This window comes from Microbacterium terregens (assembly GCF_039534975.1).
Classification (GTDB): domain Bacteria; phylum Actinomycetota; class Actinomycetes; order Actinomycetales; family Microbacteriaceae; genus Microbacterium; species Microbacterium terregens.
Genome location: NZ_BAAAWH010000001.1, coordinates 1,257,083 through 1,372,425, shown reverse-complemented (window position 1 = coordinate 1,372,425; position 115,343 = coordinate 1,257,083). Strand labels below are relative to the sequence as shown.

Below are 115,343 nucleotides of genomic sequence, written 5' to 3'. Positions count from 1 at the left end.
TCTCGGCGAGGGGTTCGATCTGCGAACGCCGCGCCGAGATGACGGCGAACTCGGCGCCGACGAAGAAGGCGTTGAACACCAGCAGCACGAAGAGCCACGCGATTCCTGCCCAGTCGTTCATGCGCGCTCACCCCGCCCCGCGGCATCCGATGCCTGTTCTGCAATCGGGGTGTGGGTGAACCGGACGCGATCGATGCGGCGACCGTCCATCCGCTGCACATCCAGCGTGCCGTCCTCGATCTCGATCTTGTCGCCCACCACGGGGATGCGCTCCAGGACGCTCATGATGTAGCCGCCCACGGTGTCGTAGACATCCCCTTCCGGAATGCGGATGCCGGTGCGATCGCGCACCTCATCGGGTCGCAGATCACCCGGGAAGCTGAGCGAGCCCTCGCCGCGCACGATGCCCGCGCGGCGCCGGTCGTGCTCGTCGAGCACTTCGCCCACGATCTCCTCGACCAGGTCCTCGAGGGTCACCACGCCCGCGGTGCCGCCGTACTCGTCCACGACGATGGCCATCTGGTAGCCGCGCGCCCGCAACTCGGAGACCAGGGTGTCGAGATGGACGGCCTCGGGGACGCGGAGCGGCTCTGTGGCCAGCGCGGCGGCGGGGACGTCCGCCCGGCGGGCGCGGGGTACGCCGACCGCGGCCTTCAGGTGCACGATGCCGACGATGTCGTCCATCGACTCCTCGTAGACCGGGAAGCGGCTGTGCCCGGTGCGCCGGGCGAGTTGGATGACGTCCTCCGCCGAGTCCTCGGCCGACAGCGCGTGGATGCTGGGGCGGGGCGTCATGACGTCGGCGGCGCTGAGCCGGGCGAACCTGAGGCTGCGGTCGAGAAGCGAGGCGGTGTCCTCCTCGAGGACGCCGGCGAGCGCCGAGCGGCGGACGAGGCTGGAGAGCTCCTCGGCCGTGCGGGCTCCGGACAGCTCCTCCTTCGGCTCGACGCCCATGAGGCGCAGCACGCCGTTGGCGCTGCCGTTGAGCACCACGATCGCCGGGCGGAACACCATCGTGAAGCCGACCTGGAACGGCATCACGAGCTTCGCGGTCTGGCGCGGGATGGCCAGCGCGAAGTTCTTCGGGATCAGCTCGCCGAGGATCATCGACAGGATCGTCGCGATCGTGATCCCGACGAACACCGCCACCGGGGACGCCACGCTTTCGGGCCAGCCCCACGCGGCGAACAGCGGCCGGAGCAGGCTCGAGATCGCCGGCTCCATCGCGTAGCCGGTGAGCAGCGTCGTGAGGGTGATCCCCAGCTGCGCGCTGGAGAGGTGCGTGGAGGTGATCCGCAGCGCGTTGATCGTGAGACTGAGCCGGGTCTCACCCGCGTCGCGGCGCGCCTCGAGATCTGCACGATCGAGATTGACGAGCGCGAACTCGCTCGCAACGAACAGGCCGGTTCCGACCGTGAGCAGGAGCCCCGCGCCGAGCATGACGTACTCCATCACGCATCACCCCCCGGAGAGGATGGCTGGCAGTGGGGCGAGCGTCTACTGGGGGGGTCGTCCATCGTGCCGGTAAGTCTACGGCAGGAGAGCGGGCCGATCGCGGGTGCCGTTCCTGCCCGCGGCTCCCGGGTCGCGGGTGCCGTTTCGGCCCGCTGTCCCGGGTCGCAGCATCCCTTCGCCTGTTGCCTCGCGCGGCTGTTTCCTGCTCGCGCGCCACAGGTTCTCGCCGCACACGGAATCCGAGAGGGGTGTGGCGAAGTCGATTCCGCTGAGCACCCGCGCTGCCGCGCGCATCGGGGCGCGCACCGCGACCGACCGCAGCGCGGCGACGTCGGTGAGCGCGCCGCCGGACCTCTTCGCCCACAGCGCCTGGTCCAGCGCGATCACGGCCTTCATGAACGTCAGGATCCCGGCAAGGTCGATGGCCGTCTGCGCAGGGCTGGTGATCCAGTGCCCCTGCCACGGCGCGCCACAGATCGGCACAGCGCCGACAGGAAATTGCAGCGAGAGCCGCGGCGCCCGCTACGACTCGGTCGTGCGGGGCGTGCTGCGACGCGAGTGGGAGGCGGCATCCGTCCCCTCGACGCCGGCCTGGCCGCTGGTCACCAGCCGACCGGCAGCGCCTTGCCCTCTTCGTAGCCGGCGGCGGACTGCAGCCCGACGCGCGCGCGATCGTGGAACTCTGCGATCGACGCCGCGCCGGCGTAGGTGAAGGACGAACGGATGCCGGAAGTGATCATGTCGATCAGGTCCTCCAGGCTGGGACGCAGCGGGTCCAGGTAGATCCTCGATGACGAGATGCCCTCGGCGAACAGTTCCTTGCGGGCCAGGTCGTACGGATCCAGCCGCCCGAACCGGTCGTGCACGGCCTTGGTGGAGGCCATGCCCCACGACTCCTTGTATGCGCGGCCGGCTTCGTCGACCTGCACTTCGCCGGGTGCCTCGATCGTTCCGGCGAACCACGAGCCGACCATGACGGATGCCGCGCCCGCCGCCAGCGCCAGCGCGACGTCGCGCGGATAGCGCACCCCGCCGTCCGCCCACACGGACGCGCCCAGCATCCGGGCCGCCTCCGCCGTCTCGAGCACGGCGGAGAACTGCGGCCGCCCGACCGCGGTCATCATGCGGGTCGTGCACATCGCGCCGGGCCCGACGCCGACCTTGAGGATGTCGGCGCCGGAGCGCACCAGGTCGGTCACACCCTCGGCCGTGACGACGTTGCCCGCTGCGATCGGGATGCCGAGGCCGAGGTCCGCGACGGTGCGCAGCGCCTCCAGCATCCCCTCCTGGTGTCCGTGGGCGGTGTCGAGGACCAGCACGTCCACCCCTGCCGCCGCCAGCGCCTTCGCCTTGGCCGCGACATCGCCGTTGATGCCGACCGCCGCGGCGACGTTGAGCCGACCGGAGGAGTCGACCGCGGCGCGATAGAGACTCGAACGGAGCGCGCTGCGGCGCGAGAGCGTGCCGACGACGAAGCCGTGGTGCAGGACGCACACCGTCTCGGCGTCGGCGGCCACGATGAGATCGAACGCCTGGCGGGCGCTCTCGACATCGTCCGCGTCGATGGATGCCGTCCTCCCCCGCGCCAGATCACCCAGGCGCGCATCGGGCAGTGCCGTGCCGAGGCGCATCGCGGGCACGACTCCGAGTACGGCATCGATGTTCAGACGCCCCGTCGAGCTGTCTGCGACGACGATCCCGTGGCCTTCGGTCGCGGGCAGGAGGCGCAGGGCGTCCGCCACGGTGGCCTCGGGTGGCAGGACGAGCGGGGTGTCCCAGCGCACCGGCTGATCCTTGACCCATCGGATGGCGGCATCCAGCTCCTGCAGGGGCATGTCCTGAGGCAGCACCCCCAAGCCGCCGCGTCGCGCCAGCGTCGCCGCCAGTCGTGCGCCCGTCACCGAGTTCATGTTCGCGGACACCAGCGGAATGGTCGCGTTCGTTCCGTCGCCCGGAGCGAGATCCACGTCCAGCCTGCTCGTGACGGACGAGTGGCGGGGGACCAGGAACACATCCGAATAGGTCAGATCCACCTCGGGCTGTTCACCGTAGAACTCCATACCGAAAGGGTAGTGACTCTTGCTGTGCGGATATCGATGCACAAACGTGTTGGCGCGCCACCTTTCGCTCAGGGGAAGGCGCCACCAGACTGAGTTAGGCTTAACAGTCGTGCGTGTGGGCAACACAAATCGCCCCGCACGCTCTCAAAGTCATGAAAGCGGGCGATCGAGCGTGTCGAGCCAGATCACGGGCGTCGGAGTGTCGAGCGAAGGCGAGTTCGGGGCCAACGAATGGCTCGTCGACGAACTCTACGAGCAGTTCAAGGTGGATAAGAACTCCGTCGACAAGGCGTGGTGGCCGATCCTCGAGGCCTATCACCCCGTTGACACCACCGCGACCACCGGCCCCGGGACGAGCACTGACGGTGACGGTGCGCCCGCACCACGACAGCAGTCCGCCGGTTCCGCTCCGGCAGACGACGCGCACCCCGTGACGGCTCCCATCCCCGTTCTCGGCGCACAGCCCGTCGCCCGCACCACCGCGCGGCCGGCCGCCCCGCAGCCGATCCCGGCGCAGGCGCCGGCGGTCGCCCCATCGGCCACGGCCGAGAACCTCGAGGCCGACAAGGTCACCGTGCTCAAGGGCATGACCAAGTCCCTTGCCGTGAACATGGAAGAGTCGCTGACGGTTCCGACCGCGACCAGCGTCCGGACCATCCCGGCGAAGCTGATGATCGACAACCGCATCGTCATCAACAACCACATGTCCCGCACGCGCGGCGGAAAGATCAGCTTCACTCACCTGATCGGCTGGGCCCTGATCCGGGCTCTCAAAGAGTTCCCGAGCCAGAACGTCTTCTACGCCGAAATCGACGGAAAGCCGTCCGTGGTCGCTCCGGCGCACATCAATCTCGGCATCGCCATCGACCTGCCCAAGCCGGATGGCACGCGCGCACTGCTGGTCCCCAGCATCAAGCACGCCGACACGCTCACCTTCAGTGAATACCTCGTCTCGTACGAGGATCTGATCAGCCGAGCACGCGGCAACAAGCTCACGGCGGCCGATTTCCAGGGCACCACGATCTCGCTGACCAACCCCGGCGGCATCGGCACCGTACACTCCGTGCCGCGCCTGATGAAGGGGCAAGGCGCCATCATCGGCGTCGGCGCCCTCGAGTACCCGGCCGAGTTCCAGGGTTCGAGCGAGAAGACGCTGAACGAACTCGCGATCGGAAAGACGATCACCCTCACCAGCACCTACGACCACCGCGTCATCCAGGGTGCAGGATCGGGCGAGTTCCTCAAGAAGGTCCACGAACTGCTCATCGGGCAGCGCGACTTCTATGAGGACATCTTCGCCGCGCTGCGTATCCCCTATGCCCCGATCCGGTGGGCCGCAGACATCAATGTCGACCTGGCCGAGCGCGTCGACAAGACCGCCCGCGTGCAGGAGCTGATCAATTCCTTCCGCGTCCGCGGCCACCTCATGGCCGACATCGACCCGCTCGAGTACGTGCAGCGCACGCACCCCGACCTCGAGATCGAACAGCACGGTCTGACGTTCTGGGATCTCGACCGCTACTTCGTCACCGGCGGCTTCGGCGGCAAGCGCCAGATGAAGCTGCGCGACATCCTCGGCGTGCTGCGCGATTCGTACTGCCGCACCATCGGCATCGAGTACATGCACATCCAGGACCCGGAGCAGCGCCGCTGGTTCCAGGAGAATGTCGAGCTGAAATACCAGAAGCCCGGACACGACGAGCAGCTGCGCATCCTGAGCAAGCTCAACCAGGCCGAGGCGTTCGAGACCTTCCTGCAGACCAAGTACGTCGGTCAGAAGCGCTTCAGCCTCGAGGGCGGCGAGTCCCTCATCCCGCTGCTGGATGAGATCCTCCAGGGCGCGGCGGATGCCGGACTGGACGGCACCGCCATCGGCATGGCGCACCGCGGTCGCCTCAACGTCCTCACCAACATCGCCGGCAAGACGTACGGCCAGGTCTTCCGCGAGTTCGAAGGCTCGGTCGCCGTCGGCAGCAAGAGCGGCTCCGGCGACGTGAAGTACCACCTCGGCACCGAGGGCACGTTCGTGGACGATCGCGGCGAGGAGCTGCCGGTCTACCTCGCGGCCAATCCGTCTCACCTGGAGACCGTGGACGGTGTGCTCGAGGGCATCGTGCGCGCAAAGCAGGACCGCAAGCCGATCGGCTCGTTCTCGTGGCTGCCGATCCTCGTCCACGGCGACGCGGCCTTCGCAGGCCAGGGCGTCGTCGTCGAGACGCTGCAGATGTCGCAGCTGCGCGGGTTCCGCACCGGCGGCACCATCCACGTCGTGGTCAACAACCAGGTCGGCTTCACGACCGTGCCTCAGGACGCCCGCACGTCCGTCTACGCGACGGATGTCGCCAAGACCATCCAGGCACCGATCTTCCACGTGAACGGCGACGATCCCGAGGCCGTCGTCCGCGTGTCACAGCTCGCCTTCGCCTACCGTCAGCGGTGGCACCGCGACGTCGTGATCGATCTCGTCTGCTACCGCCGCCGCGGTCACAACGAGGGAGACGATCCCTCGATGACGCAGCCGCTGATGACGAACCTCATCGAGGCGAAGCGCTCCGTGCGCCGCCTGTACGTCGAAGCCCTCGTCGGCCGCGGCGACATCACCGAGGAGGAGTACGAGCAGGCCAAGCGCGACTTCCAGGACGGTCTCGAAGTCGCCTTCGCCGAGACGCACGCCGCCGAGACCGGCACCTCGCCGATCGTCAGCGAGGCCATCCTCGAACCCGCCGTCGGTGCCCCCGAGACGACGGGCGTGTCGCGCGAGGTCGTGCAGATGGTCGGTGACGCCTTCGTCAACAAGCCGGACGGCTTCACCGTGCACACGAAGCTGCAGCAGCTTCTCGAGAAGCGCCTGGACATGAGCCGCAACGGCTCCATCGACTGGGGCTTCGCCGAGCTGCTGGCCTTCGGCTCGCTGCTGGTCGAGGGCACCTCGGTGCGCCTGGCCGGTCAGGACTCGCGCCGCGGCACGTTCGTGCAGCGCCACTCGGTGCTCCACGATCGCGCCAACGGGCAGGAGTGGATCCCGCTCGCCAATCTGGGCGACAACCAGGGTCGCTTCTGGGTCTACGACTCGCTGCTCAGCGAGTACGCCGCGCTGGCCTTCGAATACGGGTACTCGGTCGAGCGGGCGGACGCACTGGTGCTGTGGGAGGCGCAGTTCGGCGACTTCGCCAACGGCGCCCAGTCCGTGATCGACGAGTTCATCTCCTCGGCCGACCAGAAGTGGGGCCAGCAGTCGAGTGTGGTGCTGCTGCTCCCCCACGGCTACGAAGGACAGGGCCCGGACCACTCCTCGGCACGCATCGAGCGCTACCTGCAGATGTGCGCGCAGGACAACATGATCGTCGCCCGCCCCTCGACGCCGGCATCGTACTTCCACCTGCTGCGTCGGCAGGCGTACGCCCGTCCGCGGCGTCCGCTGATCGTGTTCACCCCAAAGGCGATGCTGCGCCTGCGCGGAGCGACCAGCGCCGTCGAGGACTTCCTCACGGGCAAGTTCGAGCCCGTGCTGGATGACACGCGGGGCCTTGACCGCACGGCCGTCAAGCGGGTGCTGCTGCACGCCGGCAAGATCCACTGGGATCTGAAGGCGGAGCTGGACAAGAACCCGAACCCCGAGATCGCGCTGGTACGGCTGGAGCAGTACTACCCGGCCCCCATCGATGAGCTCAATGCGGTTCTGGACAGTTACCCTGACGCCGAGCTGGTCTGGGTGCAGGATGAGCCCGAGAACCAGGGCGCGTGGCCGTTCATCGCCCTCGAGATGGTCAAGTACCTGCACGGGCGCACGATCGCGTGCATCTCACGGGCATCGGCGGCATCCACGGCGACCGGTTCACCCAAGGTGCACGCGCGCCAGCAGGCGGAGATCCTGAAGCAGGCACTGACGCTCTGACTCACGTTTCGAAGAGCGGATGCCGCGGGGACCCGTTCCCGCGGCATCCGCTCTTCGTCGTATCGGCCGGCGCGCCCGCGCCCGGAATCAGTACCAGAGGCTCAGGTAGGGCGTCTCGGTCGTGGCGAACGACGCGTCGAATGACGCGAGCCCCGCGGGCGGGGCCTGGACCAGTCCCGCCGCGGCGAGTGTCGAGGCTCGCACCCCGCCGAGCAGGACCGACGACAGCGCGTTCACCGAGAGCGTGATGTCCGGCGGGGCATCGGACAGCGTGGCGATCGCGTTCCCGGTGTCGTCGATCTCGAGCCGCCAGCTGCCGTCCGCGAAGCCGAGCGGGTCCGTGACCCGCAGCACGAAGGCGCCGGCGGCCGCGTATGTCCGCGCGGTCAGCACGGCCGGCACGTCGAGGATGCGCAGCCACCCGTGCTCGGACGTTTCGACGGTCGCGCCGCGCTGGTCCGCGATCATCCACCTGAGCGGTTCATCCGCCGAGCGCAGCGGGGCCTTCACGACCGAGACGAGGTCGTGCTCCAGGATGAACCGCCACAGCGCGGCATAAGCGTCCGGGGTCTCGCTCACCAGGTAGTGCAGCTCAAGCTCGTGCTTGGTGAAATCGCGCCCCTCGTCCGACAGGACATACACCGCGACGCCCCGCGTGGCGCCCGTGGCGTCGGCGTAGCGCACGCCGCGCACCTTGCGGGCGTTCTCCTGCCCCGGAGCGGTCCCGGACATGCGACGCCACAGCCCCGGCCATGCCTCGATCTCGCCGGGACGCGTGGCGCGCACCCGGCCGTGCACATCGGCGAGCAGATCGCGCAGCCCCTCCCGGTCGACGAAGTCGAGGCGGCCTTCGGGCCGCGGACCCGTCCAGATCGCCCGCTTGGTCTCGATCGACCAGTCCGTGCCGAAGGTCGCGGGCGAGAAGCCGAAGCGTCCGTAGATCGTCGCCTCGGACACCGTGAGCCCCGCCAGCGACAGCCCGAGCTCGGAGGCGGTGCGCAGCTCACCCTCGAGCATGGCGCGCGCGATCCCCTTGCGCCGGTGCGTCGGGGCGACGCTGACGCCGCTGATGGCCCACATCGGGACACCGCGACCGCCGGGCAGGCCCATCTCGGTGACCCACGAGTTGACGGTGCCGACCGGCTGGGACGCGTCGAGCGCAGCGGGATCGTAGATGCCCACGAAACGACGGAACCCGAAACCGTCGCGCGCTCCGGCCAGTTGCTCATCGCTCAGCTCGCCGGAGAGGAATCCGCGCGTCTCGGCCTGCAGGTACGGATCGAACACCACCGCGTCGGCGGTGTCGATCACGCGATATTCGAGCCCGTTCGCCGCGACAGCGGCAGCCGCTGCGGGGTCGGTGGGGGCGTTCTTCCAGTCGCGGGCAACCATTCACCCACACTACTCAGCGCGCCGGACACGCGACGTTCACCGGCCGAGTGCCGCAGCCGCGGCCCGCTCCGAGGCGACGCGATCGGCAGCGACGAGACCGAGTCGGGTCCGCCGGTCCAGCAGGTCGTCCACGGTCAACGCGCCCTCGGCCTGCACACCCCACCGCAGTTCCTGCGCGGTCACCCCGCGCGCGGCGGGCGGACCGCCCGCCAGTCGCGCCACGAACGGAGCCTCGGCCCCGTAGCGGCGCACCAGCCGCGGCGGCGCCGCGATCTCGCCGGTCCGCTCGCGCGGCCATGCGCCCACCAACGGCAGGGACCGCGTGCGCGACGGCGCCACCCGGTCCGCCGCAAAGCGGCGGGCGACCGCGGCATCCATCCCGTCCTGCGCCATGCGCCGGTATGTCGTGAGCTTGCCGCCGAGCACGCTGAGCACGCCGGAGTCCGACTCGACGATCGCATGGCGGCGGGACAGGTCGCTGGTGTCCGCATCGTCCGCGCCCTTTCGCGGCGGTCCGCCCATGCGCAGCAGCGGACGCAATCCGGCGAAGGTCCCGACGACGTCCGAGCGCACGAGGGGGCGGGCCAGCACCCGGTTGATCGTGTCCAGAAGCTCGTCGATCTCTGCATCGCTGGCCTGCGGGACCGCCGGGGGCGGCCCGGCGGTGGGCACGTCGGTCAGCCCGACATAGGTGCGACCGTGCGGCGCGGGCACGCTGAAGACGAAACGCCCGCTGGATCCGGGAACCGGCACCGTCAGCGAGACGTCCGAGCCGCCCAGCCGGGCCGATTCCAGGACCAGGTGCGTGCCGCGGCTCGGGCGCAGCGCCACCGCGGGGTCGAGCTCACCCGCCCACACACCCGTCGCGCTGATCACCGCGCGCGCCCGCACGTGGAGCTCGCCGCCGGTGATCGTGTCCCGCAGCAGCGCGCCGTCGCCGGTGGCGTGCACCGCCTCGACGCGGGTGAGGATGCGCGCGCCGTAGCCCGCGGCGGTGCGGGCGATGCCCACGACGAGGCGCACGTCGTCGATGAGCTGTCCGTCCCAGCCCCGCACGCCCCCGCGGAGCCCGTCGCGGCGCACCGCGGGTGCCAGACGGAGCGTCTCGGCACGCCCGATCGGCCCGGGCGCGCGCAGGACCGCCCCCGGCGTGCCCACGACACGGCGCAGCCCGTCACCCAGCCCGAAGCCCACACCGACGTATGCTCCGCGGACCATGTGTCCGGGGGCGTACAGCGGCAGCACCTGAGCAAGCGGCCGGGTGAGGTGTGGAGCGATCCGCGTCATCAGCAGATGGCGCTCGGCCGCGCTCTCGTGCGCGATGGCGAACTGTCCCGAGGCGAGGTAGCGCAGCCCGCCGTGCACGAGCTTCGAGCTCCAGCGACTGGTGCCGTGGGCGAGGTCCTCGCGCTCGACGAGGACCGTCCGCAGGCCCCTGCTGGCGGCATCCAGGGCCAGACCCGCGCCGGTGATGCCGCCGCCGATGACGAGCACGTCGACGTCCGGGTGATCGCCCAGTGCGGCCAGCTCCCGCCGGCGCCGGGCGGCGTTCAGCGCCGTGGAGTGCGGTCGACGGCCGACGACCTGAGCCATCATCCCTCGTCCCGGATGGCCAGGTACCCCGCCACCGCGCACCGCAGTTCGCGCCGCCAGTCCTCCGGCGCGAGCCACTCCGCCACCAGCGGCGCGGACTGGATCGCGGATTGGGCGATCAGCAGCAGCATGGCGGCGAGTCGGTCGGGGTGACCGGGCCGGATGAACCCGGCATCCTGTCCTTTCTCCACGCGCGCCGCGATTTCGCGATGGATGCCGCGCTGGCTCGTGCCGAGGCGCTCGAGGATGTACCGCGAGAAGAGCTCGGGGTCGGTCTCGCGCAGGCGGTCCACCAGCGGCAGTGCCCTGATCCGATCCGCCGTCTCCACCATGCCGGCGGCGAACTCGTCGAGCGAGCCGGCGGAGCCGCCGCGCGGGACGACCGCGAACAGCTCGCGCGTGACCAGGGCGGCCAGCAGTGCCTGCACGTCGGGCCAGTAGCGGTACAGGGTCTGGCGCGAGACTCCCGCCCGGCGGGCGATGTCGGACGCGGTGGTTCGGCGTATCCCGTGCGCCAGCACCTCGTCCAGGGCAGCGTCCAGCACCGATGCCTCGGTCTGTCCGCTTGTTCCCGCCATGTGACAACCATACAGAGCATGTCATACTGTCACCATGGTTGCGTCGATGCCCCAGGAGCCGGACGCGTCGATGGTGCCCGATGCGCGACCTCGATCCGCCTGGGACGCCTGGGGAACGCAGCCCGCCCGGCTTCCCGCCGGCGCGAAGGCCCTGGTCGCGACACTTCTGCCCGGCAAGGCGCATCCGGTCCCCCGCCGCGGCGCCCCGACGCTCACGCGGTCACGACTCGACGACGGCGATCTCAGTCAATTTGTCGCCGTGGTCGGCGATGCCCACGCCACCGCGGATGACGCCGTGCGTGCGCTGCACCTCGGCGGCAAGAGCACGCCCGACCTGCTCGCGCGGCGCCTCGAGGACCTGCAGCTGGCGCCCGACGCGGTCGTCTCACCCGGAACCCACGCCGAGGTCTTGGCTGTCCTCGCTCTCTGCGACCGGGCCGGCATCGCCGTCGTGCCGTTCGGCGGGGGAACCAGCGTGGTCGGAGGCGTTGCCCCCGTCGCCGCGAGCGCCGGGCCGGTGATCGCACTCGAACTCTCCCGCACGGCCGGTCTGAGCGACCTCGACGAGACCTCGCTGCTGGCCACCTTCGGTGCAGGCACCACCGGGCCGCAGGCCGAAGAAATGCTGAATGCGCGCGGCTTCACGATCGGCCACTTTCCGCAGAGCTTCGAGTACGCCACCCTCGGCGGCTACGCGGCGACGCGCTCGAGTGGACAGGCGTCCCGGGGATACGGGCGCTTCGATGAGCTCGTCCATGCCCTGCTGGTCGCGACCCCGGTCGGTGAACTGCGTCTGGGCAGGGCGCCGGCGAGTGCGGCCGGGCCGGACCTGCGCGAACTGTTCCTCGGCTCGGAGGGCGCGTTCGGCGTTCTCACCGCCGTCACCCTCCGCATCCGCCCGCTCGCGGCGGCGACCGCCTACGGCGCCTGGACGTTCCCCGACTTCGACTCCGGGGCGGCGGCGCTGCGCGAGCTCACGCAGCGCGGCATCCGCCCGACCGTTCTGCGCCTGAGCGACGCAACCGAGACCCGCGTGAACGCCGTTCTCGGCGGGCACCTGACCCGCGCCCGCGGCTGCCTCGCCGTGGCGACCTTCGAAGGAGCCGACCCCGGTGAGGCCGAGGGCGTCCGGGAGAAGACGGATGCCCTCTTCCGTCGCCACGGCGGGACGCCCCGCGGCGAAGGTCCGGCACGGTCGTGGGAGCGGGGCCGGTTCTCCTCCCCCGCACTGCGCGACACGCTCCTGGACATCGGCGTTCTCGCCGAGACCCTCGAGACCGCGACCACCTGGGCGAATCTGGGCGCCCTCAAGACCGCGGTCACCGACGCGCTGACGACGAGCCTGGGCGGCGAAGGCACCAAGCCGCTCGTGCTGTGTCACATCTCGCACGTGTATCCCGCGGGCGCTTCCGCCTACTTCACGGTGGTCGCCGCGCTCACCACAGACCCGGCCGGGCAGTGGCGCAGGGCGAAGGATGCCGCTTCGCTCGCGATCGTCGGCGCCGGGGGAACGATCACTCACCACCACGCCGTCGGCCGCGACCACCGGCCCTATCTGGAGGCAGAGATCGGCGGCCTCGGGATCGCCATCCTCCGCGCCGTGAAGGACACCGTCGATCCGCGGGGCATCATGAATCCGGGCGTTCTCGTGCCGCCGCCGACGGGGACGCCCGCAGCGGCGCCATCCTCCGAGAACGCCGAATGAATGTCACCCTGCTGGTGAACCCGGCCGCCCGCGGTGGCGCGCAGACCGGCCCGGCGACCCGCGCCGCCGAGCGTCTGCGCGCACACGGGGTGCGTACGACCATCATCAGCGGCGGCAGCGCAGCGGAGTCCAGCCGCCTGCTGCGCGCGGCGATCGACTTCGGCACGGACGCCGTCGCCGTCGCCGGCGGCGACGGAACCGTCCGCCTCGCGATCCAGGAACTCGCGGGCAGCTCGGTACCCCTCGGGATCATCCCCACCGGCACCGGCAACGACACCGCGACGGCAGTGGGTCTGCGGGAGCTCGACCCCGACTCCGCCGCCGACGCCATCGCCGCGGGCAGAACGCGGCGCATCGACCTTGCCCGCGTCAGGCGCAGCGACGGCTCGACGGCGTACTTCGGCAGCGTGCTGGCCAGCGGCTTCGATTCGCGCGTCAACGACCGCGCGAACGCCATGCGCTGGCCCCGAGGCAGATCGCGCTACAACATCGCACTTCTGCGGGAGTTCTTCACGCTGAAGGGCATCCCGTACCAGGTCGACCTGGAAATGGCGGACGGGACGCAGGAGCGGTTCGACGGCGACCTGGTGATGGGCACCGTCGGCAATGGCAGCAGCTATGGAGGCGGCATCCCGATCTGCCCCGACGCCGACCCGGCGGACGGGCTGCTCGATGTCGTCCTCGTGCGGCCCGCCGGGCGCCTGCGACTGCTTCGGCTGCTGCCCAGGGTGTACCGGGGGACGCACACCACGATTCCCGAGGTCGAGACATACCGCGTCCGGTCGGTGCGGCTCGCGGCCCCCGGAGTGACCGCCTACGCGGACGGCGATCCGATCGGGATGCTGCCGCTGCAGATCGAGGTCGCCCCGGGCGCACTGCTCGTCTTCACGCCGTGACGGATGCCGCCGCTCGCGTCAGTGGGTCGCCTGCGCCGCACGCAGGCGGCTGAGCACCTGATCGCGCAGCTCTTCGGGTGCCGTCTCCTTGCACGCGCGCGCCACCACCTCGGTGAGGGTCCGCGACACGAGCGCCTCATCCCGGCAGCTGGGGCAGTTCTCCAGATGCTGGGCGATATCGCTCTGTGACGTCTTGCACACCTCGTGGCGGAGGTACTCCTCCAGGTCGCGTCGCGCCTTCTCACAGCCGCAGTCGGTCATTTCCTGCTCCCTGTCGCGGCTGCGCTGATGCCGCGCTCGGCCGCATAATCCGCCAGCAGCTCACGAAGCATGCGCCTGCCACGATGCAGACGGCTCATGACCGTGCCGATGGGTGTCTTCATGATGTCGGCGATCTCCTGGTATGCGAAGCCCTCGACGTCCGCGAGGTACACCGCCAACCGGAAGTCCTCGGGGATCGCCTGCAGAGCGTCCTTCACCACGGATGCCGGCATCCGGTCTATCGCCTCGGCCTCGGCCGATCGGCTGCTCGTGGCGGTGGTGGATTCCGCGCCACCCATCTGCCAGTCCTCGAGCTCGTCGATCGTTCCCTGGTAGGGCTCGCGCTGCCGCTTGCGATAGATGTTGATGTACGTGTTGGTGAGGATGCGGTACAGCCACGCCTTCAGGTTGGTTCCCTGAGTGAACGTCGCCCAGGATCCGAACGCCTTCACGAACGTCTCCTGCACGAGATCGGCCGCGTCGGCCGGATTGCGCGTCATCCGCATCGCCGCCGCGTAAAGCTGATCCATGAAGGGAAGCGCCTGCACCTCGAACTGGGTGCGCGCGTCGGTGGCTTCCTCTGCCTCGTCAATCATCACGCGCCAGTCTACGGCGGCAAGGTCCCAGGCCAGGTCGAGCGCGGGAACGTCGTCGGCGGCTGGCCGATCGAGCACGGCGATCATGCGGCTCACTTTCTCCGGTTGCGTCGCTGCTTGTTGTCCGCAACGGTTCAGTAGGGTAGAACCCGATGACTGGTGACCGGTATTCCCACCTTCCGAAACCGTCGGCGCGCGGTCGATGGGCCGCGCCGACGGCCGAGGGTCCGTTGCGGGCGACAATCACAGTGCCGGGGTCGAAATCGCTCACCAATCGTGAGCTCATCCTCGCGGCGCTGGCCGACGGCCCGGGCCGCCTGGCTTCGCCTCTGCACTCGGACGATTCCGCCCGGATGATCACGGCCCTGCGCACGCTCGGCGTCGGCATCGACCGCAGCCCGGGCACCGGCAGATACGGCGACGACCTCGTCGTCACACCTGTGTGGCCGCTGCAGGGCGCGACCGAGGTCGACTGCGGCCAGGCGGGCACCGTGATGCGCTTCGTCGCGGGGCTGGCGGGCTTCGCGCGCGGCGACGTGACGCTGACGGCGCACGAGAGTGCGCTGCACCGGCCGATGGGCACGATGATCAAGGCTCTGCGCGACGTCGGCGTCGACATCGACGACGGCGGCCACTGGTCCCTGCCGTTCATCGTGCGCGGCCACGGACACGTCCGCGGCGGAGAAGTCGTCGTCGACGCGAGTGCGTCCAGCCAGTTCGTGTCCGGCCTGCTGCTGGCCGCGCCGCGGTTCGATGTCGGCCTGCACCTCATCCACCGCGGCGCGCGCCTGCCGAGCATGCCCCACATCGACATGACGATCGAGTCCCTCGCACACCGTGGGGTGCACGTCGAACGCCCCGCTCCCGGCGAGTGGGTCGTCCCCGCCGGCGCGGTGCGCGCGAAAGACGTCGCAATCGAGCCCGACCTGTCCAACGCCGCGCCCTTCCTGGCCGCGGCGATGATCGCGGGCGGCTCGATCTCGGTGACCGGCTGGCCCGCCCACTCCACACAGCCCGGCGCGATGCTCACCGAGATCCTGTCCCTCATGGGTGCGCGAGCGGTTCGCCGGGGCGGTTCGCTCACGGTCACCGCCGGCAACGGCATCGCCGGAGTCGATCTCGACCTGTCCGCGGCCGGCGAGCTCACCCCCACGCTGGTCGCGCTCGCCGCCTTCGCGGATGCGCCGAGCACGTTCTACGGGATCGGCCACATCCGCGGGCACGAGACCGACCGCATCGCGGCGCTGGTGAGCGAGTTGCGCGCTCGCGGAGGCGAGGCGCAGGAGCTGCCCGACGGCATCCGGATCGTCCCCCGCGCCCTGACCGGCGGCACCTGGCGGTCGCACCACGACCACCGGCTCGCCACGACGGGCGCCCTGATCGGCCTCGCCGTCCCCGGGATCGAGATCGACGACATCGGCACGACGGCCAAGACGCTCCCGGAGTTCCCGGAACTGTGGCAGGCGATGCTGGACGGCGCGCCCGACGACGGCGCCCACTCGCAGCCGCTCCACGACCTGGTCTCCTGAGGTCTGCATCCCGGTGAGCTGGCTGGACGACGACCAGGACGACGAACCCGAGTTCGACGAGACGACGCTGCGCGCGCGACCGAACCCCAAGGCGAACCGCCCCCGCACGAAACGCCGGCCCGCGCACGCCGACGCCGTGATCGCTCGTGTGCTCGGCGTCGACCGCGGTCGGTACACGGTCCTGGTCGACGAGGACACTCCCGATGAGCGGCGCGTTTCCGCCACTCGTGCGCGCGAACTGCGGAGGATGCAGATCGTCACCGGCGACCGCGCGCGGGTCGTCGGCGACAGATCCGGCGACGAGGGCACCCTCGGGCGCATCGTCGGCATCGAAGACCGCACGTCGCTGCTGCGCAGATCAGCCGACGACACCGACCAGGTCGAGCGGATCATCGTCGCCAATGCCGATCAGATGCTGATCGTCGTCGCCGCCGCCGACCCGGAACCGCGGGAGCGTCTCGTCGATCGCTATCTCGTCGCGGCGCTGGATGCCGGGGTGCGTCCGCTGCTCGTGGTGACCAAGACCGATCTGGCCGACCCGGCCGAGTTCCTCTCGCACTTCGAGGGGCTCGACCTGGAGGTGTTCACCAGTGCGCAGGAAGAGATGCCGCTAGAACGGATCGGCGCCGAGCTGATCGGGCATTCCACGGTGTTCGTCGGCCACTCGGGTGTCGGCAAGTCCACGCTGGTCAACGCCCTCGTGCCGAGTGCGATGCGCGCGACCGGGCACGTCAACGAGGTGACCGGCCGCGGCCGCCACACCTCGTCGTCGACGGTGTCGCTGCGCTACCGCGGGAACGGTGGCAACGGATGGGTGATCGACACGCCCGGGGTGCGCTCGTTCGGTCTCGGCCACGTCGATCCGGCCAACATCCTCGGCGCCTTCACCGAGCTCGCCGAAGTGGCGGAGAACTGCCCGCGCGGCTGCACCCACCTCCCGGATGCCCCGGACTGCGCGATCGTGGAGGCGGTCGCAGAGGGTCGCCTCGGACCGAACGGCGCGGCGCGACTGGACTCGCTCCAACGACTGCTGTCGACGTTCGGTCATCAGCCCTGACCGGCGGCGGCCCGCGCGCACGCGGGATCGCCCTACTCTGGTGGGATGAGCACCGTCGTTCTGAAGCCCGGATCCCCCGCCCCCGATTTCACCCTGCTCAACCAGGATGACAAGACCGTCTCACTGCACGATCTGCGCGGCCATGGCGTCGTGCTGTTCTTCTACCCCGAGGCCATGACCCCCGGGTGCACGACCGAGGCGTGCGACTTCCGCGACAGCCTCGCACCGCTGCAGGCCGCCGGTTACACGGTCCTGGGCATCTCCCCGGACCTGCCCGAGAAGCTGCGCCGCTTCCGCGAGCGCGACGGGCTCACCTACGACCTCCTGAGCGACCCCGACCATGTCGTCCTCGACGAGTACGGCACGTGGGGCGAGAAGAAGAACTACGGCAAGGTCTACCAGGGCGTCATCCGCTCCACCTTCGTCATCGACGCCGAGGGCCGGATCCAGGAGGCGCTTTACAACGTGAAGGCCACCGGGCACGTCGCCCGGGTGCGCAAGCTCGTCGGGATCGACGCCGCCTGAGCCGGCTGCGCGCCAGCCGCTATTCGGATGCCGGGCCGCGGGCCTGCCGGCCCGCCGCCCGGACCGCGAACAGCAGCAGCACGAGCGCGATCAGACCGGGGATGGCGAGGGCCAGACCCGTCGTCGGCGATGCGTAGGCCCCGGTCACGGCACCCAACGCCACGGCGAGGATCAGCAGCTGGGTGACCACGCCACCCGAGCGGCCCCAGGACAGGCCACGCCAGGTGGCCACCGCGAACGCGAGCACAGCTACCGCCCCCACCGCGGTGAGGACCATCAGCGCGACGGCGCTCTGCACCGAGCCGGTGTCCCCGACCGCGAGCGCCCAGATCTGCCACCCGACCAGTGCGGCCACCGCGAGTCCCTCGAGCCCGAGCACGAATGCCGCGAGTCGATCCACCGTGTGTGTGCGCATTGGTCAGAACCCTCTTGTCAGTCGTCGCTGTCTTGTGGAAAACCTCTACACCACGGGGCGAATCCTCAGCAAGACGGCACTTAACGTGCCGCTGAACGCTTGATTCGCCCACCGCCCTGTGGGACCATTATGAGAGCCGTGTGCTCCCACAGCGAGGTGGGGCGAGACATCTCTCGCACATCCCCACAGGGTAGCGGACCCGAATCCGGGCTCTGAAACACCCGTCATCGTCACAAGGAGCCCCCCCATGGACTGGCGCGATAAGGCTGCCTGCCTCACCGTCGACCCCGAGCTGTTCTTCCCTGTTGGGAACACCGGCCCGGCTGTCGATCAGATCGAGAAGGCCAAATCCGTCTGTGCACGATGCACCGTGACGGAGATCTGCCTGCAGTACGCCCTGGAATCGGGGCAGGACTCCGGCGTGTGGGGCGGACTCTCCGAGGATGAGCGCCGCGCTCTCAAGCGCCGCGCCGCCCGCGCTCGTCGCGCTTCTTGACGCGACCCGGGTCAATGCCGCGAAGCGGCGTTGACCCGGGTCGGGTCAAGATCGAGTAGGCGGCGAAGCCGCCGTATCGAGATCCTCGGCGCACGTCGACTCCGCGGCCCTTCGGCCGCGGAGCCTTGCCCGTGTCCCGACCGAGCAGCCGACACGCCACGCGTGGTCTGCACGATGGGGACGCGGTGACCGACCGCTTCGGCCACGGCATCCGGTTTGTTGCTTACGAGCTCTCCCGCTCGATGTAGCGCATCGGGATGTCGATCGTGACCTCCGTGCCGCTGCCGACCAGCGTGTGCCAGTCGATCGTGCCGCCGAGTTCGCCCTGGATGAGGGTGCGGACGATCTGCGTGCCCAGGCCCTGCCCGACCTGACCCTCGGGCAGCCCGGACCCGGTGTCGCGCACGCGCACCTCGAGGCGCTCTTCCGTGCGTTCGGTGATGATCTCGACGTCGCCCTCCTTGCCCGCGAGCCCGTGTTCCACGGCGTTCGTGACCAGTTCGGTGAGGGCGAGGGCGAGGGGCGTGGCGTACGCGCTGGGCAGCGTGCCGAACCGGCCCGTCGAGTGCGTGCGCGCGCGCGTGTTCGGCGCGGCGGCGACCTCGGCGACGAGCTTGAGGACCCGCGCGAACACCTCGTCGAAGTCGACGTTCTGAGCGAGACCCTCCGAGAGGGTGTCGTGCACGACGGCGATCGCCGCGACACGCCGCATGGCCTGGCTGAGCGCCTCACGCGCCTCCTCGCTGTGCGAGCGGCGGGCCTGGATGCGCAGCAGCGAGGCGACGGTCTGCAGATTGTTCTTGACCCGATGGTGGATCTCGCGGATCGTGGCGTCCTTGGTGATGAGCTCCTGCTCCTGGTGGCGGATCTCGGTCACATCGCGGCAGAGCATGATGGCCCCGATCCGCGTGCCGCGGTCCCGCAAGGGGATCGTGCGCAGTGAGACCGTGACACCGCGCGCCTCGATGTCGGTCCGCCACGGAGCGCGGCCCGTCACCACGACCGGCAGCGATTCGTCGAACTCGCGCCGACCGGGCATGATCCGCGTGACGACCTCGATCAGGGACTCCCCCTCGAGCTCGTCGTCGAACCCGAGCCGATTGAACGCCGACAGCGCATTCGGGCTCGCGAACGTGGTGATCCCGTCGACGTCGAGGCGGATCAGCCCGTCCGATGCACGCGGCGCCCCGCGGCGCGGCGCCGACGGGGCCGCGAGGTCGGGGAAGCCACCGGAACCGATCATGCCGAACAGATCGTCGGCGCAGTCGTTGAAGGTGATCTGCTGCCGCGACGGTGTGCGCGCCTCCCCGAGGTTGGTGTGCCGGGTGAGCACGCCGATCGTCAGCGCGGGCTCTGTCCCCCGGGAACGGACGATGGGCACCGCGCGGACGCGGGTGGGAGTCTCCTCGAACCAGTCCGGTGATGCCGAATCGACGATCCGGGTGCCCTGGAACGCGTCGCGCACCTGCGTGCGCCATTGCGGCCGCACCCGGTCGCCGACGATGTCGCGGTAGAAGAGCGTCGCCGCGCCGCTCGGTCGAGTGTGCGCGACGGCGACGAAGGAGTCGTCCTCGGTCGGGACCCAGAAGACGATGTCGGCGAACGCGAGGTCGGCCAGCAGCTGCCCGTCACCGGCGAGCCGGTGGAGCCATTCCACGTCCTCCGCGCTCGAGCGGCCCTGGGCGTAGACGAGATCGCTGAGCGTCGACATCCCTCAAGCTTAGAGTTGGCGCGGCCGCGGGCCGGCCGCACCCACTTCACTTGCCCTGGACGTACGTGAAAAGCGGTGCGTTCGGTACATCCAGGGCAAGTGAACACGAGGGCAGAGGATGCCGCGGCTCCGCCCCGCGATGCACCGGGCTATGCGGAGGCGGGGACCGCGCGACGGCGCGCGCTGCTTCGGATGCGACGCTCCGGCACCGGGACGGGAGCGACGGCCTCGCCGACCAGCCGTCGCACGGCGAGGGGAATCGGCGAGCGCGGCGAGATCTCGGCGATCGGGCGCGCGGCCAGCAGAGCGGCATCGGCCGCGCGAGGATCGGTCGGCACGAACCAGACGTCGGTCACGCCCCCGAAGCGATCCAGGGTGCGGCGCACCTGACCCCGGGCGTCGATGCCCAGGGCGCCGGGGCGCAGCCGATTGGCCACGACGACCACCGGTGTCGCACCGATCGTGGCTCGCAGCTCCGGATAGGCGCGCAGGAACCGGGAGATCCCGAGCGGGTCGGCGGCGGCCACCGCGACCACCAGGTCGGCGCTGCGCAGGGCGGCCAGGGTGGCGGCGTTGCGGCGCGGACCGTCGAGGTCGCTCATGATCTCCTCATCGCGCTCGAGGGACGCGGCCACGTCGACGACGGTGTGATCCGCCCACTCGCGGCACGCGCCGAGCGCGGCCGCGACACGGGACTCGCTGAGTTCCGGCCAGCGCGAGGGGCGGTTCAGCCCGGTGAGCACGTCGACCCCGGTGCGCGCGATCGGTGCGCTGATGCGCGTGAGCTCGCGCGCGTCCAGTCCCCCGAGTTCGGCCTGCCGGCACACCGCGGCGAAGCCGGGCGCCTCGTCGGCCAGCCCGAGGGCCAGCGCGATGGACGGCGCGTGCGAATCGGCATCCACGAGTCCGACGTGCCTGCCCCCGCGGGCCAGCTCGACCGCGAGCTCGATCGCGAGGGTGGTCCGCCCCGGCGCACCGGCCGGTCCCCACACCGCGATGGTGCGCGGCATCCCTCCGGTGGCGTCGTGATGCGCGCTCGAGCCGTGCGCCGTCCTGGGCGGAGGAGACGTGGTGAGCCGCTCCGCCAGCAGCCAGGGCTCCACCTCGAGCGGCAGCGTCTGCTCCAGGCCGAAGGCGGCCGCGATCCGGTCATCCGGCGGACCCGAACTGAGCGGGGCGATCCGGACGGCGTTCCGGTCGCACAGAGCCACGGTCGACGCGGTCAGGGACGCCCGCGACACTTCGAGCACGACGGCGTCGGCCTCGGCGAGCGCCCGCGCGAGGGTCTCGCCGTCCGACCCGAACGCGCCGTCCTCGGCCGCGAGCGTGACAGCGGATGCCGCGACCACGGCGATGACCTCGACACGCTCGCCCGCCAACCCGTCCGCCAGCGCGCTCCCGTGCGGCTCATCCACCGCGACGATGACCCTCACCGCGTCGCGCCCGAGGTGGGGATCACGGACAGCGCCGACTCGTCCGCCATGGCGGCCAGCGCGGCCGCGACGTCGGCACGCGGGATGACGACCTCCAGCGCGGCCGAGCCGCCGCCGATCATCGAGTCGTCCCGGGTCACCGAGACCACGGTCGCGTCGGCGACGAGGATACGGGGAGCGTCGTAGCGTCCGCGTTCCAGCAGCGGCGCCGCCCAGACCTCGACCACCGAGCCTGCCCCGACCGAGGCGGGTACGTCGACGGCGCTGCGCAGCACGAGGCTGGTGGTGCGCAGACCGGCCGCATCGCCCACCGCGGTGCGCGGAACCAGCTCCCCGGATTCGATGGTCCGGGTCGCGACCAGGCCGTCGGCCAGCGCGTCCGGCGACAGGTACGCCTCGCCGACCTGCCCCAGGGCCACCTCCACCACGCGTACGTCGTCGCTGGAGATGGCCTGGCCGGGCACGATGGTGCGGCTTGCGGCGAACGCCGGCGCCGTCTGCCGGGCAGCCGCGACGACGAACCAGACACCCGCGACCGAGGCGACGACCAGCAGGATGCCGAGGATGAACCTCGCGTCCCCCCAGAAGGCACGCGGTCGGGGCCGAGCAGTCTCGATTGCGGTCATGTCACCATGGTGACGCAGAGCGCCGAACCGCTGCTGCGGTTATCCACAGCACGCGCGTGCTCCCTCGGCGCGGACGGGTCCGCGCACATAATGGGGACATGTCCCGGGTTCCGACGTCTGACGTGCGCCTGCTGGCTCCGGCCCAGGTCGCGGAGGTGCTCGGGATATCGGTGGACGAGGTCATGGCCCTCGTGGACGAGCGCCGTCTCCGCGGGATGCGCGTCGGCTCGCCCGCACGCTGGCGGATCGAAGAGGCGAGCGTGGCGGAGTACCTCGACGCGCAGACCGAGGAGGCGCGGCGCATGGCCCTGTGGCGCCAGTCGAATGAGGCGAGCTTCCCCGAGCTCTGGGGCACCGGGATCGTCGGCAAGCCGGACTGAGCGCGGCGGGCGGGCCGTCCCTACCGGCTCCGTGCCGCGACTGCACGCTCGCCGATCAGATCAGGGCCGCACCTGCGTCCAGCCGGATCCACGCCAGGGCGCAGAACGGCACGAGGCGGTGTCCGGTGACATCCGCCGCCCGGCGCGGCGTTCCCGGCTCGTGCAGGGCGAGATCGAAGTGGTCCGCGCCGGCGCGATCGATCGTTCCGGACAGCACGCGCCCGTGCACCAGATGCACGCTGACGGCTACCCGCCGTCGCACCAGGTCGCGCAGCACGAAGCCGAGCGTCATCCGGTCGGCAAGCGTTCCCGGTCCCGCCGCGGGCCGGGCGGTGCGCAGCACGTCGGCGTGCGGCATCCCGATGGCCGCGATGGATCCGAACGGGACGATCAGCGCGCCGGAGCGTCCTCCCTCCAGCGCGGCCCAGTCCGCTCCGACCCCGGTCACCTCGGCGGCGAGCACGGTGCCGTCGGCGACCTCGAAGGACGGGGCCGGGGTCTCCCGGCCGCGATCCATGAGTGCGCTCAGGCGCTCACGCAGCAGGACGCGCGACAGCCGGAGCCGCTCGGCCTCGGTGTCCAGCGCCGCGCGCTCGGCCTCCCACTCCGAAGCGAGCTGACCCTCGAGGTCGTCGAAGAAGCGATCCCAGCGCACTCAGCGAGAGTAGGGCAATCATCACGACTGGATGAGAAGTTCTCCACAGGTGCGCTTCGGATCTTTTTCTGGGAACTTGCCGTGTGTTCTAATTTCCGCAAGACATCCCCCCGTCGAGATTGGCACTCATGGCAACGACGCCTTCGCGTGCGGCCCGCGCATATCCCGCGGCCGGCGCGCTCGAGCTCTCGGAGTTCTTCGCCCCGCAGCGCACACCGTCCACGGACCTGCCCGCACCGGAGCCGTTCCTGCGCAACCTCACGCGCGGCGTGCTCGAGGTCTTCGCCGGCGTGCGCGAGGTCGACCAGCTCGCCCGCTGGCTCACCGAGGACGCGTATCGAAAACTCGTGACCCGCGCGAACCTGGCCGCACGAGCCCGCAGCGCGCGGGGCGTCCCCGCGAGACGCCCTGTGCATGCGCTGCTCTCGGTGCACCACTCGTCGCCGGCCGATGGCGTGGTCGAAGCGGTCGTGATCGTGCAGGGGCCGGCCCGTACCCGGGCCGTCGCCCTGCGGCTGGAGGGCATGGACGGGCGCTGGCGAGCGACCTCGCTCGCCCTCCTCTGACCGGCGTCCGGGCCGCCCCAGCGTCGTGGCGGGCCGGATCGTCTCACCCGCCGCGTCACTCCGAGTCGATCAGCTCCAGCAGCTTCTTCAGGGCGTCGCGAATCTCGATGTGGTCGAACTGGCCGGCACGGCTCTCACCGGCGATCACGCCGGAGCGATGGACCTTGCGGAAGTCGCCGAAGGGAAACGAGTAGGCGCCCTTGGTTTCCGGGTTCTCGCTGTGGTCGACGCCGAGGTGCCAGTGCGAGTACTCGGTCCAGCCGTCGCGCTCGATGAACGCGTTCTCCTCGTCCGCGGTGGGCGCCGCCTCCGACCAGTCGTCGCGTTCGTCGCGAACGACGTTTCCGTCGCGAACCAGGGAGCGGGCGTGACGGAGCGCGGGTTTGTTCAATTCGATGGACATGACGTCACGATAGGACCCATCTCAGCCGGACAGGAAGGGCTTGACGGGCGCGCCCGCGGTGGGTGCGAACCGCGTCCGGACGACGGGGCCGAGGGGCGTGCCAGCGCTGTCCCGCCGAGCCGGTCACTGCCGGTACGACGACAGGAAGTTGCCGAGCCGCTCGATCGCCTCGGAGAGCACTCTCGCCTCGGGGAGGGTCACGATCCTCACATGGTCGGGTGTCGGCCAGTTGAATCCGGTGCCCTGCACGAGCAGGACGTGCTCGGCGACGAGGAAGTCGTAGACGAACTTGGCGTCGTCGCGGATCTCGTGCACCTCGGGATCGAAGCGGGGGAACGCATACAGCGCGCCCGCGGGCTTGACGCAGCTGACGCCGGGGATCGCCTCGAGACCCTGCCACGCGGCATCCCGTTGCTCGTGGAGTCGACCGGACGGCCCGATCAGCGCGTCGATCGACTGCACTCCGGAGAGCGCGGCCTGAACGGCGTGCTGTGCCGGCACGTTGGGGCACAGTCGCGTCGAGGCGAGCAGGTTGATGCCCTCCAGGAACCCCTCCGCGTGATCCTGCGGGCCGGTGATGACCAACCACCCGGAGCGATAGCCGGCCACGCGATAGGTCTTGGACAGACCGTTGAAGGTCAGGCACAGCAGGTCTGGCGCGATCGTCGCCATCGGGATGTGCTCGGCGCCGTCGAAGAGAATCCGGTCGTAGATCTCGTCGGACAGCAGCAGCAGGGAGTGCTCCCGCGCGATGGCGGCGATGCCCTCGAGCACCTCCCGCGTGTACACGGCCCCGGTCGGGTTGTTCGGATTGATGACCACAATCGCCTTGGTGCGCGGGGTGATCTGCGCCCGGATGTCCTCCAGGTCCGGCTGCCAGCCGTTGAGCTCGTCGCAGCGGTAGTGCAACGGCGTGCCGCCGCCGAGACTGGTCATCGCCGTCCAGAGCGGGTAGTCCGGAGCCGGGATGAGCACCTCGTCGCCCTCGTCCAGGAGCGCCTGCATGGTCATCGTGATCAGCTCGGACACCCCGTTGCCCAGGAACACGTCGTCCGGGCCGAACGCCGGGAAGTCCTCCAGCTGCTCGTAGCGGTACACCACGGCGCGGCGGGCGGAGACGATGCCCCTGCTGTCGCTGTACCCGTGCGCGTGCGGGATGGCTTCGATCATGTCCCGAACGATCTGGAACGGAGCCTCGAACCCGAACGCGGCGGGGTTGCCGGTGTTCAGCTTGAGGATCGTGTGGCCGTCGTTCTCGAGCCGGTGGGCCTCGACGAGGGCCTGGCCGCGGATCTCGTAGAGGACGTCCTTCAGCTTGCTCGACTGGTCCAGGGCGCGAAGGGGGTTCATCGGTTCAGGATAGTTGCCGCGACGCGGGTCAATGCGCGCCGGTGGTGACGCGCGCCGGGGCAGGGCGTGTCTCGATACGCTCGCCGGCGCTCGCTAAGGGACAACCGGCCCGCGAAGCGGGCGTATCGAGACCTCAGGCGGGCCACCGGGTCACGAGTGGCCCGCCGACCATCACTTCTTCTTGTCGACCGCTCGGCGCTGGGCGCGGTTCTGCGGGGCGGCCGCCGGTGCGGCATCCGTCCGCTGCCCGAACGTTCCGCGCGGCGCGTCCTTCACCGGCGCGGGCGCAGGGGCGGCGGATGCCGCGGCCTGGCGAAGCCGGCTGGTGGCAGCCTGCTGTACCTGACCGCGATCGTTGCGCACTTCCACCTCGCCGGCGTCGTTGGCCGCCGAGTACTCCAGCCGCTGACCTTCGACCGGCACGATGGCCAGTCCCTTGGCCTCGACCTCGGCGGCGGCGTCGCTCTCGCCCTCGGCCGGGCGGCGCACCTCGACCTCGAGGTTGTACAGGTAGCCGACCGTCTCTTCCTTGATCTGCCCCATCATGGACTGGAACATCTGGTAGCCCTCGCGCTGGTACTCGATCAGCGGGTCGCGCTGGGCCATGGCGCGCAGGCCGATGCCGTCCTTGAGGTAGTCCATCTCGTAGAGGTGGTCGCGCCAGCGGCGGTCGAGCACCTGCAGCACGACGCGTCGTTCGAGCTCGCGCGTGGCGGCCGTGCCGAGCGTCTCCTCACGGATGCCGTAGGCGATCATGGCGTCGGAGAGGATCTCGCGCTTGAGTCCCTCGGGCGTGATGCGGCCCTTCGTGCCCGCTTCCGCAACGACCTCATCGATCGTCACACCCACCGGGTAGAGCGTCTTCAGCTCGGTCCACAGCGCGTCGAAGTCCCAGCTCTCGGTGTGACCGGAGCCGGTGTGGTCGTCGATGACGGCGTTGATCGCGTCTTCGATGAAGTGCTGCACCCGACCGGCGATGTCATCGCCCTCGAGGATGTGCCGGCGGTCGGAGTAGATCGCCTCGCGCTGGCGGTTCAGGACGTCGTCGTACTTGAGCACGTTCTTGCGGATCTCGGCGTTGCGGCCCTCGACCTGGGACTGCGCGCTCTTGATGGCACGCGAGACCATGGTCGATTCGATGGCCACGTCATCCGGGAAGTTCGTCCGCGCGAGGATCGCCTCGGCGGCACCGGACTGGAACAGACGCATCAGGTCGTCGGTCAGTGAGAGGTAGAAGCGGCTCTCTCCGGGGTCGCCCTGGCGGCCGGAACGTCCGCGCAGCTGGTTGTCGATGCGCCGCGACTCGTGGCGCTCGGTGCCCAGGACGTAGAGCCCGCCCGCCTCGACGACCTTGGTCGCCTCGTCGGCGACGTGGTCGCGGGTGCCCTGGTACACGGCATCCCACTCCGCCTCGTACTCCTCCGGCGTGTCGACCGGATCCAGGCCCTTGGCCTTCATCTCCTGGACCGCGAGGAACTCGGCGTTGCCGCCGAGCATGATGTCGGTGCCACGCCCTGCCATGTTGGTCGCCACGGTCACCGCGCCCAAGCGGCCCGCGCGGGCGACGATCTCGGCCTCGCGTGCGTGGTTCTTGGCGTTGAGGACCTCGTGCTTGATGCCCTTCTTCGCCAGCAGCCGAGACAGGTATTCGCTCTTCTCGACGCTCACGGTGCCGACCAGGACGGGCTGTCCGCTCGCGTGGCGCACGACGATGTCCTCGACGACCTGGTCGAACTTCGCCTGCTCGTTCTTGTAGACGAGGTCGGACTGGTCCTTGCGGATCATCGGCTTGTTCGTCGGGATGGGAACGACGCCGAGCTGGTAGGTCGACATGAACTCCGCCGCCTCGGTCTCGGCGGTACCGGTCATCCCGGCGAGCTTGTCGTAAAGACGGAAGTAGTTCTGCAGAGTGACGGTCGCCAGCGTCTGGTTCTCGGCCTTGACCGGCACGGCCTCTTTGGCCTCGATGGCCTGATGGATGCCCTCGTTGTAGCGTCGTCCGACCAGGATGCGCCCGGTGTGCTCGTCGACGATCATCACCTCGTCGTTCATCACGACGTAGTCCGCGTCCCGCTTGAACAGTGCGAGCGCCTTGATCGAGTTGTTCAGGAACGAGATGAGCGGGGTGTTCGCCGACTCGTAGAGGTTGTCGATGCCGAGGTAGTCCTCGACCTTCTCGATGCCGGGCTCGAGCACACCGATCGTGCGCTTCTTCTCGTCGACCTCGTAGTCGACGCCCGCCTCGAGCGTCTTGGCGATCTTCGCGAACTCCACGAACCACCGGTTCGCCTCGCCCGAGGACGGACCCGAGATGATCAGCGGCGTCCGTGCCTCGTCGATCAGGATCGAGTCGACCTCGTCGACGATCGCGAAATAGTGCCCGCGCTGGACGAGGTCTTCTTTGCGCCACGCCATGTTGTCGCGCAGGTAGTCGAACCCGAACTCGTTGTTCGTGCCGTACGTGATGTCGGCCTCGTACTGCTGGCGACGGATCTCCGGGGTCTGACCGGCGACGATCGTCCCGGTCGTCATCCCGAGCGCCCGGTAGATGCGGCCCATCAGCTCGGACTGGTAGGACGCGAGGTAGTCGTTGACCGTGATGACGTGGACGCCCTTGCCGGCGATCGCGTTCAGGTACACCGGGAAGACCGCGGTGAGCGTCTTGCCCTCGCCGGTCTTCATCTCGGCGATGTTGCCGAGATGAAGGGCCGCGCCGCCCATGATCTGCACGTCGTACGGCCGCTGACCGAGTGTGCGCTGGGACGCCTCGCGCACGGCGGCGAAGGCCTCCGGCATGAGCTGGTCGAGGGTCTCGCCCGCCTCGAAGCGGGCGCGCAGTTCGGCGGTCTCGCCGCGCAGCTCTTCATCGGTCAGGTGCGCGTAGTCCTCTTCGAGGGCGTTCACGGCCTTCACGACCTGCTGGAGGCGCCGGAGGATCCGGCCCTCGCCGGCGCGAAGCAGTTTCTCGAGAGGGTTGGCCACGGAGAACTCCCAATTTGTCGGGCTGTCGGCTGCCGCCCGGAACGGGCTCGGGCATACCTGCCTATGTTATCCGCCCGTGACCTTGTAATGCGCTGGATGCCGCTTCCGCCGTCCCCGGCGCCTCGACGCCGCCCTTGCCATGTTTCCGGGTATGTATATACTCGGCAATTACATACTCGGTATGCACAAAGGAGCGGACATGTCCGTACGACAGAGCCTGTTGGCGATCCTCGACCAGGGGCCGTGCTACGGCTATCAGCTGCGCGCGGAGTTCGACCGCCGCACGGGCTCGACGTGGCCGCTCAACGTGGGGCAGATCTACAACACGCTGGACCGTCTGGAGCGCGACGGACTCGTCGCGAAGGGCGATGCCGACGAGCGCGGGCACATCTACTTCGAGATCACGGAAGCCGGACACAGGGAGGTGCAGGCCTGGCTGGGCTCCCCCGTCGAGCGCGGACAGGGCACCCGCGATGAGCTCGCGATCAAGCTCGCCGTCGCGGCGACCCTCCCGGGAGTCGCCGTCGCGGAGGTGATCCAGATCCAGCGCGGGGCCTCCCTCGCCCAGTTGCAGGAGCTGAACCGCGCGAAGTACGCGGGGGCGAGCCCGGATGGACCGGAGGAGCTGGCGTGGGCGCTCGTCGTCGACTCGATGATCTTCCAAGCGGAGGCCGAAGTGCGCTGGCTCGACCACACCGAGCAGCGGCTCGCGCTGCACCCGCAGCACGCCATGGCGCTGGAGCTGTCGACCGAGCGGCCGCGCCGCGGGCGTCCCTCGGGGACGGGAGCGGGAGCGGCTCCGGCCGTCGAGCGCGCGCAGCGGGACGACACACGGGTGACCCGGTGAGCGACGCGGTCCTGCGGCTCATCGGCGTCACTCAGCAGTACGGCGTCGGGGAGACCGCCGTCTCCGCCCTCTCCGGCGTTGACCTCCAGATCGCACGCGGCGAACTCGTCGCGATCATGGGCGCGTCCGGTTCGGGCAAGTCGACGCTGCTGTCCATCGCGGGAGGCCTGCAGAAGCCCACGACCGGCGAGGTCGTCATCGAGGGACGGCATCTGTCGACCGCCTCGCCACGCGATCTGGCGCAGCTGCGTCGGCGGTCGCTCGGATTCGTCTTCCAGGACTTCAACCTCATCCCGACGCTGACGGCGCTCGAGAATGTGACGCTGCCGCTCGAGCTGGACGGGTTCCGCGCCAGGGTCGCGCGGCGCGCAGGGCGCGACGCTCTGGCATCCGTCGGCCTGTCCGAGAAGGTCGCCGCCTATCCCGACGACCTCTCCGGCGGGCAGCAGCAGCGGGTCGCGATCGCGCGGGCGGTCGTCGGCGGACGCCGGCTGATCCTCGCCGACGAGCCGACCGGCGCCCTCGACTCGGTCACCGGCGAGATGGTGCTGAAGATGCTGCGGTCCAGAGTGGACGCCGGCGCCGCGGCGATCCTCGTCACGCACGAGGCGCGGCACGCCGCGTGGGCGGACCGCATCGTGTTCCTCCGGGACGGACGCATCGTCGATGAGACGCGCCGCGCCGGCGCCGAGTCACTCCTGGCCGGGGGTGTCCGGTGACTGCGGTGATGGAGGAGACGAGGGATGCCGCGGCGCGCCCACCGACTCCCCTGTCGCCGGCCCGCAGGGGCGGATCGGCACGGCTGCGCGCCGATCTGCGGCTGGCTCGGCGGCAGGTGTGGCGGGCACGAGGCTCCAGCGCTCTGGTGATGATGCTCGTGGCGCTGCCCGTGCTCGCGATGACGGGCGCCGCGGTGTTCTGGCAGAGCCACGTCCCGACGCCCGAGCAGGGCGCGACGCTCGAGCTCGGGCGGCACGAATCGTGGATCGCCGTGGCCGGGGGGCCGGACCCGAGCAGGTGGCAGTCGGCGGACGAGCCACGGTTCACCGGCGTCGACACCGACACGACGGGGCGGCCGACCAATCCCGAACTGCCGCCGCCGACCGACCCGTCCGATCTCGTGCCGCGCTCGGCGACGGCGCACGAGGTGCTCGAGGGCGGCGCGGTCCATGTCCAGACGCAGGCGGGAATCGGCAGCACGCCGGTCACCGTCGGCCCGGTCTGGGATCCGCTCTTCGAGGGGCGCTACGCGATCCTCTCCGGTGAGCCTCCGACGCGGGACGACGAGGCGATGGTCAGTCCGGGCCTGCTCGATCGTCTCGGGGCGCGCGTCGGCGACGACGTGGTCGTGGCGGACGCGGGCACGCGGTTCACCATCGCCGGCACGATGCGCCAGATCGACCGGAGCGCCTCGGACGACATGCTGTTCCTGCCCGATGCGGCGCGCGCGCTCGTGCCACAGGGCACCGTGCGGTGGTTCGTCGCCGACTGGCAGCCGGAGTTCACCGAGCTGACGACGCTGAACCACGCCGGCTTCATCACCTACGCGCGGGACCTGGTACTGAGCCCACCGCCCGGAGCGACCGTCGTGGGGTCCGCGTCCGAGGCGTTCGTGTGGCAGGCGCTCGTGAGCGGCTCGATCGTGGCCGTCTTCTCCGGGTACCTCATCGTCCTCCTCGCCGGGGCGGCGTTCGCGGTCGCCGCGCGGCGCCAGCAGCGATCGCTCGCCGTCGCAGCGAGCGTCGGCGCGACGCGCAGCGACGTGTTCCGCGTCGTCGTGCTGCAGGGAACGGTGCTGGGACTCGCCGGCGGGGTCGTCGGGGCCGCGGCGGGGATCGGGCTCGCGGCCGGGGCGCTGGCACTCACCGACGACGGCGTGCGCGGGTCGTTCTGGGGTCACTGGGGAGTGCAGATCCCCTGGGGGCTGGTCGTCGGCATCCTCGTCTTCTCGGTGCTCGTGGGCACCCTGTCCGCCGTCGCCCCGGCGCGTGCGGCCACGCGGGGCGATGTGCTGGGCGCGCTGCGCGGGTCGCGGCGGCCCGCGGAGCTGAAGCCGAAGCGTCCGCTGTGGGGCCTGGGTCTGACCATCCTCGGGCTCGCCGGCACGATCGCCGGGGCGCTGCTGATCGCCGCCCTGGACGCGATGGCGGATATCGACTATAGCAGTCCGCTGCGCGTCGTCGCGCTGTTCGGCATCCTCCTGGGTCCGCTGCTGTTCCAGATCGGCATCCTCATCGCCGGGCACTGGACCCTCGCGATGATCGCCCTCGGCCTGTCGAGGCTCGGACTGGCTCCGCGCATCGCGGGACGGGATGCCGCCGCGAACCCGTCACGGGTCGTTCCCGCGTTCGCCGCCATCGCGGCGTGCGTGTTCGTCGCATCATTCGCGCTGTCCATGACCGCGATGACGGCCTCGGCATCGCAGCGCAGCTACGGCTGGAGCGGGTCGCTCGGCGCCGTCGCCGTCCAGATGTGGACGCAGGACAGCGCCGACGCCGACGCGTACATCCGCGCGGCCGAGGACCTCCTCGCGCCGACGCAGCCGGTCGCGACCGGGCTGGTGCTGGCCCCGGGCGCGGTTCCGTGGGACACCGCCACCGATACCGCGTCCGACCCCGACTTCCCGGTGTGGTCGGTGGCCACGGCCGACACCGACTGCGAGCTGTGCGACCCCGAGGCGGCGCTCACGTCGGGCTCCCTCTCCATCGTGGACCCCGACGAGCTGGAGACCGTGCTCGGTACACGCATCGACGCCGCCATCCTCAGCGCTTTCCGCGACGGCGCCCTCCTGTCCGTCGATCGGTGGGGCAACTACGAGGACGAGGGCACGGCGCAGGTCGTGCAGTGGACGTCTGCCGGAATGAGCAGCTACAACGACGCGCTCAACGCGTACTACAGCGGCACCGCCTCCGCGGCGTCCCTGCCGGAGCCCGCCGCCGTGCACGAGCTTCCTGCCAGGACGCTTCGGCTGGAGCGGCCACCCGGCATGCTGCAGACGGTGATCGCCCCGCAGACGGCGCGGGGGCTCGGCATCGCGCTCGCGCCGCAGGTCATGTTCGCGGCCTACGCGGAGCCGGCGAGCGACGAGCTCGTCGACGCGATCCGCGCATCCGCTGAGGCCGTGCGGATCGGCGAGCAGGGCTCGCTCGCCGTGAGCGTCGAGCGCGGTCCGGACCCGATCCAGCCGTGGCTGTGGCTGATCTCCGGCGTCGCCGTCGTGCTCGTGATCGGCGCCGGCGCGATCTGCCTCAGTCTCGCGCGCTTCGAACGGCGGCCGGACGACGCGACGCTCACCGCCGTGGGGGCCGGCCGCGGCATCCGTCGTCGCATCAACGCGTGGCAGGCGGCGATCGTCGTCGGCGTCGGCACGAGCCTCGGCACGGCCGCCGGCCTCATCCCCTCGTGGGGGATGTCGCAGACGAGCCAGGACTACCTGCGATTCGCCGATGCCCCGTGGCCGTGGCTGGGCATCCTCGCCGTGGCCGTCCCGGTCGTCATGACGATCGCGGGGTGGCTGGTCGCGCCGCGGGATCCGGACCTCACCCGGCGCACCGCGATCGCGTGAGACCGCGGCTTTTGCCGCGGTCTCCCAGCTGGCGGCACTATCCTGAAGCGTGACTTCCGTCGACACCCCGATCGAGACCGAGGCTCCTGTTGAGCCCGCCGCGATGACGTTCTCCGACCTCGGATTGGGCGACGCGGTGCTGAAGGCACTCAGCGACGTCGGGTACGAGACCCCGTCCGCCATCCAGGCCGCGACGATCCCCACGCTGCTGGCCGGCCGCGACGTCGTCGGTCTCGCCCAGACCGGAACCGGCAAGACCGCCGCCTTCGCACTGCCGATCCTCGATCGCCTTGACGTGGCACAGAAGACGCCGCAGGCCCTCGTGCTCGCCCCTACGCGCGAGCTCGCGCTCCAGGTCTGCGAGGCGTTCGAGAAGTACGCCTCCCACACCCGCGGCGTCCGCGTGCTGCCGGTGTACGGCGGTCAGGGCTACGGTGTGCAGCTGTCCGCGCTCCGCCGCGGCGTGCACATCATCGTCGGCACTCCCGGCCGCATCATGGATCACCTCGACAAGGGCACGCTCGACCTGTCCGAGCTGAAGTACCTGGTGCTGGACGAAGCCGACGAGATGCTCAAGATGGGCTTCGCCGAGGATGTCGAGACGATCCTCGCCGACACGCCGTCGACCAAGCAGGTCGCGCTGTTCTCCGCGACGATGCCGGCCGCGATCCGCCGGATGTCGAAGCAGTACCTGCACGACCCCGAAGAGATCACCGTCAAGACCAAGACGACCACGTCGGCGTCCACGACGCAGCGGTACCTCATCGTGTCCTTCCAGCAGAAGATCGACGCGCTCACCCGCATCCTCGAGGTCGAGAACTTCGAGGGCATGATCGTCTTCGCGCGGACGAAGAGCGCGACCGAAGAGGTCGCCGAGAAGCTGCGCGCCCGGGGTTACAGCGCCGCCGCGATCAACGGAGACATCGCCCAAGTCCAGCGCGAGCGGACCGTGAACCAGCTGAAGTCCGGCAAGCTCGACATTCTGGTGGCGACGGACGTCGCCGCCCGCGGGCTCGACGTGGACCGTATCTCCCACGTGGTCAACTTCGACATCCCCACCGACACCGAGTCCTACGTGCACCGCATCGGGCGTACCGGCCGTGCCGGGCGCACCGGCGACGCGATCAGCTTCGTGACACCGCGCGAGCGCGGCCTCGTCGCGGCGATCGAGCGCGCGACTCGTCAGCCGCTGACGCAGATGCAGCTGCCCACCGCCGAGGACGTCAACGTGACCCGCCTCGCGCGCTTCGACGACCGCATCACGGCCGCGCTGGATCAGACCGAGCGGATCGACGGTTTCCGTGACGTCATCGCCCACTACGTGCGCAACCACGACGTCCCCGAGGTCGATGTGGCCGCGGCGCTGGCCGTCGTCGCCCAGGGCGAATCGCCGCTGCTGCTCGAGCCGGAACCGGCCCGACAGAAGTTCGACCGCGATGACCGCAGCGACCGGGGCGAACGCCCGGGGCGGTTCGACCGCGACGATCGAGGTGAGCGACCCGAGCGCCGGCAACGGCCGAGCAACAGCAGGATGGCCACCTACCGCCTCGCGGTCGGCAAGCGCCACCGCGTCGAGCCGCGCCAGATCGTCGGCGCGCTGGCCAACGAGGGCGGACTCAGCCGCGGCGATTTCGGCGTGATCCAGATCCGTCCCGACTTCTCGCTCGTCGAGCTGCCGGCGGATCTGTCCGCCGAGACGCTTGCACGGCTCGCCGACACGCGCATCTCGGGCAAGCTCATCGAACTGCGTCCTGACTCCGGCGGACCGCGCCGTCCGGACGGGGACGACCGGCCCGCGCGCAAGCCACGGCACAGGGACACCGGCGACAACGCGTGAGCCTCGCGGGATCCTGCGGTGCGGAGGGATCGACGCCCCGCAGGTGAGGTTCCCGCACGCTCCGTCTCGGTCGCGGCGGCCTCCCCGTCATCGGGCGCCGCGGCACCCCCGGCGGACGCCACGGTTCGCGCGCCCGGTCCGCCTGCCGCGAACCTCTGGCGTGCGCTCGGGAAAGCGAACCTAGGATCTACTCATGGCTGGATTCTGGGGTAAACGCAAGCGTGAAGAGCAGGAAGCGCTGGTGGCGAAGGACGCCGACCTCGCCCGGGAGGCCGGCAGGGCGCTGGTGGCCGCCGACGAGCGCATCCGCATCACCACCGACGAACTCGACTTCGCCGAGGCCGAACTCGGCGTCGGACCGACCCGCGAGCTGCGCGAGGCCCTCACCTCGGTGCGACAGCACCTGCAGGAGGCGTTCCATCTCAACCAGCTGAACTTCGACGAGATCCCCGACACCCCGGAGGAGCTGCGCACCCGCAACGCGCGCATCGTCCAACTCAGCGAGTGGGCTCAGGAGCTGCTCGATGACCGGACGGCGGCGCTCGCCGGGCCCATCGCCAAAGCCCGCCGCGCACCCGAGATCCTCGCCGCGCTCGAGGCGGATGCCGAGCGCCAGCGCGCCCGGCTCCCCCACACGCGCGCGACCATCGCCCGCCTCGCGGAGCGCTACTCCGAGGGTGCGCTGAGGCAGATCGCCGAGAACGCGGACGAAGCCGAGCAGCTGCTGAAGTTCGCCCAGCACAGCGCGGGCATCGCCACGCGTCGGCGCGAAGCCGGCCAGCGCGAGCAGGCGAACCTGGCGCTGGAGACCGCGATCGAGGCCGGTCGACGGGCGGTGGCGCTGATCGACGCGGTCGAGACCTTTGAGATCGAGGCGCTCCGGGCCGAATCGACCCTCGCCGCGGTCGTCGAGGACTCGCGCGGAGATCTGGTGGAGGCGCGGGATGCTCCGCCCGCACCGGCCGTTGATACCGCCGTGGCTGCGCTCGAGCAGGCGCTCGCGTCGTTGCCACGCGTCGGCGCGAAGACGAATCCGTTCACCGATCTGACCCGCCTTCGCTCGGCCAACACCGGACTCGATGCCGCCATCGCCACCGCGCGCGAGCGGGCGGCCCGCCAGATTCCTCCGCTGGACCAGGTGCGGCACTCGATCGATGACGCGGACCGGCAGCTCGCGGTCGCCCGCGACGTGATCGCCGGACACCGCGGCTGGATCGGCGCCGATGCCCGTACCCGCGTCGCCGAGGCCGAACGGATCCGCGTCGATCTGGACCGGTATCTGGGCGCTTCTGCAGCGGCCGCGACCGCCATCGATGAGGACCACCGCGAGCAGGCGCTGGCGATGTCCCGCCGGATCGCCTACCTCGCCAGCGAGGGGCTCCAGCTCGCCCAGCGCGACATCGACCAGTCACGGCCGCCCGGAGGACCCGGCGGGTGGGGCTATGGCGGCGACGGCGGCGGACAGCGGCGCGGGGACCCCATGGGCGGGATCCTCGGCGGCCTCGTGATCGGAAGCCTGCTCGGCGGGATGTTCGACTGACAGGGGAACGGGATGCCTCGTGCGAGGCATCCCGTTCTCGTCCGCTCCGCGCTCTGCGCGTGAGCGGGACGTTCGCTACGCGACCGCGGCGGGCGCGGTCTGAGTCGTCAGCGAGATGACGCCGTAGTCCCAGCCCTTGCGCCGGTAGACCACGCTGGGGTGGTCGGTGCGCGCGTCGATGAAGAGGAAGAAGTCGTGTCCGACAAGCTCCATGCGGTCGACGGCCTCTTCCACCGCCATCCACTCCGGATCGAACTCCTTGGTGCGGATGACCACGGGCGTGTAGTCCGCCTCATCCTCGCTGCCGGTCACCACGGGGATCTCCCCGGTTGCGACGGCCCGAAGAACCTCCATGGAAGCGGGCTGCACGTCGATGCCGGAGAGCTCGCCGCTCCCCTTCTCGAACTTCGCACCGCGGGGGTGGTTGCGGGCATCGACGCGCTTGTCCTTCGCGCGCCGCAGCTGCTCGCACAGCTTGTCGACCGCCATGTCCAGGGCGGCGAACTTGTCGGCATCCGTTGCCTCGGCGCGAACCAGAGGACCCCGCCCGGTGAGCGTCAGCTCGACCGTCTCGTCCTCCATGCGACCGTTGTGATACGCCCGGTGAGTCACTTTGATGTCCACGCGTTGAGCGCGTGGCGCAAGGGTCTCGATGCGGGCGGTCTTGTCCTCGACAACCGAGCGGAAGCGATCGGTGATACCCACTCCCACGCCGACGATGCTGGTTTCCATCCCTGACCTCCTTGTTCCGGTCCACCCGGCCAAGGGCGGACCCTGAGTCGCCTTGTCATGCCAACGCTATCCCGGCCCCGGTCGCCTGTCACCTGTGAGTTCCAAATGCGTCACTGCCGCGGGCCGTGGCGTGGAGTGGTCGCGATGGTCGCCGCTCCGAGCACCTCGGCACCACCTGCGCGCAGGGCACGGATCGCCTCGTCGAGAGTCGCTCCGGTGGTCACGACGTCGTCGATGACGACGACACGCAGGCCGGTCGCGCCCCGCGCGACGAGCGATCGCGCGACATTGCGGCGGCGCCCGGCACGGTCCAGACCGCGTTGGTCGGCCGTTGCCCGGGCGATGGCGAGCAGCCGCGCCGGTCGCAGGCCGGCGTGGCGCGCCACGAGTTCGACGACCCGGTAGCCGCGGCGCCGGTAGGCGGCGCGCGAAGTCGGAATCGGCACCACGACGACCGTGTGCGCCGGCGCCGTCCCGCCGTGTCCGGATGCCCCGGCCTCCGCCGCGTCCACCGCTGCCCGCAGCGCCGGCGCGAGATGGCGGGCAAGACCGGTGCGGCCCTCCTCCTTCAGCGCGCGCACGACCCGCGCGGCGACTCCCTCGAAGCGCAGGCCGCTCCACACTCCGGGTCGGCTGCGCGTCACGCTCGGGCGCAGCAGGGCGCAGCAGGCCTCACAGAGGGCGATATCGGGCTCGTCGCAGCCCGCGCACGCGACCGGCAGAACGAGCGCGAGCGCCTCGGCCAGCGCGTCTCGCAGCGTCGCGCCGATCCATCCCCACGTGTCCACCCGCCCACGATGGGGCGCAGGAGCATCGTGGCGTACCGGCCAGGGGACATCGGTGCAATGCACCCGCTCCCGGCCCGCTGGGGAGGACTGCGCCGCGCGCTACTGGGGAGAGCCCTGCTGAGTGGCCAGGACCAGAATCCCGCCGGCGGTGCGCTGCCAGTTCGCGCCCCGCTTGACGTACAGCGAGCCGTCCTCGGCGCGCAGGCGCACGCTCGAGATCGAGGTTGCGCCGGCGATCGACGCCGCGCCGAGCGGCGCCTCGATCGTCGCACTCGGGCCGCCGACCAGCTGCTCGGTGAACAGGGGCCCCTCCGGGCGGGCGGTCAGCACGCCGAGACTGACGTCGTCCAGCCAGGCCAGGCCGGACCCGGCTCCTGGCAGCGCGCCGAGGGGGACGGGATCCCCGATCCGCAGCGGTCGGTTGTCGTCGCCGCGCACGATGCCGGCGACCCGCACCTCGGTCCGGTCACCGGCCACGAGCAGCGCCGCGACCCGCGCACCGTCTCGAGAGACCGCCATCGCGACGATCTGCGTCGCTCCCGGCCACGCGTCGGCGATCGGGAACTGCTGGCCGTCGACCGAGAACACCGTGACCGCCGAGGGCTGGTCGCGCGGCACGCTCCAGATGTAGCCGAACGGATCGGCGCTCGGATTGACCAGACCGGCGCGAACGTCCACGACGGCGATGCCATTGGTCGCCGGCACGCGCGCGACCGTGCCGTCCGTGAGCCGGACGGCCGCGAAGTCACGGTCGGTCGCGACCTGGATCGCCGCGGGGGTCACGTTGGCCATCGCCGCCGACAGGCCAGGAATCTGCGTGAGCTCGTCGCCGGCGAGGAAGCCGAACCCCTCGTCCGTGAGCACCAGGGGCGGTCCCGTCACCCGCGTCGACCGGGTGGAGACGGGTTCGGCCTCGAGCGGTGCGGACGCGACCGACATCAGCGCGCGGGACACACCCGCGGTGGCCAGGCTGGCGGTCAGCTGGGTCTGCATGCGGTCGAGGGTGGCCGGTTCGATCAGCAGCGCGTCCGCGCTCAGCGCCACCTGCGCGACCCCGGACTCCAGGGGCACGGAGGGACGCGCCAGCGACACGCCCTCGGGGAAGGCGTTGCGGACCGAGTCCAGAAGCCAGGGACTCGGCGCACCGTTGACGAGGGCTTTGCTGATCCGCGTCGCCGCGTTCGTGGTCGGGAACCAGCGAACGTCAGGGACCAGGAACTGCCACGTGGGGTCGAAGTACATCAGTGAGTAGCGATGGAAGACGTTCGCGAACACGTCGCGGTCGACCACCACCCCGTCCGGGGCCTCGGTGATCCGCCACTCGCCGTTGTCCTGCTGGGCGAGGCGGAACGAGAGCTGGGTGGCACCCGCCTCGGCCGGCTGGTAGGCGCCGGCCTGGTCGACCGTCGCCACGGCGACCAGCGAGAGCGCCACGGCACCCTCGGTCGGCGAGACCGTCGTACGGGCGTCCGGCAGGTCGATCGTGACGCTGGCCTCCGGATTCCACGTCTCCCGGATCGAGGGGGCGAGGAACATGCGCGCGACATCCCAGTTCGCGGCGGGTCCCGGCCCGGACCCGGCGCGGACGAAGCCGTCGACGATCTGCTCGGGGGTCGCTCCGGGCTGCGGCTCGTCGGGGCGGAAGAGGAACTCGGGCGAGAAGGCATCATCCCCCGCCGCCAGCCCCGGATTGACCGGTCCGCTGGCCGGGAGGCCCGCACAGGCGGACAGCACGAGTGCGGCGGCCGCGAGAACGGCCGCCACCATGCCCCGGCGCGCCTTCATGATCCACTCCCCCGGGTCGCGGCATCCGCCGGCATGTCCCCGGACGGGATCTGGATGGGCTGGGTGAGACCGAAGTCGTCCAGGGCGGCGCCGGAGTCATCGCCGGGGTCGGCCCGGATGGGCGACGGGGCGGTCAGCACGCCGCCGTGACGTGGAAGCGTGAGGACGAAGTTCGAGCCGCGTCCCAGATCGGACCAGACGGCCAGCTCCCCGCCGTGCAGGCGTGCATCGCCCAGGGCGATCGAGAGCCCGAGACCGGTGCCGCCGATCGTGCGCGTGCGCGAGGGGTCGGCGCGCCAGAACCGGTCGAAGACGCGCTCCGCGTCCTGCTGCGTCATTCCGAGGCCGAAGTCGCGCACGCCCAAGGCGACCGACTGCTGGTCGCTGTCGACCGTGATGACGATCGGCCGGCCCTCGCCGTGCTCGATCGCATTGCCGAGGAGGTTTCGCACGATGCGCCGTACGCGTCGTGGGTCCATCTCGACGGGCGAGTACCCGCCCGGGGCGACGAGGCGGACGTCGGTGCCGTGCTGCTCGGCGAGCTGATGCATCGAGCCGATCACGTCCTCGGCGAGGTGCGCGAGGCTTGTCGGCTCGAGTTCGAGCTGCACCGAACCGGCGTCGTAGCGGCTGATCTCGAGCAGGTCGGTCAGGAGCGTCTCGAAGCGCTGCACCTGTGCGTTCAGCAGCTCGGCCGCCCGGGCGGTGGACGGGTCGAAGTCCTCGCGGTGGTCGTTGATCATGTCCGCCGCGAGTCGGATGGTCGTCAGCGGCGTACGCAGCTCGTGGGAGACGTCCGATACGAATCGCTGCTGCACGAGGGACAGATCGGCGAGCTCCTTGATCTGCGATTCGATGCTGTCGGCCATGGCGTTGAAGGATCGCCCCAGGGTGGCCAGTTCGTCCTCGCCGCGCACCGGCAGACGCACACCGAGCTCACCGGCGGCGAGCTTGGCGCTCGTGTCCGCCGCCTCGCCGATCGGGATCGTCACCGATCGCAGCACGAACCACGAGATCGCCCCGATCAGCACGACCAGCGAGATACCGACGATCCACAGCGTGGTCTGGACGAAGCCGAGCGTCTGCGACGCGCTGTCCAGGTCGTACGCCAGGTACAGCTCGTAGCCGCCGACGTCGGGCACGGTGAGCTGCTGACCGACGATGATCCCGGGCACCGGTCCGTCGGCCAGGGGCAGTTCGACGGACTGCCACCACTGCTGTGCGGCATCCGACTGCACCGCCTCGTGCATGCCGTCCGAGATCACTTCCTCGGTGAGCCCCGGGGTGGTGAAGTTCTGCGGTGCCAGCTGCGAGGGTTCCCGATCGATCCGGAACGCGGCGATCATGTCGGTCGAGGATCGCTCGGCCAGGGTCGTGCGCACGCTGTTCCAGAGATTCTGGATCTGAACGGTGTCGCCCTGGACGGCCGCGGCATCCAGAGTCGCCTGCGCCGCCTGGGTCGCCCGCAGCGAGTCGCGGAGCACCTGGTCCTTGCGCGCCTGGAACAGATCGTTCTGAATCGCCAGGGCCATCCAGATGCAGGCGACCAGGATGGCCAGCGCCGTCAGCGCCAGCGTGATCAGGATCGTCCGGAACCGGAGCGAGCGCCGCCAGAGGTTCGCGAGGCTGTCCGGCCACGAGCGCCAGTCACGCCATGCCGTCGCCGGGAGGCGGGATGCCGTGACCGCCGTCGCGGGAGGCATCGACGACCTCACACCACGGCGCCGGCGCGGTAGCCGACGCCGCGCACCGTCGTGACGATCTTCGGGTTGTCGGGATCGAGCTCGACCTTGGCGCGAAGGCGCTGGACGTGAACATTGACCAGGCGCGTGTCGGCCTTGTAGTGGTAGCCCCAGACCTGCTCGAGCAGCATCTCGCGGGAGAACACCTGCTGGGGTTTGGCGGCCAGGGCCACCAGCAGCTCGAATTCGAGCGGGGTCAGCGCGATCGGCGCCTCGTCGCGGCGCACCTCGTGGGCGGCCACGTCGACGGTGAGATCCCCGATCCGCAGCGTCTCGTTCGCCGGCTGCGCCGCGGGGCGCAGCCGCGTGCGGATGCGCGCGACGAGTTCCTTCGGATTGAACGGCTTCACGATGTAGTCGTCGGCGCCGGATTCGAGGCCCTTGACCACGTCGGCGGTGTCGGTGCGCGCGGTGAGCATGATGATCGGAACCCCGGACTCGGCACGCACGCGGGTGCAGATCTCGATGCCGTCCATCCCCGGCAGCATGAGGTCGAGCAGGATCAGATCCGGACGCTCGGCGCGCCAGATGTCGACCGCCTTCGAACCGTCCGCGCAGAACGCGGTCTCGAATCCCTCCGTGCGAAGCACGATGCCGATCATCTCGGCGAGGGCGGTGTCGTCATCGACCACCAGGATGCGTGATGTCATATCTCGCGTTTCGTCCTTTGCGTCGGGCCGGGGCGCGCCGTTCTCGCGCCTTCCCCGTGCGCTTCCCACAGAGTAGTGGACAGCGGCTGTGGACAGGCCGAACGCGGACCGGCCAACGCGCCGGACGACCGCGAGCGCAGCCGATCGGTGTGACACGATAGGGCCCGGGGCGGAGCCCCCGAAGCAATCAGACAGCACGAGGAGGGGCATCCGTGACCGCCTATCCGGCCTGGACGCCGGCATCCCGCGCCGGGATCATCCCGCTCCGCCCGCTGACGTTCGGCACCATCCTCGGACGATCCTTCGCCGCCCTGCGGCAGAACCCGCGCGTGCTGCTCGGATTCGCGCTGTGCGTGCAGACCGCCGCCTACCTCCTGGTGCTCCTCGGTGTCGGTGCGGTCGCGCTGGCCTCGTTCACGCGTCTGGACACCCTCCGCGAGGGAACGGACGAGTTCGAGGCCGTGATGGCCGGTTCGATCGCGCTGACCTCGATCACCGCGCTCGTTCTGGGCCTTGCCGCCGGCGCCCTCGGCGTGATCGTGCAGGGTGTCGTGGTCAGCGAGGTCGCGCACGCCGCCGTCGCCGAGAAGCTGACCCTCCGTGCACTCTGGCAGCGGGTTCGGCCCGTGGCCTGGCGATTGATCGGCTACTCGCTGCTGCTCGCCGTCGCGGTGCTGGTGCTGATCGCGATCGTCACCGCCGCGATCATCGCGGTCGGCGTGGCCGCACTGCCCCTCGCCGTCGCCCTCACGATCCTGGTGATCCTGGCCGCGATCCCGTTGGCGCTGTGGCTGACGACCAAGCTGCTGCTGGTCCCGGCGACCATCATCCTCGAGCACGCCACCATCCGCGGTGCGATCGCGCGCGCCTGGATCCTCATCCGCGGCCGGTTCTGGCCCGCGCTGGGCGCGATCGTCATCATCTCGCTCACGTTCGGCGCGATCTCGCAGGTCATCAGCATCCCCTTCTCGTTCCTCACCACGGGGCTCACGACGATCATCAGCCCGACCGGCGACCCCGAGCCGTCCGCGATCATCGGCATCCTGGTCGCGCTGGTGCTGACCCAGGTGGTCACCCTGCTCATCCAGTCCGTGGCCGTCGTGGTCCAGGGCACCGCGACCGCGATCATCTACATCGACTGCCGCATGCGACGCGAAGGTCTGGACATCGACCTGCTCACCTACATCGAGCGACGGGATGCCGGGGCGATCGGTCTGGCCGATCCCTACCGCGAGAACATCGGGCGGCGGATCGCGCCGCGCCCGCCCGCCTATCCGGTGCCCGGGTACCCGGCCGGGCAGGGATACCCGCCCGCGTACGCCGGACAGCTTCATGCGCCGGGCTCCGGACAGCCGGGCGCCCCCGGGTACCCGCAGCCGTATCCCGGTTACGCCCCCGCGCCGCCTCCGCCGACCGCGCCCGCACCGTGGTCCGGCCAGGCCTCGCCCGCTCCCCCGCCGCAGCAGGGATACCCGCCGGTGGGGTCGCCGCAGCAGGGATACCCGCCGGTGGGGTCGCCGCCGTACGCGGCGACCGCCACGGCGCCATCGGCCGAACCCGCGCAGCCCGCGGCGGACGAAGAGCCGCCGCCCGCGACACGGTGGACCGCGCCGGGGGCGCCGGCCACAGAGATCGACCCCGAGTCGCCGTGGTCGTAGCCGGCGCACTCTCCCGGCTCGCCGAGTCCGTGCCGCCCCTCATCCCTGATCGCGACGAGGCGCGCCGGTGGGCCGAGCGCGAACTGGCGGATCCGCGGTACGCGATCGCTGAGCCCACGCCCCTCGATCGGATCGCCCGGGCCATCGCCGAGTTCTTCGAATCCCTCTTCTCCGCGGAGCTGCCGGCGGTGTGGGGCCCCTGGGTCGCCATCGTGGCCGCGGTCGTCGTCGGTCTGGTGATTCTCGCGGCGTTCCTGGTGTGGGGCGTTCCCCGGGTCACGGCTCGTCCGCGGACGACCGTCGACCTGTTCGGTGTGGACGAGCAGCGCAGCGCCGACCAGCTGCGCCGGGAGGCGTCATCCTCCGCCGCCCGAGGCGACTGGGACGACGCGATCGTTCTGCGCTTCCGGGCGCTGGCACGCGGGCTGGTCGAGCGCGGCGCGGTGGACACGCCCCCCGGGGCGACCGTGCACGCGTTCGCGCGGGCCGCGGCGCGCGCGTTCCCCGGGCACGCGGATGAGCTCGAATCCGCCGCCGCGGCGTTCGACGACGTCCGGTACCTGCGTCGCCCGGGCACCGAGGATCTGTATCGCCGCGTGGTCTCCGTGGATGAGACCGTCCGTGCCATGCCGCCGGTGCTGCCCGTCCTGGCCGGGGCGAGCTCGTGACGGCGCTCGACACGCGCACCGCGCCTCCGCAGCGCCGCCGGCGCATCACCGGATGGGTGGTCATCGCGGCGGTGCTCGTCGCCGTCGGCATCGCCGGCTCGGCGCTAGCGGGCATCGGCCAGTGGGCCGAGCGCGAGGCGTTGGACCCTGAATCGGCCGGCCCGACCGGCGCGCGTGCCCTCGCCGAGGTTCTGCGCGATCACGGAGTCGAGGTCGTCGTCGCCCGCGACCGCACCTCCGCCGAGGCCGCGCTCGCGCGCGGTCCGGCGGTCCTCACGATGGCCGACGCGCCATACCTCTCCGACGAGGCCCTCACGGCCGTCGCGGATGCCGCGACGGACGTCGTCCTGATCGACCCGCGTTCACGCACTCTGCGGCTGCTTCTGCCGGGCGCGACGACCCACGGCGTCGGTCCCGGCGCTGCCGTTCCTCCCGCGTGCGAGCTTGCTGAGGCGGAGCGCGCCGGTTCCCTCTCCCCGGGCGCGATCTACGCGCCGGGCCCTCTGGCGACCTCGTGCTATCCCACCGGAGGTGGATACGGCCTCCTCGTCCAAGAGGATGACGGCCGCCGCGTGGCGGCCGTCGACGGTCGCGCGCTGTTCACGAACGAGCACCTCGCCGCCGAGGGCAACGCGGCCCTCGCGGTGAACCTGCTCGGCCGGCACGCCACGCTGGTCTGGTATCTGCCCGACATCGGCGACAGCGACATCACCGACGCGGATTCCTCGCTGGGCGAGCTCACACCACCGTGGGTCAGCCCGGTCATCGTCGTGCTCCTGGTCGCCGGCATCGCCGCCGGGATCTGGCGCGGCCGGCGTTTCGGCCCGCTCGTCGCCGAGCGCATGCCGGTGACCGTGCGCGCGGCGGAGACGACCGAGGGGCGGGCGCGGCTGTACGCGCACGCCCGCGACGCGCTTCACGCGGCCGATCAGCTGCGCATCGGTGCGCTGGCCCGCTTGTCCCGGATGCTCGGCCTCGGTCCTTCGGCGTCCGCTCAGGAGATCGCGGATGCCGCGGCCGCGCGGGCGGCACGGGACCGGGGCGCGGTCCGCCGCATCCTCATCGACGAACTGCCCCGTACCGACGCGGACCTCGTCGCGCTCGGTGAAGATCTTCGTGCCCTCGAGCAGTCCGTGCACGCGGCCGTACGCCCTGAAAGGAACACCCGATGACAGACCCCAGCCCCCGCGAGGCAACCGCCGAGCAGGCCGCTGCCGCCCCGGCATCCGACAGCCCCACCCTGGACGATGCCGCACTCCGGGAATCCATGAACCGGGTGCGCATCGAGGTGGGCAAGGCGGTCGTGGGCCAGGACGGCACCGTCACCGGGCTTCTCATCGCCCTGCTGGCCCGCGGTCACGTGCTGATCGAAGGCGTGCCCGGCGTCGCCAAGACGCTGCTGGTGCGGGCCTTCAGCGGTGCGCTGGGCCTGGACACCAAGCGCATCCAGTTCACGCCGGATCTCATGCCGGGCGATGTGTCCGGGTCGCTCATCTACGACGCGCGGGCGGGAGAGTTCGAGTTCCGCGAGGGCCCGGTCTTCACCAACGTCGTGCTGGCGGACGAGATCAACCGCACACCCCCGAAGACCCAGTCCGCCCTTCTGGAGGCGATGGAGGAGCGACAGGTCTCCACGGACGGCGTCACCCGCGCGCTCCCCGATCCCTTCCTCGTGGCCGCCACGCAGAACCCGATCGAACAGGAGGGCACGTACACGCTGCCCGAGGCGCAGCTGGACCGGTTCCTTCTGAAACTGATCGTCGACATCCCGCCGCGCGAGACCGAGCTCGCCGTTCTGCGACGCCACGCCGAGGGCTTCGACCCGCAGAACCTGGCCGCGGCCGGGCTGCGGCAGACCGTCGATGCCTCGGAGATCCGCGCGGCGCAACGGGCCGCCGCAGCCGTCACCGTGGCGGACGACGTGCTGGCCTACATCGTCGATCTCGCCCAGGCGACCCGTCGTTCCCCCTCGGTGCAGTTCGGCGTCAGCCCGAGAGCGGCGACGGCGCTGCTGGGGGCATCCAAGGCGTGGGCGTGGCTGGGCGGCTACCCGGCGATCACCCCCGACCATGTGCAGACGATGCTCGTGCCCACCTGGCGGCACCGCATCCGCCTGCGCCCCGACGCCGAGCTCGAGGGCGTCTCGGTCGACGCCGTGCTCGGCTCCGTGCTGCAGCAGACCCGCGTGCCGATTTGACGCGATCCGGATCGATGCGAGCGAAGCCCGCGTTGATGCGGGTCGGGTCAAGATCGAGTAGCGAGCGCCAGCGAGCGTATCGAGATCCATAAGCCAGCAAGGAGCGCAATGTTCGTCACCGGCCGCTTCCCACTCCTCGTCGCCCTCGGCGTGGTGCCCGTCGTGCTGCTCTCCGTCGCCGGTGTCGACGCCTGGGTGGCCGCGGCCGGCTGGATCGTGCTGTGCGCCGGCCTCGCGTTCGCCGACGCGGCCGCCGCGGCCGATCCCCGCGACATCCGCATTCACCGCCGCGTGCCGGGACGCGCCATGCTCGGGCGGCCGGTCGAGACGGAGTTGTGGCTGGAGAACACCGGCCGGCGCGGGGTGCGAGGCCGGCTCCGCGATGCGTGGCAGCCCACCGCGGGCGCGTCCGCCGACCGCCTGGACATCGATGTCCCCGGCGGTGAGCGTCGCCGTGTCGTCGTTCCGCTGCTCCCCCGCCGCCGCGGCGAACTGAGCTCCGCGTTCGTGGTGATCCGCGCCGACGGGCCGCTGCGACTGGCCGGGCGCCAGGTGAGCATGCCGACGCGGGGCGCGCTGCGTGTGCTGCCGCCGTTCACCGCGCGCCGGCACCTGCCCTCGCGGCTCGCCCGCCTGCGTGAACTGGACGGCAACACCAGCGTGCAGGTGCGCGGCCAGGGCACGGAGTTCGACAGTCTGCGCGAATACGTCCGCGGTGATGACGTCCGGTCGATCGACTGGCGCGCGACGGCGCGAGCGGGCACGACGATGCTGCGGACGTGGCGGCCCGAACGTGATCGCCACGTCGTGATCCTCCTGGACACGGGCCGCACGGCCGCCGCGCGTGTCGGCAACGGCGTCCGATTGGATGCCGCGATGGAAGCGGCGCTGCTGCTCGCGGCCCTCGCCTCCCGCGCCGGCGACCACACGCACCTGCTGATGTTCGACCGCGTTCCCCGTGCCCGCGTGACACGCGTGGAGGGGCCCGCACTGCTTCCCGCGCTCGTGGACGCGATGGCACCCGTCGAGCCGCAGCTGATCGACACGGACTGGGATGCCGCGTTCGCACAGGTGCGCACGCTCACCTCCCGGCCGTCGCTGGTGGTCGTCCTCACCGCCCAGGACGCACCGGAGTCGGCCCGCGGCTTCCTCGGGTCGCTGCCGGCTCTCACGCGGCGCTCCCATGTCCTGGTCGGCACGGTGACCTCCACGGACGAATCCCGTGCGGACGACGACCGAGGGACCGCCGCGGACGTGTATCGAGCGGCGGCGAACGAGCAGACCGCGCGCGATGCGGCGCGGGTCGCGGCGGCCATCGGGCGTGCGGGAGCCGAGGCGGTCGCCGATTCCGCAGAGGGTCTCCCGCCGAAGATCGCCGACTGCTACCTCGCGCTCAAGGCCGCCGGCCGGCTCTGAGCGGTCGCGTGCCCGCGCCGTTGTCCGAAAGGACACGCGGCGTCACAGTGCCGGCCGCGCGCGCCGTGGCGATACGCTCACGACGAAGGAAAGGAGTCCGCCATGTCGGATACCACCACTGAGCCCAGCACAGCGACGAAGCTGGTCGCTGAGGCTCTCGGCACGTTCGTGCTCGTCTTCGGATCCATCGGCACCGCCCTCTTCGCGGCCGATTTCGGCGTCAGCGAGAACGGGACCTCGCTCGGTGTCGGTTTCGTCGGCGTGGCGCTCGCGTTCGGTCTCACCCTGCTTGCCGCCATTTACACGTGGGGCCCGGTCTCGGGCGGCCACTTCAACCCGGCTGTGACCTTCGGCCTGGCCGCCGCCGGCCGATTCGCGTGGAAGGACGCCCCAGGATACATCGTCGCCCAGATCGTCGGCGGAGCGCTGGGCACCACTCTGATCGTGCTGATCGGGCTGTTCGGACCGGCGAACTGGCTCAGCACGGCGCAGGACGGCGGGTTCGCGAGCAACGGCTTCGGCGAGCACTCGCCGGGCGGTTTCGGACTGGGGGCCGCGATCGTCGCCGAGATCCTCTTCACCGCGATCTTCGTGCTCGTGATCCTCGGTGTGACCCACGCCAAGCGCGGCGCGGGCAACTTCGCGGGGCTCGCGATCGGCCTGACCCTCACCTTCATCCACCTCGCGTCCATTCCGATCGACAACACCTCGGTCAACCCGGCCCGCTCGATCGCCACCGCGATCTACGGCGGCGGCGACGCGCTCCTCCAGCTCTGGGTGTTCCTGGTGTTCCCGCTGGTCGGCGCCGTGCTCGCCGGTTTCCTGCACCGTGCGCTCTTCGAACCCAAGGTCGCCCCGCCCGCCCAGCGCGAAGCGCGCGTGCGGTAGAGACGTCGCAGCGCTCCGCGCTGACAGAAGCGGCCCGCCCCTGATCGGGGCGGGCCGCTTCTGCATGGTGCGGGTCAGACCAGGTCGAAGCGGTCCAGCTCGGTGACCTTGCCCCACGCGGCGACGAAGTCGCGCACGAACTTCTGCTGGGCGTCGTCGCTCGCGTACACCTCGGCGACGGCGCGCAGCTCGGAGTTCGAGCCGAACAGCAGGTCCACGCGGGTGCCACGGCCGACCACGGCTCCCGACCCGTCCTGCGTGCCCTCGAAGGCCTGCGAGCCGGGGTCCAGCGGCGTCCACGTCGTGCCCAGGTCGAGCAGGCGGACGAAGAAGTCGTTCGTGAGCACCCCGGGGCGATCGGTGAAGACCCCGTACTCGGAACCGTCCCAGTTGGCGCCGAGCACGCGCAGGCCGCCGACGAGCACGGTCATCTCGGGCGCGCTCAGTGTGAGCAGGTTCGCCTTGTCGATGAGGTGGTGCTCCTGCGGCAGGACCGCGCTCCGTCCGTAGTAGTTGCGGAACCCATCGGCGGCCGGCTCCAGGTACGTGAACGACTCGGCGTCGGTCTGCTCCTGGGTGGCGTCGGTGCGGCCGGGGTGGAAGTCGACCTCCGCCTCCACGCCTGCTGCCCGTGCGGCCTGCTCGACCGCCGCGTTGCCGGCCAGCACGATGAGGTCGGCCAGCGACACCTTCTTGCCGTCCGCACGGTCCTGATTGAACTCGGCCTGCACGCCCTCGAGCGCCGCCAGCACCGTGGCGAGCTCGGTCGGGCGGTTGACCTGCCAGTCCTTCTGCGGCTCGAGCCGGATACGGGCGCCGTTCACGCCGCCGCGCTTGTCGCTGCCGCGGAATGTGGATGCCGCGGCCCACGTGGTGGTGACCAGCTGCGCGACCGACAGCCCGGTGGCGAGGATGCGCTCCTTGAGCACCGCAGCGTCGGCCGCGTCGATCAGTTCGTGGTCGACGACCGGCACGGGGTCCTGCCAGATGAGCTCCTCAGTGGGTACCTCGGGCCCGAGGTAACGATCGATCGGGCCCATGTCGCGGTGCGTGAGCTTGAACCACGCGCGCGAGAAGGCGTCGCCGAAGGCCACCGGATCGTCCTTGAACCTCCGTGAGATCTTGTCGTACTCCGGGTCGACGCGCAGTGCGATGTCGCTCGTGAGCATGCGGGGCTCGCGTCGCTGGGAGGAGTCGTGTGCGAGCGGCACCATGTCCGCACCCATCCCGTTCTTCGGACGCCACTGGTGGCCGCCGCCGGGGCTGCGCATGAGCTCCCAGTCGTAGGCGTAGAGGATGTGGAAGAACTCGTTGTCCCAACGGGTGGGGTGATAGGTCCAGGTGACCTCCAGGCCCGACGTGATGGTGTCATCGCCCTTGCCCGAGCCGTAGTTGTTCTTCCAGCCCAGACCCTGCATCTCGAGCCCTGCCGCCTCGGGGTTGCCCTCGAGGTTCGAATCAGGGGCCGCACCGTGAGTCTTGCCGAAGGTGTGACCACCGGCGATCAGCGCCACGGTCTCCTCGTCGTTCATCGCCATCCGGCTGAAGGTCTCGCGGATGTCGTGCGCGGACTTCAGCGGGTCGGGCTCTCCGTTGGGGCCCTCCGGGTTGACGTAGATGAGGCCCATCTGCACGGCGGCGAGAGGCTTCTCCAGCTCGCGGTCGCCCGAGTAGCGCTCATCGCCGAGCCAGGTGGTCTCCGGACCCCAGTACACGTCCGCGTCCGGCTCCCATACGTCGGGGCGACCGCCGGCGTAGCCGAAGGTGTTGAAGCCCATCGATTCGAGCCCGACGTTGCCGGCGAGGATGATGAGGTCCGCCCACGACAGGTTCTGGCCGTACTTCTTCTTGACCGGCCAGAGGAGGCGCCGCGCCTTGTCGAGACTGACGTTGTCGGGCCAGCTGTTCAGGGGCGCGAAACGCTGCTGCCCCGCGCCGCCGCCGCCGCGACCGTCGGTGACCCGGTAGGTTCCTGCGCTGTGCCATGCCATGCGGATCATCAGCGGGCCGTAGTTGCCGAAGTCCGCCGGCCACCAGTCCTGCGAGGTGGTGAGCAGCTCTTCGATGTCCTTCTTGACCGCCGCGAGGTCCAGCGCCAGGAAGGCCGCCTTGTAGTCGAAGTCCGCGCCGAGCGGGTTGGCGACGGCGGGGTTCTTCGCGAGGATCTTCAGGTTCAGCTGGTTGGGCCACCACACGCTGTTGGCCGAACCCGTGGTCGGGTGCGGCTGGTCGCCGTGCATGACGGGGCACGCCTCAGCCTCATTCGGCCGCGGACGCGTCTCGCCGTCGTCGCGTTCGTCGACCGGGGTGTCGATGGGGGTGACGGCCTGGTCGATGCCGCTCGCATCGTCGCCGATCTCGGGAATCGTGTCATCGGTCATGGGGGTGTCCTTCCATTCGGGGGTCAGAGCCATTCGGAGGTCAGAGGCCGTTCGGGGTGCTGGCCGTTGCGGGCCGGGATGTCAGAGGCGAGGCGTGGCGCACTCGGCGCATGTGCCCCAGAAGGTCACGTCGGCGGTCGTGACCGTGAATCCACGGGCGTCTGACGGCTGCAGACACGGCGCGTCGCCGGCAACGCAGTCCACGTCTTCGATGCGGCCGCAGCCCGTGCAGATCAGGTGGTGGTGGTTGTCGCCGACGCGCAGTTCGAAGAGCATCGGGTGCCCGGCCGGCTCGATACGACGCACCAGGCCCGCATCGGTGAAGTCGGACAGCGCGTTGTAGACGGACTGCGGACTGGTGCTCGGGATGCCGGGCAGCACGGTGGCGTGGATCACATCGACGCTCGCATGCGAGTGCCGCCGGAGCGCATCCAGCACGGCGCGCCGAGAGTCGGTGACCCGCAGCCCCGCGGCTCGGATCGCGTCCGCCGTCGTACTGTGCTGCTCTCCGTCGGCCATGGCTTCAGCCTACACTTTTTAGCTATTCAAAACACGGATGCCGCGGCATCACCATCGAAGCGTGTTCAGCCGGCGACGAGCCGGGACGTCCCCGCCTCGTACTCGGTGAGGTCGCCGGTCTCACCGCGGCGGTGCGCCCGACCGCCGATTCCGATCATGTAGAAGAGGAAGGCGGCCAATGCGGCGGCGCCGATCCCGATCTTGACCGGCCACGGCCACGGCTGCGCGGTTACGAATCCCTCGATCGCGCCGGCAACGGCCAGAGCGATGATCAGGCCCACGGCGACGGTGGCCAGCGAACGCCCGGCGGCGGCGAGCGCCTCGCCGCGTGTCCGCGGGCCGGGCGCGACCCAGGCCCAGAAGATGTGCAGCCCGGCAGCGGCGGCCACGAAGATGCACGTGAGTTCCAGCATCCCGTGCGGGAGGATGAAGAGAAGGAACACATCGCCGCGGTCGAAGGCGAGCATCACGGCCGCCGCGGTACCGACGCCCACCGCGTTCTGGACGAGCACCATGAGCGGCCACACGCCGGTGATGCCGAACAGCACGCACTGGGCGGCGATCCACGCGTTGTTGGTCCACACCGTGCCGGCGAACACGGCGGCGGGGTTCTCGCTGTAATAGCCGGTGAAGCTGTTCTCGGCGTAGTACTCGAGTTCGGCGCGGCTGCCCAGGGACGCGACCAGCGCGGGGTCGCCGGAGACCCAGAAGGCGACCAGCGCACCCACGGCGACGAAGCCCACCGCGATGACGAGCGTCGTCCACCGCACGCGATAGAGGGCGGCGGGCAGCTGCAGGGCGAAGAAGCGCGGGATCTGGCGTGCGACGTTCTCGGGTGCGCCGGTGAGGCGCAGCCGGGCGCGGGCGAGCATCGTCGAGACGTGGTCGCCCTGCGCCGTACGACCCGCCGAGGTCTTGATGTCGGCGAGGTCCGCCGACGCGGCCCGATAGCGCGTGACGAGTTCGTCGACTTGCGTCCCGGTGAGCCGTCGCGTTCGGCTCAGTTCGTCCAGCCGCGCCCACTCGTCGCGTCGCGCGGCGGCGAGAGCGTCGAGATCCATTTGGTTTACTGTACCCATGCCCGCTTCGGATCCCGCCGCCGGTCCTGCCCGGGTGATCGAGATCCAGCAGGACGAGGTCCTCACCGGCGAGGCCGTTGCCCTGGACGTCCAGCCGGTCGGGTTCTTCCTGCGCGGGCTCGGCACGCTGATCGACGTCCTCCTCGGCGTCGGGGTGCTCCTCCTGTTCCTGTTGGTGACCTCGTGGCTCGTCGGCCAGAGCCTCATGGACGTGGTCGCGCTGCCGATCCTGACCGTGACGACCCTGGTCACTGTCACCGTCGTCATCCCGACCGTGGTCGAGACGATGACCCGCGGCCGCAGTCTCGGCAAACTCGCGGTGGGTGGACGCATCGTGCGCACCGACGGCGGTGCCTCGGGATTCCGGCAGGCCTTCATCCGCGCACTCGCCGGAGTCCTGGAGATCTGGCTCACCCTCGGCGCGGTCGCCGCGCTCGTCGGCGCATTCACGCCCCGCGCACAGCGGCTCGGCGATCTTCTGGCCGGAACCTACTCCGAGCGCACCCGCACACCTCGCCTGCCGCCGCCCGCACCGCCGGTTCCGCCGGCCCTGGCCGGGTGGGCAGCGGTCGCCGACGTCGCCCGCCTGCCGGATCGGCTGTCACGACGCATCGCGCAGTTCACTCAGAACGCGGATGCCATGCAGCCGCCCGCGCGGGCTCGGCTGGCGGCATCCCTCGCCGGCGAGACCGCCGTGCACGTCTCGCCCGTCCCCGCGGTCGACGGCGAGACGTTCCTGCGCGCGGTCGTGGCCGTCCGGCGCGACCGCGAGCTGCGCGCGCTGCAGCTCGAGGGGCAGCGAGTGGCGGCGCTGACGGGCTCCACCGGAGTCCCCCGCGGGTTCCCGGAGCGCTGAGTTCCGGAGTCCCCCGCGGGTTCCCGGAGCGCTGAGTTCCGGAGTCCCCCGCGGGTTCCCGGAGCGCTGAGTTCCGGACGCGCCTCGCTCCGCAGTCCGCTTCTGCGCCCCCTCCGCACCCGCAACCCGCCGCTTCTGACTGCGGGGCCCCCCGCGCCGGGGAGCTCGGCGCTCCGCAGTCACTTTCGGCGAGCGAGCACACGCGTGACCCGCAACTCATGACTGCGGAACCACCCGCGACGCGTGGCGCTCGGCGCTCCGCAGTCACTTTCGACGACCGCTCCGCACGCGCGACCCGCAACTTATGACCGCGGAGCCACCCCCGCCCGGGGGCGCCCGGCGCTCGGCAGTCACTTTCGGCGACCCCTCCGCACGCGCGACCCGCAACTTATGACCGCGGAGCCACCCCCGCCGGGGGCGCCCGGCGCTCGGCAGTCACTTTCGGCGAGCGCGGAGCCGCCCGAACCCGCAACTTATGACCGCGGAGGCACCCGCGACGGGGCGCCGGATGACTCAGTAGCGGTAGTGATCCAGCTTGTAGGGGCCGTCCACGGGCACTCCGATGTAGGCCGCCTGCTCGGGCGAGAGTTCGGTCAGCTCCACACCGAGCGCGGCCAGATGCAGACGCGCGACCTTCTCGTCCAGTGCCTTCGGCAGCACGTGCACGCCGACCGGGTACTGGTCGACGTTGGTGAACAGCTCGAGCTGGGCGAGCACCTGGTTGGTGAAGGACGCGCTCATCACGAAGGAGGGATGCCCCGTGGCGTTGCCGAGGTTCATCAGGCGTCCCTCGCTCAGCACGAGCACGCTGCGTCCGTTCGGCAGCCGCCACTCGTGCACCTGCGGCTTGATCTCGATCGCCTCGGCACCGGCGAGCTGCTCCAGCCCGGCCATGTCGATCTCGTTGTCGAAGTGGCCGACGTTCGCCACGATCGCCAGATGCTTGAGTCCCTGCAGGTGCTCGACGGTGATGACGTTCTTGTTGCCCGTTCCGGTCACGACGAGATCGACGTCTCCCAGCACCGACTCCAGTCGGGCGACCTGGAACCCGTCCATCGCGGCCTGCAGGGCGCAGATGGGATCCACCTCGCCGACCACCACACGCGCGCCCTGACCGCGAAGCGCTTCGGCCGCGCCCTTGCCGACGTCGCCGTATCCCGCGACGAAGACCGTCTTGCCGCCGATCAGCACGTCCGTCGCGCGGTTCAAGCCGTCCGGGAGCGAATGGCGGATGCCGTACTTGTTGTCGAACTTCGACTTGGTGACCGAGTCATTCACGTTGATCCCGGGGAACAGCAGTGTCCCGGATGCCGCGAGCTCGTACAGCCGGTGCACGCCCGTGGTGGTCTCCTCGGTGACGCCGATCAGCTCACGACTGATCCGGGTCCAGCGGTCGGGGTCGGCGGCCAGGCTCGCGCGCAGCGTCTGCAGGACCACGCGGTACTCGTGCGGGTCGTCGCCCGCGGCATCCGGGACCGCGCCGGCGGCCTCGAACTGGACCCCCAGGTGGACGAGCATCGTCGCGTCGCCCCCGTCGTCGAGGATCAGGTTGGGGCCGGGGTAGCCCTCGGCCGACCAGTCGAAGATGCGGTCGGTGCACGCCCAGTACTCCTCGAGCGTCTCGCCCTTCCACGCGAACACCGGAACCCCGGCGGGAGCATCGACGGTCCCGTGCGGCCCGACGGCGATGGCCGCTGCGGCCTCGTCCTGGGTGGAGAAGATGTTGCAGCTGGCCCACCGCACCTGCGCGCCCAGCGCCACCAGGGTCTCGATGAGCACGGCGGTCTGCACCGTCATGTGCAGCGACCCGGCGATGCGCGCGCCCGCGAGGGGCTGCGACGGACCGAACTCCTCGCGCAGTGCCATCAGGCCCGGCATCTCGTTCTCGGCCAGCCGGATCTGATGCCGACCAGCCTCGGCGAGGGCCAGGTCGGCGACGCGATAGTCCAGCAGTGCGGGGGTGGTGAGGTCGGTGCTCATCCGGCCATTGTCCCAGACCACGCTTCGGGGTGGCCTCAGACTCCGGCGGGGCTGCTGCTAACGCTGTGCGATGGTCTCGTGCCGGACCACGACCCACCCACGCGGCATCGAGAGCCGGTCGGTGTGGATCGCGCACAGGTCATGCGCGTGCGGATCACCACCGGCCCCCAGCGGACCGAGAGCGGCCATCTGGTCGGGGTAGTCGTACGTCAAGGTGGAGACCGCCTCTCGGGCGCATCCCACCTTCGAGCAGAGTCTCTGGCGCATCGCAACCACGCTATCCAGCGGCAGAGCGATCGACGGGATGCCGCGCCGCAGCGTCGCCCGCGCGCGCCCGGATCCCGCGCCTGCTGCGGGCTGAGCAGTCGGATCCGTGCACCCCGAGCCCGCCCGCGCGGGGCCCATAGGATGGACGCATGGCATGGCGTCGGAGCAAAGAGGCGGCTTCGCCGGCGCGTCGGCCGGCGCGTCACGGCCGCCACGGCCGCGAGGGTCGCAGTCCCATCGTCCGCCCGCCGCTTCCGCCTCTGGAGACGCGCGTGGAGCGGTTCGATCTCGCCGTGGGCACCGCCGCCGAGTTCCTCCGTTCGGCGTGGCCGGAGCTTCGCGATGTGAGCTTCGAAGTCGGCGATATGCCCCCGGCGGCGGACGACGACGGCATCCCCCGCTGGCGGGTGCTCACCGCCGAGAAGCGGATCATCCTCTACCGGCTGCCGATCGAGCGGCTGAGCCACCTACACCGGGACGACGATCTGCACCGCCGCATCATGATCGAGGGCAGCGTCTTCCGCGCCGCCGCCGAGTATCTCGACCGCGACCCGTGGGATCTGGGTCCGGAGCGCTTCCGGTATTTCTGAGCCGAGCCGGGTCGATCCGCGCCGCTAGGGATACACGGTGATCTGCTGCGCCGCGGCATCCGAGGGCCACACCGGGAAACCGGCGAGTGCGCCGTCGCCGGTGAGTGACACCCCGGCACGGATGCCGTCGCCGCCCGCGTCGAGCAGGTACACGCTGCGCGACGTGAGTCGCACCGAGGAACTCTCGCCCGGCGGGACGGTCACCTCGGTGGAGAAGCTCCCATCGACCGCGTCCACCGTCGTGGTCACCGGCTCCGCGGTCGGGTTGCCAAGAGTGAGCACCGGAGTCGGACCGGGAGGCGTCGCGAACAGTCCGGGCCCCGCGACCGCCGGCGCCGCGCTGTACCAGGCGAAGTCGGCACCCTCGCCGAACCCGGTCGTCTGCCATACCGCTGCGACGACCGTGGCCTCTGCGGAGACCTCGACGGTGTATTGACCGGTAGCGAGCCCGCCGAGGTCCACCTCCGTCGGGATACCCGCCGTGAGCGGCACTGTCATCGGCGCCGCACTCGAGGACGTCGTCCCGACGGCGGAGGCGGTGACCACGGCGGTGGTGTCCTCGACCGGCGAGAGGATGCGCACGACGGTCGCGGCATCCGATGTGCCCTCCGCGTCGGGATTCTGGGTGACCGTGACGCCCGGCATGACCTGAATGCGATCCGGAGCCGCGATCGCGCCGACCTGATCCACCCCGCCGGGAACCAGCGTGCGCGTGATGCTGGCCTGCAGCGCCGCCTGCACGGGTGCTCCCATCGCGGTCACCCGGATGACCGGACTCTCCTCACCCAGCTGCAGACCGGCCAGCGGAAGGACGATCTGCGCGCCCGGGCCGACGACGAGCTCGCCCGCACCCGCGGGCACCTGCGGTCCGCTCGCACCGAAGACGGTCAGCTGCACGGTCGCCGCCACTGTCCCCGGGTTCGCGAGCAGGAGTGTGTCGGATGCGCCGGTCGCCGCGGAGCCGCCGACGAGCCAGGACTCCATGAGCGCCGGCCGGCATGCGGATGCGGCGAAGCCGCTCAGGTCGTCCGCGACGATCGTGGAGGACCCGGATGCCGCGACATCGGTGCGTGTGCCATCCATCGGCTCAGCCACCACCGCGGTGGCCGGCGCCGTGCCGTCCGATGCCGGTGTGGTGAGCGAACGCGACGTCGGCGCCGGACGCCCCTCGGCCACGCCGCTGGTCACCGTCTGGGGCGCGGCGGTCACGATGCGGCCGACGTCCTCCAGTTCGCGACCGAGCGCCAGCAGCCCTCCCTGGCAGACGACCACGCTCGCCGAGGGCGCCGGCATCGCCGTGATCGCCACCGGTGCGCGGGCGACGGTCGGCCACGGCAGCGAGACCGCCGTGACGACGGCGATGACGAAGCCGATCGCGACGAGGGTGCCTACCAGCAGTCGTGCACTCGTGGTCGCCCAGCGGAATACCCGGCGGTCGCTCATCGGCCCTCCTGCCAGTGCGGGCCGACGATGCGTGAGGTGCGTCGTGCCTCGCGTCGGGACGCGGTCGTCGGGATCGCCAGCAGCAGTGCGACCGCGACAGCGGCGAACTGGGCCAACGCGATACCGCGTGCGATCTCATGAACGGATGCCGAGGCCTGCGCCCGCGGCGCGGTCGGCTGTGTCACGCGCCAGAGCACGCCCTTGGCCGTCTCGCCGACCGAGTCCAGGTCATCGCGCTGGTCCAGCGCCGTGGCGGCCGCCAGTCGGAAGGCACGCGCGGCGTCGGACTCCGGCGCTGCGGTCGGCGCCAACAGTACGAAGCTGACGCCGTATCCGGCCAGGTCGGCGACGGCGCTGTCGGCGGTGGAGGTCACAAGATCGGCAGTCAAGGTTGCGATCCTCTCGTCGGCCGGGGTCGCCTTCGAGCGGGTGGAGATCATGGTCGCCTGACCGTCGAGCGTCTCGCTGCCGCCCCACACGACGCGCGACGAGACGCCCCCGGCGTTCTGCGGGGTCAGGATCATCGTCCCGACGTCGGGGTCCTCGCGTCCGGCGGCGCTGACGTAGGCCGGCAGGGTGCTCTGCGGTCCGTTCGTGAGGGTCGACGTCCCGCGCGCCATGGCGGACAGGCTCGGCAGCGCCAGCACCGTCAGCGCCAGCATCACGATCACGGCGGCCGCGGTCCGCGCCGAGGCCAGCCGCGGTGCGAGTCCGACGTCGAGTGCGGCCAGGGCTCCGCCGAGCACTCCGAGCCACGCCAGGCTGAGACCCGCCCCCGGCCAGAGCGGCGCGGGCAGCGACTGCGCGAAGGCGACCGAGACGCCCACCGCCGTGAACGCGGTGGCCAGGCCCAGCGCGGCGATCACCAGCAGGACCACACCGGCGGCCCATCGTTGGGTCAGCGGCGCCATGAGCGCCAGCAGTGCCACCGGCGCGGCCAGCAGCGGCACCCACCACGTCGGCCATCCGGGCACGAAGCCGACCCACCCGACGATGTCGGAGGTCGGGATGCCCGCCGCCAGCAGCGCGCGGCCGGCGGCATCGGCGCCGACCTGGTTTCCCAGCCAGGTCAGTCCGGGGTCGGCGAGGAGCCCGAGAGGATTCCCGGCGCGCAGCTGATGCCACACGATCGGAGCCGCCAGCAGCGCCGCCGGCACGACGAGCCAGATGACCCTCGCCACGCCGCGCCCGCGCCGCAGGATCACCGTCAGCACGATCGCGCCGATCCAGATCACGATCAGTGCGGGCGCAAGCGAGGGTGCCGAGGCGACAACGGCCGCGAAGACGACGGATGCCGCGCCCGACGCGACCCAGGAGCGATGTGCGACCGAGCCGGCGTAGAAGAGCCAGGGCAGCAGCAGATGGGCGATCACCGCGCCGGGACGCCCCTGCGAGAGGGCGGCCATCAGCGTAGGCGCCAGAGCCCAGATCGCGCCTCCGGCGAATCGCAGCAGGGACCGGTCGGTCACGCGAGTGGCGGCGAACCAGCCGCCCAGCGCGGACAGGGGCAGCGCGAGCAGCCACAGCACCACCAGAGCGCGGGACGGCTCGAGGGGCCAGAGGCTGCCGATGATCGCGAGGACCGCGGCGAACGGATCGGCCGGCCCGACCGTACCCAGGCCCGAGGCGCGCAGACCGTAGGCCGCCTCCGCCCACAGTTGCGCCGCGGTCGCGGCCAGCGGGGCCAGTCCGCCGCCGCCCAGCACGGGCCACGCCGCAAGGGCCGGGAACGCAGCGATCGACACCACCAGGGTGCCGAGCACCAGCCATGCGCCCCCACCGGTGAAGAAGCGCAGCTCTCCGCGGCGGGACGGCGCCGTGGAGTCGGCGTCGTCGTCCAGCTGCTCGCGCAGGTCTCGCCGGGTCACTCGCAGCGGCGCCAGCTGGGTCCACGACACCTTCCGCGTGGTGCGGATGCCGGAGCGCGCCCGCGCGACGGCGGGCAGGCTCACCGCAGCCACGGCGGCTGCTCCCCACTCCGGCCAGACCAGTGACGGCTGCTTGCGCACGATCTGCAGGATCGAGCGCCACAGCGCGGTCGGCAGGATCGCAAGCCACAGGAAGGGAACGGCCAGCGGCGGCGCGTAGGCGAGGCGTCGATGCAGCTCGGCGGTGCGCGAGGCGAACGCCCGTCGTCGACGGCGCGCGCCGGTCAGCGGGACCGGCAGCCCCGCGACACCGTCTCCGGCGACCGCGACGAGGGCGGTCGGCACGAGCAGGACGCGCGCGCCGGCGAGCCGCGCCCGCACGCCGAGGTCGAGGCCTTCGTCGGCGCCGACCAGACCACGATCGATGCCGCCGAGTTCGCGCCATGCCTCCGTGCGGACGAGGACGCCGCGGATGTCCGCGCCGAGCACGTCCTCTCGCGCGTCGTGCTGGCCCTGATCGAGTTCGTCATCGGCCAGGCCGACGCTGCGACCGAACGCCGTCACGCTCGCGCCGAGCGAGACGATCTCGGCACGGTCGTCCCAGCGAACCAGTTTCGGGGCTGCGAACGTGACCGACGGACCCAGCTCGAGCGCACCGACCAGACGGCTCAGCGCCTCGGGCTCGGGCGCGGTGTCCTGCGCGAGGATCCACACCGCGTCGCCGGTCAGCCGCAGGGTCGCCATCGCGGTGGCGGCGGCGAACCCGGTCGAAGCGGGCGCACTGATCACGGATTCGGCCCCGGATGCCGCGGCCACCGCCGTCACACCGGTGTCGTCTCCGCAGACCACGATCGTGAGCGCATCGACCCGTCGGCTCTGGTCCGCGAGCGCGGCGAGGGTGCGGCGCAGGTGATGTGCGGCGGGGGTGCGCCCATCGGGGCGCACGACGAGAATGGCGTGGACTCTGGCGGGCATGACGTGGACAGCCTAGGCGCGTCGCCCGGCCGTGCCGGGTGCACGCGCCGCTGTCGGTCGGAACCGACCGTCAGCGCCGTACCGGCGCCGGTGCGGCCGCTCGCTTAGCTGGCGCGGCGCTTGAGCTTGCGGCGCTCGCGCTCGCTGAGCCCGCCCCAGATACCGAAGCGCTCGTCGTTCTGCAGGGCGTACTCGAGGCATTCGCCCCGAACATCGCACGTGGTGCAGACCTTCTTCGCGTCTCGGGTGGAGCCGCCCTTCTCCGGGAAGAACGCCTCTGGATCTGTCTGCGCGCACAGGGCGTCGGTCTGCCAGCCCAGGGGGTTCCCATCTTCGCCCTCAAGAGGACGACGAACCCCCGGGACACCCAGCTGAACAGGATCGACGAACCAATTATCGGGAACGCCGGAACGGTAACCCGTCATCTCGCTCTCCCACCTTCTCACCCCCACGCTGGTTCGCGTGTAGACATAATTACACCGGTGTAGTTCGCCTGGGTCAAGTCGCAGATCGTAAAGCCTCACCTCGCGCATGAACGTTTACGACGCGCCGTCGGCGTGTCGCGGTCGTCCGCACGAAGGTGTGGAACAGCCGTAATTGCCGTCAGGACGCGCCGCGGACGGCCGATGTCGCGCCCGGCTGAGCCAGAAAGAGTTCACCCGAACCCGAAAGCGTCACGTGACGCTCATCCGGGGTCACCAGTAGTGCTTGACCGGGGCGGAGCTCGATCGCCTCGCCCGACCGGTTGCCGCGGACCTCGATGACGCCCTTCGCGGCGAGCGCGATGGCTGGCCCCGCGACCGGAACGCGCGAGGATCCGTCGGGCGCGACGCTGATCCGCAGCAGGGAGAAGTCCGGGACATCGGTCACATACCGCGCGGCCCCGCCGCCGAGTCGCTGAGGACGCAGCACGGGAACCGGGCCGGGCGTGGAATCGAGGACGCGGAGGAGCTCGCCGACATCGATGTGCTTGGGCGTGAGCCCCCCGCGCAGGACGTTGTCGCTGGCAGCCATCAGCTCGACGCCGAGGCCGTCCAGGTACGCGTGCAGCACGCCCGCGGGTACGAAGATCCCCTCTCCCCGCTGCAGCGTGACCAGGTTCATCAGCATCGCCACCACGACACCGGGATCCCCGGGGTGTCGGGAGGCGAGGTCGGTCGTCAGCGCCAGCTCGGCGGCGAACTCCGTGTCGTCCGTCGTCGCTGCGGCAGCGATGATCGCGTCGACGTCGGGCTGCGCCTGACCGGAGAGCAGCCACGCGAGCGTGTCGCGGAGTGCGGCCGCGGCATCCGGCCCTTCGAGCCTGGCCATGAGTGCGTGACCGGCGGGGCGGAGCGCAGCGAGCAGTCGACGGGTCGCGTCGATGTCGCGCAGACCAGCCAGCGCGGTGAACGAGTCGCTGATCGCGACGATGAGCTCCGGCTTGTGGTTCTCGTCCCGGTACGTGCGCTCGGGGGCGTCGCGGGGCACGCCGGCAGCCTCCTCCCGCGCGTAGCCCTCGGTCGCCTGTGCGCGTGAGGGGTGCGCCTGGATGGAGAGGGGGGATGCCGCGGCCAGCAGCTTCAGCAGGTACGGCAGGCGCGCGGGCGCCCCCGTGCTCGCGCCATGCTCGGCCAGCCACTCGCCGAGCGGCCGCCCGTCGTCGACCAACGCAGGACTGCCCGGGTGGTCGCCGAACCAGATCTCGGCCTCGGGTTCGCCGGTGGCTGCGCGCCCTTGGAGGTCGGCGAGCAGCGTGGCACTGCCCCAGTCGTAGTTCCGGGGAGTGTTCGTGATCCGCACCAGCATGCCTCCAGCGTAGGGTCGCGCCGCGTCGTCGCCGCGCAGTCAGCGCTGTACGGTCATCACCGCACGGGGGCGTCGGACCAGGCGCTAGCCTGATCAGACGATGGCCGTCCACACGAAGCACCCGGCGTCGACCCCGCCGGCGGCACCGGTCCGCGAGAAGACGGGTCACCTGATGCTCCGCGGCTGGTGCATCTTCGTGCTGTTCACGGCGCTGTCCGGGACGGCGTGGATCAACGCGATCGGCGAACTGCCCACCGCGGTGATGACCATCGCGAGCGGCGTGCTCTCGCTCGGGCTGTGGTTCGCCGTGCGGCCTCCGGTGCAATGGCGGCGTCTGCCCTGGTTCACCATGGCCTACGTGCTCTGGGCGGGACTGTCGCTCATCTGGTCGCAGTGGCGCGAGGCGACCGCGCTGACACTGCTCCTGCTGGGGATCACCACGCTCCAGGCGCTCTTCGTCGGAAGCGTCCTGACCTGGCGTGAAGTGATCCGCGCCATCTCCTCCGCGTTGAAGTGGGTCCTGGCGCTGTCGCTCGTCTTCGAGCTGTGGGTCTCGCTTTTCGTACGGGTTCCGCTGCTGCCGGGCTTCGTGCCGCGCACCGAACCCGTCGACCCGATCCTTTACTGGTCTCGGAACAACCTGTTCGACGACGGCCGGATCCAGGGCATCATGGGCAACGCGAACCTGCTGGGCCCGGTGGCGCTTCTGGCGATCGTCGTCTTCGCGGTCCGCTTCGCCGCCGGCGCACCGCGCCGCGTGCTGCTGGGCGGGTGGATCGTCGTCGCCGCCTATCTGTTCTATCGTGCGGCGTCGGCCACGGCGTACGTCGCGGCGGCCGCTGTCGTGATCGTCCTGCTGACGGTGCTGCTGATGCGTCGCGCACGCCGCCCCGGCGAGCGCACCCGCTACTACCTCGGTTTCGCCATCGTCGGGCTGGGGGGCGCCGCCGCCTTCTGGCTGCTGCGGGACGCGATCTTCGCGGCGCTCGGCCGCAGCTCCGACCTCACAGGCCGGGAGATGATCTGGCAGGCGGTGCTCGAGCGCGCCGTGGAGCGACCGGTGATCGGCTGGGGGTTCTCGACTCCGTGGATCACGAGCGACCCAGCGTTCGACCGGTGGATCCTCGATCACGGCGAGACGGTCATGCAGGCGCACAACGTGTGGATCGACGTGTTCTTCCAGCTCGGCGCGATCGGGGTGATCCTGCTCGGGATGGCGTATCTCGCCTACATCTGGCGCTCGTGGTTCTTCGCCGTCGATCGGCCACGATGGGATCTGGATGCCGACCGGCCCTACTCGCCGCTGACCCTGCTGCCGACGCTGATCGGAGCCATCCTCCTGGTGCAGGGCCTCGCCGAATCCAGCCCGCTGCTGCTGTGGGGCTGGCTGTTCCTGGTCATGTTCCCGTTCAAGATCAAGCAGTCGCCGCACATGGGCGAGGGCGCCGCCGAGCTGCGCATCGCGATCGAGCGTGGCGAGCTGACCACGCGGATCTCGTGACCGACGCGGCTCGAGGCGCCTCCTCCGCGCGCTGGATCGCGGTGCTGGCGTCGGCAGCGCTCGCCCGCGCGTACACGATCGCCGTCCTCGGTGCGGTGTTCTCCTCGTTCGCGATCGAGCGGATCGCCGGCCGGGTGACGTACGTCTCGATCATCGCCGGGCTCTGCGTGCTCGGCATCGGCATCCTGGTCTCCCGACGCCGGGAGATCTCGTTGGTGCGGCTCGTGCCCACCACCCTGGTGCTGTTCGTGGCCTGGGCGCTGATCAGCGCGTTCTGGAGCCAGAGCACACCCGCCTCGCTGTGGGGCTGGGTTTCGATGGCCGCCCTCGCCTTCCTCGCCGTCACCATCGGGCATGTCCGCGACACCCTCCAGACCGCGCGGGCGCTCGGGGATGTCATGCGCGTGCTGCTGTCCATCTCGCTGGGCGTCGAGATCGTGGCCGGCGTCCTTCTGGACATGCCCTTCCGGCTGCTCGGCATCCAGGGCAACATCGCCCAGCTCGGCCCGATCCAGGGGATCTTCGGAACGCGCAACCTGCTGGGCTTCGCCGCGGTGATCGCCCTCATCACGTTCCTGATCGAGTACCGCACCCAGTCCGTCCGCGTGGGCGTGTCGGTCTTCTCGGTCGTGCTCGCAGGCGGACTCGCTGCGCTCAGCGACTCCCCCACCGTCCTGGTCCTGGCACTGGCCGTCGGCCTCGCCGTGGCCGCGCTCGCCCTCGTGCGGCACACCAGCCCGGAGCGGCGCTCCGCGCTGCAGTTCGCCTTCGGCGGCCTCGTCGTGGTGGGTGTGATCATCGGCTATGCGGCGCGGCATCCGATCATCGCCCTTCTGGGCGCCGGCACCGACTTCTCGAGGCGGGTCGACCTGTGGAACACGATGGTCGACTACCTGCGTTCGAAACCGGTGCAGGGCTGGGGTTGGTTCGGTCCCTGGGATCCAGCCGAGTTCCCGTTCAGCGCCATCAACTACGGACTGCGCACCAGCCATGCGACCGGGCTGAACGCCTACTTCGACGTGCTGCTGCAGCTCGGGTGGATTGGCCTGCTGTTGTTCACGGCCTTCGCCGGCACGGCCCTGGTGCGGTCGTGGCTGGATGCGAGCGAGCGGCGCTCGGTCGTCTACGCCTGGACGCCGCTGCTGCTGATCACCCTGCTGGTCAACTCGATGTTCGAGAGCTTCGCGCTGTTCGGATTCGGTTGGCTGCTGCTCGTGCTCTGTGCGGTGCGCGCGGGCCAGTCCCGCTCGTGGCGCGAACGGATCGACGCGATCGGCGACGGACCGGACCTGCCTCGCACGCCGGCCGCACCCACGCTCCCTCCCGCGGAAGGCACTCAGGGAGGTCCGAACTACGCAGGGTAGGCTGGCTTCTCGGCCCGACGCCCGGCGCCCCCGCAGCTGACTCGGAGACTCCTCCCCGTGGTTCATGTCCTTCAGAACGTCGTCTTTCCCACCGACCGCGATCCGGACCTTCTTCCGCTGTACGCAGATCCCGAGACGTGGTCTGTCATCGACGAGGAACCCGTCCGAGTATCCAACCTGGCGCACATGGGAAACATTCTCGGTCGCAACAGGGCACGGGTCGTCGCCGGACGACGGGTGTCATTCGGGACGTACTTCAACGCATTCCCGGCGTCCTATTGGCAGCACTGGACGGCGGTGCGCGAGCTCACCTTGTCGGTTCGAACCGAGGGTCCCTGCACCATCCTGATCTACCGGTCCACGGGCTCCGGCGTGAGTCAGCGCCTTGAGACACGTGAAGCGGACGGCACTGCCGAGAACACGTTCCCCCTCGTGCTCGACCAATTCAGCGACGGTGGCTGGATCTGGTTCGATCTCGTCGCCGACGACAAGGATGTCCTGTTCCAGGGTGCGGAGTGGACAACCGAGCAGGAGCCGGTACGGACGGGCAAAGCTTCCATCGGCATCACCACCTTCAACAAACCGGACTACTGCATCTGGACCTTGATGAGCCTCGCGGACGAGCCCGACGTCCTGGAGCTCGTCGACCGGATCTTCGTCATCGACCAAGGCGATCGTCGGGTCGACGCCCAGCCGGAGTTCGGCGAGGTTTCGGCCGCCCTGGGCGAGACGCTCCAGATCATCACCCAGCCCAACCTCGGAGGTTCCGGGGGATTCGCGCGGGCAATGGCCGAAACGCTGGAACGGCCGGAAAGTGACTTCGTACAGCTGCTCGACGATGACGTCCGCATTGAGCCCGAGTCCGTTCGGCGGTCGATCGTGTTCGGGCGTTACGCGTCGACACCGACAATCGTCGGCGCCCACATGTTCGATCTCCTCGACCGTCCCAAGCTGCACGCCTGGGCCGAGGTGGTCGACGATGAGCCGTTCATGTGGCGCGCGCTCTATCAGGAGAAGCTCCCCCACGACTTTTCGGCGTCCAACTTGCGACAGACGCCGATGCTGCACATGCGGTTGGACGCTGACTACAACGGGTGGTGGATGTGTCTCATCCCCACCGAGGTCATCCGCACCGTCGGCCTGGCGATACCGGCGTTCATCAAGTGGGACGACGCGGAGTATTCGCTTCGCGCCCGCCGCGCCGGATTCCCGACAGTGTCCGTGCCCGGTGTTGCCCTTTGGCACGTCTCGTGGGTCGGCAAGGATGACACGATCGACTGGCAGGCGTACTTCCACGCCCGCAATCGCATAGTCGCAGCGCTGCTCCACTCGCCGGTTCCAGGAGGCGGAAACCTGCTGCGCCACAGCCGACGCGTGGATCTGAAGCATCTGATGATGATGCAGTATTACCCGGTTGCGCTACGGCATCGCGCGCTGCGAGATATCTTGTCTGGTCCGGCGCACATGCGTGCCGGACTGGCAACCGCGATGCCCACGGCACGCGCACTGGCAAAGAAGTTCCCGGAGACGCGAGTCCACAAGGACTCTGGTGTGCCGATGCGATCCCGGCACGGCCGTCAGGTCTTCCGACGGATGTCGCTGCACGACCTGGACAACCCGACCGGGCTGCGCCTCCGCTGGTTCACGTTCTCCACGCTCCTCGCCCACTGGCTCCACGCTCCGCGGCCCGAGAACGTCGCTCAGCCCGAGGTTGAATTCGGCAAGAACGACGCTTATTGGTGGCGCGTGCCGCTGTACGATTCCGCGCTCGTGTCGGCCGCAGACGGCTCCGGCAAGAACATCTATGTCCGCGACCGAGCCAAGTATCGCCGGATGCTGATCGACAGCGTCCGACTCCATCGGCGCCTTCGTCGGGAGTGGCCGACGCTCTCGAGGCGCTATCGCCAGGCACAGCAGGAGATGACCTCCCTTGAGGCGTGGCGACGCACGTTCGGAGAGACCTCATGAGTTCGACCTCCACGCCCGCGGGCATCCCGGGCTCAGTCGTCGCCTTTGACCCTGCGGCGGCCACGATCGCGATCGTCACGTACAACCGTTCGCGGCTGCTGACCGGGTTGCTCGAGAGCATCACGCGCATGGACCCCAAGCCCGGACACGTCGTCATCGTCGACAACGCCTCGGTGGATGACACCACCGAGGTCGTCGAGTCCTTTCGCGAACGTCTCGGCTCGGAACTGGTCTATCGGCGGCTGGAGACGAACACCGGCGGCTCGGGCGGATTCAGCGAGGGGATGCGGGTCGCCTACGAGCTCGGCTCCACCTGGATGTGGCTCATGGACGATGACGTCGAGGTGCTGCCCGACGGGCTCGCCCGGATGGGCGCCTGGGCGCCGCGCTTCAAGAGCATTCAGGGCCGCCGTTACGACTACGACGGCAGCGAGTTCTACTGGCAGTACCGCGTCGCCGAGCCCCTCGGTATCCCGATCCCGTTCGCGCCCGCCGGTTTCGACGAGTCCGGCTACAAGGAGATGAACTCCGGATGCTTCGAGGGGATGTTCATCCACCGCGACATCGTGCAGCAGATCGGTCTGCCCGACCCTCGGTTCTTCATCTACTGGGATGACCAGTTGTACGGCTGGCTCGCTTCGCGCAAGACGACCTCGGTCATCGTGAACGAGTTCGTGCTGCGGCGCACGCGTGAGATCAAGCAGTGGGACATGGGCATCCGCCACATGAACGCCTCGAGCAACGCGTACCGGTACTACATCATGCGCAACCGCGGTCACATGAAGAACTACTACCGCTCGGTCGGTGTCTACAACCCGATCCTTTTCGGCGCTGGGACGGCACTCACGTTCGGCAAGGAGCTCATCCGCCTCCTTGCCGTGGAGCGGACCGTGCGAGGCACCAGCAACCTCTTCCGCGGCATCCGCGACGGCCACAAGATCGCCCGAGACTCCTCTTGGCGACCGATGCCGCCGCTCGGGGCGACACCGGCCGGGAGTCAGCCCGCGTTGTAGTCCGCGTTGTAGCGGTCGAGTACCTCGCCGATCGGGGCATCCAGGGCCAGCTCGCCCTTGTCCAGGTAGAGGCCGCGCGTGCAGAAGCGCCGCAGATCCCGCTCGTTGTGACTGACGAAGAAGAGCGTCCGCCCCTCGGCGAGAAGCTCGTCGATGCGCCGGTAGCACTTCTCGCGGAACGCCTTGTCGCCTACCGCGAGCACCTCGTCGACCAGCAGAATCGGCTCTTCGAGCTGAGAGACGACGGAGAAGGCCAGACGCACCTTCATGCCGTTCGACAGGTGTTTGTAGGGCGTGTCGATCGAGTCCCGCAGTTCGGCGAAGTCGATCATCCCATCGAATCGCCGCGCGACCTCGGCCCGTGACATCCCGTGCAGGCCCGCCGTGAGGCGGACGTTCTCGCGCACTGTCAGGTCACCGACGAATCCGCCGGTGATCTCGATCAGCGGGGCGACCCCGCCGTGCACGGTCACCCTGCCTTCGTCGGGCAAAAGGACTCCGGCAACGAGCTTGAGCAGTGTCGACTTGCCCTGGCCGTTCCGGCCGACCACCCCGATCGACTCGCCAGGACGCACGTCGAAGGACACGTTCCGCAGCGCCCAGAACTCACCCGGCTTCGACCGGCGCGACGAGTCCGCGAAAAGGTCCTTGAAGCTCCGCCGTCCTCGGCGATTGCGCCGGAAGCGCACGCCCAGGTCGCGGACCTCGATCGCCACCCCTGCCATCACAGCTCCTTCAGCACGGGACGCTCGAGACGGCGGAAGACCAGGATGCCGAGCCCGAGGAGTGCGATACTCACGACGGCGCCGATCACGACGCTCAGGGTGTCCCACTGGTCGGGGAAGAACCCGGCCCGGTACAGCGTGAAGATCCCCGCCAGCGGGTTGAACGCGGCGATCTGGTGGAAGGGCGCGGGCAGGTCCGAAACGCCGTAGATGATGGGTGAGGCGTAGAACAGCGCACGAAGGATCAGCTTCGTCGTGCGCTCCAGGTCGGTGTACAGCACGCACAGCGGCGCCACGAGCAGCCCCAACCCGACCAGCAGTGCCGTCTGAAGCAGCACCGCCAACGGGAACCAGAGGATGCCCCAGCCGACGGTCGCTCCGGAGAAGACGGCGAACAGGACGAGCACGGGAATCGAGAAGAGGAACTCGACGCCCTTGCTGAGAACGATGCGGTTCACCCAGATCGAGCGCGGGATGGCGGTGGAGCGCACCAGACGGGCGTCCTTGTTGAACGCACGCGTGAAGTCCGACACAGCGGCGTTGAACCAGACCCACGGCAGGAGCGCAGTGATGAGGAAGATGATGTACGGCTCTTCGCCGACGCCGCGGCCGAAGACCTGCGTGAAGACGAACCAGTAGATGAGGCTCATCACCAGCGGGTCGAGCACCGACCACAGGTAGCCGAGCGCGCTCGTGGCATACCGGACGCGCAGGTCGCGCGCGGAAAGGAGCCACAGCGCGTGGAGGTAGCGCCTGGGCGAGCCCGGAGCGCCGACAGCGGCTGTGGTCACGGAGTCGAGTCTATGGGCGCCGCGTCAGGCGAGCTGATTGTTCCACATCGACAGCGCCGAGCCGATCGCCATGTGCATGTCCAGATACTGATACGTTCCGAGCCGGCCACCGAAGTAGACGTCCTTCTCCCCCTTCGCAAGTTCGCGGTAGGCCAGCAGGCCGGCGCGGTCTTCCGCGGTGTTGACCGGGTAGTACGGCTCATCGTCGCGCGAAGCGAAGCGCGAGAACTCGCGCATGACGACAGTCTTGTCGGCCGGGTAGCGATCGGCGCGCTCGGGGTGGAAGTGCTTGAACTCGTGGATACGCGTATACGGGATGTCGGAGTCGGCGTAGTTCATGACGGACGTGCCCTGGAAGTCCCCGACGCTCAGGACCTCTTTCTCGAAGTCGAGGGTGCGCCAGGAGAGCGCCCCCTCGGCGTCGTCGAAGTAGCGGTCGATCGGTCCGGTGTAGACGATGGGCAGCTGCCCGACAGTGGCTTCCTTGTTCAGCGGCTGCGCTGGGTCGAAGAAGTCGACACCGAGCTGAACGTCGATGTTCGGGTGATCGGCCATCCGCTCGATCCACGCGGTGTACCCGTCGGTCGGCAGACCCTCCCACGTATCGTTGAAGTAGCGGTTGTCGTAGTTGTACCGGACCGGAAGGCGGCTGATCACCTCCGCGGGCAGGTTCCTCGGGTCGGTCTGCCACTGCTTCGCGGTGTAGTCGCGGATGAAAGCCTCGTATAGCGGGCGACCGATCAGCGCGATGCCCTTCTCCTCGAGGTTCGCGGCATCCTTGACGTCGAACTCACGAGCGAGGTCGGCGATGACCGCCTTCGCCTCGTTCGGCGAGTACGCGGCCTGGAAGAACTGGTTGATCGTGCCGAGGTTGATCGGCAGCGGAAAGACGATCCCCTTGTGATTCGTGTAGACGCGGTGGACGTAGTTCGTGAACGTCGTGAAGCGATTCACGTACTCCCACACGGTCGGGTTGGAGGTGTGAAACAGGTGCGCACCGTATTGGTGCACCTCGATGCCGGTCTCGGGATCGTTTGCGCTGTACGCATTGCCGCCGATGTGGTGCCGGCGGTCGATGACCGTCACCTTGCGGCCAACGGATGCTGCACGCTCCGCGATGGTGAGTCCGAAGAACCCGGAGCCGACGACGAGAAGATCCATGGAGAGTGCCCTTTGATTCGCGGTCACCGCGGACACGGCGACGCGGCGGGCAGAGCGCACCGCCGCGTCTTCCAGTGTAACGAAGCACCCTGGCAGTCACAGGTGGGCACCGGGGACCTCCCCTACCCTGGTGGAGATATGACCCTCGAGATTTTCGTGCCCTTCTGGGGCGAACCCGCACTTCTGTATGCGACGGTCGACTCGGTGCGCGCGCAGCGCAATCCCGATTGGCGCTTGATCGTCATCGATGACTGCTACCCGGACGACACCGTGCCGGCGTACTTCGCCGCGATCGACGATGACCGCGTCTCTTACACGCGCAATCAGGTGAACCTCGGCATCACGGAGAACTATCGGGAGGCGATCAGGCGGGCGACGACCGAGTACATCGCGATACTCGGTTGCGATGATCTGCTGCATCCGAACTACGTCGATGTGGTCACCCACACGATGACGAAGGTGCCGGACGCGGACGTCATCCAGCCGGGGGTGCGGGTTATCGACGAGCGCGGCACGATCGTCAACCCTCTCGCGGATCGTGTGAAGCAAGGTGTCCTCGCGCCGCGCGGCGGGGAGGGGACGGCCGTACTCACTGGGGAGCGGATGGCGACCAGCCTGATCCGCGGCGACTGGCTCTACTGGCCTTCTCTAACCTTCCGCACTGAGACCCTCCAGCGCATCGACTTTCGCGAAGGGTTGCCGATCATCCAGGACCTCGCACTGCTGATGGACATCGCCTTCGACGGCGGCACGCTCGCTTACAACCCGACATTGGCCTTCTCTTATCGCAGACACGGTGGCAGCGTCTCGCAGAAGACCCTCCTGGACGGGCGCCGGTTCCGTGACGAGCGCACGTACTACACCGAGGCGCGGCGGCTCGCCGAGGCTCACGGCTGGCATCGCACGGCGCGGGCGGCCCGGGCGCGCGTGATGTCGCGTCTGCACGCGATCACCGAACTGCCGAAGGTCATCAAGGACGGAAACCGGGCCGGGATAGAATCGACGCTGACGCACATCGTCGCCCTCTGACCCCGCCCGCGGGTCCCCACGCCAGGAGTCACCCGCATGCCCGATCATGTGCTCATCACCGGCGGAGCCGGGTTCATCGGCACGCGCCTCGCCCGGCGCTTCGTCGCGGACGGCCATACGGTCGTCGTCCTCGACGCGCTGATCCCGCAGGTGCATGGCGACGACCCCGCCGTGACGTCGCCGTTGCTGCGTTCCCTCGATGGCGTGGCTGAGGTCATCCACGGCACGGTGACCTCGACCGACGATCTGCGCCGCGCGCTGGCGGGCGCCACGGTCGTCGTCCACTTGGCGGCAGAGACCGGCACCGGCCAGTCCATGTACGAGATCAACCGGTACACCGAAACGAATGTCGGCGGCACCGCCAAGATGCTGGATCTCCTCGCCAACGAGCCGCATGGCGTGAGGCGGATCCTGCTCGCCTCGTCCCGCTCGATCTACGGCGAGGGAGCGTACCGCACCGAAGAGGGGGGGATCGTCTACCCGCCGCATCGCGCGGACGCCGACATGGCGGCCGGTGACTTCGAGGTTCACTTGTCCGGCGCGGGCGCCCTCACTGTTCTCCCGACCGACGAGAACGCGAAGCTTCACCCCTCGTCGGTGTACGGCATCACCAAACAGGTGCAGGAGTCACTCATCCTGACTGTGGCTCCGACGATCGGCATCGAGCCGGTGTCACTGCGCTACCAGAACGTCTACGGTCCCGGTCAGTCTCTGAAGAACCCGTACACCGGGATCCTCTCGATCTTCTCGACCCTGATCCGGCAGGGCAAGGAGATCAACATCTTCGAGGACGGGCTGGAAAGCCGTGATTTCGTCTACATCGACGACGTGGTCGAGGCCACCTTCCGCGCCGCAGCGCACCCCGGTGCGGCGGGTGGGGTGTTCAACGTCGGCTCCGGGGTCGCCACCACTGTGCTTGAGGTCATCGACTCGCTCTTCGCCGCGTTCGGCACCGAGGTGCCTACACGGGTATCGGGCAACTACCGGCTCGGCGACATCCGTCACAACATCGCAGACACCACGAGACTGCGCAGTATCCTCGGCTACTCTCCCTCGATCGGGTTCCGCGAGGGAGTCGCCCGCTTCGTCGAGTGGGCTCTCACCGAACCGATCGAGGGCGACGACTACGAACGCTCTCTGGCGGAGATGTCGTCGCGGAACCTGCTGAAGTGACCCTGTCGGCGGCGCTGCGCGGCACGCCATACCCCTTCCGCAGGAACAGCCTCAACCTCTTCCGCCTCATCCTGGCAGCGCTGGTGCTGTTCGCACACAGCTGGTATGTCGCCGGCCACGGATCGGGGCCATCGATCCAAGGCGAGAACCTGGGCGGCTGGGCAGTCGCCGGGTTCTTCGTTCTCAGCGGCTTCCTGATCACGCGCAGCCGCCTGCGCACATCCCCGGGCGAGTATCTCCTTCATCGCGTCGCCCGTATCTACCCGGCCTTCGTCGTCGTTCTCGTGGTCACCGCCTTCGTGTTCGCACCGGCAGCGCTCCTGATCGAACAGGGCTCGCTGGCGGGGTTCTTCACGACGCCGATCACCCCCTTCCAATACGTGTGGGGGAACCTCGCGCTCTACATCGACCACTACAGCATCGGAGCAACGCTTCAGAGCGTCCCGTACCCCGGCGCGTGGAACGGCTCGCTGTGGACGCTGTTCTACGAGTTCCTCTGCTACATCGTCATCTGGGTGCTGGGCTTCGTCGCGGTGTTCCGACGATCGCCCATCCTCGTCGGCGTCCTGTGGGCGCTGAGCGTGGCGATGTACGCGCTGATCGGGGGCGCTCAGCGCGTTGGTCTCGACGTGAGCTTCGAGCTGTTCGCCCGACTGCTGCCGTTCTTCCTGGGCGGCTCACTGATGTTCTTCCTGATCGAGAAGTGGGGCGTGAACAGACTGCTGGGCATTGCAGCGCTCGTCGCGGCAGTCGCATTCATCTGGCTGATCCCCCGATGGGGCGGCCAGGCCTCAGCGCCGCTCCTCGCCTACGGACTCCTGTCGCTGTCGACCTGGATCCCACAACCTTCGTGGGTCGCGCGGAATGACGTGTCGTACGGGTTCTACATCTACGCATGGCCGGTGCAGCAGCTGGTGGTGCTGGTCGGCGGCGTCGCTCTCGGGATGCCGATCTACATCCTCATCACGATCATCGCAACCTTCGCACTGGCGTGGCTGAGCTGGGTACTCATCGAGCGACCCGCGATGCTGCGGGTGCGGCCGAAGGGCGGTCACCTCAGGCCCGAACCGGTCGGCCCTCCAGGCGACATCCAGGGCGTCTGACTCACGCCGGCCGTCGAGGCCGTCGACGCGCCTCTCGCCACGCGCGCACCAGCATCCAGCGCGATCCGAGTGCGCGGCGCAATCCGCGCGGTCGCGGCGACGACGCGTTCGCGTCGTGCACGCGTCGCCGCACCGTGGCCGTCTCGACGTGGGTCATGTGGCCCGTCGCGTTTGCGACCGTCGCGATCCACAGATCGTGGGATTCGGTCAGGAACGCGGGAAACGGCGTGATGACACCCAGCATGTCGCGCCGCACCGCCATCGCGCACCCGAAGTACGGCGCCGCTCCAGCGAGAATTCGGAGCTCGTTGCGCAGCCGCTGACCAGAAGTAGCTGCGCGCAGACGCCAGGGACGCCCCGATAAGGGCGAACGCAGCGGTTCTCCCGTACCGAGCAGCTCCAGATTGGATGCCGCGACGCCGGCCGCCCCGGCTGCGCCGACGAGTATCGAACGACGACCGGGCACCCACTCGTCGTCCTGGTCGGCCAGGAGGATCACGTCACCGCGCGCGGCGAGCAGCGCGGCCTCGAAGGAGCGCACATACCCCCTATTGACCGGCTGGCGAATGACTCGCACGCGATCATCACCGATGCCCTCGACGATCTCGACGGAATCGTCAGTGCTTGCGTCGTCGACGACGACCACCTCGTCACCCGGCCGGAGCTCCGCAAGGATCGAACGAAGCTGGTGCTCGACGTAGGCCGAGCCGTTGTACATCGCCATGCAGACGCTGACGAACACGGGCTTACTCACGGGGCCAGGCCGTCCTTCGACGCGTCGGGCGGGCACCGGCACTAAACTGGCTTCCAATGCGGTCGCTCATGCTCAGGCTCGCGGGTTTCACGGGGGCTCCGATCCTCTCGGCGCTCGCTCCCTTCATCATACTTCCCGTCATTTCGCGCATCGTCGGCGCCGATGGCTGGGCGAACTTCTCGGCGGGTCAGTCGATCGGCATCCTCGGCATGGTCGGCGTGCTGTTCGGGTGGGGAATCGTCGGTCCGGTCCGGGTGGCCCGGGCGGGCAGCCCACAGGAGCAAGCCGTCATCCTCCACGAGAGCGTCTACTCGCGACTCGTGACCTCCGCGATCGCGATCCCCGCGGCGGCGCTTGCGACCTTCCTGATCTCGGGGCCTTCTTTCCGTCTCGAATCCGTGGCGGTCGCGGTGGCGATGACCGTTGGGGGCTTCACGCCCGCATGGTTCTGCATCGGTCAGGGTAACCCGCGTGGGCTGATGGTTTTCGACGCCCTACCCAAGCTCGCAGCATCCCTCATCTCCCTTCCCGTCGTCGGGTTGACCGGCCAGGTGCTGTGGTATCCCGCACTGCTGGTCGCTTTCACGGTTCCCGCGTTCGCGATCCATGCCCGGGTGACTGCGCACGGAGGCATGCGCGGTGATGCGGCTTCACGCGGCCTGCGCACCGTGCTGCGGACGCTGGTGCCCACCGCCGCCATTGACGCGGCAGGCAATGCGTACGGCTCAACGGCTATCCCGATTGCAACGGCCGGTCTCGGCGCGTCCGAGGCGAGCTCTTTCGCATCCGCCGACCGCGTCTACCGCATCGCCATCATGGCCGTGATCGCGTTCGGCAATGCTTTCCAGGCATGGGTGCTCGAGCCGGCAGCGCCTGACCGACACCGTCGGCACCGTCTGGCGATCGTCTCGCACGTCTCGCTCGGAGTGCTGGGTGGGCTCGCGATCGCCGCGCTCGGGCCCTGGGCGACTGCTCTGTTGTTCGGCGCGAGCGTGGCGGCCGCCCCCGTCCCCAGCGCCCTATTCGGAGTCGCATTCTTCTTCCTGTCCACAACCACGCCGCTCATCCGAAACATCCTGATCCCATCGCACAAGTATCGACTGGTGTTCACCGCGACGATCGCGGCGGCGGTTGTCGGCCTTGCCACGATGATCGCCGGATCGGCAGCGGGATCCGCCGGTCTGGTCGCTCTCGGAGTCGCTGCCTCGGAGGCGACCGCATTTGCGGTACTCGTCATCCCCGCAGTCCGCGCGCTCCGGCAGATGCCCGAGCCCGATGTCACTCCGCCGGGGAAGCTGACCAGCTGATGGCCGACGCCACCTCTAGGAGCTCTGCCGTCATGCCGCCCATCCGTCCGCGGCGGGCATCGTGCGCCGCCATCCGGTAGAGGTGCCAGAGCGCCCGCCTTGGCCGCGCGAGCAGCCAGGCGTTTGCGTAGTGGATGACCTCCAGCACCGTGTCGCGCGCAACCCAACCGAATTGCACCCGCCAGAACGCGCGATTGATGACAAGGCGGTTGCGTACCCGGTAGTAGTAGCGGAACGGTGCGCTCAGCGTGACCACCGGCGGGATGCCGGGCAGGCGCACCAATCGGCCGAACATGCGCCGCTCGTACTGACGGCCGAGGCTATGGGCTAACGTCAGGCCGGGCGCGGCGATCGTCGGGCGAGAGGCCGCGGTACAACGCAGCTCGAATTCGGTGTCGACGAGGTCGATGAACAAGTCCTCGCGCATCAGCCCGACCTCGTGCAGCAGGTCCGCGTCCAGGAGCATGCCCGACTGGATCGCGTGCCGACTGATCAGCGTGCCGTCGCGCTCCACGCGATGCACCTGACGCACGTCAGCGAAGTATTCCGGAACGATCGGGCCGTACGCGCGGCCGGCTGTGCGGGCACGGGCGCGCGCCGCGAGCAGCGCTGCAACGAAGCCGCTCTCGACCACAGAGTCCTGGTCGAACGTCACTATCGCCTCGGCGCCCCCATCCAGCGCAGCGCGGAGTCCGGCGTTCAGGGCAAACGCGATGCCGCTGTTGGTGGGCAGCTGGATGACCCGAACTCCCTGGCTCTCCACTTCTCGCAGGATCGGTTCTGCAGTTGGTCCGCTGCCGTCGTCGACGACGACAAGCTCGTCGACCTGGTCTCGCAGGGCACTTAACGCGGCGATCAACTCTGCTTCAGGGCGATATGAGGTCACAACGGCCCAGATCTGATTCGGGGTCACGCGAGCGTGCCGCCCGGCTCGACGTCCCCGATCCGGCGGTCCAGCTCCGAGAGCCGGTCACTCAGCGCGGCGATCTCGGCGCGAGCGATCGCCGCCTCCTCCGCGCAACGCCGTATCTCGTCCTCGGCCTGCGAGAGTTCCCACGACAGGTGCAGTGTGACGCCCAACAGCAGGATGATCGCCAGCGAGAACAGCAGATTTGCGGGCACCTGCACACCGAGAGTCTCCGTCAGCCACAACAGTAGCTGTGGGAAGATCCCGAGGATGAGCACGGCGAGCCCGATGATCAACCACAGGACGGCGTACTTCTCGCGGAGCCTGCGGGCCAGAAGCATCCAGATGACGCCGACCAGGATGAGTACGGCGAGCGCAATGCTGAAGAACACAATCATGCAACCGTCTCCTGGGGAGCATGCGGCTGAACCGGGCGCGCCCGGCGCATGACAGCCAGGCTCAGCGCGAAGACGGCACGAAGCAGGTAAACCGTCGCGCCGACGGTGCCCTGAGTGGAGGCGCCATGCCTGCGGGGGCGCATGGCGACAGGCACCTGGGTGACGCTGAGCCCCGCATGGCACGCTGCCACGAGGGAGTCGAGCGTATCGCCGAAGTACTCCGCCGGATAGTAGCGGACATACTGATCGATCGCGCGCGCACCGGCTGCACGGAAGCCGCTCGTCGCATCTGTCAGTCGGGTGTTCGCAACGCGTGAGAGCACCCTGGCGAGAAAGATCATCGCCCAACGGCGAGGTCCGCGAACCTCGTAGTCGCCGACGTCCGCGAACCGTGCTCCGATTGAGATGTCCGCCGTCTCAAGGCCGGCGAGCACCTTCTCGATATCGGCCGGATTGTGCTGCCCGTCCGCGTCGACCTGGATGGCACGGTGGTACCCGTGCCGTTGCGCATACGTGAATCCCGTCCGCATGGCGCCTCCGACCCCGAGGTTGAAGGGCATGGTGATGACGACCGCGCCCGCCTGAGTGGCCGCCGCGGCGGTCGCATCATGGGATCCGTCGTCGATCACCACCACGTCGTAGTAGGGGTTGGCCGCTCGAATCTCGCGCACCGTGTGCCCCACGTTCCGCTCTTCGTTCCACGCCGGCACGATGACCAGCACGCGGCCGGGCGTCTCTGTCATAGTCCGCCCATTCTAGCCGCGGCATTCGAGCCGTCTGCAGGAGTCACCGTTGGCATGCGACGATCTTGTAGAGCGAGGCGTCGCCCTCCCGGTCGACCTCTGTCACGGCATCCGATTCGGCGAGGTCGACGAAACCGGGAGGCGTGTGATCGGCCCCGTGCACCTCGCCACGACCGAAGTCGAGCACGAAGCCCACGTTCAGCGCATTCACTGCGTCGCACGCCGCACTTGCGGACCCTGCTGAGGCGAGACCATCGTTCAACGCCTGGATGTCGTCGGTGACCTCCATCAGGATGTGCGGCATGAGGACGGGACGGTCAGCAAGGGCATATGCAAGGGACGCACCGGTGTACGGATTGCCCGCGACGAACACTCCAGGGGGAACGTGTTCGTCAAGCCGAGCCAGTATCTCCCACTCGTCGCTGTTGATCAGCGCGGAGTCCTCGTCGAGCCGGAAGCTGCTCTGAGCGGACGCGACCGCGTTGTTCATGGCTCCGACTTGGGTGCCGACCACGCCCGCAACGATCGCAACCGCGATGATCACGTTAGCCAGCGCATTGCCGGCGGAACTCGCCCTCGTGCGGGGGGTACGCCATCGACCCGCAAGCCAATCGCACGACGCTGATACACCGTATGCGCCGAGGGGAACGGAAGCCAAAGGGAGCATCGCGGCGAGTCGAGGAAGATTGTTGTACCAGCTGCCTGTCAGCAGGTCACGCAGCTGCGGCAGGGGAAGTGCCGCAACCACGACAAACAGAATCGCTGCCACTGCGAACATGCCCACGGCGATCAACGACTGCTGAGATGGACGGATGACTGCCCAGAGGAGACCGAGGACTACAGCGAGGGCGGCCAGCACCGCTGAGCCTGAGTACCAGATGCTGACGCTGAGGACCCGCCACACTGCATCAAGCATGCTCGTCTGGAGCGGCCACCCGCGCGCGTCGAGGGGCGGGCGCAATACGATCAGCACGAGCAAGCCGGCGCCGAGGTACACGACGCTTCCGACCGCCACCGCCCACCGGGCGCGGGACGATCGGGATGCCCGCCACTGCAACCACGCGTAGGCAACCGCCATCGGAAATGACAACGCGACCCACGAAACGAACGCACCGGGATGCGCGATCGCAATGCCAGGTATCGCGCCCGCGAGAATTACCCACCACCACCAGGTCGGGAAGCGGCCGCCTCGGTCGCCGGCAAGACCGAGCGCTCTCAGAGTGGCGGTCAGCGCGACCGGCACGAGCGCGAGTCCGAGCTGGTACGGGTACAGGACTCCATAGTCCATTACCAGAAGCGGAAAACTTGGGAAGGCGGCCGCGAGCACGCCGGCCGCGATCGACACCGCGGCGCCAGAGCCGAGAAGCGCGCGGGCCAACAGGATGGCCCCGAGCGGCCAGATCACCGCAGCCGTGACAACCGTGACGGCGTTCACCGCCACAGGTATCGAGACCCCGCTCACCTGCACGACCAGCGAGGTCAATCCGTGCCAGCCCGCCGGGTAAAATCCCAGACCACCAGCGGGATTCGTCATGCGTCCGATCATCAACGAAGACGCGTTCCCCGTGTCAAGTACGTATCTGAGTGCGTTGAGATGAAAGACGTTGTCGAAGCTCTGCGAAATGTTTTCTGCTCCGCCGATGACAGTGAGCACTCGCCAGCAGATCAGGCAGACGGCAAGCGAGAGCCCCGCCAAAAGCCCTGTATCAACGCGGAGCGAATGTCGCGCTCCTCGTGGAGCCGGCGCGAAGACTCTCCTGCGCAGGATCCACAGCACCACGCCGATCACGGCTGAAGCGACGATAACGACGAAGACCGACCACGGGATTCCTACCGCCCCGGAGGCAACGGCGGTGACCCCGATCACGGTCACGGCAGCGGCCGGCGCGATGGCAATCGCCGAAAAGCCGCGAAGCCCCACACCCCAGCACAGCGCACCGCCCACGACGGCCACGATCAGTACGGTGACAAGCACCGCCCACGCAAGATCGAGCCAGGTCACAGGGAGTAGGGCCTTTCACGACGGGCGCCGGCGGGCAAACGCCCACTACAGGATACCGGCGAGATGCGCCGGACTGTGCACAGCCGCCCTCGGCGCACGCGAGGTCGGCTGCGCGCCGGTCTCGTCGCGTGTGAAGGCCGCAACGCAGCGAGCGCCACCAGTCCGTCGGCGGGCGGTGGCGTGACCTGGCAAGATGGTCCCTTGTGAAAGGCATCATTCTCGCAGGCGGCTCCGGAACCAGGCTTCACCCCATCACGCTGGGGATTTCCAAGCAACTCATCCCGGTATACGACAAGCCGATGGTGTACTACCCGTTGTCGACGCTGATGCTGGCAGGGATCCGCGACATCCTGATCATCACGACGCCTCACGACGCGGACCAGTTCGAGCGCCTGCTGGGCGACGGTTCGCAGTTCGGTGTGAACCTCACGTTCGCCCGCCAGCCCTCGCCCGACGGCCTCGCCCAGGCCTTCACGATCGGTGCCGACTTCATCGGCGACGACAAAGTTGCGCTGGTGCTGGGCGACAACTTGCTCTATGGCCCGGGACTGGGGACGCAGCTCAAGCGCTACGCGGACGTCGACGGCGGAGCGGTATTCGCATACTGGGTCGCCGAACCCAGCGCGTACGGTGTCGTCGAGTTCGACCGTGACGGCAAGGCCGTCTCTCTTGAGGAGAAACCGGTCGAGCCGAAGAGCAACTACGCGGTGCCTGGTCTCTATTTCTACGACAACGACGTGATAGAGATCGCCCGCTCACTGGCCCCGAGCGCCCGCGGCGAGTACGAGATCACGGACGTAAACCGCGCGTATCTCGAGCGCTCCGCACTACAGGTCGAGGTCCTCCCCCGCGGCACCGCGTGGCTCGACACCGGAACCTTCGACCAAATGACAGATGCCGGCGACTACGTCCGCACGATGGAGCGCCGTACAGGTCTGCGTATCGGCGTACCTGAGGAGGTCGCGTGGCGTCAGGGTTTCCTGACAGACGACCAATTGCGTGAGCGCGCCACGAAGCTCGTCAAGTCAGGCTATGGCTCCTACCTGCTGACCATCCTTGAGAGAGGCCTCTGATGGCGAACCTGCTCGTGACCGGCGGCGCCGGTTTCATCGGCTCGAACTTCGTGCACCACGTCGTAGACCACACCGACGACCACGTGACCGTGCTGGACGCGCTCACGTACGCCGGCAACCTCGATTCCCTCAGGGGCCTCTCCGAGGACCGCATGACGTTCGTAAAGGGCGACATTACGGATGCCGGACTCGTTGACGAGTTGTTCTCGCAAGCGGATGCGGTGGTGCACTACGCCGCCGAGTCGCACAACGACAACTCGCTGCACGACCCGCGTCCGTTCCTAGACACGAATATCGTCGGCACCTACACGTTGCTGGAGGCCGCGCGCCGACACGACCTCCGCTTTCACCACATCTCCACCGACGAGGTGTACGGCGATCTCGAGCTCGACGACCCCGAACGCTTCACCGAACAGACGCCCTATAATCCTTCGTCGCCGTATTCGTCGACGAAGGCTGGTAGCGATCTGCTCGTGCGTGCCTGGGTGCGCTCGTTCGGTGTGCGTGCGACGATCTCGAACTGCTCGAACAACTACGGGCCGTACCAGCACGTCGAGAAGTTCATTCCCCGCCAGATCACGAACGTCCTGCGGGGTGTTCGGCCGAAGCTGTACGGCGGCGGCCAGAACGTGCGCGATTGGATTCACGCCGACGACCACTCCTCTGCTGTGCTCACAATCCTTGACAAGGGAGAGATTGGCGAGACATATCTGATCGGCGCCGACGGCGAGAAGAACAACAAGGACGTCGTCGAACTCATCCTCGAGCTGATGGGTGAGCCGCGCGACTCATACGACCACGTCACCGACCGCGCGGGCCACGACCTGCGCTACGCGATCGACTCCACGAAGTTGCGCACCGAGCTCGACTGGCATCCCTCGTACGAGGACTTTGAGGCGGGTCTGAAGGCCACGATCCAGTGGTACCGCGACAACGAGAGCTGGTGGGCTCCAGCCAAGGACGGCGTCGAGGCCTTCTACGCGTCGAAGGGGCAGTAGCGCTCGCTCATCCGAGCCTCAGTCCCCCGCACGGCCGACTCCCCCCGGCGGTGCACGACACCTAAACTCTCCCCCGGGAGGACACCCCCTTTGACTGCTTTCCGCGCTCACCGCGATGCGGCGCTGACGCGCCACGCGTGGGTGCCGCCGACAGCGCTGGTCATCGGCACGATGCTGGTCTTCGCGGCGCACTTCCGACCGTGGGAGGTTGCGTTCCTGGAGGAGTGGCCGCTCGCAGCCGACTGGAACGGCAACGGCGGCTGGGCCTTCGCCCCCAACTACCTCGAGTGGACGCTGAGCCGCCCGCTGCATCTGATCCCGTCGCTCATCGGCCTCGCCGTCGCGAACGGTGCGCCGGGGGGCATCTTCCTCATTCTCGGCCTGGTCGCCGCCGCGCAGGTGCCCGTCATCGTCTGGGCCCTCCGACCCGTGTCGCGCTCCATTTGGCTGAGCGGCTCCGTCGCGCTGTTCCTCGCCCTGCACCCGCTCTGGCCGGGTGGGTACCTACAGCGGTTCCTGCCGGCGCAGACCGCGGTGCTCGCGCTGGCGCTCGCCGTCGGCCTGCTGATCCGCTGGCTGCAGTCCGGACGCGTTCGCTGGATCATCTGGGCGTGCGTCGTGCTGCTGCTCGGGTTCCTGGTGTACCCGGGACCGGCGGTCGCGGCTCCCCTGATGGCGCTCGCCGTGGCACTTGTCGTTAAGACCACGTGGAAGCGCCGCATCTGGGCGGTCGCCGCCGTCACGACGACGTCGGCGGTTATGACGGTGTATTCCCTCGTCATCACCCGCCTGATCTCCCCCAGCGGCACGAGCTACGAGATGGGCAACATCGAGGTCGCCGGCGTCCGAAGCCTTCGCGAACTCGTCACCTACGTACAGGCAACGCTGTTCTCGCAGGGCGAGCTGGTGTTGCTCGGCGTCCTCGCCGTCGGAGTCCTCGGTGCGGTCCTCGCGCTCGCGGGCGCGATCCCCCACCCTGCGGGCTGGCTGATCACCGGCATCGCGTTCCTCAGTCCCGTGACGACGATCGTCTACTTCGGTCACACCGGCTGGCTGAGCGACATCGGCCGCCTCGGTTACGTCATCTCCCTCGGACTGTTCGTCGCGCTCCTCGTGTGGCCCATCGCGAGTACCGGTCGCCGCATCCGTCTCGAGGTAGTGCTGGCGGCGGCCCTTGTGGCGCTCTCGGCCATCGGCGGCGCGCGCGGCATCCAGTACTGGCAGCCGTACATCGAGACCCAGCATCGCCTGCTCGATGCGCTCGGCCCCGTCGTCCGCGAGGCCGGCGAGGGCGAGGTTGTCGTGGTCGTCGATCACTCGGGCACGTTTGGGCTCGAGCGCAGCTTCCCCCTGCAGTACCTGGCGTCCGCCTCGCGGGTGTGGAACGACGACGACACACCCGTGTGGTTGTGTTTCGAAGAACCGTCGCCCGTACCCGGAGGTGCGGTGTTGTGCGACCCGGAAGACACGGGCGAAGACCTGCGCCTCATGACGACGCTGGCACAGCCGACCGGGACTGTGAACATCTACATCGGCCAAAAGGAGCCCAAATGACTGAGCAACGCCGCGTCCCGTTCAATGACCTCGCGAGGGGGATGACGCGCGACCGCGACGCCCTGCTGGACGCGACGGCCGCAGTGGTCGACTCCGGCTATGCGGTCCTCGGCGCACAGCACGCCGCATTCGAGAGGGAACTCGCCGCCTACCTCCGAGCCGGCGACGCCGTGGGCGTCGCGAACGGCACGGACGCCCTCGAGCTCGCGATCAAGGCTGTCATGCCTCAGGGCCGGAGCGTCGTGCTCACAGCCGGTAATGCCGGTGCCTACACGTCAACTGCGACGGTGCGCGCGGGATACACCCCGCGCTACGCCGACGTCGATCCGCAGACGCTGTGCCTGACCGTGGCGACAGTCTCCGACGCGCTCACGGACGCCGTCGGCGTCGTCGTCGTCACCCACCTGTACGGCTACCTCGGTGACGCCGCCGCGTTGCGCACCCTCTGCGATGAGAGAGGCGTTGCGCTCGTCGAGGACTGCGCGCAGGCCATCGGCGCGGTCCGCCCCGATGGCCACGCGTCGACCTTCGGTCACGCTGGCACGTTCAGCTTCTACCCCACCAAGAACCTGGGCGCCATCGGCGACGGCGGGGCCGTCGTGCCCGCCTCCCCCGAGATAGCGGCGCGCGTGCGCCAGCTGCGGCAGTACGGCTGGGACGGCAAGTACAACGCCGCCCTCACCGGCGGAACGAATTCGCGCCTCGATGAGCTGCAGGCGGCGTTCCTGCGTATCCGGCTCCCGCTCGTCGACGGGTTCAACCAGCGTCGCCGCGACATCATCGCCCGCTACCGGGATGCCACGACCGGCCTCGATCCCGAGCTGCTGACCGTGCTCCCCGCCGACGGTGTGGAGCACGCCGCCCACCTCGCGATCGCCCGCAGCTCGCGTCGCGACAACGTACGCGCACAGCTCGCCGGCGCCGGCATCCCCACCGACATCCACTTCCCGCTGCCTGACTGGGAGCAGCCTGCCTTCGCGCGATTCGCGCCCCAACAGGACCTGCCGAGCACCACGACCGCGTGCGTCGAGATCCTCAGCCTGCCTCTGTTCCCCGAGCTCACCGACGGCGAGGTCGAGACGGTGTCGGCCGCCATCCGGAGCCTGACGTGACGGACTTCTCGATCGTCATCCCCGTGTACGGGAACGAGGAGAACATCCCCTCCCTCCTGGCTCGGCTGACCGAGCTGATGAGCGATCTGCCCGCGCAGAGCGAGGTCGTCTTCGTCGTCGACGGCTCCCCCGACGGGTCGTATGCCGCCCTCGCAACGGCGCTGCCCGACGCCGCGTTCCGATCGCAGCTACTCCAACATTCGCGCAACTTCGGCTCGTTCGCCGCCATCCGCACCGGCCTGGCCGCCGCGAAGGGCGAATCGATCGGCGTGATGGCGGCCGACCTGCAGGAGCCCGCCGAGCTCATGGTCGAATTCCAGCGCGTGCTCGCCAGCGGCGCCGTCGACGTGGCGGTGGGGCGACGCGTGGCACGCAGCGATCCTGCGCTCTCGAGCCTCGGGTCACGCACCTTCTGGAGCCTGTACCGGCGCACGATCGCTCGCGACATGCCTCCGGGCGGGGTCGACGTGTTCGGCTGCACCCGTGCCGTCGCGCAGGAGCTCGTGCAGCTCGACGAGGCCAACTCGAGCCTCGTCGCGCAGCTGTACTGGGTGGGCTTCCGCCGCGCCGAGATCCCCTACAGCCGCCAGCTACGCGAGCATGGCAAGAGCAGCTGGACGTTCCGCAAGCGTGTGAAGTACCTGCTTGACAGCGTCTTCGCGTTCACGAACCTTCCGCTCGACCTTCTGCTCATCACCGGCGTGTTCGGTACGGCGGTCGTGGTCGTCGTGGCGGCGGTGATCCTCGGCTTCTACATCGCCGGTGGCATCACTGAACCGGGGTATGTGCCTCTCATGCTCACGATCCTGTTCTCCACATTCCTGACCATCACCTCGATCGGCATCGTCGGCGCCTATGTGTGGCGCATCTTCGACAACACCAAGCGCCGACCGTCCTCGATCGTGATGAGCCGCGAGGAGTGGTGAGCGAGGACCCGCGCCAGGGACGATCGACCCGAGCCGCCGCCTGGCGCTTCCTGATTGTCGGCGGAGCGAACACGGTGGCGACGACGGCCCTGCTCATCGGTCTGAGTTATCTCATGCCCAGCTGGCTCGCTTACACGATCGCGTTCGCGGCCGGCCTCATCTTCTCCACGGTCTTCGCCGCCCGCTGGGTCTTCACAAGAGACGGTTCGCACCGCGCGGCCCTCGTCTACGCGCTCTGCTACCTTGTGATCTACTTCGTCGGCCTGCTGGTGATCGCGGGGATCCGCGCGCTCGACTGGCCCGAGTACTTGAACGGGCTGAGCGTCATCGTGACGGCGCCTCTGGGTTTCGTCGCGGGACGGATAGTGTTTCGAGAGCGCCAACGTGAGGAGCCCGCTGATGGCTGATGATGCCGGTTATTTCGTCCACCCCCAGGGGATCTGCGAGAGCGTACACGTGGGTGACCGCACGCGCGTCTGGGCGTTCTCCCATGTGCTGCCGGGCGCCATCATCGGCGAGGACGTCAACATCAACGACCACGTGTTCGTCGAGAACGACGTCGTTATCGGCGACAGGGTGACGCTCAAGTCGGGCGTCCAGGTGTGGGACGGGATCCGCCTCGGCGACGACGTTTTCGTCGGCCCGAACGCGACGTTCACAAACGACCCGTTTCCACGAAGCAAGCAGTACCCCGAGTCGTTCGCCGAAACCGTGATCGAGGACGGCGCCTCGATCGGTGGCGCCGCCGTCATTCTTCCCGGCATCCGCGTCGGCCGTCGCGCGATGATCGGCGCCGGCGCCGTCGTGACCAAGGATGTGCCTCCGTACGCGATCGTGGTGGGTAACCCCGCACGCATCGTCGGATACGCCGAGACCGCCAACCCGACCGCGTCGAAGCCACCCACGGCGACCGCCCCAGAGGGCATCACGCCACTGCGGACCGTGAGCGATATCCGCGGCGATCTGCTGCCCATCGACCTGCCCGGCGACCTTCCCTTCGCGCCCCAGCGCGTGTTCTTCGTGCACGGCGTGCCTTCCAAAGAGGTGCGCGGCGAGCACGCCCACCGGCAGTGCGAGCAGTTCCTGGTCTGTCTCACAGGCAGCGTCTCGTGCATCGTCGACGACGGCACCAGCCGCAACGAGTACGTGCTCGACGATCCCTCTCTGGGCCTGCACATGCCTGCGATGACGTGGGGCACTCAGTATGACTACAGCCCCGATGCCGTGCTCGTGGTGTTCGCCTCGCGCCCGTACGAGGACGCGGACTACATCCGCGACTACGAACAGTTCCTCGCCCTCGCCAAGGGCTGACCGGGGGGAACGTCGCGCGGCTAGCGCGTCGCGCAGTCCGCGGCGTCGATCACGGGTCCGGGTGGGAGGGCGTGGGTCAGCGCCTCCACGCCGGCTAGGAAAAGAGCGACGGTCAGCACGAGCCCGCACGCAACGGCCACGACCGTGCCACGTGAGGGAGCGCTGAACCGCGCGGTCGCGGGAACGGTGGCCACGACCCCGATCAGCCCGACCAGCACGAGCGGCAGCGCGAATCGCGTCTCCGGCGTCGAGAAGATCAGTGTCCCCAGCGCGCCGGACCAGAAGCCGATCATCGCGAGGGTCGTCACGAGCCTGCGGCGATCGGAGCGCGCCCGGATCGCCGCACGGACGAGCGCGACCACCCCGAAGGCGGAGACGGCGATGACGAGGAGCGCCATGACGAGGGATCCTTCACCGGGCGAGTTCTCATAGGGCGTCGCGAACGACCAGTGCAGATTCGCCGCCGCCTTGCGGGTCATGAACCAGAGAGAGTCGGGCAGGTGCTGGAACGCCGAGGCCACGACGCCGAACTGGTTGTGCGATACCGGATCGGAGACGAGTTGAGCCGCATAGGCGGGATCGCAGTACCACTGCTGGGGTCGTTGGTCGGCGAAGGCCACAGTGTCGTAGCGCAGCGTGTACGGCGCAGGTCCCGCCTGCACTGAGCTCAGCGGGATGGTCTCGGGAGGCACGGGGCTCCACTGTGCCCATACCCGAACGTTGAGCATGACCTGAGGCAAGAACCCCACGAGAACCCCGGGAACAGCCAGGGCAACGGCCCTGGGATGGGCGATGAGCAGCACCCCGATGGCGAGCAGGATCGGCGCGATCATACCGGGTCGAAGATTCACCGCAGCCGTCAGGGCGAGCCCAGCGAGGCAGAATGCCCACCACCTGCGACCCGCGACGAGGCCGTAGAATCCGGCGAGCGCAAGCGCTACCGAGGAGATGTCGACGAGCGGGAACGGCGCGAATCCAGAGATGAGGAACCCACCGAGCAGAGCCGACACCCACACTCGGAGGGCCGGCGGAGGAGCCGACGGGTCCGACGAGAACACGCCGGCGAGCCGGGGCAGCAGCACGGCCGCGACCACGGCGCCGACGGCGGCGTTCCAGACCAGAACCGTCCAGACGGTTGAGCTCGGCCCGATGGCGGCCGTGACGAGCGCCGGCACCAGGTAGACGAGGGTCGTGAGCACTCCGCGCGTGGGCAAGCTCCCAGGCAGCACGGGACTCTCGCCCGCCACGAGCGCCACGGCGCCGCCCCAGTACTGGGCGGCGTCGTACACGAACTCAGGGGCGGTTCCGTGGATCCCGGCGATCAGGAAGGCAGCCATCCCCGCGAACAGCGTGTGCGGGATGGCGCGAGGTCTCACTCTCGAGAGCGCTACCCCGGAATCAGTCATCCGACCCCGGGACGCCGATGTAGATGTCGACGTCTCCCGCAGGGACGCTGAACGAGTTCACGAGACGCATCTCATCGCCGGTGTCTTTAGGATCGCACGGCGCCGCGCCTGCGAGAGCCGGGTCTTCGGGCAGGTAGCACAGCCACACTCGGGTCGCGTCGTCGTTCATGATGTGCGATGCCGAACTGACGTAATACTGCGGGAGCGTGTACTCCGACCCGTATGTGCCCGAATGGTCGACGACGATGACGATCTCATCCCCCTCGGCCTCGTGGACCACAGGGGCGAGCTCGGCGAAGAGCTGGTGCTGCAGGGCGATGTATGGCTGCCAGTGCTGGACACCGCGCACGGCTCCGAGAAGGGTGAACAGCACCAGCACGGCCGCGATCACAGCCTCGAACCTCGGTCGGCGCCCGATCGACATCATCGGCCACACGAGCAGGGCTATTCCGAGGCCGAGGGAGGTCGCATAAGCCACACGCTCGATATCCTGCAGCCACGCCAGGTTGCCGAAGAAGACGACTGTGCAGACAGGGCTGACGACTGCGGTGCCTGTCATGAGCCATCCTGCCCAGTGCGGGATCGATCCCGTCAGCGCCAGGACCCCGCCGAGGGCGGCGATGGCGAGCACCCCCGCCACGACGAGAAGCCCCTGCCCCAGCAACACCGTCCCGACGTGCGCCACGATGTCGCGCGCGCCGCCGACGGATCCGGCGGCGAAGTTCCCCGCCTCGTAGGTTGCCCCACCGGGCACGAGGAGCCTCGCAATCACCAGCGAGTACACGGTCACGACAGCAGATGCACCCGTCACCACCACGACCGCGATGACACGGCGGGGCCAGGACGCCTGCACGGCCAGTGCGACGACCACCGCCATGAGAGGTGCAGCGACCGCCGGTCCGGGATAGCACGACATTCCGAGAGCGAGCGTGACGGCCGTCCACACGATCCATCGCACGCGACCCTGCTGCAACCAGCGGATCAGCAGTCCGGCGGCGAGGATGAGAGCGAGCGCCGCCGTCTGGGCCGGGAGGAAGCGCTGCAGGAAGCCACCGGGCCACAGCGGGTGCAGCGCGATGAACAGCGCGACGGCGCCGCTGATCCAGAAGGACCTGCTCAGAGTGCGCAGGGCCCAGACCACTGCCAGGAATTGACCGGCGGCGACGACGCCGAGCACGAGGAAGATCCCCCAGGGGGCCCCGCCGGTGATCGCCAAGCCGAGCGCCGTCGGCACGAGGTGGAGAGGGCGACTCAGTGACCACTCAAAGTAGTTGGCGGCGAAAGCAAAGCCTCCCCTGTCCATCCACAATTCGGCCAGAGGCCATTCCTCCAGGAATGCGCCCTCCCACGGGCGGAAGTGCATGGCGAACGCGACGAGCGCGCCGACGACGATCAGCGCCGGATGCAGCCACGGAAAGCGGCTAACCGCGGACGTGACGGTTGGGGACGAGGACAGGGACGACACTTCATCAGCCTTCGGGATGGGACGTGCATCGTCGACGACGACAGTACCGGCGTGCCACGCCTCGGAGCGCCTGGCGCGGCCCGCGCGTTCGGGATCGTGAATCACAACGTGCCAGTCTGCCAGACGCGACGCGCACCCCCAAACGGCGACTGCTCCACGCGCGAACCACGGCTCGCACAGTGACCGCTGAGCGGCCGGATAGTCTTTCGTGAGCGCGGACGAGAGGAGATGTGGATGCCCGACGACGCTGGAGCCGCTCGGCGATTCCCGCACACCCTGGTCGCCGGACTCGTCGTCTTCGCCCTGCAGTGGGTGCACGGGCCCGCCCAGGCGTTCCTATACGACGCCGTTCAGTACTGGGGCGCGCCGATCGCGTTGCTGACAGGTGGCAACGTCTCCGACGCTGGGGTCCTCCAAATCCGCGGCGTCCTCTCCTCGATCGTCTACCTCCCGCCCGCCCTCGCTACGACGATCTTGGGGCCGAGCACGGCAGTCTGGACCGTGCTCGTCTGGAACTCGCTTCTGGCCAGCGTCATCTGCGTCATCCTGCTTCCCCGCATCGCCGGGCTCATCACGCCGGGCGGGTTGGTCATTCGCATCTGGTTCTCCGCGCTCGCCGGGGGCGTGGTCCTCTCGGGCTTCGCCCGGTATCCTCACCTCGACGTCTGGTCGGCCGGGCTCGCTCTGGCGGGCTTCCTAGGGCTGGCCTCTAGTCGTCGCTGGTGGACGATAGCCCTCAGCGGTCTCTCCTTAGCCGTCGCGCTCAATCTTCGGCCTTCATACCTGGCTCCGGTCGCCATAGCGGCTGTCGTCCTTCTGATCGCCCGTCCGCGCCTCGTACTGTGGGCGGTGCCCGGCGCCGCCGTCGGCCTCCTTCCGCAGTTCGTCTTCAACATCACCACACTCAGCTCGCTCAGCCTCAGTCCCGTTGCGACGTCGTACCTCCTCCAGGTGCAGTCCGCGCAAGCCGCCTTCGCCGTCAGATACGACACCGTGGCGTTCGCGGACCGTCACCCTCAACAGTGGTATTGCGACCCGGCCTACGCTCGACTACTCGCGGGGGACGTCGAGCCGACGAGCCCCGTCGGCGTCCTGTCCTCTGCGATAAGCCACCTGCCGCACTCGCTCTGGTTCTTCAGCCAGAAGGCCGGGGCGAGCCTCCAGTGGTCCTTCGCCACACCCATGGAGCATCCGCCCGGCGGCGGGACGAGCCTGATGACGTTCGTGGTCGTTGGGTTGTCGGCATTCGGTGTTGTCGCGCTCATCTGGCAAGCCGTCACCTTGAGAGCACAGCGCGGCCCGCTCCTGAACGCGCTCGCGCTCGTCGGCTTCTGGATCGGGGCGCTCGGCACGCTCGTGCTGTCGACACCCGAGACCAGGTTCGCGCTTCCGCTGGTCCTCGTCGGAATCGTCGGCCTGCTCACGGTTCTGCCTCCCACGCTGCGCCCCACAGCCCCACGCGCCGCAATCGTGGCCGCCTTGGTGGTCGCGGTGGCCCTCGCGGTCGGTGTCTTCGCGATCGGCAAGGCGGGCCTCGCTCACCCGCTGCCGCCGGGTCCGCTCACGAGCGAGACCCAGTGCGCGGCCATGGATGCCGAGCGCGGGGAGTAGCCGTCAGGATCGCCGCGCGGCGGCGACGTCTGCCAAACTCGGGTGCGTCTGGTCCTTCTCGGAAAGTTCTGCCTCTGCGAGCGCGATGGGCCACGGGATTGCGATCTCTTCGTCCGCGAGATTGAGGAACGTGTAGTCGCTCTGCGCTGCCTCGCTCCAATGGTCGTTCACCAAATAGGTGTATGCCGTATTCGGTTCGAGGGTCTGGTAGGAGTTCCCGACACCCCGCGGAACGTAGATCGCCGTCGCGGGATCCAGCTCGGCGGTGAACACCTGTCCGAAACTGTCGCCGGAACGCAGGTCCACCCACGCGCCGAAAACGCTGCCGCAGGCGATCGAGATGAATTTGTCCCAGGGCTCAGCGTGGATGCCGCGCGTGGTGCCTGCCGCATCGTTGAACGAGATGTTGTTCTGCACCGGCCCGAAGTCGGGCAAGCCGATGGCCAGCATCTTCGCGCGCTGCCAATTCTCCTTGAACCACCCTCGGTTGTCACCGAAGACCGGCAGATCGACCAGGAGCAAGCCCGGGATGGGGGTCGCGTGTGCGCGCAGCTGCTTTCCATAGAGCATAGACATCGCCGCCCAGCATACCGGGCGCGGCATCCGCGCCGGAATCGACGCCGTTCAGGCTCCGCCGGGCCGGCTCGCCATCAGCTCGGCGACACGGGTGGCGTCGCCCCACACCGCAGGTGAGTCGTAGGCGCGGTCAGGGAAGGCCCCGTACTCCAAGCGAATCGGAAGCTGGTTCTCGGCGATGAAGCCCTCGACCTGCTCGGCGAGACTGACTGGTATACCGGAACTGCAGTTGATCACGCCGGTGACACCCGGCGTGGTGGAAACAACTGCGATCTGATCCGCGAGCTCGGCGACATCGATGAAGTCGTATCGGTTCTTGCCGGTGGTGAAGGGCATTGTGGGCCTGCCTGCGTCCACCGCTTCGAGTAGCCGAGTGAAGATCGAGCTGTTGTTCCGATCGTCGCCGAAAATGTAGTAGCAGCGCAGCCACGCGAGCTCGGTGGTTTCAGGCACGGCGAGCGTGAGGGAGCGCCGAAGAGCGTCCTTCGCCACCCCATACAGTGACCGAGGGTTGGTGGGCGTGTCCGCATCGATCGCACCCTCCCAATAGCCCACCTCGTGCATCGTGCCGAGCACAGCGAGACGAGGAACACCGGCTGCCGCGAAGCCGGTGAGCAGCCGGAAGTGATCGGAGAGGCGCAACATGTGCGAGGCGGCGTTGTGCGTGAACCCGTCCTGCCAAGCGAGGTGGACGACGGCGCCGATGTTTTCGGAGAGTAATCCGGCGGGGTCGACGTCGGGGGCAAGAACGTCGATCTCCACGATTCGCGCGCGCGAATCGACACGACCCGCGGCACCCGGGCGCACGACCGCGACGACTTCGTATCCCCGCTCGAGGAGCGCGGTGACCACGTGACGGCCGACGTATCCTGCCGCCCCGGTGACCAGCACGGACAATCGTTCAGAGGGGTTTGCCATGGTAGGCCAAGTATATTCGTTCCTGTGATTTCACCCTGCCCAACCCGAGGCGCGCGATGACGGTGGAGGAGCGCTTCGCTCGCCTCGACGCGCTGCCGATGGTCTCCATAGGCACCACTGATACCAGGCTGTCCGCGTTGCCCCGCAAGGTGCGCGAGATCTACGCGAACCGCCAGCTTCTGCTGCTCCTGACGCGACGCGACCTCGAGGTCCGCTACCGCGGCAGCTTCCTGGGGTTTCTCTGGTCGCTGATCAAGCCGCTCATCATGCTCGCGGTGTACTACGTGGTCCTGGGTCAGGTGCTGGGGGCGGCCAAGGGGATCGACGGGTTCGGCATCTACGTGTTCTCGGGGCTGACGATCTACATGCTGTTCGCCGACTCGATCGGAGCCGCCGCCGGGTCGATCGTCGGCAATGCGGGCCTGGTCAAGAAGATCTATCTCCCGCGCGAGATCTTCCCGCTCGCTGCCATCGGCGGTGCGATCTTCATGTTCGCAATGCAGCTTGTGGTGCTCGTGGGCGCGATCGTGCTGCTGCAGCAGTGGCCCGACCCCACCGGACTGGTGTACTTCCTGCCATCCGTCTTCCTGGTCCTCGTCTACGTGCTTGCCATCGGCCTGCTCCTGTCGGCGATGAACGTCTATCTGCGCGACATCCAGTACCTCACTGAGATCCTGCTCGTCCTGATGATGTGGGGCTCACCCATCGTCTACTCGTGGCAGATGGTCGCCGGTGTCATCGAGGAGTTCAACCTGCCCGCCTGGCTGCTCGAGGTCTATACCAACAACCCGCTCACGCTCGCAGTGCTCGGGTTCCACAAGACCATGTGGGGCGCCGGCACGCCCGCGGACTATCCGCCGGACCTCGCCCTGAGAATGGCGATCGCCGGTGCGATCGGGCTCGTGGTGCTGCTGTTGTCTCATCTGGCCTTCCAGCGCATGCAGGGCAACCTCGCTCAGGAGCTTTGACATGACGACCGCACCTGTGACCGCTCCCGAAGTCGTACGCTTCGACAGGGTTTCCAAGACCTTCACGATTCGCAAAGACAACTCCCTCAAGGATCGTCTGGTCGGCTTCGCCCGGCACCGCGATCAGCGCCGTCAGTATCGCGCCATCGACAACGTGTCTCTGTCGATCAAGGCGGGCACGACGGTCGGGCTGCTCGGCGCCAATGGCTCGGGCAAGAGCACCCTGCTGAAGCTGATCGGTGGGATCCTCTCGCCCGACACCGGAAGCGTAAGCCACCGCGGTCGCATCGCGGCCCTGCTCGAGCTGGGCGCCGGCTTCCACCCCGATCTCAGCGGCCGCGAGAATGTGTACCTCAACGCGGCGATCCTCGGCCTGACAAAGACCGAGACGGATGAGCGCTACGACGAGATCGTGCGCTTTTCGGGCATCGGCGAGTTCATCGACAACCAGGTGAAGTTCTACTCCTCTGGCATGTACATGCGTCTGGCCTTCGCCGTGGCGGTTCACACGGATCCCGACATCCTGCTCGTCGACGAGGTGCTCGCCGTCGGCGACGAGGCGTTCCAGCGCAAATGCATGGACCGCATCAAGCAGTTCCAGCAAGAGGGCCGCACCATTGTGCTCGTAAGCCACGCGGCCTCACAAGTCTCGGAGCTGTGCGACACGGCCTTTGTCCTCAAGGACGGTGCCGTGGTCTATGCGGGCGACGTCAGCGGTGGGCTTTCGGCGCTGCGAGATGTCATGGAGGGCAAGCGTGTCGGAGAGACGCTCGAAGCCGAGTTGCGCACCAAAGCGCTGGAGGTCATCGCGATCGAGACCCTCACGGCAGACGGAGCGGCCGCTGACACGTTCGCGTCGGGTGGCCCTATGACGATCCGCATCCACGTGAACGCGGACGTGGACTGCCCGGAGTGGATGACCGGTTTCAGTATCGACACATCGATGGGGCAGATGGTGCTCGCTTCGAACACGGACCGACTGAGCGCAACCCTCCCACCGCTGGCACGCGGCACGCACCACATGGATTACCACATCGAGAGCCTGAACCTGGCTGTCGGAGAGTACTTCGTCAACGCGAACACCTCGCCGACGGTCGAGGTGGACACCCACATCCTGTGGCAAGGGGCTCGCTTCAGTGTGACGGGGAACGAGGCCAATCTCGGCGTGGTTGAAGCCGAGATGACGGTCGGGTACTAATCACTGTTGGTCACCGACCCGGCCCAGAACCGATCACGCCGGCAGGAATGTCACTACGCCCTGGGGATCTGACCGGGCCACACCGTTCTGGTACTGCTGGATGCATCCGTTCGCGTCGCATGTCTGCGGCCCACTCGGCCAGCCAAGCCATGTCGCCTCCGCGCCGTACTGATACCACGTGGTCAGAATGGGTCCGTACTGGGTGAAGACGGCCAGACCCGACGGGTTCTGCGTGATCACGCCGTTGCCGAAGTGCTGCACCCATCCGCCGCCATTCGCGGCGGAGTATCGGATGTTATTCAGCGCCGGTCCGTAGGCCGCCATACCGCCGCCGGCTCGCCACACGGCGCCCAGCCCGCCGAAGGTCGAGTACACGCCCCACGTCGACTCGGTGATCGCCCCGGTTTGGAACTGCTGCCCGCATCCCGTGTTGTCACAGGTCTGCGCGGATTGAGGCCATCCGAGAGAGCCGAATTGACCTCCGGCGGCTGTCCACACCCCCTGGCTACGACCATAAGGAACGACGAAACTGCCTACACCGCTTTGCGCGAGGATGCCCGTGGAGAAGTTCTGTGCCCATCCCCCCCCGTTCGCTGCTGTGAAGCTCAGGTTGTTGAGGGCCGCCCCGAGACCGCCAAGGCCACCACGGGCCTCCCACTCGGCGACGAAGCCGCCCGAGATCCCGTATGCGCCCCACGTGTCGGTGGAGGTCACGATTCCCTGCGCGAACAGTTGGGCGCACCCGACAGCAGCGCAGGTTACGGCCCCGCGCGGCCAACCGAGCCAGCCGGCCCCGGCGCCAGATGCCGACCACGTTTGCTGGATCGATCCGTAGGGGACCACGTGGAATCCGTACTGACTTTGGACGAGCACGCCCTGCTCGAAGTTCTGTACCCAGCCGGGTCCGGCGCTGGTCACCAGATATGTGACGTCATTCAGGGCGGCACCCAGCGACCCGTCGGTTGCCCCCGTGGATCGCCAGTGGGTGTTCAGGCCGCCACCGACCATGTGCGCGCCGTACCGGGGAGTCGTCGAGATCGAGGCGTACAGGAACGACTGCGAGCAACGAACTCCCGTAGAGCAGGACTGCTCACCGTTCGGCCAGCCCATGGTCCCGCCCGGGCCTCCGTTTCGATTGAACTCGGCGAGGATGACGTTGTTGGCCACGAACACAGTGCCGCCCCAATTGCTCCCGTAGAGGTTTCCTCCCGAGAAGCGCTGGTACCAGCCTTGGCCGTTTGCCTCCAGATAGACGGGGTACGACGTCGGCGCACCGATCGGACCTCCTGCGCCCCCACGATCGTTGTAGAAACCGGCAAGTCCCGGATGCACCGCGTAAGTGCGCGGGTTGCCGAACCAGTCCGTGAACAGTCGCCAGAAGTTGCGGTTCCCGTACGACGAACAGTCGTCCCCGGTGCCATACAAGTTGTTCAGGGCGGCGGTGTTCGGCGTGTACGGCGTGTATATATACAGTGCCGCCGTCGCCTGGTTGTTGATGAAGACGCTCTTGGTGCCGCACGCGCTGTTGGGATTGTAGAGAATGTTGTTGGTGCGTTGCTCGCGATAGGCGAACGACGTCGGATTGAGGCGGTAAACCTCGAACTGCCGGGCCGCGTAGTACACCTGGTAAAAGAACCCGGCCGTGTTCGGATCGCAGGGTGCAGTGTCGGGACACCCCTGCCCCATCGCCGCGGAATAGTTCCAGGCCGACGGCGCCGTCGCGGTGACGAGTCCCTGCTCCTTCTGGAGCAGGACCAGAAGGACGCGTTGGCTGATCCCGCAGGAGCGCGCGACTTTGTCGATGATCTGCGCGGCGGTCTCCCAGATGCCGCCCGAGTACCCGTCGCAGTATCGGTCGGCGGGGCGGTTGTCGGTGACCTGTTGATAGTCCTTGAGGCACGTATAGCCGGAACGACACGTGCTGACCTGACCGCTGAGAAACGATTGAACGGCGGGTGCGGTCATTGAGGTCGACTCGTAGAAGATCGCGTCGTCAATGATGTAGCCCGGATCCCAATCGGACGCCGACGCCGCTGCAGCCGGCTCGACCGACGTCACCGTCGTCTCAACCGCCACGAACAGCGACGCCGCGAGCAAGAGGACCGTGAGTCGAGTGATCAGTGGGCGGAGGCGCGATCGCGTCGTCATCGAACTGTCACCGCCTGGCCGTTTGAACGACCGCGATACGTGTCAGATGAGTAGTCGATGATGGCCTCCCATTCGCCGGATGCGAAGTCATCCGTCGAGATCTTCATGAGTCCGCAGTTGGTGCTGTCGGGGCCAGCCGCGCCGGGCGCTGTAGCCGTGCGCTGATCGCCGCCGCGAGAAACGGTGAGCGTGCATGTGCCGCTGTCCTCCGCGACCCCGGTTACGATTCCGGTGGCCTCCAGGTCCCCGTCGATGACGTCGAGGGTGACGATCGTCACGTCCACGACCGTCCGAGTGTCGTTACTGGGCTCAGTCGTCGGCGACGCAAGAGGCGTGGAGGACGACGACGTACTCGGAGTCGGAGTCGGAGTCGGGGACCCTGAGCGCGTCGCTGTCGGCGCCGACGACGTGATCGGCGTTCCCGGCTCGGGGACGCACGCCGAAAGCAGCAGCACGACGGACGCCAGTGCGATCGCGCGGGGAATCGATTCCTGCCACATGGGCTAAAGGCTACTTGGGGCGCGGTCGGTTTCCGTGCAACGCCGCGGTCGTCAGTAGCCGGCGCCCGGCGGCGGAACCTGAATAAGGTGTCGCTCGGCGAACTGGACCACGACGACATCTGGTTTGTGCTGTTCGACAAGCTGCCGATAGTCGGGGAACACATCGAACGTCCCGTACTGGTGCCACTCTTGCCACGTGGGCGAGTAGGCCTGCTGCCAGTAGGGCGAGAGGGCCCCGCCCATCGAGTCGCGCACGATGAGCGCCGACTTGCCCGTCCACGATTCGGACACTTCCGTCGTGACGGGCAGGATCGAGGCATCCGTCATAGCCGTGCCCGATACGACGGCCTTCGCCCCGTCCTTGTCGCTGATGGTGACGTCCTGGAAGGCATCCGCGAAGATCGGCACAGCCCAGTCGGGGCCGTTGCTTTTCACGCCGAACGGCGCCCACTCGTTGAAGTCACCGGTCACCTCGACGCCGGTGATCGTGGGGACCTGCAGCGGCGGGTCGTCAGGGAACATCTCGTTGACGCACGGCGCGATGTGCGACCAGCCGAGGTAGCCCCCGTACTCCGTCCAATGGCTGTTGCTCCAGCTGAAGGAGTGGAATTCGCTGTTCGGCTTGGCGTCGATGAGCGGCTGTCGCATGTCGATGAGGGGCAGATCGCCCGCCGCCGCCACAAACTGGTCCATGATCGTGGACCCGCGCAGCCCCTGCATCCACTCCGGGAGTTCCTCGGGATAGATGCTGGATGTCGATGGAGTCACGGCGATGTAGAACTCGATGCCTTGCGCCTCGATCTGCTCGCGCAGATCGTTGTAGTAGTCGACCCAATTCTGCACCTGACCCGTAGTCAGGAAGGCGCGCCCAACCGCCTGCGACGCATACTGCTCGACATAGTCGCTCCAGAAGATCCACCCGTTCGGGCCGATGACGTACCGCTCGCCGATCTCTTCAGCGTGTTCCTGCCAGGTCGCCTCGGCCGAACCGTCTCCGGAGATCCACGGCTCCTGAGTCGCCGGCGCCACAGGAGGTCGACAGATCGCGTCGATCGGTCCGGCAGCCTCGACGGCGGCAGGACTATCACGCTCGCCCTGCTCCGCACCCAGTCGCACGTTCGCGACGAAGCCCAAGACAAGAGCAAGGGTCGATATCACTCCGAGGATGACAAGGCCGATGTAGCTGACGCGAGTCCACCATCGGGGCCCGGCGACTTTTTCCTGACCGGGAGGAAGCTCGGTCAGGCTCATCGGGCGACCACCTCGGGAGCGGGTGCCGGCATCGCGGTCGGTGCGCGACGGGTGGCCGTCGATCGGGGTGCGGCGAGTGCTCCCCCAGTCGGCGGTTCATTGAAGATCAGGGCCGGGCGCCATCTGCGGCGCCAACGGTCCAGTTTCGGCTGTATCCGATCCAGCACTCTCTGAAGCCAGCGGGGAGTCCAGTTCTTGAGCGCCATCGCGGGGCGCTCGATGTAGTGCCAGCTGAGGAACGCGTACGCATGCACGCCCGCGATGACCACCGCATGGTAGACGATCCAGCCCATGTCCTGCAGGTTGAAGAACGTCGCGAACCACATGAGCGGCCAGCCGATGATGTAGATGCCGTACGAGAAGTCCCCGTACTTGTCCCACCGGTTGAGCGCCTTGACCCGCACCGCGAACCAGATCAGCGCGTAGCAGAACGCGTACTGGCCGACGACGAGCCACCCGCCGCGGGCGTACGTGTATCCAGCGATGAGCACGGCCGCGACGCCGAGGCGGTCATCAATCGGCACGCGGTCCTTGAAGAAGCAGAACAGCATCCCCCAGGCGAAGGGCGCCATCAGCAGGAGCACCCGGTAGTCGCTCAGGAAGCCGAACAGGCCAGGGAGATCACCGACGCCGAGCCACTGCAGCATGGCGAGCGCGATGATGGCCCCGGCAATGGTGCCACCGACGATCCGGTTTGACAGCGCGCCGAAGACACCAAGTGCGCCGACGAGGATGTAGGCGCCGAACTCAAACGCGAGCGTCCAGGCTGAACCGTTCCAGTCCAGGATGCCGTGGCCCTCGTACAACGGCGTCGACGTGCCCATGCCCGCGATGTTGATTTGTGACATCACGAGAGTGAAGTTGTTCGAAAAATACGTCAGCGGCGACTCGTACGTCGCGTTCCAGAAGCCGTCCCACGACCCTGTCTCGCGGAAGTATGCGAGCGGAGCGAACGCGAAGGCCGTGACCAAGAGCGCGAGGAACCAGCCCGGGAAAATTCGCATCACCCGATGCCAGAAGAACCGAGGGGTGGTCGTGCGCCCCATCTTGCTGCGTGTGATCAGGAAGCCCGAGAGGAAGAAGAACCCGCACACCGCAACGCCGCCGAGAGACTGCTCGGTGCTCCATTGCGTGCCGAGATCTTTGCCACCGTAGAAGCCGGCGATCGGGCCGGCGTGCGAGAAGATGACCATGAAGGCCATGAGCCATCGCAAAAAGCCGATCGCGTTGTTGCGGGGGTCGAACGCCTTCGCCAGCGACGTCACAAGAGTTCCATGTCATTCATCGAGTTCGCGGCTCTCGTCGACGACGCGTCATCATCTCTTCGCCAACTCGCTGGATGAGTGAGCCATTGCACCGCACGATATACACCGCGCACGGGAGAGTAGAGGGCCCGCAGCGTAGGAATCCACCCTGGTCTGCTCAGACGAATGTAGGCCTTGGCGTACCCCATCGGACCGCCCCCGATGAATTCGCCCGCGTCGTCCAACAGATGAACCTGATCGATCGGGTACCCGGGCACGTTCTTGCTCATGCGGTCGAGCTTGTACTCGAGCGATGTGTGGCTGATCGCGGCATAGCTCGTCGTCGCGACAGTTCGGGTGTGATATCCGAGCTCAGCGGCCGCGTAGGAGAACAGTCGCTCTTGCACGTGAGCGATGCTTCCGTCGAGATGCTTGTTGGGCGCAGGGTAGTCGTTGTAGGTCAACGGAACCTTCGTCATCAATCGCAGTGCTTCCGGACGGAACGCGAACATACAGCCGTATGGTGCAAGCGGTGAAGGATCGTCGAAGGGCACCCTGATGCCGAGGCGCTTGGCGGTCTTTTCGGCTGCCTCTTTGTTCTCGAACCAACCTCGGCCTAGCGTCGGATAGCCGATGTGGATCGTCGGCGCGTACGCGATGCCCAGGGTCGGCTCTTTCTGGAAGAGTGCGACCAGGTTGGCGGCGTATCCGGGAGAGCTGAGCAGGTTCGTCAACTGATGCCGACGGAAGAAATTTCCCGCGTTGAGGCTCTCCTGCACGGTCTTCTTCGAATGGATCTTGAAGACGAGATCGTACTTGTCACTGAGCAGTACGTCACGGCACCCTACGAAGAACGCGCCCATGTCACGTCCGCGATTCGACGGGAGGACACGCACGTCAACCGCCCCCACTCTCGGGTCGTTCCGTTCCGCTATGACTGTCTGGATCACCGACGCCTTGAGATCGTCGGTGGTTGTGATGTACAGATCGTATTCGGATGGCAGATTCGCGCAGTAGTCGAGCAACTCTCTCGCGAGTTCCGTGTAGAACAGGTGAATAATCACCGCGATCCTAAGCGGCTTAGCCCGATCGTACGAAACGTCCACATCCGGCATGATCTGAAGCATCGCCGCGTTCGTGTTGAAGGCCTTGGGCTGGGAGCTGCGGGAGATGTTCTGCCAGACAAGGTCGGTGGGGTACCCAAGCTGCTCCGCCTTCTCGATGTATCGCTTCGCGATGATGGCGTGGCGATCGAGCAGGAGCGGATCATGGAAGAACGGTCGGCGCTTCAGCGCCGGGCACCCATCGTCGAGTAGCGCCTCGGCATCGTAGAAGGCCGGATGCCAGGTTGAATAGTTGCGCAGCGGAAACGCGACCTCGTACTCGAAGCCGAGGGTGTGAAAGTGGTTCGTGAACTTCGACTCATGGCTGAGAATCGAGTCAGTGTAGGAGACCACCGGCGGCATCGTGGCCCAGTATTCGCGCCATTCCTCTGACAAGAACATCCGCGGCCGAACGGCGATCCAATGCGACTGAATGTGGGAGTGCAGGACCCCCTTGGACGTGAATGGGTTCGGCCGCTGCTTGCCATGCTCGGTCATCCCCCAGAAATCGACCTCGAGCGCATCCATGCGCTCGAACATCGGCTCGAAGGGGTTGACGGGGCCGAACCAGGTGTAGTTCATCAAGATCAGCTCGTCGTACTGCGTCAGACGCTCGTGGCCGAATTGCTCCAAGGCTGTCTTGTAGCCCCAGACATCGAAGCCGACATTCTCACGTTGCCAGACGGTGTCTGCGATCCCTTCGAGTGTGGCGCGCCCCTCAGCGGTGAGGTCGCCGTTCACCACGATGAACAGATGCTCAGCAAAGGGACGGAGCCGCTCCAGCTTGTAGGTGACGTAGTCGTCGACGATGCCGCGAGGGTCCCAGAAGAGGTAGAAGATCACGCGTCGACCGCCCCTGGGGAACGTGGTCCGCTCTGTCACGCGTAGCTTTCCTTTCGTATTGCACCATCAGCCAGAGTTCTTGAGCGCTGGGCGATGTGCAGCACCGTTGGGATTGCGTTCGGGACGGGACGCCTGGCGCGAGGAACGCGCCGTTCGACATCGGTCGCATCATTCTAACCAGTGCGTACCTGGGCTTCGCCTGAGCCCTCGTGAGCGGCTCTCGACCAGCATCTCAGTTCTTCGACCGCCGCGACGAGTGTGCGCGCGCGGCTGTCAAATGAGTGCTCAGCTCGGATTCGCGCGCCGATCAGCTCGAGCTCCTGGTCGTCAGGGAAGAGTTCGGATGGGTCGGTGCGCAGGAGCTCCACGAGTTCGTGCTCATCGCCGTACACCGCGACGGCGTCGCCGAAGATCGACTTGATGCCATCTACGTCCTCGCTGATGACGCGACCGCCGGAAGCCACGACGTCGAAAGGACGCATGGCGATGAAGCCTTCCCGTCGCATAGCCGGCCACTGGTCATTCAGAACGATCGATGCTGTCTCATAGCGCCGGCTCAGGTCGACGTTGGGGATCGAAGTCGCTGCGATCGATGCAGCTGGAATGAAAGGACGCCAATCGGGGCCGTACACCTTGACCGGTATTCCCGCGCGGATCGGTTCGACGACGCTCGGGCGCGCAATCCCCCGCGCCGTGCCGACGAAGACGATGTCCTCGGTGCGCCCAAGGCGACGAGGATGAAACAAGTCCACGTCGGTAGCTTCGAGCAGCGGGATCACCGGGATATCCCACTCGCGCGCGACCTTCTCCGGCCACTTAGTGGACGCGGCGAACACACGATGGAACTGGCGCAGCTCCTCCTTGGACACCTGATCGGGATGGCTGATAATCCACTCCAACGCGATGCCCGTAGCTGGTGGATCAATCCGGTACGGTCCGCGCACGACGATCGACACGTCGTCTAGGTATGTCGTAGACCGGGCTCGGGCATCGTACGCGTCGATGACGACTGTCTGCCCTGCTCTCCGCAGTGCGTTCGCCAAGCCCCGCGCAAAGTGCGTATCGCCCCAGACGGCGCCGCGCGGACCAGCGGGCGCACAGATCTTGATGGCCCAGCGCAATCCGTGAGCAGATTCAGAACGCCATCGAAGCTGAGGAACCGGCTCCGCTTTCGGTTTGAGATCCCACCCCTCGACATCGAATCCGGCAGCATCGATCATCTGCGTCGCTCGACCAGTTGACGCGTCGGGGCGGCGGGCAAGGTACATCCGCGAGAGCCGCCTCGCTCGTCGACGGGAGAACGCTCGCTCAGGCTCGTCCAGCACCAATATCATCTGCGGAGCGACGAGCAGCGCAAGATGCGGGACCTGTTCCCTCAGTCGAATCGACAGAATTTCCAGTTCGCCATCGTTGACGAGAGCTCTGTCCAGGCCACCCGCTTCGACGAACGACGTGAGCGGAATGGCGAAGGTGCGGCCCGTGATCATTGGGACGGGAATCGGATCGTCACCGAGTCCCACGATGTCTTCCTGAGGATGCGCAGCGAGGATCCGGTAGGGCAGGTCGCCTCCGACGTGAGCCGATCCCATCCCGGACACCGTGCCGTCGAGCGAGAGCGAGACCGGGATGACAGCAGCGCCAGAACGAGAGAGATCTACGAGAGCCTGTACGTCAGCTGGCGAGAGATCAGCACGCGGCTCGACGGCGACGAGCACGTCACCGGATGCGCGTTCAGCGCCGCGCACCACGACATCCGCATAGGAACTGCGCGCCGGCGCTGCGAGTGCAGTGATGCGGTGGTCGATCATCGTGAGAACCACCGCTGAGATCCATTGCGAGGCGTCCGGATCGATCAGCGCGACGACGGCATCAGCACGTCCATTCTGGGCGACATCGGCCGCGAGTTCGAGCTTCCGCGCGAAGCCGCGATCCCCCGGCTGAACCATTCTCACGAGCGTGTACTTCGCGTCTCCCACGGCGCCGTCGAGTCGGATCGGCCGTCCAGTCGCCCATTCACGAGCGGCCGAGATCGCCCACTCACGGTATTCGGCGACCGAAACCACCTGCTCGCGGCGCCCCGCCCGCAAACGCAGTGTGGACGTGTCGCGATTCGTCCACACGTGCTCGAGCGCGGCCTGCAGTCCCGCCGTTCTGGCGAACTCCACTGCATCCCACCATGGCGATATGGGCACCGACGGTTTGTCGCTGATCAGGTAGGCATACATCGCAGGAACCCGGAACACCTCCGGGAGACCTCCCCCGGCATGGATCTCGTCGAAGAGGGGGTTGAGGCTGAGCCCGCGACGGAATCCAGACGAGACGTAGTGCCAGATCGCCAACGTCTTGCTGCAGCGCCCGCGGCCGCGCTGAGCGGCATAGAACTCTGCATCGACCAGATCGGACCGGGAGATTGTTCTCCACCACCACAGGCGGTCAGCCCAACGGATGACCGCGCCGAGCGCGGGAACTTCTCGCGCCGAGCGCCAGAGGGCACGTAGTCCGATCGTCCGCACTCATCGATCCTACGAGGGCTCGCCCGCGCCGCCCGCACGCGACGGCGCATTGCGGAGCCGATGACGCAGCCGACGCAGCCGGGACCAGATCGGATGTCGGGCTTCATGCAACCGATGCTGCTCGCGCAGCAGGTCGTCGAACATAGTGCGCATGTCCTCGCGCAGCCGTCGCTCGACGAGGCCGATATACAGCGGCAGACCGGCGCCGTTCTCCTCCACCCAACGACGCAGGGCCTCATCTCGCACTGCCACATCGTCTCGCTCGTGCTGATCTGCCAGCGCGAACATGCTGTTACCGTCATCGCCGCGCGCTGCTGGCCGTTGCGTCCAGTACGCGAGCGGCTCGCCGCCGATGAAACCGATGTGATGACGGAGTGTCACGCGGAGGTAGAACTCCCAGTCCTCGACGGCGTCGAGTGACTCATCGTAGAAGCCGACATCGTCATGGAGCCAACGGCGGTAGAGGAAGGAGATCGGTACAGCACGATTGATCTCCAACAGATCCGTGTAAGTGATGGCCCTAAGACCCTCCCAGTACGGCACCCTCGCCGTTTCAACCCAACCGTCTGCTCCCCGTTCCTCGTAGACAATCGCTGTCGCAGTCATGACTCCAGCATCGGACGGATGCTCATCGAGCCACGCGACGGCGCGTTGAAGGAAGTCCGGATGCCAGCGGTCGTCGTCGTCGTGCAGCACGGCGAGAGCCGCATCCGAGGCGCGGAGGCCCGCGTTGGCGGCCGCGCAACGGCCCCCTGGAGGGTGAGTGTCGATGATTGTGACCTTGTTGCCGATTCCCGACACAGCCACCGCATCTTCGACGGCCTCGCGCGCGCCACGATCGTTGACGACGATGACCTCCCAGTCATCGAACGTTTGGGACGCCACGTCTGCGAGCGCTCGTCTGAGGAACTCTCCGCGATTCTTTGTGCGGATGACGATGGCAACGCGTGCTGGCATGGCGTTCAGCCTAGAGCCCCCTGCTGCTACTACAGGTCCGCGTGCAGCTGCCAGACCCGGTCCGCAGCTTCGCGCCACGAGTAGGCGCGGCCGCGGTCCGCGGCCAGCACGCCGAGACGGTCGACCGACGCGGAAGAACTCAGCGCGCGAGCCAGCGCCTCTGCCAGCGCATCGTCCTGCGCGAGCATCCCGCCGTCCACGATGATTTCGTCGTGCATCGGTGAGGATGCCGCGACCACCGGCACGCCGAGGGCCAGAGCCTCGAGAACCCGCCACGGAAAGGCGGTGCGCTGCGCGGGGGCGACGAAGGCGACGGCGCCGCCGAAGACCGCGGCGCGATCCTCGGTGGCGAGGAGACCGCGCACGTGCAGGTTGCGCTCGGGGATGCCGGCGGCCGCGGCGAGGTCGGCGATCGCCGGCTCTTCGCCCTCTCCGGCGCCGATGACCACGACCGGCAGATCCAGCCCGGCGTGGCCGACGGCATCCAAGCCCGCAGCCAGCGCATCGGTGGGCGCGGCGCGGCCGGCGAGCAGCACGAATCCGTTCGGCAGGTCGAGCAGCCGGCGTCGCCCGACCTCGTCGCTCGGCACGGTGAGGCCGGCCGGCGCGGCGCCGGCGATCACCCGGATCCGCTCGCCGAGCGTCGCGATCTCGCCCAGCCTCACGGCCATCGAGTGCGTTGGAACGACCACGGCGTCGGCGTGCTTGACGGCGCGTTTGAGCATGGCGCGGTGCCACGACACCACGGACTTCGGCCACTCGGCGGGCGCCTCCCAGGGCCCCAGGTCCCAGATGGTCACGACCGTCTGATCGTTCTCGTGCACGCGGTCGTGACGCACGAGAGGGGCGAGGAGGGTCGGTGAGTGGATCATCCCGCCGCCGATGCCGGTCGCGATGCCGAACTGCAGCGCAGCGGCGAGTTCACGCCGGGCCAGCGCGGTGCGGCGTACGCCGACGAGTCCGGGGATCTCGACCGGCCGATCTGCCGGCCCGGCAGGCGCGACACCCTCGACCTCGCAGCCGGCGGGGGTGCCCGCGAGGAGCCCGCGCGTGAGTTCGCGCGCGGCGATCTGCAGATCGGGGTCGGTCGGTGCGACGAGCTGGTCGAGCATCACCCGGAGCGTTGCGGTCATGCGGTTCAGCCTTCGGGTGTGGGCGTCTGCGTGGGCGGATGCAGGGCGAGCCGCACCAGCTCCTGGATGTAGGGGTAGTCCGGGTCGTACTCGTCGATGCCCCCGGCGGGGGTGAGCTCGATCGCCGTGACCGGCTGCTCCTTGGCCTTGAGCGCGAGATCGGCGAGGAAGGGCAGCATCGACTGCGGCAGGTCGGTCTGGATGAGGTCCTGGCCGGCGCTGGCGACGTCCTGGAACCGGGTCAGCACGGTCTGCGGAGTGAACTGCGCGAGAATCGCCTCCTGCAGCTGCCGCTGACGCTTCATGCGATCGAAGTCGTCGGTCGTGTACCGCGAACGCGCGTACCACTGGGCGGTGTCGCCGTCCATGTGCTGCGCGCCCGCCTCGATCCAGCCGGTCGCCCATTCCTCCGCCGGCTGACCGGAGTATGCCGGTCCTCCGCCCTCGGGCAGGCGCTCGGCGACGGTGATGTCCACCCCTCCGAGGGCGTCGATGAGCGCGGCGAAGCCGTGCATGTCGACGAACACGTAGTACGGGATCTCGATGCCGAGGATTCCCTCGGCCGCATCCTTGGTCGCCTCGATGCCGGGCTCGGAGCTGTTGGCGACAGCATCCGGATACAAGGCGTTTCCGTCCTGACACACCTCGACCTCGGTGCGCAGCTGGTTCACGCCGCTCCCCCACCCGCAGGTCGAGTCCGCGTGACCTTCGTGTCCGTTCGGGTAGCGATCCTGCAGGGGTCCGGCCGCGAAGGGGAAGTGCGGCATGTCACGCGGGATGCCGGTGATCGTCGTCGCGCCCGTCTCGGCGTTGACCGACACCACCGAGATGCTGTCGAAGCGCATGGAGTCTCTGCCCTCACCGCTGTCCGCGCCGAGAAGCAGGATGTTGTAGTAGCCGTCGCTCGGCGGCACCGGTGGTCCGGTCGCGACGAAGATGCTGCCGAGGGTCTCGCGCACGGTGCCGGCGACGTTCGCCGCGTACGCCGCAGCCCCGGTGGACACGACCAGGAGCGCGACCGCGACGGCGGCGATCCCGACCCGCGCACCCGCGCCGGTCTTCACGAGCCGCACCAGCCGCAGCGTGTCGACGGTGAGGAACAGCCACAGGATGCCGTACGCGATCACCGCGCCCTGGATCAGCAGCAGCGGCAGCGGGCGCAGCAGGCCGAGCCATTCGGGGAGCCACGCGCCGGTCACGAGCGTGAAGGCGGCCGTCGGCCACAGCAGTGCGCCCAGAATGCCGAGGATGATCAGCACCCACATGACGATGGTCGCGCCGAGTCCGACCTTTCCGAGCCGGCGATTGCCGGCGACCGCCTGCGCGGATCCGGGGAGGAGGAAGTTGAGCAGGACGAGCCACCAGCCACGACGGGTCATCACTGCGCGCGAGGCGGTGTCGGGGTACCGCATCGGGCGGTCTTCGACGACCTTCGCCGAAGCTGCCCGCGACGGGGCCGGGCGCGGGGGGCTGGCCACACTCACAGGGACTCCTTGAGCCGCCGGTTCTTGTCCTCCACCTGCGACTCCAGTTCCCGTGCGTAGTCCTCGATCCGGACGGCGAGCGCGGCATCCGTCGTTCCGAGAATGCGCACGGCCAGCAGCGCGGCGTTCTTGGCCCCGCCGATCGAGACGGTGGCGACGGGGATGCCCGCGGGCATCTGCACGATGCTCAGGAGCGAGTCCAGCCCGTCGAGCGTCGCCAGCGGCACGGGCACGCCGATCACGGGAAGCGCGGTCACCGAGGCCAGCATTCCGGGCAGGTGTGCCGCACCGCCGGCGCCGGCGATGATCACGCGCATGCCGCGCTCGCGGGCCTCACGGCCGTACCGGATCAGCTTGTCGGGCGTGCGGTGGGCCGAGACGACCTCGACCTCGTGCGGCACGTCGAAGTCGGTGAGGATCTGCGACGCGTCGCTCATGACGCGCCAATCCGAATCGGAGCCCATCACGACGCCGATCAAGGGCGCGGTCGAGGAATGCAGCGGCTGGGGCACCCGACCAGGCTAGGGCTGAAGGCTGGAAGAACCCCGCAACGGCGCGGTCCTTGGTGCACGTGTTCTGCCACAATCCGGCCGGTGTGGCGAGGGAGCGGGTGTCAATCCTCGAAGAAGGATGCCGCGGCCCGCGCCTCGTAGGCGACCTCGTCGAGCTCTTCGCCCACGGCCGTGACGTGTCCGACCTTGCGTCCGGGTCGTGGGGCCTTGCCGTAGGTGTGCACCTTCGCGGCCGGGTATGCCTCCATGACCGCGGCGAAGCGCTGGTCGAGGCTGTCCGTCTCCGGGCCGCCGAGGATGTTCACCATGACCGACCAGGCCGCGCTCGGCTCGGGATCACCGAGCGGAAGGTCGAGCACCGCACGCAGGTGCTGCTCGAACTGGCTCGTGACCGCGCCGTCCTGTGTCCAGTGGCCGCTGTTGTGCGGGCGCATCGCGAGTTCGTTCACCAGCAGGCGCTCGTCGGTCGTCTCGAACAGCTCCACGGCCAGCATCCCGGTGACATCCAGTCCTTCGGCGATGCCGAGCCCGATCCGTGAGGCGACCTGCGATAGCCGGCCGGCCCCGTGCGGTGCGGGCGCGATGACCTCGGCGCAGACGCCGTCGCGCTGCACGGTCTCGACGACCGGATAGGCCCGCATCTGCCCCGACGGCCGTCGCGCGACCTGCTGCGCGAGTTCTCGTGAGAAGTCGACGAGCTCTTCGGCGAGCAGGGCGCCGCCGCGGGCGTCCTCGGCGAGCGCGGTGAACCAGTCGTCGGCTTCGGTACCGGCCGAGACGACACGGACACCCTTGCCGTCGTAGCCGCCGCGCGGCGTCTTGACGACGGCGCGGCCGCCGTGCGTGTCGAGGAAGCCCTGCAGTTCGTCGGCGTTCGATACGGCCGCCCACTCCGGCTGCGGCATCCCGAGCTCGTGCAGGCGGGCGCGCATGAGGAGTTTGTCCTGCGCGTATCGGAGCGGGTCCGGACCGGGGCGGACGATCACGCCGGCCTCGACGAGCGCCGCGAGGACGTCTTGCGGCACGTGCTCGTGGTCGAAGGTGACCACGTCGACGTCGCGGGCGAACGCCAGCACGGTTGCCGCGTCGCGGTAGTCGCCGACGGCGGTGGCCGCGAGGGACGCCGCCATCCCCTCCTCCTCGGCCAGCACGCGCAGATCGAGGCCGAGCTCGACCGCGGGTGCGATCATCATGCGGGCCAGCTGGCCTCCGCCGATGACTCCGACTCGCAACGCCATGGGAATCCTTCCGTCGCTTGTTCCGCTCCCATCATCGCGCACCGCCGTCCGCGCTCGTTCAACGCCTGCGGTCGGGCCGGCGGCCCTTCTGTGTTCACCAGCCGTGTTCACTGGTCGTGGATGTACGCGGAAGCGCCCGATTCGCGTACATCCAGGGCAAGTGAACACGCCACGAGCGCGAGAACGACGGCAGCGCGGCGCCTCCGGGCGGGTCAGGCGCCGGGGTGCTCCGGCGGAGCGGGGGGCAGCGCCTGGGCGTCGCGGTGCGCGAGGATCTGGTTGACCTCGACCTGATCCACCAGCGCCTCGTGGACCAGGGCGACACTGGGGATGTTCGCCAGGCGCAGCGGTTCGTCCACGCCGTTGCTCAGCAGCAGCGTGCCGGTCCCCCACATGCGCTGCAGGATGCCGCGGCGCTCCTGCACCGTGTACCCGCGCACGTGGCTCAGCTCACGTCGGTGCGTGCGGAGAACGCCCGAGCGCTCGATGACGCGCCGGGTCGTGATCGTGTACACGTGCGCCCACCACGAGAGGTAGGGCAGCAGCACCAGGAACAGCACGAAGACCGCGGCGGCGGTCAACAGCATCCAGTCCTCGAACGGAGCCGGGAGATTGCCGTAGAAGTAGCCCACGCCTCCCGCCACGGCCACCAGAATCAGCGCTGACCACGTCAGCCGGCGCGCGTGTGCGCGAAACCGGGCGACACGCAGCTCCGGCGTCGGCACGCCGGGAACGACCATCGGCGATCTGCCGCCAAACGTGGTCGGCTGGGTCATGCTTCCATTGTGGCGCGCGGCGGCGACAGTCGCGGCTGCCACGCCCACGCTCAGCGCACGTGGACGACGTCTCCGGCCGAAACGGCGGTCTCGCTGTCACCTTCGACGACGACGAGCCGGCCGTTCTGATCGATCCGCTGGGCTCGGCCGTGCAGCTTCGTCCCGTCCGGGAGGGAGACGACCACCTCCGAACCCAGCGTCGTGCACAGGGCCTCGATCTCGCCGCGGATGCCGGACGCCGACGCGTCGCCGTCGGCCTGACCCAGCGCGACGAGCTGCGCGTCGAGCGCGGCGAGGTACTCCGCCAGCAGCCGATCCTCGTCGGCTTCCAGTCCCACGTTCGCGAAGGACGTCGCGGTGTCGATAGGCAGATCGACTCGCGTCATGCGCGTGTTCACACCTGCTCCGATGACCACCGCCTCCGGCTGCCCGGGTACGACCTCGGCCAGGATGCCGCAGAGCTTGCCGCCGTCGAGCAGGACGTCGTTCGGCCATTTCAGACCGGCGGTGTGCCCGGTGCCGCGCAGCTGATCCAGCACCGCGCGCGTCATCGCCGCACCGGCGATGAGCGGGATCCATGCCCGCGCGGCCATCGGCAGGTCGGCCACGCGCACGAGCACCGAGACCGCAAGGCCCGTGCCGGCGGGGAGCGTCCAGGTGCGATCCAGTCGCCCGCGTCCGGAGCGCTGGTCGGTCGTGAGCAGCACGGACAGGTGCGGCCACAGTGCGGGGTCCTCACCGGCCATCCGCAGGAGGTCGGCGTTGGTGGACCCGGTGGATTCGATGACTTGCAGACGCGGCGAGACGGCGGCGGCGCGGGGGTACCCTGAAGGCGGCAACGACATGCGATCACCCTACGCACGCCGGCGCCGCGGCGGAATCGTCGAACGGCCGGTGCGTCGGCCGACCGGGTGCGCGAGGTCCGGCATCCGACCACTCCGACAGCACCCAGTCCACAGTGGATGCCGCGTGCCCTTGTGCGAAGCCTCCAACTCTCCCGCGAACCCCGCAGATAGGGTTGAACCCGTGACTGATCAGCCCGACCTTTTTACGACCGCCGGCAAGATCGCCGACCTCCGCGCGAGGTTCCAGGAGGCCGTCGTCGACGCGGAACGGGCGGCGCAGCTGAAGCAGCATGCCAAGGGAAAGGGCACCGCGCGTCAGCGCATCGAGATGCTCGTCGACACCGGCAGCTTCGTCGAGTTCGACGAGTACGTGCGCCACCGCACCACCGCTTTCGGCATGGACAAGTCCCGCCCGTACGGCGATTCGGTCGTCACCGGCGTCGGCACGATCCACGGGCGGACGGTCGCGGTCTACTCGCAGGACTTCTCGACGTTCGGCGGCTCGCTCGGCGAGGTCGCCGGCGACAAGATCATCAAGGTCATGGAATTCGCCCTTCGAGGCGGCATGCCCTGCATCGGCATCCTGGATTCCGGCGGTGCGCGCATTCAGGAGGGTGTCGTCGCCCTCGGCAAGTACGGCGAGATCTTCCGCCTGAACACCCAGTCCTCGGGCGTCATCCCCCAGATCTCGATCATCATGGGACCGGCCGCCGGTGGTGCGGTCTACTCGCCCGCTCTCACCGATTTCGTCATCATGGTCGACAAGACCAGCCAGATGTTCGTGACCGGACCGGACGTCATCAAGACCGTCACCGGCGAGGACGTCGGCATGGAAGAGCTCGGCGGCGCGTTCACGCACAACACCCGCTCGGGCGTCGCGCACTATCTCGCCGAAGACGAGGACGACGCGATCGACTACGCGCGGACGCTGCTCAGCTTCCTCCCCGACAACAACATGGCCGAACTCCCGCAGTACGAGAGCGGCTTCGAGTTCGAGACGACGGATGCCGACCACTTCCTCAACACGATCGTCCCGGATTCGGCGAACCAGCCCTACGACATCCACCAGGTCATCGCGCACATCGTCGATGCGGGTGACTTCCTCGAGGTGCAGCCCCTCTTCGCGCCGAACATCGTCATCGGATTCGGCCGAGTCGAGGGCCGGACGGTCGGCATCATCGCCAATCAGCCGTCGCAGATGGCCGGCACCCTGAACATCCAGGCGGGCGAGAAGGCGAGCCGTTTCGTCAGGTTCTGCGACGCGTTCTCGGTTCCGATCCTCACCCTCGTGGATGTGCCCGGCTACCTGCCCGGCACCGACCAGGAGTGGGAAGGGGTCATCCGCCGTGGCGCGAAGCTGCTCTACGCCTACGCCGAGGCCACCGTCCCGCTGGTGACCGTGATCCTCCGCAAGGCCTACGGCGGCGCCTACATCGTGATGGGATCCAAGCAGCTCGGCGCGGACATCAACCTGGCCTGGCCGACCGCCGAGATCGCGGTCATGGGCGGTCAGGGCGCTGTCAACATCCTCTACCGGGGCGAGATCAAGCGCGCCGAGGAGGCCGGCGAAGACGTCGCGGCGGTGCGCACACGGCTGGCGAACCAGTACACGTACGACGTCGCATCCCCGTTCCTGGCCGCCGAGCGCGGGGAGCTGGACGGCATCATCGAGCCCGCGCAGACGCGGGTGGCGGTGGCCAAGGCGCTGCGATCGCTGCGCGGCAAGCGCGCCTCCCTGCCGCCCAAGAAGCACGGGAACATTCCGCTGTGACCGGCGCGGACGATCCCGCGGAGTCCGCGGACAGCATGCGCGTCGACCTCCTGCGAGGCTCGCCGACGGGCGATGAGCTGGCCGGGCTGATCGCGGTCGTCACCGAGGCGTACCGCGAGGAGTCGGCGGGCGCGACGGTCGATGACACCGCCCGCCGCACGGCCTGGTCGCTCTCGCAGCGGTCAGTGCGGGCGCCGCTGGACCGCGACCTCGGCTGGGGTCGCTGGACCGGGCAATAGCCCCACCGTCGAGGCCCCGAGGACCGCTGTCCCCCGAAATACCTACAGACGCCGCGGCGCGCGCCCGCCGATACTGGAGGTGCTGGAACGCATCAATGCGTTCGGTCGACCTGCTCACCTTCGTGGAAGCTCCAGGTTCGGCCACGCGGACGGTTTTCGGGTAACTGTCCGCCAGGTGAGGGGTGGGCGTTTTCGCCGCCCCTCACCTCCCCCTTCTTCGCTCCCCGCCCCGGCTCCCCTCCCCCGCCGGGACGGGGAGCGGGAACCCTCTCACGGCGCGGTGGGGTGATCGATCTCCCGCCACAGGTCGACGGCATCCTCGTCGGACAGACCCTCACCGGCGGCTGACCGGCCGACCACGGTCACCGCGACGCGCTCGTGCGGCGATGTGCGGATGTACAGACGATCCGAGCGTGCGGTGCGCAGCGTTTCGGCGAGCTGCCCGCGGATGATCGCGAGAGATGCCTCATCCAGCCCGTCCAGGCCGCCCTCGTCCAGCACGGTGACGTTGGTTCCGCGGCGCCGGGCGCGCTCGAGCTCGGCGTGGACCGCATCATCCAGCAGGCGAGGCCCACGGATCTCGTCGCGCAGGCGCCCTTCCGCCAGACGCGCCTCGGTCCGCTCCGTCTCGGTGAGCGCTCCTCCCGACGTGACGGTGCGCGTCAGAATCGGCCCGGCGACCGTGAGCGCGCGCTGGATCTGGATCCGCCGCTCCCGCTGCCGGCCGCTCTGCGATGCCTGCCACGCGGATGCGGCCCGCTGCAGCTGCGCCAGCTGTGCGGTGTCGCGCGCCGCGCGATCCATCGACCGCAGCATGAGCTGCGTCGCCGCGACCCAGACGATCGATCCCACCAGGCCCAGCGCCAGTGCGTTGAGCGGCCCCATCCACACCATCGAAGCCACGGCGAGGGCGGCGATCCCCGTCCAGGCGACCCATGCGCGACGACGCACCATGACGATCGTCATCAGCGCGCCGATACCGCCGAGATACCAGGTGGCGAAGGGTTCGGTGCGGGCAGCGGGGCCCACCGCGACGGCGATGGCGCTGGGAACGAGAACGGCGCAGGCCAGCGCCAGTGCCGCCGACCACGAGGGCAGCCGGGTGCGTGAACC

The 115,343-nt window shown here is 68.8% G+C and carries 99 protein-coding genes and 3 pseudogenes (2 of these 102 running past the window's edge); 45 read left to right on the top strand and 57 right to left on the bottom strand.

Translation table 11 applies throughout. The annotated features are described in order from the left end of the window. The 4 genes from ABD655_RS06115 to guaB1 form a co-directional block, all read right to left on the bottom strand. On the bottom strand, positions 1-121 hold the start of the coding sequence (locus tag ABD655_RS06115) for a hemolysin family protein (protein WP_344712433.1). The gene continues 935 nt to the left of window position 1, outside the view; 121 of the gene's 1,056 nt are visible here — the first part of the coding sequence; it begins with the start codon at positions 119-121; its stop codon lies off the left edge, out of view. Next, complete coding sequence (locus ABD655_RS06110) at positions 118-1,452, bottom strand: hemolysin family protein (RefSeq protein WP_344715706.1); 1,335 nt, start codon at positions 1,450-1,452, stop codon at positions 118-120. The genes ABD655_RS06115 and ABD655_RS06110 overlap by 4 nt, the downstream gene beginning before the upstream one ends. A gap of 78 nt (positions 1,453-1,530) precedes the next feature. Next, positions 1,531-1,938 (bottom strand): hypothetical protein, encoded by a 408-nt coding sequence (locus ABD655_RS06105; RefSeq protein WP_344712431.1) that lies wholly within the window; start codon positions 1,936-1,938, stop codon positions 1,531-1,533. Positions 1,939-2,057: 119 nt separating this feature from the next. Then, positions 2,058-3,515: a GMP reductase gene (gene guaB1, locus ABD655_RS06100; RefSeq protein WP_344712429.1), complete on the bottom strand. Its 1,458-nt coding sequence runs from the start codon at positions 3,513-3,515 to the stop codon at positions 2,058-2,060. Positions 3,516-3,687: 172 nt separating this feature from the next. Here guaB1 and ABD655_RS06095 point away from each other — a divergent pair, with 172 nt between their 5' ends. Beyond that, positions 3,688-7,410 carry a multifunctional oxoglutarate decarboxylase/oxoglutarate dehydrogenase thiamine pyrophosphate-binding subunit/dihydrolipoyllysine-residue succinyltransferase subunit gene (locus tag ABD655_RS06095; RefSeq protein ID WP_344712427.1) on the top strand — a complete coding sequence of 1,241 codons (3,723 nt, stop codon included), beginning with the start codon at positions 3,688-3,690 and terminating at the stop codon, positions 7,408-7,410. A gap of 87 nt (positions 7,411-7,497) precedes the next feature. Here ABD655_RS06095 and ABD655_RS06090 read toward each other — a convergent pair whose 3' ends face one another. The 3 genes from ABD655_RS06090 to ABD655_RS06080 are packed head-to-tail and all read right to left on the bottom strand — an operon-like array spanning position 7,498 to position 10,973. Next, on the bottom strand, positions 7,498-8,802 hold the full coding sequence (locus tag ABD655_RS06090) for a GNAT family N-acetyltransferase (RefSeq protein ID WP_344712426.1): 1,305 nt from the start codon (positions 8,800-8,802) through the stop codon (positions 7,498-7,500). A gap of 36 nt (positions 8,803-8,838) precedes the next feature. Then, positions 8,839-10,395, bottom strand: a complete 1,557-nt coding sequence (locus ABD655_RS06085; protein WP_344712425.1) for a glycerol-3-phosphate dehydrogenase/oxidase — start codon at positions 10,393-10,395, stop codon at positions 8,839-8,841. Then, positions 10,395-10,973 carry a TetR/AcrR family transcriptional regulator gene (locus ABD655_RS06080; RefSeq protein WP_344712424.1) on the bottom strand — a complete coding sequence of 193 codons (579 nt, stop codon included), beginning with the start codon at positions 10,971-10,973 and terminating at the stop codon, positions 10,395-10,397. Before ABD655_RS06080 ends, ABD655_RS06085 begins: the two co-directional genes overlap by 1 nt. Before the next feature lie 34 nt (positions 10,974-11,007). Here ABD655_RS06080 and ABD655_RS06075 point away from each other — a divergent pair, with 34 nt between their 5' ends. Together ABD655_RS06075 and ABD655_RS06070 are read left to right on the top strand one after the other, a co-directional pair. After that, positions 11,008-12,678 carry an FAD-binding oxidoreductase gene (locus ABD655_RS06075; RefSeq protein WP_344712423.1) on the top strand — a complete coding sequence of 557 codons (1,671 nt, stop codon included), beginning with the start codon at positions 11,008-11,010 and terminating at the stop codon, positions 12,676-12,678. Continuing rightward, complete coding sequence (locus ABD655_RS06070) at positions 12,675-13,574, top strand: diacylglycerol kinase (protein WP_344712421.1); 900 nt, start codon at positions 12,675-12,677, stop codon at positions 13,572-13,574. Before ABD655_RS06075 ends, ABD655_RS06070 begins: the two co-directional genes overlap by 4 nt. A gap of 18 nt (positions 13,575-13,592) precedes the next feature. On the opposite strand, the gene ABD655_RS06065 is transcribed toward ABD655_RS06070, so the two are convergent. Together ABD655_RS06065 and ABD655_RS06060 are read right to left on the bottom strand one after the other, a co-directional pair. After that, positions 13,593-13,835, bottom strand: a complete 243-nt coding sequence (locus ABD655_RS06065) for a zf-HC2 domain-containing protein (RefSeq protein WP_257502863.1) — start codon at positions 13,833-13,835, stop codon at positions 13,593-13,595. After that, a complete protein-coding gene (locus ABD655_RS06060; protein WP_344712419.1) occupies positions 13,832-14,518 on the bottom strand; it encodes a sigma-70 family RNA polymerase sigma factor in 687 nt (228 codons plus the stop codon). Before ABD655_RS06060 ends, ABD655_RS06065 begins: the two co-directional genes overlap by 4 nt. 65 nt (positions 14,519-14,583) lie before the next feature. Here ABD655_RS06060 and aroA point away from each other — a divergent pair, with 65 nt between their 5' ends. The 3 genes from aroA to bcp are packed head-to-tail and all read left to right on the top strand — an operon-like array spanning position 14,584 to position 17,542. Beyond that, positions 14,584-15,960 (top strand): 3-phosphoshikimate 1-carboxyvinyltransferase, encoded by a 1,377-nt coding sequence (gene aroA, locus ABD655_RS06055; RefSeq protein WP_344712418.1) that lies wholly within the window; start codon positions 14,584-14,586, stop codon positions 15,958-15,960. Between the two features lie 13 nt (positions 15,961-15,973). Next, entirely contained in the window at positions 15,974-17,017 is a 1,044-nt protein-coding gene (gene rsgA, locus ABD655_RS06050) for a ribosome small subunit-dependent GTPase A (protein WP_344712416.1), read from the top strand. 45 nt (positions 17,018-17,062) lie between these two features. Next, on the top strand, positions 17,063-17,542 hold the full coding sequence (gene bcp, locus ABD655_RS06045) for a thioredoxin-dependent thiol peroxidase (protein WP_344712414.1): 480 nt from the start codon (positions 17,063-17,065) through the stop codon (positions 17,540-17,542). 19 nt (positions 17,543-17,561) lie between these two features. Here bcp and ABD655_RS06040 read toward each other — a convergent pair whose 3' ends face one another. Then, positions 17,562-17,957, bottom strand: a complete 396-nt coding sequence (locus tag ABD655_RS06040; protein ID WP_344712412.1) for a histidine kinase — start codon at positions 17,955-17,957, stop codon at positions 17,562-17,564. 247 nt (positions 17,958-18,204) lie between these two features. On the opposite strand from ABD655_RS06040, the gene ABD655_RS06035 reads away from it, so the two are divergent. Beyond that, positions 18,205-18,453, top strand: coding sequence for a WhiB family transcriptional regulator (locus tag ABD655_RS06035; protein ID WP_019182239.1), 249 nt, complete (start codon positions 18,205-18,207; stop codon positions 18,451-18,453). Positions 18,454-18,676: 223 nt separating this feature from the next. Here ABD655_RS06035 and ABD655_RS06030 read toward each other — a convergent pair whose 3' ends face one another. From ABD655_RS06030 to ABD655_RS06020, 3 genes are all read right to left on the bottom strand, one after another. After that, the gene (locus ABD655_RS06030) at positions 18,677-20,164 is read right to left on the bottom strand and encodes a sensor histidine kinase (protein WP_344712410.1); all 1,488 of its coding nucleotides are present in this window, start codon (positions 20,162-20,164) and stop codon (positions 18,677-18,679) included. A 149-nt stretch (positions 20,165-20,313) separates the two neighbouring features. Then, positions 20,314-21,597 carry a CpaE/TadZ family protein gene (locus ABD655_RS06025; protein ID WP_344712409.1) on the bottom strand — a complete coding sequence of 428 codons (1,284 nt, stop codon included), beginning with the start codon at positions 21,595-21,597 and terminating at the stop codon, positions 20,314-20,316. Next, positions 21,594-22,223, bottom strand: coding sequence for an SAF domain-containing protein (locus ABD655_RS06020; RefSeq protein ID WP_344712407.1), 630 nt, complete (start codon positions 22,221-22,223; stop codon positions 21,594-21,596). The genes ABD655_RS06025 and ABD655_RS06020 overlap by 4 nt, the downstream gene beginning before the upstream one ends. A 98-nt stretch (positions 22,224-22,321) precedes the next feature. On the opposite strand from ABD655_RS06020, the gene ABD655_RS06015 reads away from it, so the two are divergent. Next, positions 22,322-22,603: a helix-turn-helix domain-containing protein gene (locus ABD655_RS06015; RefSeq protein ID WP_344712405.1), complete on the top strand. Its 282-nt coding sequence runs from the start codon at positions 22,322-22,324 to the stop codon at positions 22,601-22,603. A gap of 55 nt (positions 22,604-22,658) precedes the next feature. Here ABD655_RS06015 and ABD655_RS06010 read toward each other — a convergent pair whose 3' ends face one another. Continuing rightward, positions 22,659-23,258: a hypothetical protein gene (locus tag ABD655_RS06010; RefSeq protein ID WP_344712404.1), complete on the bottom strand. Its 600-nt coding sequence runs from the start codon at positions 23,256-23,258 to the stop codon at positions 22,659-22,661. A gap of 128 nt (positions 23,259-23,386) precedes the next feature. Here ABD655_RS06010 and ABD655_RS06005 point away from each other — a divergent pair, with 128 nt between their 5' ends. After that, positions 23,387-23,824, top strand: coding sequence for an Rv3235 family protein (locus ABD655_RS06005; protein ID WP_344712402.1), 438 nt, complete (start codon positions 23,387-23,389; stop codon positions 23,822-23,824). A gap of 55 nt (positions 23,825-23,879) precedes the next feature. Here ABD655_RS06005 and ABD655_RS06000 read toward each other — a convergent pair whose 3' ends face one another. The 3 genes from ABD655_RS06000 to secA form a co-directional block, all read right to left on the bottom strand. After that, a complete protein-coding gene (locus ABD655_RS06000) occupies positions 23,880-24,227 on the bottom strand; it encodes a hypothetical protein (protein WP_344712400.1) in 348 nt (115 codons plus the stop codon). Positions 24,228-24,350: 123 nt separating this feature from the next. Beyond that, entirely contained in the window at positions 24,351-25,577 is a 1,227-nt protein-coding gene (locus tag ABD655_RS05995) for a pyridoxal phosphate-dependent aminotransferase (protein ID WP_344712398.1), read from the bottom strand. 171 nt (positions 25,578-25,748) lie between these two features. Continuing rightward, positions 25,749-28,559 (bottom strand): preprotein translocase subunit SecA, encoded by a 2,811-nt coding sequence (gene secA / locus ABD655_RS05990; protein ID WP_344712396.1) that lies wholly within the window; start codon positions 28,557-28,559, stop codon positions 25,749-25,751. Positions 28,560-28,758: 199 nt separating this feature from the next. On the opposite strand from secA, the gene ABD655_RS05985 reads away from it, so the two are divergent. The 5 genes from ABD655_RS05985 to ABD655_RS05965 all read left to right on the top strand — a co-directional run bounded on the left by ABD655_RS05985 (position 28,759) and on the right by ABD655_RS05965 (position 36,348). Further along, positions 28,759-29,406, top strand: coding sequence for a PadR family transcriptional regulator (locus ABD655_RS05985; RefSeq protein WP_344712394.1), 648 nt, complete (start codon positions 28,759-28,761; stop codon positions 29,404-29,406). After that, on the top strand, positions 29,403-30,125 hold the full coding sequence (locus tag ABD655_RS05980) for an ABC transporter ATP-binding protein (RefSeq protein ID WP_344712393.1): 723 nt from the start codon (positions 29,403-29,405) through the stop codon (positions 30,123-30,125). The genes ABD655_RS05985 and ABD655_RS05980 overlap by 4 nt, the downstream gene beginning before the upstream one ends. Continuing rightward, positions 30,122-32,971, top strand: coding sequence for an FtsX-like permease family protein (locus ABD655_RS05975; RefSeq protein ID WP_344712391.1), 2,850 nt, complete (start codon positions 30,122-30,124; stop codon positions 32,969-32,971). Before ABD655_RS05980 ends, ABD655_RS05975 begins: the two co-directional genes overlap by 4 nt. A gap of 103 nt (positions 32,972-33,074) precedes the next feature. Further along, complete coding sequence (locus ABD655_RS05970) at positions 33,075-34,808, top strand: DEAD/DEAH box helicase (RefSeq protein WP_344715704.1); 1,734 nt, start codon at positions 33,075-33,077, stop codon at positions 34,806-34,808. A gap of 193 nt (positions 34,809-35,001) precedes the next feature. Next, on the top strand, positions 35,002-36,348 hold the full coding sequence (locus ABD655_RS05965; RefSeq protein ID WP_344712389.1) for a coiled-coil domain-containing protein: 1,347 nt from the start codon (positions 35,002-35,004) through the stop codon (positions 36,346-36,348). Between the two features lie 75 nt (positions 36,349-36,423). Here the strand turns inward: ABD655_RS05965 and hpf are convergent, their stop codons facing one another. The 5 genes from hpf to mtrA all read right to left on the bottom strand — a co-directional run bounded on the left by hpf (position 36,424) and on the right by mtrA (position 42,045). After that, positions 36,424-37,080 carry a ribosome hibernation-promoting factor, HPF/YfiA family gene (gene hpf, locus ABD655_RS05960; RefSeq protein ID WP_344712388.1) on the bottom strand — a complete coding sequence of 219 codons (657 nt, stop codon included), beginning with the start codon at positions 37,078-37,080 and terminating at the stop codon, positions 36,424-36,426. Positions 37,081-37,190: 110 nt separating this feature from the next. After that, positions 37,191-37,868, bottom strand: a complete 678-nt coding sequence (locus ABD655_RS05955; protein ID WP_344712387.1) for a ComF family protein — start codon at positions 37,866-37,868, stop codon at positions 37,191-37,193. A 99-nt stretch (positions 37,869-37,967) separates the two neighbouring features. Further along, positions 37,968-39,653: an LpqB family beta-propeller domain-containing protein gene (locus tag ABD655_RS05950; RefSeq protein ID WP_344712385.1), complete on the bottom strand. Its 1,686-nt coding sequence runs from the start codon at positions 39,651-39,653 to the stop codon at positions 37,968-37,970. Continuing rightward, on the bottom strand, positions 39,650-41,356 hold the full coding sequence (mtrB, locus tag ABD655_RS05945) for an MtrAB system histidine kinase MtrB (protein WP_344712383.1): 1,707 nt from the start codon (positions 41,354-41,356) through the stop codon (positions 39,650-39,652). Before mtrB ends, ABD655_RS05950 begins: the two co-directional genes overlap by 4 nt. 8 nt (positions 41,357-41,364) lie before the next feature. After that, a complete protein-coding gene (mtrA, locus tag ABD655_RS05940) occupies positions 41,365-42,045 on the bottom strand; it encodes an MtrAB system response regulator MtrA (RefSeq protein ID WP_344712382.1) in 681 nt (226 codons plus the stop codon). A 212-nt stretch (positions 42,046-42,257) separates the two neighbouring features. Between mtrA and ABD655_RS05935 the strand changes: the two genes are divergently transcribed. From ABD655_RS05935 to aqpZ, 6 genes are all read left to right on the top strand, one after another. Next, positions 42,258-43,703 (top strand): hypothetical protein, encoded by a 1,446-nt coding sequence (locus ABD655_RS05935; protein WP_344712381.1) that lies wholly within the window; start codon positions 42,258-42,260, stop codon positions 43,701-43,703. Then, a complete protein-coding gene (locus ABD655_RS05930) occupies positions 43,694-44,371 on the top strand; it encodes a DUF4129 domain-containing protein (protein WP_344712379.1) in 678 nt (225 codons plus the stop codon). The genes ABD655_RS05935 and ABD655_RS05930 overlap by 10 nt, the downstream gene beginning before the upstream one ends. Next, on the top strand, positions 44,368-45,543 hold the full coding sequence (locus tag ABD655_RS05925) for a DUF4350 domain-containing protein (protein WP_344712377.1): 1,176 nt from the start codon (positions 44,368-44,370) through the stop codon (positions 45,541-45,543). Before ABD655_RS05930 ends, ABD655_RS05925 begins: the two co-directional genes overlap by 4 nt. A 95-nt stretch (positions 45,544-45,638) precedes the next feature. Then, on the top strand, positions 45,639-46,568 hold the full coding sequence (locus ABD655_RS05920) for an AAA family ATPase (RefSeq protein WP_344715702.1): 930 nt from the start codon (positions 45,639-45,641) through the stop codon (positions 46,566-46,568). Positions 46,569-46,676: 108 nt separating this feature from the next. After that, positions 46,677-47,984: a DUF58 domain-containing protein gene (locus ABD655_RS05915; protein WP_344712375.1), complete on the top strand. Its 1,308-nt coding sequence runs from the start codon at positions 46,677-46,679 to the stop codon at positions 47,982-47,984. Positions 47,985-48,086: 102 nt separating this feature from the next. Next, positions 48,087-48,872: an aquaporin Z gene (aqpZ, locus tag ABD655_RS05910; RefSeq protein ID WP_344712373.1), complete on the top strand. Its 786-nt coding sequence runs from the start codon at positions 48,087-48,089 to the stop codon at positions 48,870-48,872. 74 nt (positions 48,873-48,946) lie between these two features. On the opposite strand, the gene katG is transcribed toward aqpZ, so the two are convergent. The 3 genes from katG to ABD655_RS05895 form a co-directional block, all read right to left on the bottom strand. Then, on the bottom strand, positions 48,947-51,253 hold the full coding sequence (katG, locus tag ABD655_RS05905; RefSeq protein WP_344712372.1) for a catalase/peroxidase HPI: 2,307 nt from the start codon (positions 51,251-51,253) through the stop codon (positions 48,947-48,949). Positions 51,254-51,334: 81 nt separating this feature from the next. After that, entirely contained in the window at positions 51,335-51,772 is a 438-nt protein-coding gene (locus ABD655_RS05900; RefSeq protein ID WP_344712370.1) for a Fur family transcriptional regulator, read from the bottom strand. A gap of 65 nt (positions 51,773-51,837) precedes the next feature. Next, on the bottom strand, positions 51,838-52,833 hold the full coding sequence (locus tag ABD655_RS05895; RefSeq protein ID WP_344712368.1) for a stage II sporulation protein M: 996 nt from the start codon (positions 52,831-52,833) through the stop codon (positions 51,838-51,840). 16 nt (positions 52,834-52,849) lie between these two features. Between ABD655_RS05895 and ABD655_RS05890 the strand changes: the two genes are divergently transcribed. Next, on the top strand, positions 52,850-53,707 hold the full coding sequence (locus ABD655_RS05890) for an RDD family protein (protein ID WP_344712367.1): 858 nt from the start codon (positions 52,850-52,852) through the stop codon (positions 53,705-53,707). A 513-nt stretch (positions 53,708-54,220) separates the two neighbouring features. Here ABD655_RS05890 and ahcY read toward each other — a convergent pair. Next, on the bottom strand, positions 54,221-55,687 hold the full coding sequence (gene ahcY / locus ABD655_RS05885) for an adenosylhomocysteinase (RefSeq protein ID WP_344712365.1): 1,467 nt from the start codon (positions 55,685-55,687) through the stop codon (positions 54,221-54,223). Between the two features lie 57 nt (positions 55,688-55,744). Beyond that, positions 55,745-55,954 (bottom strand): DUF3499 domain-containing protein, encoded by a 210-nt coding sequence (locus ABD655_RS05880; RefSeq protein WP_257502896.1) that lies wholly within the window; start codon positions 55,952-55,954, stop codon positions 55,745-55,747. Positions 55,955-56,103: 149 nt separating this feature from the next. Here ABD655_RS05880 and ABD655_RS05875 point away from each other — a divergent pair, with 149 nt between their 5' ends. After that, on the top strand, positions 56,104-56,544 hold the full coding sequence (locus tag ABD655_RS05875) for a metallopeptidase family protein (protein WP_344712363.1): 441 nt from the start codon (positions 56,104-56,106) through the stop codon (positions 56,542-56,544). Between the two features lie 24 nt (positions 56,545-56,568). Here ABD655_RS05875 and ABD655_RS05870 read toward each other — a convergent pair whose 3' ends face one another. The 4 genes from ABD655_RS05870 to manA form a co-directional block, all read right to left on the bottom strand. Further along, positions 56,569-57,987, bottom strand: coding sequence for a DUF5719 family protein (locus tag ABD655_RS05870; protein WP_344712361.1), 1,419 nt, complete (start codon positions 57,985-57,987; stop codon positions 56,569-56,571). After that, on the bottom strand, positions 57,984-60,830 hold the full coding sequence (locus ABD655_RS05865; protein WP_344712360.1) for a glycosyltransferase: 2,847 nt from the start codon (positions 60,828-60,830) through the stop codon (positions 57,984-57,986). The genes ABD655_RS05870 and ABD655_RS05865 overlap by 4 nt, the downstream gene beginning before the upstream one ends. A gap of 104 nt (positions 60,831-60,934) precedes the next feature. Next, positions 60,935-61,255 (bottom strand): WhiB family transcriptional regulator, encoded by a 321-nt coding sequence (locus ABD655_RS05860; protein ID WP_344712358.1) that lies wholly within the window; start codon positions 61,253-61,255, stop codon positions 60,935-60,937. Positions 61,256-61,433: 178 nt separating this feature from the next. Continuing rightward, entirely contained in the window at positions 61,434-62,618 is a 1,185-nt protein-coding gene (gene manA, locus ABD655_RS05855; RefSeq protein WP_344712356.1) for a mannose-6-phosphate isomerase, class I, read from the bottom strand. A gap of 100 nt (positions 62,619-62,718) precedes the next feature. Between manA and ABD655_RS05850 the strand changes: the two genes are divergently transcribed. Genes ABD655_RS05850 through ABD655_RS05835 form a run of 4 tightly spaced genes read left to right on the top strand, consistent with a single transcriptional unit; the run spans position 62,719 to position 68,464 of the window. After that, positions 62,719-64,119, top strand: coding sequence for an O-antigen ligase family protein (locus ABD655_RS05850; RefSeq protein ID WP_344712355.1), 1,401 nt, complete (start codon positions 62,719-62,721; stop codon positions 64,117-64,119). Then, entirely contained in the window at positions 64,116-65,483 is a 1,368-nt protein-coding gene (locus ABD655_RS05845; protein WP_344712354.1) for an O-antigen ligase family protein, read from the top strand. The genes ABD655_RS05850 and ABD655_RS05845 overlap by 4 nt, the downstream gene beginning before the upstream one ends. 57 nt (positions 65,484-65,540) lie before the next feature. Beyond that, complete coding sequence (locus ABD655_RS05840; protein WP_344712353.1) at positions 65,541-67,451, top strand: glycosyltransferase; 1,911 nt, start codon at positions 65,541-65,543, stop codon at positions 67,449-67,451. Continuing rightward, a complete protein-coding gene (locus tag ABD655_RS05835) occupies positions 67,448-68,464 on the top strand; it encodes a glycosyltransferase (RefSeq protein WP_344712351.1) in 1,017 nt (338 codons plus the stop codon). The genes ABD655_RS05840 and ABD655_RS05835 overlap by 4 nt, the downstream gene beginning before the upstream one ends. On the opposite strand, the gene ABD655_RS05830 is transcribed toward ABD655_RS05835, so the two are convergent. The 3 genes from ABD655_RS05830 to glf are packed head-to-tail and all read right to left on the bottom strand — an operon-like array spanning position 68,449 to position 71,141. Then, the gene (locus ABD655_RS05830) at positions 68,449-69,189 is read right to left on the bottom strand and encodes an ABC transporter ATP-binding protein (RefSeq protein ID WP_344712350.1); all 741 of its coding nucleotides are present in this window, start codon (positions 69,187-69,189) and stop codon (positions 68,449-68,451) included. The two genes, ABD655_RS05835 and ABD655_RS05830, sit on opposite strands and share 16 nt — an antisense overlap. After that, positions 69,189-69,980, bottom strand: a complete 792-nt coding sequence (locus ABD655_RS05825) for an ABC transporter permease (RefSeq protein WP_344712348.1) — start codon at positions 69,978-69,980, stop codon at positions 69,189-69,191. Before ABD655_RS05825 ends, ABD655_RS05830 begins: the two co-directional genes overlap by 1 nt. 24 nt (positions 69,981-70,004) lie before the next feature. Further along, positions 70,005-71,141: a UDP-galactopyranose mutase gene (gene glf, locus ABD655_RS05820; protein WP_344712346.1), complete on the bottom strand. Its 1,137-nt coding sequence runs from the start codon at positions 71,139-71,141 to the stop codon at positions 70,005-70,007. Between the two features lie 138 nt (positions 71,142-71,279). On the opposite strand from glf, the gene ABD655_RS05815 reads away from it, so the two are divergent. Genes ABD655_RS05815 through ABD655_RS05805 form a run of 3 tightly spaced genes read left to right on the top strand, consistent with a single transcriptional unit; the run spans position 71,280 to position 74,446 of the window. Next, complete coding sequence (locus ABD655_RS05815; protein ID WP_344712344.1) at positions 71,280-72,170, top strand: glycosyltransferase family 2 protein; 891 nt, start codon at positions 71,280-71,282, stop codon at positions 72,168-72,170. Positions 72,171-72,206: 36 nt separating this feature from the next. After that, positions 72,207-73,343 carry an NAD-dependent epimerase/dehydratase family protein gene (locus ABD655_RS05810; protein WP_344712342.1) on the top strand — a complete coding sequence of 379 codons (1,137 nt, stop codon included), beginning with the start codon at positions 72,207-72,209 and terminating at the stop codon, positions 73,341-73,343. Continuing rightward, positions 73,340-74,446 carry an acyltransferase family protein gene (locus ABD655_RS05805; protein WP_344712340.1) on the top strand — a complete coding sequence of 369 codons (1,107 nt, stop codon included), beginning with the start codon at positions 73,340-73,342 and terminating at the stop codon, positions 74,444-74,446. The genes ABD655_RS05810 and ABD655_RS05805 overlap by 4 nt, the downstream gene beginning before the upstream one ends. Position 74,447: 1 nt before the next feature. Here the strand turns inward: ABD655_RS05805 and ABD655_RS05800 are convergent, their stop codons facing one another. Next, entirely contained in the window at positions 74,448-75,200 is a 753-nt protein-coding gene (locus tag ABD655_RS05800) for a glycosyltransferase (RefSeq protein WP_344712338.1), read from the bottom strand. Between the two features lie 68 nt (positions 75,201-75,268). On the opposite strand from ABD655_RS05800, the gene ABD655_RS05795 reads away from it, so the two are divergent. Next, entirely contained in the window at positions 75,269-76,507 is a 1,239-nt protein-coding gene (locus ABD655_RS05795) for a polysaccharide biosynthesis protein (RefSeq protein ID WP_344712337.1), read from the top strand. Here the strand turns inward: ABD655_RS05795 and ABD655_RS05790 are convergent. The 4 genes from ABD655_RS05790 to ABD655_RS05775 are packed head-to-tail and all read right to left on the bottom strand — an operon-like array spanning position 76,479 to position 80,509. Next, positions 76,479-77,420 (bottom strand): glycosyltransferase, encoded by a 942-nt coding sequence (locus ABD655_RS05790; RefSeq protein WP_344712335.1) that lies wholly within the window; start codon positions 77,418-77,420, stop codon positions 76,479-76,481. The two genes, ABD655_RS05795 and ABD655_RS05790, sit on opposite strands and share 29 nt — an antisense overlap. Beyond that, positions 77,417-77,812 (bottom strand): DUF2304 domain-containing protein, encoded by a 396-nt coding sequence (locus ABD655_RS05785; RefSeq protein ID WP_344712333.1) that lies wholly within the window; start codon positions 77,810-77,812, stop codon positions 77,417-77,419. The genes ABD655_RS05790 and ABD655_RS05785 overlap by 4 nt, the downstream gene beginning before the upstream one ends. After that, positions 77,809-78,555, bottom strand: a complete 747-nt coding sequence (locus tag ABD655_RS05780) for a glycosyltransferase family 2 protein (protein ID WP_344712332.1) — start codon at positions 78,553-78,555, stop codon at positions 77,809-77,811. The genes ABD655_RS05785 and ABD655_RS05780 overlap by 4 nt, the downstream gene beginning before the upstream one ends. A 43-nt stretch (positions 78,556-78,598) precedes the next feature. Continuing rightward, the gene (locus ABD655_RS05775) at positions 78,599-80,509 is read right to left on the bottom strand and encodes a DUF6541 family protein (RefSeq protein WP_344715699.1); all 1,911 of its coding nucleotides are present in this window, start codon (positions 80,507-80,509) and stop codon (positions 78,599-78,601) included. A gap of 251 nt (positions 80,510-80,760) precedes the next feature. On the opposite strand from ABD655_RS05775, the gene rfbA reads away from it, so the two are divergent. The 9 genes and pseudogenes from rfbA (at position 80,761) to ABD655_RS16930 (ending at position 87,531) form a co-directional block, all read left to right on the top strand. Continuing rightward, positions 80,761-81,630, top strand: a complete 870-nt coding sequence (gene rfbA / locus ABD655_RS05770) for a glucose-1-phosphate thymidylyltransferase RfbA (RefSeq protein ID WP_344712331.1) — start codon at positions 80,761-80,763, stop codon at positions 81,628-81,630. Further along, positions 81,630-82,628, top strand: coding sequence for a dTDP-glucose 4,6-dehydratase (gene rfbB / locus ABD655_RS05765; RefSeq protein ID WP_344712330.1), 999 nt, complete (start codon positions 81,630-81,632; stop codon positions 82,626-82,628). Before rfbA ends, rfbB begins: the two co-directional genes overlap by 1 nt. Positions 82,629-82,718: 90 nt before the next feature. Then, positions 82,719-84,182, top strand: coding sequence for a hypothetical protein (locus ABD655_RS05760; protein ID WP_344712329.1), 1,464 nt, complete (start codon positions 82,719-82,721; stop codon positions 84,180-84,182). Next, positions 84,179-85,294: a DegT/DnrJ/EryC1/StrS family aminotransferase gene (locus tag ABD655_RS05755; RefSeq protein WP_344712328.1), complete on the top strand. Its 1,116-nt coding sequence runs from the start codon at positions 84,179-84,181 to the stop codon at positions 85,292-85,294. The genes ABD655_RS05760 and ABD655_RS05755 overlap by 4 nt, the downstream gene beginning before the upstream one ends. Next, positions 85,291-86,220 carry a glycosyltransferase family 2 protein gene (locus ABD655_RS05750; protein WP_344712327.1) on the top strand — a complete coding sequence of 310 codons (930 nt, stop codon included), beginning with the start codon at positions 85,291-85,293 and terminating at the stop codon, positions 86,218-86,220. Before ABD655_RS05755 ends, ABD655_RS05750 begins: the two co-directional genes overlap by 4 nt. Next, positions 86,217-86,627 carry a GtrA family protein gene (locus tag ABD655_RS05745; RefSeq protein ID WP_344712325.1) on the top strand — a complete coding sequence of 137 codons (411 nt, stop codon included), beginning with the start codon at positions 86,217-86,219 and terminating at the stop codon, positions 86,625-86,627. The genes ABD655_RS05750 and ABD655_RS05745 overlap by 4 nt, the downstream gene beginning before the upstream one ends. Then, a pseudogene (locus ABD655_RS16940) lies at positions 86,620-86,868 on the top strand (LbetaH domain-containing protein); the annotation flags it as partial. The gene ABD655_RS05745 and the pseudogene ABD655_RS16940, both read left to right, overlap by 8 nt. A 63-nt stretch (positions 86,869-86,931) precedes the next feature. Then, positions 86,932-87,081, top strand: a pseudogene (locus tag ABD655_RS16935) (DapH/DapD/GlmU-related protein); the annotation flags it as partial. Further along, positions 87,055-87,531 (top strand): sugar 3,4-ketoisomerase, encoded by a 477-nt coding sequence (locus ABD655_RS16930; RefSeq protein WP_378721516.1) that lies wholly within the window; start codon positions 87,055-87,057, stop codon positions 87,529-87,531. The pseudogene ABD655_RS16935 and the gene ABD655_RS16930, both read left to right, overlap by 27 nt. A gap of 20 nt (positions 87,532-87,551) precedes the next feature. On the opposite strand, the gene ABD655_RS05735 is transcribed toward ABD655_RS16930, so the two are convergent. Both ABD655_RS05735 and ABD655_RS05730 read right to left on the bottom strand, forming a co-directional pair. Continuing rightward, positions 87,552-88,868 carry a hypothetical protein gene (locus ABD655_RS05735; protein ID WP_344712321.1) on the bottom strand — a complete coding sequence of 439 codons (1,317 nt, stop codon included), beginning with the start codon at positions 88,866-88,868 and terminating at the stop codon, positions 87,552-87,554. Between the two features lie 61 nt (positions 88,869-88,929). Continuing rightward, entirely contained in the window at positions 88,930-90,402 is a 1,473-nt protein-coding gene (locus ABD655_RS05730; RefSeq protein ID WP_344712319.1) for a hypothetical protein, read from the bottom strand. Between the two features lie 234 nt (positions 90,403-90,636). Here ABD655_RS05730 and ABD655_RS05725 point away from each other — a divergent pair, with 234 nt between their 5' ends. Continuing rightward, complete coding sequence (locus ABD655_RS05725) at positions 90,637-92,013, top strand: hypothetical protein (RefSeq protein WP_344712317.1); 1,377 nt, start codon at positions 90,637-90,639, stop codon at positions 92,011-92,013. 24 nt (positions 92,014-92,037) lie between these two features. Here ABD655_RS05725 and ABD655_RS05720 read toward each other — a convergent pair. Continuing rightward, positions 92,038-92,589: pseudogene (locus ABD655_RS05720) on the bottom strand (dTDP-4-dehydrorhamnose 3,5-epimerase family protein); the annotation flags it as partial. A 48-nt stretch (positions 92,590-92,637) separates the two neighbouring features. Next, positions 92,638-93,507: an NAD-dependent epimerase/dehydratase family protein gene (locus ABD655_RS05715; RefSeq protein WP_344712315.1), complete on the bottom strand. Its 870-nt coding sequence runs from the start codon at positions 93,505-93,507 to the stop codon at positions 92,638-92,640. A gap of 56 nt (positions 93,508-93,563) precedes the next feature. On the opposite strand from ABD655_RS05715, the gene ABD655_RS05710 reads away from it, so the two are divergent. Both ABD655_RS05710 and ABD655_RS05705 read left to right on the top strand, forming a co-directional pair. Then, positions 93,564-94,475, top strand: coding sequence for an ABC transporter permease (locus ABD655_RS05710; protein ID WP_344712313.1), 912 nt, complete (start codon positions 93,564-93,566; stop codon positions 94,473-94,475). A 1-nt stretch (position 94,476) separates the two neighbouring features. Next, entirely contained in the window at positions 94,477-95,673 is a 1,197-nt protein-coding gene (locus ABD655_RS05705; RefSeq protein WP_344712311.1) for an ABC transporter ATP-binding protein, read from the top strand. Between the two features lie 33 nt (positions 95,674-95,706). Here the strand turns inward: ABD655_RS05705 and ABD655_RS05700 are convergent, their stop codons facing one another. Both ABD655_RS05700 and ABD655_RS05695 read right to left on the bottom strand, forming a co-directional pair. Next, positions 95,707-97,821, bottom strand: coding sequence for an LGFP repeat-containing protein (locus ABD655_RS05700; RefSeq protein WP_344712310.1), 2,115 nt, complete (start codon positions 97,819-97,821; stop codon positions 95,707-95,709). Next, entirely contained in the window at positions 97,818-98,099 is a 282-nt protein-coding gene (locus ABD655_RS05695) for a hypothetical protein (RefSeq protein WP_344712308.1), read from the bottom strand. The genes ABD655_RS05700 and ABD655_RS05695 overlap by 4 nt, the downstream gene beginning before the upstream one ends. A gap of 55 nt (positions 98,100-98,154) precedes the next feature. Between ABD655_RS05695 and ABD655_RS05690 the strand changes: the two genes are divergently transcribed. Next, positions 98,155-98,328, top strand: a complete 174-nt coding sequence (locus tag ABD655_RS05690; RefSeq protein ID WP_344712306.1) for a hypothetical protein — start codon at positions 98,155-98,157, stop codon at positions 98,326-98,328. A gap of 44 nt (positions 98,329-98,372) precedes the next feature. Here ABD655_RS05690 and ABD655_RS05685 read toward each other — a convergent pair whose 3' ends face one another. From ABD655_RS05685 to ABD655_RS05635, 11 genes are all read right to left on the bottom strand, one after another. Continuing rightward, the gene (locus ABD655_RS05685; protein ID WP_344712304.1) at positions 98,373-99,572 is read right to left on the bottom strand and encodes an alginate O-acetyltransferase AlgX-related protein; all 1,200 of its coding nucleotides are present in this window, start codon (positions 99,570-99,572) and stop codon (positions 98,373-98,375) included. After that, positions 99,569-100,837 (bottom strand): acyltransferase family protein, encoded by a 1,269-nt coding sequence (locus ABD655_RS05680; protein WP_344712302.1) that lies wholly within the window; start codon positions 100,835-100,837, stop codon positions 99,569-99,571. The genes ABD655_RS05685 and ABD655_RS05680 overlap by 4 nt, the downstream gene beginning before the upstream one ends. Further along, the gene (locus ABD655_RS05675) at positions 100,834-102,762 is read right to left on the bottom strand and encodes a rhamnan synthesis F family protein (RefSeq protein ID WP_344712300.1); all 1,929 of its coding nucleotides are present in this window, start codon (positions 102,760-102,762) and stop codon (positions 100,834-100,836) included. Before ABD655_RS05675 ends, ABD655_RS05680 begins: the two co-directional genes overlap by 4 nt. A gap of 173 nt (positions 102,763-102,935) precedes the next feature. After that, the gene (locus ABD655_RS05670; RefSeq protein ID WP_344712299.1) at positions 102,936-104,570 is read right to left on the bottom strand and encodes a glycosyltransferase family protein; all 1,635 of its coding nucleotides are present in this window, start codon (positions 104,568-104,570) and stop codon (positions 102,936-102,938) included. Positions 104,571-105,284: 714 nt separating this feature from the next. Further along, the gene (locus tag ABD655_RS05665) at positions 105,285-106,232 is read right to left on the bottom strand and encodes a glycosyltransferase family 2 protein (protein ID WP_344712297.1); all 948 of its coding nucleotides are present in this window, start codon (positions 106,230-106,232) and stop codon (positions 105,285-105,287) included. A 29-nt stretch (positions 106,233-106,261) separates the two neighbouring features. Continuing rightward, positions 106,262-107,365 carry a glycosyltransferase gene (locus ABD655_RS05660; protein WP_344712295.1) on the bottom strand — a complete coding sequence of 368 codons (1,104 nt, stop codon included), beginning with the start codon at positions 107,363-107,365 and terminating at the stop codon, positions 106,262-106,264. A 5-nt stretch (positions 107,366-107,370) separates the two neighbouring features. Continuing rightward, the gene (locus ABD655_RS05655; RefSeq protein WP_378721264.1) at positions 107,371-108,849 is read right to left on the bottom strand and encodes an LCP family protein; all 1,479 of its coding nucleotides are present in this window, start codon (positions 108,847-108,849) and stop codon (positions 107,371-107,373) included. Beyond that, positions 108,846-109,313 (bottom strand): 5-(carboxyamino)imidazole ribonucleotide mutase, encoded by a 468-nt coding sequence (purE, locus tag ABD655_RS05650; protein ID WP_344715697.1) that lies wholly within the window; start codon positions 109,311-109,313, stop codon positions 108,846-108,848. Before purE ends, ABD655_RS05655 begins: the two co-directional genes overlap by 4 nt. A 149-nt stretch (positions 109,314-109,462) precedes the next feature. Next, complete coding sequence (locus tag ABD655_RS05645; protein ID WP_344712292.1) at positions 109,463-110,599, bottom strand: 5-(carboxyamino)imidazole ribonucleotide synthase; 1,137 nt, start codon at positions 110,597-110,599, stop codon at positions 109,463-109,465. Positions 110,600-110,811: 212 nt separating this feature from the next. Continuing rightward, complete coding sequence (locus ABD655_RS05640; RefSeq protein WP_344712291.1) at positions 110,812-111,375, bottom strand: PH domain-containing protein; 564 nt, start codon at positions 111,373-111,375, stop codon at positions 110,812-110,814. Positions 111,376-111,425: 50 nt separating this feature from the next. After that, entirely contained in the window at positions 111,426-112,220 is a 795-nt protein-coding gene (locus tag ABD655_RS05635; RefSeq protein WP_344712289.1) for a biotin--[acetyl-CoA-carboxylase] ligase, read from the bottom strand. A gap of 181 nt (positions 112,221-112,401) precedes the next feature. Between ABD655_RS05635 and ABD655_RS05630 the strand changes: the two genes are divergently transcribed. Next, positions 112,402-113,991 carry an acyl-CoA carboxylase subunit beta gene (locus tag ABD655_RS05630; protein WP_344712287.1) on the top strand — a complete coding sequence of 530 codons (1,590 nt, stop codon included), beginning with the start codon at positions 112,402-112,404 and terminating at the stop codon, positions 113,989-113,991. Continuing rightward, on the top strand, positions 113,988-114,230 hold the full coding sequence (locus tag ABD655_RS05625; protein ID WP_344712286.1) for an acyl-CoA carboxylase subunit epsilon: 243 nt from the start codon (positions 113,988-113,990) through the stop codon (positions 114,228-114,230). The genes ABD655_RS05630 and ABD655_RS05625 overlap by 4 nt, the downstream gene beginning before the upstream one ends. A 270-nt stretch (positions 114,231-114,500) precedes the next feature. Here the strand turns inward: ABD655_RS05625 and ABD655_RS05620 are convergent, their stop codons facing one another. Continuing rightward, on the bottom strand, positions 114,501-115,343 hold the 3' portion of the coding sequence (locus ABD655_RS05620) for a hypothetical protein (protein WP_344712285.1). 222 nt of this gene lie beyond the right edge of the window; only the last 843 of its 1,065 coding nucleotides appear in the window; its start codon lies off the right edge, out of view; it ends in the stop codon at positions 114,501-114,503.

Coding starts and splice junctions, on each gene's coding strand:
- ABD655_RS06110 (WP_344715706.1), bottom strand. CDS start 1,452: ATGGAGTACGTCATGCTCGGCGCGGGGCTCCTGCTCACGGTCGGAACC.
- guaB1 (WP_344712429.1), bottom strand. CDS start 3,515: ATGGAGTTCTACGGTGAACAGCCCGAGGTGGATCTGACCTATTCGGAT.
- ABD655_RS06090 (WP_344712426.1), bottom strand. CDS start 8,802: ATGGTTGCCCGCGACTGGAAGAACGCCCCCACCGACCCCGCAGCGGCT.
- ABD655_RS06085 (WP_344712425.1), bottom strand. CDS start 10,395: ATGGCTCAGGTCGTCGGCCGTCGACCGCACTCCACGGCGCTGAACGCC.
- ABD655_RS06080 (WP_344712424.1), bottom strand. CDS start 10,973: ATGGCGGGAACAAGCGGACAGACCGAGGCATCGGTGCTGGACGCTGCC.
- ABD655_RS06075 (WP_344712423.1), top strand. CDS start 11,008: ATGGTTGCGTCGATGCCCCAGGAGCCGGACGCGTCGATGGTGCCCGAT.
- ABD655_RS06070 (WP_344712421.1), top strand. CDS start 12,675: ATGAATGTCACCCTGCTGGTGAACCCGGCCGCCCGCGGTGGCGCGCAG.
- ABD655_RS06065 (WP_257502863.1), bottom strand. CDS start 13,835: ATGACCGACTGCGGCTGTGAGAAGGCGCGACGCGACCTGGAGGAGTAC.
- ABD655_RS06060 (WP_344712419.1), bottom strand. CDS start 14,518: ATGATCGCCGTGCTCGATCGGCCAGCCGCCGACGACGTTCCCGCGCTC.
- aroA (WP_344712418.1), top strand. CDS start 14,584: ATGACTGGTGACCGGTATTCCCACCTTCCGAAACCGTCGGCGCGCGGT.
- bcp (WP_344712414.1), top strand. CDS start 17,063: ATGAGCACCGTCGTTCTGAAGCCCGGATCCCCCGCCCCCGATTTCACC.
- ABD655_RS06040 (WP_344712412.1), bottom strand. CDS start 17,957: ATGCGCACACACACGGTGGATCGACTCGCGGCATTCGTGCTCGGGCTC.
- ABD655_RS06035 (WP_019182239.1), top strand. CDS start 18,205: ATGGACTGGCGCGATAAGGCTGCCTGCCTCACCGTCGACCCCGAGCTG.
- ABD655_RS06030 (WP_344712410.1), bottom strand. CDS start 20,164: ATGTCGACGCTCAGCGATCTCGTCTACGCCCAGGGCCGCTCGAGCGCG.
- ABD655_RS06020 (WP_344712407.1), bottom strand. CDS start 22,223: ATGACCGCAATCGAGACTGCTCGGCCCCGACCGCGTGCCTTCTGGGGG.
- ABD655_RS06015 (WP_344712405.1), top strand. CDS start 22,322: ATGTCCCGGGTTCCGACGTCTGACGTGCGCCTGCTGGCTCCGGCCCAG.
- ABD655_RS06005 (WP_344712402.1), top strand. CDS start 23,387: ATGGCAACGACGCCTTCGCGTGCGGCCCGCGCATATCCCGCGGCCGGC.
- ABD655_RS06000 (WP_344712400.1), bottom strand. CDS start 24,227: ATGTCCATCGAATTGAACAAACCCGCGCTCCGTCACGCCCGCTCCCTG.
- ABD655_RS05995 (WP_344712398.1), bottom strand. CDS start 25,577: ATGAACCCCCTTCGCGCCCTGGACCAGTCGAGCAAGCTGAAGGACGTC.
- ABD655_RS05985 (WP_344712394.1), top strand. CDS start 28,759: ATGTCCGTACGACAGAGCCTGTTGGCGATCCTCGACCAGGGGCCGTGC.
- ABD655_RS05970 (WP_344715704.1), top strand. CDS start 33,075: ATGACGTTCTCCGACCTCGGATTGGGCGACGCGGTGCTGAAGGCACTC.
- ABD655_RS05965 (WP_344712389.1), top strand. CDS start 35,002: ATGGCTGGATTCTGGGGTAAACGCAAGCGTGAAGAGCAGGAAGCGCTG.
- hpf (WP_344712388.1), bottom strand. CDS start 37,080: ATGGAAACCAGCATCGTCGGCGTGGGAGTGGGTATCACCGATCGCTTC.
- ABD655_RS05950 (WP_344712385.1), bottom strand. CDS start 39,653: ATGAAGGCGCGCCGGGGCATGGTGGCGGCCGTTCTCGCGGCCGCCGCA.
- mtrB (WP_344712383.1), bottom strand. CDS start 41,356: ATGCCTCCCGCGACGGCGGTCACGGCATCCCGCCTCCCGGCGACGGCA.
- mtrA (WP_344712382.1), bottom strand. CDS start 42,045: ATGACATCACGCATCCTGGTGGTCGATGACGACACCGCCCTCGCCGAG.
- ABD655_RS05920 (WP_344715702.1), top strand. CDS start 45,639: ATGAACCGGGTGCGCATCGAGGTGGGCAAGGCGGTCGTGGGCCAGGAC.
- ABD655_RS05915 (WP_344712375.1), top strand. CDS start 46,677: ATGTTCGTCACCGGCCGCTTCCCACTCCTCGTCGCCCTCGGCGTGGTG.
- aqpZ (WP_344712373.1), top strand. CDS start 48,087: ATGTCGGATACCACCACTGAGCCCAGCACAGCGACGAAGCTGGTCGCT.
- katG (WP_344712372.1), bottom strand. CDS start 51,253: ATGACCGATGACACGATTCCCGAGATCGGCGACGATGCGAGCGGCATC.
- ABD655_RS05900 (WP_344712370.1), bottom strand. CDS start 51,772: ATGGCCGACGGAGAGCAGCACAGTACGACGGCGGACGCGATCCGAGCC.
- ABD655_RS05895 (WP_344712368.1), bottom strand. CDS start 52,833: ATGGATCTCGACGCTCTCGCCGCCGCGCGACGCGACGAGTGGGCGCGG.
- ABD655_RS05890 (WP_344712367.1), top strand. CDS start 52,850: ATGCCCGCTTCGGATCCCGCCGCCGGTCCTGCCCGGGTGATCGAGATC.
- ahcY (WP_344712365.1), bottom strand. CDS start 55,687: ATGAGCACCGACCTCACCACCCCCGCACTGCTGGACTATCGCGTCGCC.
- ABD655_RS05880 (WP_257502896.1), bottom strand. CDS start 55,954: ATGCGCCAGAGACTCTGCTCGAAGGTGGGATGCGCCCGAGAGGCGGTC.
- ABD655_RS05875 (WP_344712363.1), top strand. CDS start 56,104: ATGGCATGGCGTCGGAGCAAAGAGGCGGCTTCGCCGGCGCGTCGGCCG.
- ABD655_RS05870 (WP_344712361.1), bottom strand. CDS start 57,987: ATGAGCGACCGCCGGGTATTCCGCTGGGCGACCACGAGTGCACGACTG.
- ABD655_RS05865 (WP_344712360.1), bottom strand. CDS start 60,830: ATGCCCGCCAGAGTCCACGCCATTCTCGTCGTGCGCCCCGATGGGCGC.
- ABD655_RS05860 (WP_344712358.1), bottom strand. CDS start 61,255: ATGACGGGTTACCGTTCCGGCGTTCCCGATAATTGGTTCGTCGATCCT.
- manA (WP_344712356.1), bottom strand. CDS start 62,618: ATGCTGGTGCGGATCACGAACACTCCCCGGAACTACGACTGGGGCAGT.
- ABD655_RS05850 (WP_344712355.1), top strand. CDS start 62,719: ATGGCCGTCCACACGAAGCACCCGGCGTCGACCCCGCCGGCGGCACCG.
- ABD655_RS05835 (WP_344712351.1), top strand. CDS start 67,448: ATGAGTTCGACCTCCACGCCCGCGGGCATCCCGGGCTCAGTCGTCGCC.
- ABD655_RS05830 (WP_344712350.1), bottom strand. CDS start 69,189: ATGGCAGGGGTGGCGATCGAGGTCCGCGACCTGGGCGTGCGCTTCCGG.
- glf (WP_344712346.1), bottom strand. CDS start 71,141: ATGGATCTTCTCGTCGTCGGCTCCGGGTTCTTCGGACTCACCATCGCG.
- ABD655_RS05815 (WP_344712344.1), top strand. CDS start 71,280: ATGACCCTCGAGATTTTCGTGCCCTTCTGGGGCGAACCCGCACTTCTG.
- ABD655_RS05810 (WP_344712342.1), top strand. CDS start 72,207: ATGCCCGATCATGTGCTCATCACCGGCGGAGCCGGGTTCATCGGCACG.
- ABD655_RS05795 (WP_344712337.1), top strand. CDS start 75,269: ATGCTCAGGCTCGCGGGTTTCACGGGGGCTCCGATCCTCTCGGCGCTC.
- ABD655_RS05785 (WP_344712333.1), bottom strand. CDS start 77,812: ATGATTGTGTTCTTCAGCATTGCGCTCGCCGTACTCATCCTGGTCGGC.
- ABD655_RS05780 (WP_344712332.1), bottom strand. CDS start 78,555: ATGACAGAGACGCCCGGCCGCGTGCTGGTCATCGTGCCGGCGTGGAAC.
- rfbB (WP_344712330.1), top strand. CDS start 81,630: ATGGCGAACCTGCTCGTGACCGGCGGCGCCGGTTTCATCGGCTCGAAC.
- ABD655_RS05755 (WP_344712328.1), top strand. CDS start 84,179: ATGACTGAGCAACGCCGCGTCCCGTTCAATGACCTCGCGAGGGGGATG.
- ABD655_RS05735 (WP_344712321.1), bottom strand. CDS start 88,868: ATGGCTGCCTTCCTGATCGCCGGGATCCACGGAACCGCCCCTGAGTTC.
- ABD655_RS05725 (WP_344712317.1), top strand. CDS start 90,637: ATGCCCGACGACGCTGGAGCCGCTCGGCGATTCCCGCACACCCTGGTC.
- ABD655_RS05715 (WP_344712315.1), bottom strand. CDS start 93,507: ATGGCAAACCCCTCTGAACGATTGTCCGTGCTGGTCACCGGGGCGGCA.
- ABD655_RS05710 (WP_344712313.1), top strand. CDS start 93,564: ATGACGGTGGAGGAGCGCTTCGCTCGCCTCGACGCGCTGCCGATGGTC.
- ABD655_RS05705 (WP_344712311.1), top strand. CDS start 94,477: ATGACGACCGCACCTGTGACCGCTCCCGAAGTCGTACGCTTCGACAGG.
- ABD655_RS05700 (WP_344712310.1), bottom strand. CDS start 97,821: ATGACGACGCGATCGCGCCTCCGCCCACTGATCACTCGACTCACGGTC.
- ABD655_RS05685 (WP_344712304.1), bottom strand. CDS start 99,572: ATGAGCCTGACCGAGCTTCCTCCCGGTCAGGAAAAAGTCGCCGGGCCC.
- ABD655_RS05670 (WP_344712299.1), bottom strand. CDS start 104,570: ATGATCGACCACCGCATCACTGCACTCGCAGCGCCGGCGCGCAGTTCC.
- ABD655_RS05665 (WP_344712297.1), bottom strand. CDS start 106,232: ATGCCAGCACGCGTTGCCATCGTCATCCGCACAAAGAATCGCGGAGAG.
- ABD655_RS05660 (WP_344712295.1), bottom strand. CDS start 107,365: ATGACCGCAACGCTCCGGGTGATGCTCGACCAGCTCGTCGCACCGACC.
- purE (WP_344715697.1), bottom strand. CDS start 109,313: ATGGGCTCCGATTCGGATTGGCGCGTCATGAGCGACGCGTCGCAGATC.
- ABD655_RS05645 (WP_344712292.1), bottom strand. CDS start 110,599: ATGGCGTTGCGAGTCGGAGTCATCGGCGGAGGCCAGCTGGCCCGCATG.
- ABD655_RS05640 (WP_344712291.1), bottom strand. CDS start 111,375: ATGACCCAGCCGACCACGTTTGGCGGCAGATCGCCGATGGTCGTTCCC.
- ABD655_RS05635 (WP_344712289.1), bottom strand. CDS start 112,220: ATGTCGTTGCCGCCTTCAGGGTACCCCCGCGCCGCCGCCGTCTCGCCG.